This is a genomic window from Aeromicrobium sp. UBA7512 (assembly GCF_002476985.1).
GTDB classification, from domain to species: domain Bacteria; phylum Actinomycetota; class Actinomycetes; order Propionibacteriales; family Nocardioidaceae; genus Aeromicrobium; species Aeromicrobium phoceense.
Map to the genome: position 1 here is coordinate 541,475 of NZ_DLNK01000007.1, position 113,339 is coordinate 654,813.

General features: G+C 71.3%; 104 protein-coding genes, 6 tRNA genes, 1 other RNA gene, 1 pseudogene and 1 riboswitch (2 of these 113 running past the window's edge). Of the genes and pseudogenes, 55 read left to right on the forward strand and 57 right to left on the reverse strand.

The annotated features are described in order from the left end of the window. On the forward strand, positions 1–211 hold the final stretch of the coding sequence (locus tag B2363_RS13490) for a maleylpyruvate isomerase family mycothiol-dependent enzyme (RefSeq protein ID WP_286930813.1). It extends 425 nt beyond the left edge of the window; only the last 211 of its 636 coding nucleotides appear in the window; the start codon falls outside the window, past its left edge; the stop codon is at positions 209–211. A gap of 10 nt (positions 212–221) precedes the next feature. On the opposite strand, the gene B2363_RS13495 is transcribed toward B2363_RS13490, so the two are convergent. From B2363_RS13495 to B2363_RS13510, 4 genes are read right to left on the reverse strand one after another with little or no spacing between them, the layout of a single operon-like run. Further along, positions 222–989, reverse strand: a complete 768-nt coding sequence (locus B2363_RS13495; protein ID WP_286930814.1) for an MBL fold metallo-hydrolase — start codon at positions 987–989, stop codon at positions 222–224. Beyond that, entirely contained in the window at positions 986–1,798 is an 813-nt protein-coding gene (locus tag B2363_RS13500) for an NUDIX hydrolase (protein ID WP_286930815.1), read from the reverse strand. Before B2363_RS13500 ends, B2363_RS13495 begins: the two co-directional genes overlap by 4 nt. Before the next feature lies 1 nt (position 1,799). Then, the gene (locus B2363_RS13505) at positions 1,800–2,258 is read right to left on the reverse strand and encodes a RidA family protein (RefSeq protein ID WP_286930816.1); all 459 of its coding nucleotides are present in this window, start codon (positions 2,256–2,258) and stop codon (positions 1,800–1,802) included. Position 2,259: 1 nt separating this feature from the next. After that, positions 2,260–2,415, reverse strand: a complete 156-nt coding sequence (locus tag B2363_RS13510; protein WP_153302903.1) for a DUF4177 domain-containing protein — start codon at positions 2,413–2,415, stop codon at positions 2,260–2,262. Between the two features lie 77 nt (positions 2,416–2,492). Here B2363_RS13510 and B2363_RS13515 point away from each other — a divergent pair, with 77 nt between their 5' ends. Together B2363_RS13515 and B2363_RS13520 are read left to right on the forward strand one after the other, a co-directional pair. Further along, positions 2,493–3,473 carry an ArsA-related P-loop ATPase gene (locus B2363_RS13515; RefSeq protein WP_286930817.1) on the forward strand — a complete coding sequence of 327 codons (981 nt, stop codon included), beginning with the start codon at positions 2,493–2,495 and terminating at the stop codon, positions 3,471–3,473. Beyond that, complete coding sequence (locus tag B2363_RS13520) at positions 3,470–4,669, forward strand: ArsA family ATPase (protein ID WP_286930818.1); 1,200 nt, start codon at positions 3,470–3,472, stop codon at positions 4,667–4,669. Before B2363_RS13515 ends, B2363_RS13520 begins: the two co-directional genes overlap by 4 nt. A 6-nt stretch (positions 4,670–4,675) precedes the next feature. On the opposite strand, the gene B2363_RS13525 is transcribed toward B2363_RS13520, so the two are convergent. Beyond that, a complete protein-coding gene (locus B2363_RS13525; protein ID WP_181753412.1) occupies positions 4,676–4,933 on the reverse strand; it encodes a WhiB family transcriptional regulator in 258 nt (85 codons plus the stop codon). Between the two features lie 206 nt (positions 4,934–5,139). Between B2363_RS13525 and B2363_RS13530 the strand changes: the two genes are divergently transcribed. Beyond that, positions 5,140–7,323 carry a transglycosylase domain-containing protein gene (locus B2363_RS13530; RefSeq protein WP_286930820.1) on the forward strand — a complete coding sequence of 728 codons (2,184 nt, stop codon included), beginning with the start codon at positions 5,140–5,142 and terminating at the stop codon, positions 7,321–7,323. A 6-nt stretch (positions 7,324–7,329) separates the two neighbouring features. Here B2363_RS13530 and B2363_RS13535 read toward each other — a convergent pair whose 3' ends face one another. From B2363_RS13535 to B2363_RS13545, 3 genes are read right to left on the reverse strand one after another with little or no spacing between them, the layout of a single operon-like run. After that, entirely contained in the window at positions 7,330–7,791 is a 462-nt protein-coding gene (locus tag B2363_RS13535; protein WP_286930822.1) for a GatB/YqeY domain-containing protein, read from the reverse strand. 33 nt (positions 7,792–7,824) lie between these two features. After that, positions 7,825–8,586 carry an ABC transporter permease gene (locus B2363_RS13540; RefSeq protein WP_286930823.1) on the reverse strand — a complete coding sequence of 254 codons (762 nt, stop codon included), beginning with the start codon at positions 8,584–8,586 and terminating at the stop codon, positions 7,825–7,827. After that, the gene (locus B2363_RS13545) at positions 8,583–9,521 is read right to left on the reverse strand and encodes an ABC transporter ATP-binding protein (protein ID WP_286930824.1); all 939 of its coding nucleotides are present in this window, start codon (positions 9,519–9,521) and stop codon (positions 8,583–8,585) included. The genes B2363_RS13540 and B2363_RS13545 overlap by 4 nt, the downstream gene beginning before the upstream one ends. Before the next feature lie 97 nt (positions 9,522–9,618). Here B2363_RS13545 and B2363_RS13550 point away from each other — a divergent pair, with 97 nt between their 5' ends. From B2363_RS13550 to B2363_RS13570, 5 genes are all read left to right on the forward strand, one after another. After that, a complete protein-coding gene (locus B2363_RS13550) occupies positions 9,619–10,746 on the forward strand; it encodes a sensor histidine kinase (protein ID WP_286930826.1) in 1,128 nt (375 codons plus the stop codon). Then, on the forward strand, positions 10,743–11,339 hold the full coding sequence (locus B2363_RS13555; RefSeq protein ID WP_286930828.1) for a response regulator transcription factor: 597 nt from the start codon (positions 10,743–10,745) through the stop codon (positions 11,337–11,339). Before B2363_RS13550 ends, B2363_RS13555 begins: the two co-directional genes overlap by 4 nt. Before the next feature lie 33 nt (positions 11,340–11,372). Next, on the forward strand, positions 11,373–12,275 hold the full coding sequence (locus B2363_RS13560; protein WP_286930830.1) for a metallophosphoesterase: 903 nt from the start codon (positions 11,373–11,375) through the stop codon (positions 12,273–12,275). 18 nt (positions 12,276–12,293) lie between these two features. Next, positions 12,294–12,367: transfer RNA gene (locus B2363_RS13565), tRNA-Pro, on the forward strand. Positions 12,368–12,539: 172 nt separating this feature from the next. Continuing rightward, positions 12,540–14,507 carry an acetoacetate--CoA ligase gene (locus tag B2363_RS13570; protein ID WP_286930832.1) on the forward strand — a complete coding sequence of 656 codons (1,968 nt, stop codon included), beginning with the start codon at positions 12,540–12,542 and terminating at the stop codon, positions 14,505–14,507. A 45-nt stretch (positions 14,508–14,552) separates the two neighbouring features. Here the strand turns inward: B2363_RS13570 and B2363_RS13575 are convergent, their stop codons facing one another. After that, entirely contained in the window at positions 14,553–15,680 is a 1,128-nt protein-coding gene (locus B2363_RS13575; protein ID WP_286930833.1) for a zinc-binding dehydrogenase, read from the reverse strand. Between the two features lie 170 nt (positions 15,681–15,850). Here B2363_RS13575 and B2363_RS13580 point away from each other — a divergent pair, with 170 nt between their 5' ends. Next, a complete protein-coding gene (locus B2363_RS13580; protein ID WP_286930834.1) occupies positions 15,851–17,809 on the forward strand; it encodes an acetoacetate--CoA ligase in 1,959 nt (652 codons plus the stop codon). Between the two features lie 169 nt (positions 17,810–17,978). On the opposite strand, the gene B2363_RS13585 is transcribed toward B2363_RS13580, so the two are convergent. The 9 genes and pseudogenes from B2363_RS13585 to B2363_RS13620 form a co-directional block, all read right to left on the reverse strand. Further along, a complete protein-coding gene (locus tag B2363_RS13585) occupies positions 17,979–19,013 on the reverse strand; it encodes an aspartate-semialdehyde dehydrogenase (protein WP_286930835.1) in 1,035 nt (344 codons plus the stop codon). Continuing rightward, a complete protein-coding gene (locus B2363_RS13590) occupies positions 19,010–20,299 on the reverse strand; it encodes an aspartate kinase (protein WP_286930836.1) in 1,290 nt (429 codons plus the stop codon). Before B2363_RS13590 ends, B2363_RS13585 begins: the two co-directional genes overlap by 4 nt. A 130-nt stretch (positions 20,300–20,429) precedes the next feature. Next, positions 20,430–21,026 carry a recombination mediator RecR gene (gene recR / locus B2363_RS13595; RefSeq protein WP_181753389.1) on the reverse strand — a complete coding sequence of 199 codons (597 nt, stop codon included), beginning with the start codon at positions 21,024–21,026 and terminating at the stop codon, positions 20,430–20,432. Between the two features lie 62 nt (positions 21,027–21,088). Then, positions 21,089–21,403: a DMT family transporter gene (locus tag B2363_RS13600; RefSeq protein ID WP_181753387.1), complete on the reverse strand. Its 315-nt coding sequence runs from the start codon at positions 21,401–21,403 to the stop codon at positions 21,089–21,091. A gap of 8 nt (positions 21,404–21,411) precedes the next feature. Continuing rightward, positions 21,412–21,477, reverse strand: a riboswitch (guanidine-III (ykkC-III) riboswitch). Between the two features lie 8 nt (positions 21,478–21,485). After that, positions 21,486–22,061, reverse strand: a complete 576-nt coding sequence (locus B2363_RS16240; RefSeq protein WP_349680450.1) for an anthranilate synthase component II — start codon at positions 22,059–22,061, stop codon at positions 21,486–21,488. A gap of 156 nt (positions 22,062–22,217) precedes the next feature. Beyond that, a pseudogene (locus B2363_RS16245) lies at positions 22,218–23,684 on the reverse strand (bifunctional anthranilate synthase component I family protein/aminotransferase class IV); the annotation flags it as partial. 448 nt (positions 23,685–24,132) lie between these two features. After that, positions 24,133–26,094: a DNA polymerase III subunit gamma and tau gene (locus tag B2363_RS13610; protein WP_376785981.1), complete on the reverse strand. Its 1,962-nt coding sequence runs from the start codon at positions 26,092–26,094 to the stop codon at positions 24,133–24,135. A gap of 30 nt (positions 26,095–26,124) precedes the next feature. Beyond that, complete coding sequence (locus B2363_RS13615) at positions 26,125–26,727, reverse strand: HAD family hydrolase (protein WP_286930840.1); 603 nt, start codon at positions 26,725–26,727, stop codon at positions 26,125–26,127. Then, positions 26,724–27,701 (reverse strand): alpha/beta hydrolase, encoded by a 978-nt coding sequence (locus B2363_RS13620; protein WP_286930841.1) that lies wholly within the window; start codon positions 27,699–27,701, stop codon positions 26,724–26,726. The genes B2363_RS13615 and B2363_RS13620 overlap by 4 nt, the downstream gene beginning before the upstream one ends. A gap of 193 nt (positions 27,702–27,894) precedes the next feature. On the opposite strand from B2363_RS13620, the gene B2363_RS13625 reads away from it, so the two are divergent. The 3 genes from B2363_RS13625 to B2363_RS13635 all read left to right on the forward strand — a co-directional run bounded on the left by B2363_RS13625 (position 27,895) and on the right by B2363_RS13635 (position 31,487). Beyond that, positions 27,895–29,202 (forward strand): threonine/serine ThrE exporter family protein, encoded by a 1,308-nt coding sequence (locus B2363_RS13625; protein ID WP_181753379.1) that lies wholly within the window; start codon positions 27,895–27,897, stop codon positions 29,200–29,202. Between the two features lie 70 nt (positions 29,203–29,272). Then, positions 29,273–30,388, forward strand: coding sequence for an acyl-CoA dehydrogenase family protein (locus B2363_RS13630; protein ID WP_181753377.1), 1,116 nt, complete (start codon positions 29,273–29,275; stop codon positions 30,386–30,388). Position 30,389: 1 nt separating this feature from the next. Continuing rightward, the gene (locus B2363_RS13635) at positions 30,390–31,487 is read left to right on the forward strand and encodes an acyl-CoA dehydrogenase family protein (protein WP_286930842.1); all 1,098 of its coding nucleotides are present in this window, start codon (positions 30,390–30,392) and stop codon (positions 31,485–31,487) included. Positions 31,488–31,612: 125 nt separating this feature from the next. Here B2363_RS13635 and B2363_RS13640 read toward each other — a convergent pair whose 3' ends face one another. Next, positions 31,613–32,662: a lipoate--protein ligase family protein gene (locus B2363_RS13640; protein ID WP_286930843.1), complete on the reverse strand. Its 1,050-nt coding sequence runs from the start codon at positions 32,660–32,662 to the stop codon at positions 31,613–31,615. A gap of 67 nt (positions 32,663–32,729) precedes the next feature. Then, complete coding sequence (locus tag B2363_RS13645; RefSeq protein WP_078699515.1) at positions 32,730–32,942, reverse strand: DUF6458 family protein; 213 nt, start codon at positions 32,940–32,942, stop codon at positions 32,730–32,732. A 201-nt stretch (positions 32,943–33,143) separates the two neighbouring features. Between B2363_RS13645 and B2363_RS13650 the strand changes: the two genes are divergently transcribed. Both B2363_RS13650 and B2363_RS13655 read left to right on the forward strand, forming a co-directional pair. After that, on the forward strand, positions 33,144–33,572 hold the full coding sequence (locus B2363_RS13650; protein WP_181753369.1) for a VOC family protein: 429 nt from the start codon (positions 33,144–33,146) through the stop codon (positions 33,570–33,572). Further along, entirely contained in the window at positions 33,569–34,195 is a 627-nt protein-coding gene (locus B2363_RS13655) for a helix-turn-helix domain-containing protein (RefSeq protein ID WP_286930845.1), read from the forward strand. Before B2363_RS13650 ends, B2363_RS13655 begins: the two co-directional genes overlap by 4 nt. A 161-nt stretch (positions 34,196–34,356) precedes the next feature. Here the strand turns inward: B2363_RS13655 and B2363_RS13660 are convergent. The 3 genes from B2363_RS13660 to B2363_RS13670 form a co-directional block, all read right to left on the reverse strand. After that, positions 34,357–34,444 (reverse strand) — tRNA-Ser (locus B2363_RS13660). 50 nt (positions 34,445–34,494) lie between these two features. Continuing rightward, a complete protein-coding gene (locus B2363_RS13665; protein WP_286930847.1) occupies positions 34,495–37,065 on the reverse strand; it encodes a DUF4153 domain-containing protein in 2,571 nt (856 codons plus the stop codon). Continuing rightward, positions 37,062–37,757: a response regulator transcription factor gene (locus B2363_RS13670; protein ID WP_181753357.1), complete on the reverse strand. Its 696-nt coding sequence runs from the start codon at positions 37,755–37,757 to the stop codon at positions 37,062–37,064. Before B2363_RS13670 ends, B2363_RS13665 begins: the two co-directional genes overlap by 4 nt. A gap of 123 nt (positions 37,758–37,880) precedes the next feature. Between B2363_RS13670 and ffs the strand changes: the two genes are divergently transcribed. Continuing rightward, positions 37,881–37,977, forward strand: an RNA gene (gene ffs / locus B2363_RS13675) — signal recognition particle sRNA small type. Between the two features lie 3 nt (positions 37,978–37,980). Here the strand turns inward: ffs and B2363_RS13680 are convergent. Both B2363_RS13680 and B2363_RS13685 read right to left on the reverse strand, forming a co-directional pair. Then, entirely contained in the window at positions 37,981–38,745 is a 765-nt protein-coding gene (locus B2363_RS13680) for a M14 family zinc carboxypeptidase (protein WP_286930848.1), read from the reverse strand. 4 nt (positions 38,746–38,749) lie between these two features. Beyond that, a complete protein-coding gene (locus B2363_RS13685; protein ID WP_286930850.1) occupies positions 38,750–40,498 on the reverse strand; it encodes a helicase HerA-like domain-containing protein in 1,749 nt (582 codons plus the stop codon). 114 nt (positions 40,499–40,612) lie between these two features. Between B2363_RS13685 and B2363_RS13690 the strand changes: the two genes are divergently transcribed. Beyond that, positions 40,613–40,915, forward strand: a complete 303-nt coding sequence (locus tag B2363_RS13690; protein WP_181753351.1) for a type II toxin-antitoxin system VapB family antitoxin — start codon at positions 40,613–40,615, stop codon at positions 40,913–40,915. Next, positions 40,912–41,424 carry a LytR C-terminal domain-containing protein gene (locus B2363_RS13695; protein WP_286930852.1) on the forward strand — a complete coding sequence of 171 codons (513 nt, stop codon included), beginning with the start codon at positions 40,912–40,914 and terminating at the stop codon, positions 41,422–41,424. Before B2363_RS13690 ends, B2363_RS13695 begins: the two co-directional genes overlap by 4 nt. A 3-nt stretch (positions 41,425–41,427) precedes the next feature. Here the strand turns inward: B2363_RS13695 and B2363_RS13700 are convergent, their stop codons facing one another. Both B2363_RS13700 and aroQ read right to left on the reverse strand, forming a co-directional pair. After that, positions 41,428–42,933: a potassium/proton antiporter gene (locus B2363_RS13700; RefSeq protein ID WP_286930853.1), complete on the reverse strand. Its 1,506-nt coding sequence runs from the start codon at positions 42,931–42,933 to the stop codon at positions 41,428–41,430. A 33-nt stretch (positions 42,934–42,966) separates the two neighbouring features. After that, on the reverse strand, positions 42,967–43,413 hold the full coding sequence (gene aroQ / locus B2363_RS13705; protein WP_286930854.1) for a type II 3-dehydroquinate dehydratase: 447 nt from the start codon (positions 43,411–43,413) through the stop codon (positions 42,967–42,969). A gap of 68 nt (positions 43,414–43,481) precedes the next feature. On the opposite strand from aroQ, the gene B2363_RS13710 reads away from it, so the two are divergent. Both B2363_RS13710 and B2363_RS13715 read left to right on the forward strand, forming a co-directional pair. Then, a complete protein-coding gene (locus B2363_RS13710; RefSeq protein ID WP_286930855.1) occupies positions 43,482–44,009 on the forward strand; it encodes a flavodoxin domain-containing protein in 528 nt (175 codons plus the stop codon). Positions 44,010–44,012: 3 nt separating this feature from the next. Further along, the gene (locus B2363_RS13715) at positions 44,013–44,882 is read left to right on the forward strand and encodes an LLM class F420-dependent oxidoreductase (RefSeq protein WP_286930856.1); all 870 of its coding nucleotides are present in this window, start codon (positions 44,013–44,015) and stop codon (positions 44,880–44,882) included. Between the two features lie 68 nt (positions 44,883–44,950). On the opposite strand, the gene B2363_RS13720 is transcribed toward B2363_RS13715, so the two are convergent. Both B2363_RS13720 and B2363_RS13725 read right to left on the reverse strand, forming a co-directional pair. After that, positions 44,951–49,285, reverse strand: coding sequence for a LamG-like jellyroll fold domain-containing protein (locus B2363_RS13720; protein WP_286930857.1), 4,335 nt, complete (start codon positions 49,283–49,285; stop codon positions 44,951–44,953). Positions 49,286–49,489: 204 nt separating this feature from the next. Next, positions 49,490–49,579, reverse strand: a tRNA-Ser gene (locus B2363_RS13725). Positions 49,580–49,749: 170 nt separating this feature from the next. Between B2363_RS13725 and B2363_RS13730 the strand changes: the two genes are divergently transcribed. Both B2363_RS13730 and B2363_RS13735 read left to right on the forward strand, forming a co-directional pair. Beyond that, entirely contained in the window at positions 49,750–50,379 is a 630-nt protein-coding gene (locus tag B2363_RS13730) for a hypothetical protein (protein WP_286930859.1), read from the forward strand. Positions 50,380–50,435: 56 nt separating this feature from the next. Continuing rightward, a complete protein-coding gene (locus B2363_RS13735) occupies positions 50,436–51,491 on the forward strand; it encodes a YdcF family protein (protein WP_286930861.1) in 1,056 nt (351 codons plus the stop codon). Between the two features lie 55 nt (positions 51,492–51,546). On the opposite strand, the gene B2363_RS13740 is transcribed toward B2363_RS13735, so the two are convergent. The 4 genes from B2363_RS13740 to B2363_RS13755 form a co-directional block, all read right to left on the reverse strand. Further along, entirely contained in the window at positions 51,547–52,146 is a 600-nt protein-coding gene (locus tag B2363_RS13740) for a CE1759 family FMN reductase (protein ID WP_286930862.1), read from the reverse strand. A gap of 76 nt (positions 52,147–52,222) precedes the next feature. After that, the gene (locus tag B2363_RS13745) at positions 52,223–53,320 is read right to left on the reverse strand and encodes an LLM class flavin-dependent oxidoreductase (protein WP_286931538.1); all 1,098 of its coding nucleotides are present in this window, start codon (positions 53,318–53,320) and stop codon (positions 52,223–52,225) included. Positions 53,321–53,405: 85 nt separating this feature from the next. Next, the gene (gene tadA / locus B2363_RS13750) at positions 53,406–53,828 is read right to left on the reverse strand and encodes a tRNA adenosine(34) deaminase TadA (RefSeq protein ID WP_181756138.1); all 423 of its coding nucleotides are present in this window, start codon (positions 53,826–53,828) and stop codon (positions 53,406–53,408) included. A 14-nt stretch (positions 53,829–53,842) separates the two neighbouring features. Next, on the reverse strand, positions 53,843–54,304 hold the full coding sequence (locus tag B2363_RS13755) for a tRNA adenosine deaminase-associated protein (RefSeq protein ID WP_181753329.1): 462 nt from the start codon (positions 54,302–54,304) through the stop codon (positions 53,843–53,845). A 46-nt stretch (positions 54,305–54,350) separates the two neighbouring features. Here B2363_RS13755 and upp point away from each other — a divergent pair, with 46 nt between their 5' ends. The 3 genes from upp to B2363_RS13770 are packed head-to-tail and all read left to right on the forward strand — an operon-like array spanning position 54,351 to position 57,498. Further along, positions 54,351–54,992, forward strand: coding sequence for a uracil phosphoribosyltransferase (upp, locus tag B2363_RS13760; protein WP_078699499.1), 642 nt, complete (start codon positions 54,351–54,353; stop codon positions 54,990–54,992). After that, positions 54,992–55,993, forward strand: coding sequence for an adenosine deaminase (locus B2363_RS13765; RefSeq protein ID WP_286930863.1), 1,002 nt, complete (start codon positions 54,992–54,994; stop codon positions 55,991–55,993). The genes upp and B2363_RS13765 overlap by 1 nt, the downstream gene beginning before the upstream one ends. Before the next feature lie 56 nt (positions 55,994–56,049). Next, positions 56,050–57,498, forward strand: a complete 1,449-nt coding sequence (locus tag B2363_RS13770; RefSeq protein ID WP_286930864.1) for an MFS transporter — start codon at positions 56,050–56,052, stop codon at positions 57,496–57,498. Between the two features lie 72 nt (positions 57,499–57,570). Here B2363_RS13770 and pntB read toward each other — a convergent pair whose 3' ends face one another. Beyond that, positions 57,571–59,010 (reverse strand): Re/Si-specific NAD(P)(+) transhydrogenase subunit beta, encoded by a 1,440-nt coding sequence (pntB, locus tag B2363_RS13775; RefSeq protein ID WP_286930865.1) that lies wholly within the window; start codon positions 59,008–59,010, stop codon positions 57,571–57,573. A 15-nt stretch (positions 59,011–59,025) separates the two neighbouring features. Beyond that, positions 59,026–60,564: a Re/Si-specific NAD(P)(+) transhydrogenase subunit alpha gene (locus tag B2363_RS13780; protein WP_286931539.1), complete on the reverse strand. Its 1,539-nt coding sequence runs from the start codon at positions 60,562–60,564 to the stop codon at positions 59,026–59,028. A gap of 173 nt (positions 60,565–60,737) precedes the next feature. Between B2363_RS13780 and B2363_RS13785 the strand changes: the two genes are divergently transcribed. Continuing rightward, complete coding sequence (locus tag B2363_RS13785) at positions 60,738–61,631, forward strand: SDR family oxidoreductase (protein ID WP_286930866.1); 894 nt, start codon at positions 60,738–60,740, stop codon at positions 61,629–61,631. 1 nt (position 61,632) lies between these two features. On the opposite strand, the gene B2363_RS13790 is transcribed toward B2363_RS13785, so the two are convergent. Continuing rightward, complete coding sequence (locus tag B2363_RS13790; RefSeq protein WP_286930867.1) at positions 61,633–62,283, reverse strand: amino acid-binding protein; 651 nt, start codon at positions 62,281–62,283, stop codon at positions 61,633–61,635. Positions 62,284–62,370: 87 nt separating this feature from the next. Between B2363_RS13790 and B2363_RS13795 the strand changes: the two genes are divergently transcribed. After that, on the forward strand, positions 62,371–63,093 hold the full coding sequence (locus B2363_RS13795) for a DapH/DapD/GlmU-related protein (RefSeq protein ID WP_286930868.1): 723 nt from the start codon (positions 62,371–62,373) through the stop codon (positions 63,091–63,093). 17 nt (positions 63,094–63,110) lie between these two features. Next, positions 63,111–63,947 carry a Ku protein gene (locus B2363_RS13800; RefSeq protein ID WP_181753317.1) on the forward strand — a complete coding sequence of 279 codons (837 nt, stop codon included), beginning with the start codon at positions 63,111–63,113 and terminating at the stop codon, positions 63,945–63,947. A 6-nt stretch (positions 63,948–63,953) separates the two neighbouring features. Here B2363_RS13800 and B2363_RS13805 read toward each other — a convergent pair whose 3' ends face one another. Then, a complete protein-coding gene (locus tag B2363_RS13805) occupies positions 63,954–64,700 on the reverse strand; it encodes a GAF and ANTAR domain-containing protein (protein WP_286930871.1) in 747 nt (248 codons plus the stop codon). A gap of 53 nt (positions 64,701–64,753) precedes the next feature. Here B2363_RS13805 and B2363_RS13810 point away from each other — a divergent pair, with 53 nt between their 5' ends. Both B2363_RS13810 and B2363_RS13815 read left to right on the forward strand, forming a co-directional pair. Then, positions 64,754–67,162, forward strand: coding sequence for an ATP-dependent DNA ligase (locus B2363_RS13810; RefSeq protein WP_286930873.1), 2,409 nt, complete (start codon positions 64,754–64,756; stop codon positions 67,160–67,162). 42 nt (positions 67,163–67,204) lie between these two features. Continuing rightward, positions 67,205–67,708 (forward strand): hypothetical protein, encoded by a 504-nt coding sequence (locus B2363_RS13815; RefSeq protein WP_286930875.1) that lies wholly within the window; start codon positions 67,205–67,207, stop codon positions 67,706–67,708. 115 nt (positions 67,709–67,823) lie between these two features. On the opposite strand, the gene B2363_RS13820 is transcribed toward B2363_RS13815, so the two are convergent. After that, positions 67,824–67,997 carry a CsbD family protein gene (locus tag B2363_RS13820; RefSeq protein ID WP_286930877.1) on the reverse strand — a complete coding sequence of 58 codons (174 nt, stop codon included), beginning with the start codon at positions 67,995–67,997 and terminating at the stop codon, positions 67,824–67,826. A gap of 180 nt (positions 67,998–68,177) precedes the next feature. Between B2363_RS13820 and B2363_RS13825 the strand changes: the two genes are divergently transcribed. After that, positions 68,178–70,931, forward strand: coding sequence for a M1 family aminopeptidase (locus B2363_RS13825; protein ID WP_286930879.1), 2,754 nt, complete (start codon positions 68,178–68,180; stop codon positions 70,929–70,931). A 197-nt stretch (positions 70,932–71,128) separates the two neighbouring features. On the opposite strand, the gene B2363_RS13830 is transcribed toward B2363_RS13825, so the two are convergent. After that, positions 71,129–74,830 (reverse strand): Ig-like domain-containing protein, encoded by a 3,702-nt coding sequence (locus tag B2363_RS13830; RefSeq protein ID WP_286930881.1) that lies wholly within the window; start codon positions 74,828–74,830, stop codon positions 71,129–71,131. Positions 74,831–75,996: 1,166 nt separating this feature from the next. On the opposite strand from B2363_RS13830, the gene B2363_RS13835 reads away from it, so the two are divergent. Continuing rightward, a complete protein-coding gene (locus tag B2363_RS13835; RefSeq protein ID WP_286930883.1) occupies positions 75,997–77,298 on the forward strand; it encodes a Fic family protein in 1,302 nt (433 codons plus the stop codon). Positions 77,299–77,740: 442 nt separating this feature from the next. Here B2363_RS13835 and B2363_RS13840 read toward each other — a convergent pair. Next, positions 77,741–77,813: transfer RNA gene (locus B2363_RS13840), tRNA-Arg, on the reverse strand. Positions 77,814–77,911: 98 nt separating this feature from the next. Between B2363_RS13840 and B2363_RS13845 the strand changes: the two genes are divergently transcribed. Together B2363_RS13845 and B2363_RS13850 are read left to right on the forward strand one after the other, a co-directional pair. Further along, entirely contained in the window at positions 77,912–78,559 is a 648-nt protein-coding gene (locus B2363_RS13845; protein WP_286930884.1) for a TetR/AcrR family transcriptional regulator, read from the forward strand. Between the two features lie 44 nt (positions 78,560–78,603). Continuing rightward, positions 78,604–78,693 (forward strand) — tRNA-Ser (locus B2363_RS13850). 137 nt (positions 78,694–78,830) lie between these two features. Here the strand turns inward: B2363_RS13850 and B2363_RS13855 are convergent. The 4 genes from B2363_RS13855 to B2363_RS13870 form a co-directional block, all read right to left on the reverse strand. Further along, positions 78,831–79,271 carry a hypothetical protein gene (locus B2363_RS13855; protein WP_286930886.1) on the reverse strand — a complete coding sequence of 147 codons (441 nt, stop codon included), beginning with the start codon at positions 79,269–79,271 and terminating at the stop codon, positions 78,831–78,833. Position 79,272: 1 nt separating this feature from the next. Next, positions 79,273–79,361: transfer RNA gene (locus B2363_RS13860), tRNA-Ser, on the reverse strand. Positions 79,362–79,533: 172 nt separating this feature from the next. Next, the gene (locus tag B2363_RS13865; protein WP_286930888.1) at positions 79,534–80,586 is read right to left on the reverse strand and encodes a hypothetical protein; all 1,053 of its coding nucleotides are present in this window, start codon (positions 80,584–80,586) and stop codon (positions 79,534–79,536) included. After that, positions 80,583–81,356, reverse strand: a complete 774-nt coding sequence (locus B2363_RS13870; RefSeq protein WP_286930889.1) for a carbon-nitrogen hydrolase family protein — start codon at positions 81,354–81,356, stop codon at positions 80,583–80,585. Before B2363_RS13870 ends, B2363_RS13865 begins: the two co-directional genes overlap by 4 nt. Before the next feature lie 34 nt (positions 81,357–81,390). Here B2363_RS13870 and B2363_RS13875 point away from each other — a divergent pair, with 34 nt between their 5' ends. The 3 genes from B2363_RS13875 to B2363_RS13885 are packed head-to-tail and all read left to right on the forward strand — an operon-like array spanning position 81,391 to position 83,474. Beyond that, positions 81,391–82,365, forward strand: coding sequence for an NAD(P)H-quinone oxidoreductase (locus B2363_RS13875; protein WP_286930890.1), 975 nt, complete (start codon positions 81,391–81,393; stop codon positions 82,363–82,365). A gap of 43 nt (positions 82,366–82,408) precedes the next feature. Beyond that, entirely contained in the window at positions 82,409–82,909 is a 501-nt protein-coding gene (locus B2363_RS13880) for a bacterial proteasome activator family protein (protein ID WP_181753293.1), read from the forward strand. A 58-nt stretch (positions 82,910–82,967) separates the two neighbouring features. After that, positions 82,968–83,474: a WhiB family transcriptional regulator gene (locus B2363_RS13885; RefSeq protein WP_286930891.1), complete on the forward strand. Its 507-nt coding sequence runs from the start codon at positions 82,968–82,970 to the stop codon at positions 83,472–83,474. 1 nt (position 83,475) lies between these two features. On the opposite strand, the gene B2363_RS13890 is transcribed toward B2363_RS13885, so the two are convergent. The 6 genes from B2363_RS13890 to B2363_RS13915 all read right to left on the reverse strand — a co-directional run bounded on the left by B2363_RS13890 (position 83,476) and on the right by B2363_RS13915 (position 88,025). Then, the gene (locus B2363_RS13890) at positions 83,476–84,981 is read right to left on the reverse strand and encodes a cation acetate symporter (protein WP_181753289.1); all 1,506 of its coding nucleotides are present in this window, start codon (positions 84,979–84,981) and stop codon (positions 83,476–83,478) included. Next, positions 84,978–85,370, reverse strand: coding sequence for a hypothetical protein (locus tag B2363_RS13895; protein WP_181753287.1), 393 nt, complete (start codon positions 85,368–85,370; stop codon positions 84,978–84,980). The genes B2363_RS13890 and B2363_RS13895 overlap by 4 nt, the downstream gene beginning before the upstream one ends. Beyond that, positions 85,367–86,104: a LytR/AlgR family response regulator transcription factor gene (locus B2363_RS13900; protein WP_286930893.1), complete on the reverse strand. Its 738-nt coding sequence runs from the start codon at positions 86,102–86,104 to the stop codon at positions 85,367–85,369. Before B2363_RS13900 ends, B2363_RS13895 begins: the two co-directional genes overlap by 4 nt. 66 nt (positions 86,105–86,170) lie before the next feature. Next, positions 86,171–86,776, reverse strand: a complete 606-nt coding sequence (locus tag B2363_RS13905) for an energy-coupling factor transporter transmembrane component T family protein (protein ID WP_286930895.1) — start codon at positions 86,774–86,776, stop codon at positions 86,171–86,173. Continuing rightward, positions 86,773–87,435: an energy-coupling factor ABC transporter ATP-binding protein gene (locus B2363_RS13910; RefSeq protein ID WP_286930896.1), complete on the reverse strand. Its 663-nt coding sequence runs from the start codon at positions 87,433–87,435 to the stop codon at positions 86,773–86,775. Before B2363_RS13910 ends, B2363_RS13905 begins: the two co-directional genes overlap by 4 nt. After that, positions 87,432–88,025 (reverse strand): biotin transporter BioY, encoded by a 594-nt coding sequence (locus tag B2363_RS13915; RefSeq protein WP_286930897.1) that lies wholly within the window; start codon positions 88,023–88,025, stop codon positions 87,432–87,434. The genes B2363_RS13910 and B2363_RS13915 overlap by 4 nt, the downstream gene beginning before the upstream one ends. Positions 88,026–88,084: 59 nt before the next feature. Here B2363_RS13915 and B2363_RS13920 point away from each other — a divergent pair, with 59 nt between their 5' ends. Both B2363_RS13920 and B2363_RS13925 read left to right on the forward strand, forming a co-directional pair. Beyond that, positions 88,085–88,567, forward strand: a complete 483-nt coding sequence (locus B2363_RS13920; protein WP_181753280.1) for a TetR/AcrR family transcriptional regulator — start codon at positions 88,085–88,087, stop codon at positions 88,565–88,567. 84 nt (positions 88,568–88,651) lie between these two features. Further along, positions 88,652–89,863 (forward strand): hypothetical protein, encoded by a 1,212-nt coding sequence (locus B2363_RS13925; protein WP_286930898.1) that lies wholly within the window; start codon positions 88,652–88,654, stop codon positions 89,861–89,863. A gap of 22 nt (positions 89,864–89,885) precedes the next feature. Here the strand turns inward: B2363_RS13925 and B2363_RS13930 are convergent, their stop codons facing one another. The 3 genes from B2363_RS13930 to B2363_RS13940 are packed head-to-tail and all read right to left on the reverse strand — an operon-like array spanning position 89,886 to position 93,199. Continuing rightward, positions 89,886–91,358 carry a GuaB1 family IMP dehydrogenase-related protein gene (locus tag B2363_RS13930; protein ID WP_286930899.1) on the reverse strand — a complete coding sequence of 491 codons (1,473 nt, stop codon included), beginning with the start codon at positions 91,356–91,358 and terminating at the stop codon, positions 89,886–89,888. A gap of 19 nt (positions 91,359–91,377) precedes the next feature. After that, positions 91,378–92,517 (reverse strand): sensor histidine kinase, encoded by a 1,140-nt coding sequence (locus tag B2363_RS13935; RefSeq protein WP_313601263.1) that lies wholly within the window; start codon positions 92,515–92,517, stop codon positions 91,378–91,380. Between the two features lies 1 nt (position 92,518). Then, positions 92,519–93,199 (reverse strand): class I SAM-dependent methyltransferase, encoded by a 681-nt coding sequence (locus B2363_RS13940; protein ID WP_286930900.1) that lies wholly within the window; start codon positions 93,197–93,199, stop codon positions 92,519–92,521. Positions 93,200–93,259: 60 nt separating this feature from the next. On the opposite strand from B2363_RS13940, the gene B2363_RS13945 reads away from it, so the two are divergent. Then, positions 93,260–93,976, forward strand: coding sequence for an oxidoreductase (locus B2363_RS13945; protein WP_286930901.1), 717 nt, complete (start codon positions 93,260–93,262; stop codon positions 93,974–93,976). A gap of 266 nt (positions 93,977–94,242) precedes the next feature. Here the strand turns inward: B2363_RS13945 and B2363_RS13950 are convergent, their stop codons facing one another. Further along, positions 94,243–95,058, reverse strand: a complete 816-nt coding sequence (locus tag B2363_RS13950; RefSeq protein ID WP_286930902.1) for an HAD family hydrolase — start codon at positions 95,056–95,058, stop codon at positions 94,243–94,245. Positions 95,059–95,189: 131 nt separating this feature from the next. Between B2363_RS13950 and ssd the strand changes: the two genes are divergently transcribed. From ssd to B2363_RS13990, 8 genes are all read left to right on the forward strand, one after another. Further along, the gene (gene ssd / locus B2363_RS13955; protein ID WP_286930903.1) at positions 95,190–96,227 is read left to right on the forward strand and encodes a septum site-determining protein Ssd; all 1,038 of its coding nucleotides are present in this window, start codon (positions 95,190–95,192) and stop codon (positions 96,225–96,227) included. Beyond that, positions 96,224–97,342 carry a TadA family conjugal transfer-associated ATPase gene (locus B2363_RS13960; protein ID WP_286930904.1) on the forward strand — a complete coding sequence of 373 codons (1,119 nt, stop codon included), beginning with the start codon at positions 96,224–96,226 and terminating at the stop codon, positions 97,340–97,342. Before ssd ends, B2363_RS13960 begins: the two co-directional genes overlap by 4 nt. Next, the gene (locus B2363_RS13965) at positions 97,339–98,127 is read left to right on the forward strand and encodes a type II secretion system F family protein (protein ID WP_286930905.1); all 789 of its coding nucleotides are present in this window, start codon (positions 97,339–97,341) and stop codon (positions 98,125–98,127) included. The genes B2363_RS13960 and B2363_RS13965 overlap by 4 nt, the downstream gene beginning before the upstream one ends. Next, entirely contained in the window at positions 98,124–98,813 is a 690-nt protein-coding gene (locus B2363_RS13970) for a type II secretion system F family protein (RefSeq protein WP_286930906.1), read from the forward strand. The genes B2363_RS13965 and B2363_RS13970 overlap by 4 nt, the downstream gene beginning before the upstream one ends. A gap of 117 nt (positions 98,814–98,930) precedes the next feature. Next, a complete protein-coding gene (locus tag B2363_RS13975) occupies positions 98,931–99,125 on the forward strand; it encodes a DUF4244 domain-containing protein (RefSeq protein ID WP_286930907.1) in 195 nt (64 codons plus the stop codon). A 58-nt stretch (positions 99,126–99,183) separates the two neighbouring features. Further along, positions 99,184–99,393 carry a DUF4244 domain-containing protein gene (locus B2363_RS13980; protein ID WP_286930908.1) on the forward strand — a complete coding sequence of 70 codons (210 nt, stop codon included), beginning with the start codon at positions 99,184–99,186 and terminating at the stop codon, positions 99,391–99,393. After that, a complete protein-coding gene (locus B2363_RS13985; protein WP_286930910.1) occupies positions 99,390–99,725 on the forward strand; it encodes a TadE family type IV pilus minor pilin in 336 nt (111 codons plus the stop codon). The genes B2363_RS13980 and B2363_RS13985 overlap by 4 nt, the downstream gene beginning before the upstream one ends. Continuing rightward, complete coding sequence (locus B2363_RS13990; protein WP_286930912.1) at positions 99,722–100,072, forward strand: Rv3654c family TadE-like protein; 351 nt, start codon at positions 99,722–99,724, stop codon at positions 100,070–100,072. The genes B2363_RS13985 and B2363_RS13990 overlap by 4 nt, the downstream gene beginning before the upstream one ends. A 26-nt stretch (positions 100,073–100,098) precedes the next feature. On the opposite strand, the gene B2363_RS13995 is transcribed toward B2363_RS13990, so the two are convergent. Both B2363_RS13995 and B2363_RS14000 read right to left on the reverse strand, forming a co-directional pair. Then, positions 100,099–101,838 (reverse strand): BCCT family transporter, encoded by a 1,740-nt coding sequence (locus tag B2363_RS13995; protein WP_286930915.1) that lies wholly within the window; start codon positions 101,836–101,838, stop codon positions 100,099–100,101. A gap of 90 nt (positions 101,839–101,928) precedes the next feature. After that, entirely contained in the window at positions 101,929–104,220 is a 2,292-nt protein-coding gene (locus B2363_RS14000) for a DEAD/DEAH box helicase (protein WP_286930917.1), read from the reverse strand. 85 nt (positions 104,221–104,305) lie between these two features. On the opposite strand from B2363_RS14000, the gene B2363_RS14005 reads away from it, so the two are divergent. Further along, complete coding sequence (locus B2363_RS14005) at positions 104,306–104,638, forward strand: STAS domain-containing protein (RefSeq protein ID WP_181756133.1); 333 nt, start codon at positions 104,306–104,308, stop codon at positions 104,636–104,638. A gap of 2 nt (positions 104,639–104,640) precedes the next feature. Continuing rightward, positions 104,641–106,095, forward strand: a complete 1,455-nt coding sequence (locus B2363_RS14010) for a class I SAM-dependent methyltransferase (RefSeq protein WP_286930919.1) — start codon at positions 104,641–104,643, stop codon at positions 106,093–106,095. A gap of 3 nt (positions 106,096–106,098) precedes the next feature. Here B2363_RS14010 and B2363_RS14015 read toward each other — a convergent pair whose 3' ends face one another. Continuing rightward, a complete protein-coding gene (locus B2363_RS14015) occupies positions 106,099–107,274 on the reverse strand; it encodes an MFS transporter (protein ID WP_181753251.1) in 1,176 nt (391 codons plus the stop codon). Positions 107,275–107,386: 112 nt separating this feature from the next. Between B2363_RS14015 and topA the strand changes: the two genes are divergently transcribed. From topA to B2363_RS14040, 5 genes are all read left to right on the forward strand, one after another. Further along, on the forward strand, positions 107,387–110,083 hold the full coding sequence (gene topA, locus B2363_RS14020; protein WP_286930920.1) for a type I DNA topoisomerase: 2,697 nt from the start codon (positions 107,387–107,389) through the stop codon (positions 110,081–110,083). A gap of 80 nt (positions 110,084–110,163) precedes the next feature. Next, positions 110,164–110,916 carry an aquaporin Z gene (gene aqpZ / locus B2363_RS14025; protein WP_286930921.1) on the forward strand — a complete coding sequence of 251 codons (753 nt, stop codon included), beginning with the start codon at positions 110,164–110,166 and terminating at the stop codon, positions 110,914–110,916. A 56-nt stretch (positions 110,917–110,972) separates the two neighbouring features. Continuing rightward, complete coding sequence (tmk, locus tag B2363_RS14030; RefSeq protein ID WP_286930922.1) at positions 110,973–111,635, forward strand: dTMP kinase; 663 nt, start codon at positions 110,973–110,975, stop codon at positions 111,633–111,635. Further along, positions 111,632–112,762: a DNA polymerase III subunit delta' gene (locus B2363_RS14035; RefSeq protein ID WP_286930923.1), complete on the forward strand. Its 1,131-nt coding sequence runs from the start codon at positions 111,632–111,634 to the stop codon at positions 112,760–112,762. Before tmk ends, B2363_RS14035 begins: the two co-directional genes overlap by 4 nt. Beyond that, positions 112,759–113,339 carry the start of an alpha/beta hydrolase gene (locus B2363_RS14040; RefSeq protein ID WP_286930924.1) on the forward strand. Its footprint extends 937 nt past the window's final position, so the window shows 581 of its 1,518 coding nt (coding positions 1–581); its start codon is at positions 112,759–112,761; its stop codon lies beyond the right edge, outside the window. Before B2363_RS14035 ends, B2363_RS14040 begins: the two co-directional genes overlap by 4 nt.

Consider the following 113,339-nt stretch of genomic DNA (forward strand, 5'->3'; position numbering starts at 1 on the left):
CGCCGCGAAGGACTTCGCGGTCAACAGCCGCACCCTGGTCCGCGACCTGTCGCTGGAGGCGGACGATGCGCCGTTCGCCGTGGGATCGGGTCCGGCCGTGAGGGGCGGGCTGCTGGCACTCACCCTGGCGATGGCGGGGCGTGCGGAGGCCTGCGCCGAGCTCAGCGGCCCGGGCGTCCGGGAGCTGAGCCGGCGGATCGCCCAGTCCTGACCGCCGCGGCTCAGGCCTCGAGGTACTCCAGCTGGGCGCGCACCGAGAGCTCGGCGGCGCCCCACAGCACGGGATCGACGTCGGCGTAGACGGTCTCCACCACCTCACGTGCGGTGCGAGCGCCGCGCGAGACCGCGTCGCGCACCTGGTCGAGGCGCTCCTCGCGGTGCGTGAGGTAGAAGTCCAGGACGGGGCCCGGATCCGTGACGACCGGCCCGTGGCCGGGCAGGATCGTCGACACGTGTCCGTCGGTCACCAGCGAGCGGAACCGGCGCACCGACTCCAGGTAGGGACCGAGCGCCCCGTCGGGGTGGGCCACGACGGTGGTGCCGCGGCCCAGCACCATGTCACCGCTGAGCAGGGCACGATCCTGCGGCAGCACGAACGCCACCGAGTCCTTCGTGTGACCCGGTGCGGCCACCACGTCGATGAGGAGTCCGTCGAGCTCGATCCGCGCCCCGTCGGTCAGCGGGTCGGCGTCCCGGGTGTACTCCGGCGAGATCGCCCGGGTGGGTGCGCCCGTGGTCCGGACGATGGAGTCGAGGGCGTCGGTGTGGTCGCCGTGGTGGTGCGTGAAGAGGACGAGTGCCACCTCGCCCGCAGCGGCCACGACGGCATCGAGGTGCTCCGCGAGGTCGGGGCCGGGGTCGACGACGACCGAGCGCGAGGCGCCGGGCTCGCGCAGGATCCAGGTGTTCGTGCCGTCGAGGGTCATGATCCCGGGGTTGTCGGCCAGGATGAACGACGCGCGCTCGGTGACGTGCTGACGCTCGCTCACAGGTGCTCCTCCCGCTCGAGCTCGAGCCACCACTGGCCGTCCTGCTGGACGAGTTGCGGCTCGATGGGACGGATCTCGCGCGTGGCGGCCGCCTCGAGCACCTCGGCGGCGGGAAGGGGTGCCAGCTCACGGCACGTGACCGCGGTGGGCGGCAGCATCGCCGCACGGCCCTCGTCCACGAGCGCCAGCACCTGCGACAGGGGCGCCCAGAGCGACTTGTCGGCCTCGGTGCTGACGGTGCCGATTCGCTGGCCGCGTGGCAGGGCGGCGACGAAGAACCGCGTGTCGTAGCGGCGCGGCTCGAGCGCCGGGGTGATCCAGTGCGCCCACGCGCCGAGGAGGTCGGCGCGGAGCACCAGCTTCTCGTCGGCGAGGAAGCGCGCGAACGACAGCTCCTTGGCCTCGAGTGCCTCGCGGGCCCAGGCCAGGTCGGTGGTGTCGCCCACGATGGAGTCCTCGTCGGGGCCGGCCAGCAGCACGCCGGTCTCCTCGAACGTCTCGCGGACGGCCGCGACCACGAGGCGGCCGGCCAGCTCGGGGGAGCAGGTGAACCGCTCGGCCCACGCCTCGGGAGGCGGACCCACCCACGTCATCGGCTCGCCGTCGTCGTCCTGCACGCCGCCGCCGGGGAAGACGTACATGCCCGCGGCGAAGGCCATGCCGGAGTGGCGGCGCATGAGGAAGGCCTCGAGGCCCTCGGCGCCGTCACGCACGACGGCGATGGTCGCGGCGTCCCTGGGTGCGGCGGCCGTGGCGGGATCGAAGTCCCGGAGACGCTCCTGCATGGGTGCCGGAAGGGGAACCAGCACGTCAGGCCACCTCGACGACCGCGTCGATCTCGACGGGCGTGTCCATCGGGAGGACGGCGACGCCCACGGCGCTGCGCGTGTGCGAGCCGGCGGCGCCGAACGCGGCGGCCATCAGGTCGCTCGCGCCGTTGGCCACGGCCGGCTGACCCGTGAAGTCGGGCGCGCTGGCCACGAAGACGTTCAGCTTCACGACGCGCACGACGGAGTCGAGGTCGACCACCGAGGCGATCGCGGCGATGACGTTCAGGGCGCACAGTCGCGCGTACCCCTGGGCGTCCTCGGGCGAGACCTCTGCGCCGACCTTGCCGGTGCCCGGCAGGACGCCGTCGACGAACGGCAGCTGGCCCGACGTGTACACGTGGCTGCCGCTGCGCAGGGCCGGGACGTAGGACGCCACCGGTGCAGCGACCTCGGGCACGCTGATGCCCATCGAGGCGAGGCGTTCGACGACGGCACCCATGTCAGGCCACCGGGCGCTTGAAGTAGGCGACGAGGTTCTCCGGGTTCATGCCGGGCACGATCTGCACCAGCTCCCAGCCGTCACGGCCGAAGTTGTCGAGGATCTGCTTGGTCGCATGGACGAGCACCGGGGCCGTCAGGTATTCCCACTTGGTCATGGGGCCGACTGTATCCCGCACGGGCGGGCGCGGTTCTCGCCCGACACTTCCGTCGCACCCTCGGTAGTCTCGACGACGTGGCGAACTCGACCCCCCTGCACGTGGTGACGGGCAAGGGCGGCACCGGCAAGACCACGGTGGCCGCCGCCCTCGCCCTCGCCCTCGCCGAGCGCGGACTCACGGTGCTGCTGTGCGAGGTCGAGGGGCGCCAGGGCATCGCGCAGCTCTTCGACGTTCCGCCGCTGCCCTACGAGGAGCGCCGCATCGCCACGAGCGATGCCGGGGGCCACGTCCACGCGCTGGCGATCGATCCCGAGGCGGCGCTGCTGGAGTACCTGCAGATGTACTACCGCCTCGGCCGCGCGGGCCGGGCGCTCGACAAGTTCGGCGTCATCGACTTCGCCACGACGATCGCGCCGGGCGTGCGCGACGTCCTGCTGACGGGCAAGGTCTACGAGGCCGCCCGCCGCCGCAAGGGCGGCAAGTCCTCCGACTTCGTCTACGACGCCGTGGTGGTCGACGCGCCGCCCACGGGCCGCATCGCGCGCTTCCTGGGGGTCAACGACGACGTCGCCGGCCTGGCCAAGGTCGGCCCGATCAAGACCCAGTCCGAGTCGATCATGACGATGATGCGCAGCCCGCAGACGACCGTGCACCTCGTCACGGTGCTGGAGGAGATGCCCGTGCAGGAGACGCTCGACGGCATCGACGAGCTGACCCGCGAGGGCCTGCCCGTCGGTCATGTCGTGGTGAACCTCGTCCGTCCGTCGCTGCTGTCGGCCGACACCGTCGAGGCCCTCGAGGCGGGGCGGCTCGACGCGAAGGCGGTGGCTCCCGTGCTGGAGCGGGCCGGCCTGCCGCGCGAGGCCGCGGCCACGCTCGTGGCCGACGGGTTCGGCCACGTCGAGCGCCAGCACCTCCAGACCGAGCAGCAGCGGATCATCGACGCGTGCAGCCGGCCTCACGTGTCGCTGCCGCTGCTCACGGGCGGCATCGACCTCGGTGCGCTGCAGGACCTCGCGGAGCAGCTCGCACCCCTCGTGGAGGACGCCCGATGAGCACCCGGGTGACGACGACGCGCAAGGAGCGCCGGCCGCGCACCGAGCGCCGACTCTCCAGCACCGAGCAGCCGGCGCGCATCGACGTCGACGCCCTGATCGCCGACCCGAAGACCCGCATCGTCGTGTGCTGCGGCTCGGGCGGCGTCGGCAAGACCACCACGGCGGCCGCGCTCGCCCTGCGCGCCGCCGAGAGCGGCCGCACCGTCTGCGTGCTCACGATCGACCCCGCGCGACGCCTGGCCCAGTCGCTGGGACTGCTCGAGCTGGACAACACGCCTCGCCCGGTGCAGGGGATCGACACGTCGGCCGGCGGATCGCTGGACGCGATGATGCTCGACATGAAGACCACCTTCGACGAGGTGGTCGAGGCGCACGCCTCGCCGGAGAAGGCGGCGGAGATCCTCACCAATCCGTTCTACGTCGCGCTGTCGAGCTCGTTCGCGGGCACGCAGGAGTACATGGCGATGGAGAAGCTCGGCCAGCTGCACGCGGAGGACCGGTGGGACCTCATCGTCGTCGACACGCCTCCGTCGCGCTCGGCGCTGGACTTCCTCGACGCGCCCGAGCGGCTCTCGTCACTGCTCGACGGCCGGTTCATCCGCCTCATGCTGGCGCCCGCGCGTGGCCCGGCGCGCCTGCTGTCGGCGGGACTGGGGATCGTCACGGCCGCGCTCAACAAGGTGCTCGGCGCCCAGGTGCTCACCGACATGCAGACGTTCATCGCGGCGTTCGACACGCTCTTCGGCGGCTTCCGCCAGCGCGCGGAGGCGACGTTCTCGCTCCTGCAGGCCGAGGGGACGGCGTTCCTGGTGATCGCGGCGCCCGAGTCGGCGGCGATGCGCGAGGCGGCCTACTTCGTGGAGCGGCTGGCGGCCGACGACATGCCGCTGGCCGGCCTCGTGGTGAACCGCGTCCACGACGAGTCGGCGGCGGGGGTGTCGGCGGCCGACGCGGAGTCGGCGTCGCCCCGGCTGGCCCAGGGCAAGGCGGCCGAGCGGCGGACGGCCGAGCTGCTCGACGTCCATGCCGAGCGGATGCGCCTGGCGGAGCGGGAGAACCGGCTGCGCGAGCGGTTCAGTGCCGCCCACCGGAACGTGGAGGTCGTGCCCGTGCCCGCGCTGGACACGGACGTCCACGACCTCGCCGGACTCAGGGTGATCGGCGACCACCTCGGCGCCCCGCAGGGCGTCTGAGACAGGTCAGCTGGCGGTGACCAGCAGCTCGCGCCACTTGCGCACGTTGGGCTTGCGGCGCAGCAGCGCACGGCGCTCGCGCTCGGTCATGCCGCCCCACACGCCCCACTCGATGCGGTTGTCGAGGGCTTCGGCGAGGCACTCGGCCCGGACGTCGCACCCGTTGCAGACGAGCTTGGCGCGGTTCTGCTCAGCGCCCTTGACGAAGAGATCGTCGGACTTTCCCAAGCAGGCTGCGTCCTGAGACCAGTTGTTGTTCCACATGCGCAGAGACCTTTCCCGAGATCCCGCCGGTCCCCGTGACCGGAAGGAGGTTTGTTTCTGCTGTGACTTCAGCGTAGGGATCAGGAAGCGAACCGGACAGATTCGTCCGGGTAGTTGATACATAGTTCCAACTAGTCATGCGGGCCTCGTCCGCGCCGCGTCCGCGCTGGCGAATCCGGTTGCCGATCTCCCGTATCCTCGTGTCCATGGCTTGGCAGGACATGGGTGACTCGATCAAGAAGGTCGCCGAGAGCGAACCACGGCCGACGTCCAAGCTGGGGGCGATCGGCTCGATCGCGTGGCTCTCGGCGCTGGCCGGCGTGATCGTCGCGGCGATCTTCGTGCCGGGCACCGCCTTCCTGGCCGCCACCTCGAACAAGGCCAGCAAGGACATCGTCGACCTGCCGCTCGCGCTGCAGGACCTGCCGAACCCCCAGACCACCCGCCTGATCGCCTCCAACGGCAAGCGCGTCGCGTACTTCTACCAGGAGAACCGCCAGGACGTGCCGCTCGCGAAGATCGCCCCCGTCATGCAGACGGCGATCATCTCGATCGAGGACTACCGCTTCTACGAGCACGGCGCCCTCGACCTCAAGGGCACCCTGCGCGCCCTGATGAACAACGCCTCCGCGGGCAACACCCAGGGCGGCTCGTCGATCACCCAGCAGCTGGTGAAGCTGACCCTCGTGCAGCAGGCCACCACGAAGGAGCAGCGCGCCGCCGCCACCGAGGTCTCCACCGCGCGCAAGATCCGCGAGCTGAAGCTGGCGATCAACTACGAGAAGAAGTACTCCAAGGACGAGATCCTGGAGCACTACCTGAACATCGCCTACTTCGGCGACGGGGCGTACGGCATCCGCGCCGCGGCCTACCACTACTTCTCGGTCAGCCCCGACAAGCTCTCGACCGCCCAGGCCGCCACGCTGGCCGGACTGGTCCAGAACCCCGAGCAGTTCAACCCGCGCATCTACCCCGAGCGCGCGCTGCAGCGCCGCAACACGGTGCTCGGCGTCATGGCGCGGCTGGGCAAGGTCCCCGCCGCCGAGGCCGAGAAGCTCAGCGCCACCCCCATCGGCCTGAAGATCACCTCGTTCCCCAACGGCTGCGTCGACTCCGACGCCGCGTTCTCGTGCGACTACATCCGCCGCTACCTGCTGCAGGAGCCGGCGCTCGGCGAGACCGTGAAGCAGCGCCAGGCGATGCTCGAGCGCGGCGGCCTGACGATCAAGACCAACATCGACCTCTCGATGCAGAAGTCGGTCAACAAGGCCGTCACCAAGTACGTCGGCGCCAACGACAAGGCGATCGGCTCGCTGGCCCTCGTCGAGCCCGGCACCGGCAAGGTGCGCGCCATCGGCCAGTCGCGCTCGATGGGCAAGAAGAAGGGCGAGACGTACATCAACTTCACCGTGCCGCGTCGGTACGGCGACTCGAACGGCTTCCAGGCCGGCTCGACCTTCAAGATGTTCACGGCGGCCGCCGCGCTCGAGGACGGCATCCCGGCGAGCAAGTCCTACAACTCGCCGCAGACGATGAGGATCCCCACGGGCACCTACTTCGACTGCGACGGCAACGGCACCGGCCAGTGGGAGGTCAAGAACTCCACGGGTGCCGGCGGCTTCAACATGGTCACCGGCCTGCGCCGCTCGGTGAACACCTACTTCGCCCAGCTCGAGCGCGATGCCGGCCTGTGCGAGACGGTCAAGATGGCCAAGAAGATGGGCATCCCCACCGCCGAGCCCGATGTCGACAAGGGCAGCCCCGGCAGCTACATCCCGTCGTTCACGCTGGGCCCGATCGACGTCAGCCCGCTCGACATGGCGGCCGCCTACGCCACGCCCGCCGCCGGCGGCATGTACTGCGAGCCCGCCCCGGTCGCCGAGATCCTCGACCGCAGCGGCAAGACGATCAAGAAGTACAAGCCCGAGTGCAAGCGCGCGATGAGCAAGAAGACCGCCGCGACGGTCAACGCAATCCTCGTCGGCCTGCAGCAGCCGGGCGGCTTCGGCCACAGCAACGGCACCGGCCTGAGCATCCCGTCGGCGGCCAAGACCGGTACGACCAACGACAGCAAGGCCGTCTGGTACGTGGGCTACACCCCCGAGATCGCGGCGGCCTCGATGATCGCCGGCATCAACAAGAAGGGCCAGCCGGCCGGACTCGTCGGCACGACCCTGCGGGGCACGCCGGTGTCGTTCGCGCAGGCCGGCGGCTCCTCGCTGGCCGGTCCGCAGTGGAAGGCGGCGATGGGCGAGATCGAGAAGTCACTCACCCCCGCCAAGTTCGACTCCGTCTCCCTGCCCTCGGCGCCCAAGGCGGCTCCGCGGCGCGGCGGTGGCGGCGACGACGACCGGGGCCGCGGACGCGGTCGCGGCGGGGACGACGACTGAGCGGACTCAGGCGCCCAGCTGACGCCTGACCTCGGCCGCCACGGCCCCGCCGTCGGCCCGGCCCTTGGTCTGCGCCGTGACGGCGCCCATGACCTTGCCCATCGCCTTCATGCCCTCGCCGGCGGCGCCGGTCTGCTCGATGACCCCCGCGACGAGCGCGGAGATCTCCTCGTCGCTCAGCGGCTCGGGGAGGTACTCGGCCAGGATCGCCGCCTCGGCGCGCTCCTTGTCGGCCAGCTCGGGGCGGTTGCCCTCGTCGAACGCGGTGGCCGACTCGCGGCGCTTCTTGGCCTCCGACGAGAGCACGGTGAGCACGTCGTCGTCGGTCAGCTCGCGTGCCTCCTTGCCGGCCACCTCGGCGTTGGTGATCGCGGCGAGCACCATGCGGATCACGGAGGTGCGCAGCGCGTCACGCGCCTTGAGGGCGGTGTTGAGGTCGTCGCGGAGCTGGTCCTTGAGAGCTGACATGCGCCCATTCTCCCACCGCCCCGCGACAGGCCGTCAGTGCCGCGGCTCCCAGCGGAACAGCCGCTTCGTCAGGTCGTAGCCCACGTAGGTCCACAGGGCGAGTCCCGCGACGGCGACGCCGACGTTGCCGTACACGTCGATCTCGTAGGCGGCCCGCACCAAGGTCACGAGGGCGCCGCCCGGGGTGAGGTCGAGCCAGGGGTTCTCGGTGATGGGCGAGGCGATCAGGGTGCCGAGCGCGAGCGCCACGAAGGGCATGCTCGAGATCTGGGCGGCGCTGGGGTTGGGCGTCAGGGCGGCGGTCGCGGTGGCGGCGGTGACGCAGGCCGCGAGCAGCCCGACGAGGGCCAGGACGAGCCACCACCACGCGCCGGGAACACCGTTGCCGAGGGCGATCATGACGGCCATGACGACCGCGGTCTGGAGCAGGCACAGCGCGACGGGCGGGAGCAGGAGTCCGGTCAGGATGACCAGGTCCGGGGACTCGCCCGAGCGCAGCCGCTTGAGGAACAGGTCCTGCCGACGCGTCACGAGGGTCGTCGTCGCCGTGATGTAGACGGTGAACGTCACGAAGAACATGACGACCATCGAGACCATGCCGACGGACGCGACCGCGTCGCCGGAGGCCTCGACGGCCGCGTCGCGCTGCACGAACAGGAACACCGCGAACATGAGCGGCAGCAGCGTGGCGCTGAACAGCACGGCCTTGGAACGGGCGATGAGGCGGAACTCGGAGCCGGCGATGGCCCGGATGCGGGTGATCGACGTCGGCGACGCGTGGGTCGTGGTGCTCATGAGGCATCCTCCAGTCGGTTGTGGCTGACGCGGGAGAAGATCTCGGAGAGGCTGGCCTCCGAGGCGTTGAGTCGTTCGAGGCGGTGGCCGTGCTGGTCGGCCCAGCGCAGCAGCCGCCCGAGTGAGGTCTGCAGGTCATCGACGTCGAGCCGGACCCGCCCCGCCTCGATCTGCACGCCGACGGGGTCGACGACGGTGCGCAGCTCGCGGTCCAGGTCGGCGCCGGGACGGTCGGCGATGCTGAACTCGATCGCGGCCGGGGCGGTGCCGATCACGTCGGTCAGCGTGCCCTCGGTGGCGAGGCGGCCCTCGTGCATGATCGCGACCCGATCCGCGAGGGCCTCGGCCTCCTCGAGGTAGTGCGTGGTCAGGACGACGGTCGTGCCGCTCGCCTTGAGGTCGGCGACGAAGCGCCAGGCGGACTCGCGCGACTCGGGGTCGAGCCCCGCGGTCGGCTCGTCCAGGAACAGCACCTCGGGCCGGTTCAGCGTCGCCAGGACGAGGTCGAGCCGTCGCCGCTGACCACCCGAGAGCTGGACCACGCGGGTGCCCGCGCGGTCCCCCAGGGAGAGCCGCTCCAACGCCTCGTCGGTCGGGCCGGGGTTGGTCGTCAGGCTGGCCCACAGGTCGACCGTCTCGCGCACCGTGAGGTCACCCGCGAAGCCGGTCTCCTGCAGCATGATGCCGAGCCGGGGCCGCAGGGCGGCGCGATCGGCGACGGGGTCCAGCCCCAGGATGCGTACCTGCCCGCCGTCGGCCGCGCGATGGCCCTCGAGGGTCTCCATGGTCGTGGTCTTGCCCGCGCCGTTGGTGCCGAGCAGGGCGAAGAGCTCACCGCGGTGCACGGTGAGGTCGACGTCCCGTACGGCGGTGAAGTCGCCGTACGAGCACACGAGTCCCCGGGCCTCGATCACGGTGCTGTCGTTGGTCTCCATGGCTCCACCCTCGCCGACCCGCGGCCGCCCCCACCAGAGCGTGGCGTCACCACGACTGATGACATCTGTCATGCGCCTCCTCGGCTACGGTCGAGCCGTGAGCTCGAACCCCGACGGCTTCCTCGCGACGTGGCGCTACACGGCTGTGAGCCTGTGGATCTACGTCGCGATCGGGCTGGCCGGGCCGGTCGTCCGCGCGACGTCGGACCTCGTCGAGGGCACGGCGGTGCTCCGCAACGCGCTGCTCCTGGTGGTCATCGCGGCCGTCGTCCTGCTCTCGTGCCGCCCGCTGGTCGTCTCCGCCCGCGCCGGGCTCGGGCACGAGCAGCTCACGTGGTCGCAGCGGGCACGGTACCTCGCACCGGCGCTCCTGGTCCTGCCGCTGGCGTGGATCCCGCCGGCCTTCCCCGTGGGCATCGTGATGGTGCCGTGGCTCGTGGTGTCGCTGCTGGCGGTCGACCTCGCAGCTCGGCGCCGGAACATGCTGCTCATCGTCACGCTGCCCGCCCTGCTCGGGGTGTACGCCGTCGGGGGATGGGAGCAGCTGCGCGACCTCGACGTTGAGGGCGGCTGGGTCCTGTTCTACCTCGCGCTCTTCCTGCCGGCGGTCTGTATCTTCCAGGTCTGGCTGTGGCAGCTCATGCTCCACGTCCGCTCGAGCGGTGAGGCCCAGGCCGACCTGGCCGCCGTGCGCGAGCGCCTGCGGCTCGCCGCGGACCTCCACGACGTTCAGGGCCACCACCTCCAGGTCATCGCGCTGAAGGCCGAGCTGGCGGAGCGGCAGCTCGACCGCGACCCGGACGCCGCCCGCGCGTCGATGGCCGAGGTCCAGCAGATCGCCCGCGCGGCCATCACCGAGACGAAGGAGATCGTGCGCGGCTACCGGCGCACGAGCCTGCGCGAGGAGATCGCGAACGCCGCCGCCGTGCTCGAGGCCACGGGCGCCGAGGTCGTGGTCGAGTGCTCCGAGGAGCTCGACCGGCCGCTGTTCGCGCTGGCGCTGCGCGAGGCCACCACGAACATCCTGCGCCACAGCGACGCGACGTCGGTGCGGATCTCCGCGGTGCCGGACCGGCTCACGATCGTCAACGACGGGGCGACCGAGCCGGCGGCCTCGTCGCACGGCTCGGGCCTCGCGTCGCTCACCGAACGGGTGGCCGCCGCCGGTGGTCGCCTCTCCGTGCGACGCGAAGGCGACGTCTTCACCGTCGAGGTGCTCACGTGATCCGGGTCGTGGTCGTCGACGACGAGGAGATGATCCGCAGCGCGATCGTGGCGCTGCTGGCGCTGGAGGAGGACCTCGACGTCGTGGGCGAGGCGGCCAACGGGGCCGACGGTCTGGACCTGGTGCGGCTGCACGAGCCCGACGTGGTGCTGCTCGACCTCGAGATGCCCCCCACCGACGGCATCGAGGTGGCCACCCAGATCGACGGCCACTCGCGCTCGGTCCTGATGACCCGCCACGCGCGGCCGGGAGTGCTGCGTCGCGCCATGGCGGCGGGGGTCGCGGGCTTCGTGCCCAAGTCCAGCCCGGTCTCGGCGCTGGCCGAGGTGATCCGCCAGGTCGCCGCGGGGAAGCGCTACGTCGACTCCGAGGTCGCGGCCGCCGCGCTCGAGGCCGAGTCCTGCCCGCTGTCGGATCGCGAGCTGGACGCTCTGCGGCTGACCCGACGGCACCTCTCGGTCGCCGAGATCGCCGGGACGCTGCACCTCGCCGAGGGCACGGTGCGCAACTACCTGTCGAACGCGATGGCCAAGACGGACACGTCGTCGCGGCACGAGGCTGCCGAGCACGCCTACGAGCACGGCTGGATCTGACGCCGCTCCGGTCCCCGCCACTAGGCTGGCCGCATGGGACTGGGCCGGCTGCTGACCGCGACGACGGCGCTCGGGCTGGGCACCCTGGCCTACTCCTACGTCGAGGCCTCGCGCCGCTTCGTCGTCCGGGAGTTCACGGCACCGGTGCTGCCCGCGGGCCACGACCCGATCCGGGTGCTGCACCTGTCGGACATCCACCTCACCCCCGGCCAGCGGGCCAAGCAGGAGTGGCTGGAGTCCCTCGCGGCGCTCGAGCCCGACCTCGTGGTGGACACCGGCGACAACCTCGCCCACCGCGACGCCGTCGCGCCTCTCGTGACCTCGCTGGCCGGGCTGCTGCAGGTGCCGGGCGTGTTCGTCTTCGGCTCGAACGACTACTACTCGCCGAAGCTGAAGAATCCCGCGACCTACCTGAGCGGCGGCACCGGCGTGGACGTCGGCGGGGACTGGGAACGTCCGCGCGACCTGCCGTTCGAGGAGCTGCGCACGGTGCTGACGCACCAGGGCTGGCGCGATCTCAACAACGCTCGCGACGTGCTGACCGTCAACGGCACCCGGATCGCCTTCACCGGCGTCGACGACCCCCACCTGCGGTTCGACCGTCCCGACCACCAGCCGGCCGATGCCACCGCCGACCTGCGGATCGGCGTCGCGCACGCGCCCTACCTGCGCGTGCTGGACTCCTTCAACGCCGCGGGCAACGAGCTCATCCTGGCCGGGCACACCCACGGCGGCCAGCTGCAGGTGCCGGGATTCGGTGCACTCGTCACGAACTGCGACATCGACCGGGGGCGGGCGAACGGCCTGCACACGCACCGCACGCCCGGGCACGACGCGTCCTGGCTGCACGTGTCGGCCGGCTGCGGCACGTCGCCGTTCACGCCGTTCAGATTCTGTTGCCGCCCCGAGGCGACAGTCCTCACCTTGACCGGGTAGAATTCCTGAGGTTGCACACGGGGTGTGGCGCAGCTTGGTAGCGCGCGTCGTTCGGGACGACGAGGCCGCAGGTTCAAATCCTGTCACCCCGACCCACCGATGTCTCAGGACATCGAGCACAGCCGGACCTGCATACGCGGGTTCGGCTGTTGTCATTCCCGGGGTCCCTTGCGCGCCGAGGTCCGCCACCGCGACAATGAAGGTGATTTCAACTTCACCGCCCGACGGGCCGGTGACCTTCGACGAGTGACAGAAGAGGCGACCATGTCCACCACGCCCGAGATCATCTGGCACCCGGACCCCTCGGTCGAGACCGAGCTGCACCGCTTCACCGCCTGGCTGCGCGATGAGCGAGGCGTGGACGTCCCGACCTACGACGACCTGTGGAACTGGTCGGTCACGGACATCGAGGGCTTCTGGCACGCCATCTGGGACCGCTTCGAGGTGGGCCCCCCGGTCGATCGCGCCGACGTGCTTCCCGAGGAGGGAATGCCGAGCCCCGTCTGGTTCCGTGGGTCGGGCGTGAACACCGCCGAGTTCCTGTTGCGCCCGCGAGCCGAGGGGTCGTCGACCGCCATCGTCACGGTGGGCGAGGACGGCTCGGCGGAGACGGTGTCGTGGGACGAGCTGCGTCGTCAGACCGCCAATCTCGCTGCGACCATGCGCGAGCTCGGGGTGAACCGCGGCGACGTGGTGGTGGGCTACCTGCCGAACGTCGCCGAGGCGCTGATCTCCTTCCTCGCCACCGCTTCGCTCGGCGCCCTGTGGGCCGGCGTCGGACAGGACTATGCCGCGCAGGCTGCCACCGATCGCTTCGCCCAGCTCGAGCCGGTCCTGCTGATCGCGGCCGACGGCCACCTCTTCAACGGACGTGAGCGCGACCAGCGTGAGGCGGTTCGCGAGCTGCGGTCCAGCCTTCCGAGCCTGCGGGGCGTCATCGGCGTGACGCGACTGGGACCCGGCCTCGACGACGTCATCGACTGGTCCGACGCGGTGGCCACCGACGTTCCGTTCGAGCCGGTGGACACGGACTTCAACGACCCGCTCTGGGTCCTGTTCTCGTCCGGGACGACCGGCCTTCCCAAGGGAATCGTGCACTCCCACGGCGGAGTCGCGGTCGAGCAGGCGAAGTCCGGCAACCTGCACTGGGACATGGGCGTCGACGACGTCTACTTCTGGTACACCTCGCCGAGCTGGGTGATGTGGAACTCGCTCGCGGGTGCGCTCGGCACCGGCACCACGGTGGTGTGCTTCGACGGGGCTCCCAAGCCCACCGGTGACTCGTCGTTGTGGAAGATCGTCGCGGACCACCAGGTCACGATCTTCGGCACGAGCCCCGGCTTCCTGATGATGTCCCAGGACGCGGGGGTCCGGCCTGCGGCCGAGCACGACCTCTCGCACCTGCGGATGATGGGCAGCACCGGTTCGCCCCTGGCGCAGCGTTCCTTCGCCTACGTCCGTGACGAGGTCGGGCCCATCCCGCTGTTCTCCCAGTCCGGTGGCACCGACGTGTGCGCGTCCTTCGCGATGGGTGCTCCCACGGTGCCGATCTGGTCGGGTGAGCTCTCGGTGCGCGGGCTGGGCATCGCCACCGCCGCCTGGGACGACGACGGACGACCCGTGATCGACCACGTCGGCGAACTCGTCGTCACCCGGTCGATGCCCAGCATGCCCCTGCGCTTCTGGAACGACCCGGACGGCGCCAAGTACCGCGCGGCGTACTTCGAGACCTATCCCGGCGTGTGGCGCCACGGTGACTGGATCACGGTCACGGATCGGGGCACGGTCGTCGTCCACGGGCGCTCCGACTCCACCCTCAACCGCAACGGCGTGCGGATGGGCTCCGCCGACATCTACGCGGCCGTCGAGTCGATGGACGAGATCGTCGAGGCTCTGGTCATCGGTGCGGAGGAGGCCGACGGCGGGTACTGGATGCCGTTGTTCGTGGTGCTGCAGGACGGCACCGAGCTCGACGACGCCCTGGTCGAGACCATTCGCACCCGGATCAGGGAGAAGGCCTCCCCGCGTCACGTCCCCGACGAGGTCATCGCCGTCCGCGGCATCCCCCACACCAAGACCGGCAAGAAGCTGGAGGTGCCCATCAAGCGGCTCATCCAGGGAACGGCCATGGACCAGGTCGTCGCGCGCACCGCGGTCGACGACTTCAGCCTGATGGAGGAGTTCCAGGACCGTGCCGAGCGTCGCCTGAAGCAGGTGGCCGAGCGCGGCTGAGAGCTGGGCCCGGGAGGAACCGTAGCGATCCCGGAGGGGCCCGGGTCAGTCCGGCGAGACGATCAGGTACTTCTCGCCGGTCTGCTTCCGGACGTACTTCGCCAGCACCTCCGGCTGCAGGGCCTCGGCCAGCGTGATGCGGTGGGCGTAGTCGCTGGCGAAAAGCGTCGTCAGCTCGTCGACCACCCGCTGGCGCAGCCGTTGCTCGACCTCCGGACCCGCCGCGGCCAGGAATGGCATCAGCAGCCAGCCGCCGCAGCTCCACGACATGCCGAAGGTGCGAGTCAGGACCGTCGGGCTCAGGTCCAGGCCGCCGTAGATGTACACCTGCTTCTTCGCGTCCGAGCCGTAGCGGCTGTACGTTCCGTCACCGCGCCGGTTGATCCCGACCTCCATCGCGTGCAGGATCTGGCCGGCCAGCGTCCCGCCACCGATCGCGTCGAAGGCGATCGTCGCGCCGGTAGCGGTGATCGCGTCGGCCAGCGCCTCGTCGAAGTCGTCGGCCGTGCTGTCGAGCACGTGCGTGGCGCCCGCCTCACGCAGGAGCGCCACCTGTTCCTGGCTTCGCACGATGGCGACCAGGTCGATCCCGTCGGCCAGGCACACGCGCAGCAGCATCTGTCCGAGCGTCGACGCAGCCGCGGTGTGCACGATGGCGGTGTGGCCCTCGGACCGCATGGTCTCGATCATGCTGAGGGCTGTGAGCGGGTTGACGAACATCGCCGCGCCATCGGCCGCCGTGGCACCGTCCGGCAGGACGCTGCACCCGGAGGCCGGCACGACGCAGTACTCCGCGTACATCGCGAGTCCCATGACGCCGACCCTCTTGCCGACCAGGTGGGTGGCGTTGACACCCGCCGCCACGACCGTTCCGGCACCCTCGTTGCCGACCGCGAGGGACTGATCGAGCCGCGCCGCCACGGCGGCCATGCGCTTCGCCGGGACCTCTGCCGTGATGACGGGGCGGTCGGGAGTTCCCGAGCCGTGCATCGTCGACAGGTCGGCCGGGCCGATCAGCAGACCGAGGTCAGAGGGATTGATCGGTGCCGCCTCGACCTTGATGACGACCTCGTCGGGTCCGGGATCGGGCACCGTGACCTCCTCGAGCTCGAGCCGCAGCTCTCCGCCCGCGGTGATCGTGCTGCGGAGCTCGAGGCCTGTCAGCGCGGTCATGAGATCGAACCGTGGGCGGGGGCGGAAGGGGTCCGTGCTCGTGTCATCACTGCGCCTCGTTCGGTCGAGATCGGTGGGGGTGTCCTCCGTCGAGGCTAGTACCCGGGCCGAGAACTCGAATGTCGTCAGGGTCCTGGGTGGCCGTCCGGCGTGAGTCCTACACTGCCGACATGCCTGCCGACGTTCTCTGGGAGCCCGCACGCACCGGCGACACCGCGATCGAGCGCTTCGCCTCCTGGATCGCCGCCACCCGTGGCGTGGACGTGCCCGACTACGACGCCCTGTGGCAGTGGTCGGTCGACGACCTGGCCGGCTTCTGGGGCGCGTGGGTGGAGTACCTCGACCTACCGCACGACGGCAGCCCCGAGCCGGTGCTGCCGGACGCGTCGATGCCCGGCGCGCGGTGGTTCCCCGAGCTGCGGCTGAACTACGCCGAGGCGATGCTGCGGATGCCCGGCCGTGCCGACGACGACGTCGTGGTGATCGCGCGGTCGCAGAGCCGCGACGAGGTCCGGCTGACAGCCGCCGAGCTGCGCGACCAGGTGGCCCGGGCACGTCAGGGCCTGCTCGACGCCGGCGTGGAGGCCGGCGACCGCGTGGCGGCCTACGCCCCGAACATCCCCGAGACCCTCGTCCTGCTGCTGGCCAGCGCCAGCCTCGGCGCGGTGTTCTCCTCCTGCGCCCCCGAGTTCGGCACGCAGAGCGTCATCGACCGGTGGCAGCAGATCGAGCCCGTCGTGCTGCTCGCCGTCGACGGCTACCAGTACGGCGACAAGGGGATCGACCGGCGCGAGCAGGTGGACACCATCTCGGCCGCGCTGCCAAGTGTGCGGACGATGGTGTGGCTGCCGTACCTCGACGAGGCCGCGCCCGCGCCCGAGGCGGCGATCACGTGGGAGCGGTTCACGAGTCGCTCCGGCCCGCTGCAGTTCGAGCGGCTGGCGTTCGACACCCCGCTCTACGTGCTCTTCTCCTCGGGCACCACAGGCCTGCCGAAGCCCATCGTGCACGGCCACGGCGGCATCACGATCGAGCACCTCAAGGCGCTCATCCTGCAGAGCGACCTAGGACCGGACGACCGGTTCTTCTGGTTCTCCACCACCGGCTGGATGATGTGGAACTACCTCGTGTCCGGGATCGGCGCGGGCGCCACCGTGGTGATGTTCGACGGCAACCCGGCCCACCCGGACCTCGGTGCGCTGTGGCAGATGGCCGCCGAGGTGGGCGTCACGTACTTCGGCACCAGCGCCCCCTTCCTGCTGCAGTGCCGCAAGGAGGAGCTGCACCCCGCGCAGGTCGCCGACCTCTCGGCGCTTCGCGCGCTCGGGTCCACCGGTGCGCCGCTGCCCGAGGCCGGGTTCCGCTGGGTGTACGACGAGCTCGATCCGAAGGTCCAGCTGGCCTCGGTCTCGGGCGGCACCGACACGTGCGCGGCGTTCGTGGGTGCCGCGCCCATCGTGCCGGTCTACGCGGGCGAGATCTCGTGCCGGTCGCTGGGCTGCGACGTCGACTCCTTCGACGTGTCGGGCCACCCCGTGCGCGACCAGCTCGGCGAGCTCGTGATCAAGCAGCCGATGCCCTCGATGCCGGTGGGCTTCTGGGGCGACGACGACGGCTCGCGCTACCGCGCGGCCTACTTCGAGGACTTCCCCGGCGTGTGGCGTCACGGCGACTGGATCAACCTGACGTCCTACGGCTCCTGCACGATCACGGGCCGCAGCGACGCCACCCTCAACCGTGGCGGCGTGCGGCTGGGCACCTCGGAGTTCTACTCCGTCGTGGAGTCGATGCCCGAGGTGGCCGACAGCATCGTGGTGCACCTGGAGGACACCGAGGGCGGCGCCGGCCGGCTGCTGCTGTTCGTGGCGCTCGTGGAGGGCGCCGTGCTCGACGACGACCTCACGAAGCGGATCGCCGTCGAGCTGCGCACCAAGCTGTCGCCGCGCCACGTGCCCGACGAGGTGCACCAGGTGCGCGGCATGCCCCGCACCCTCTCGGGCAAGAAGCTCGAGGTGCCCGTGAAGAAGATCCTGCGCGGCACCCCGGTGGACGACGCGGCGGCCAAGGGCGCGCTGCAGAACCCCGAGGTCCTCGACGACTTTGCGAGGCTTGCCGAGCAGGTCGAGTAGGGAGGGCGCTCAGCGCCCGAGCGTATCGAGACCCGGTCAGGTGATCTCGATACGCCCGCTCGTTCCTCGCGGTGCTACTCGATCACCGGCCCGGCGATCTCGATACACGGGCTCGATCACCGGCCCGGCGATCGAGTAGCCGACGAGCGCAGCGAGGCGCGTATCGAGATCAGACGAGCAGCTCGGCGATCTGGATCGTGTTGAGCGCGGCACCCTTGCGCAGGTTGTCGCCGGAAACGAACAGCACGAGGCCCTTGTCGCCGTCGAGCGACCGGTCCTGCCTGATCCGGCCCACAAGGCTCTCGTCGCGGCCTGCCGCGTCGAGCGGGGTGGGCACGTCGGCCAGCTTCACGCCGGGCGCGCCCGCGAGGATCTCGGTGGCTCGCTCGGGGGTGATGTCGTCGGCGAACTCGGCGTGGATCGACAGCGAGTGGCCCGTGAACACCGGGACGCGCACGCACGTGCCGGCCACCCGCAGGTCGGGCAGGCCGAGGATCTTGCGCGACTCGTTGCGGAGCTTCTGCTCCTCGTCGGTCTCGAACGAGCCGTCGTCGACGATCGAGCCGGCCAGGGCGATGACGTTGAACGCGATCGGCGCGACGTACTTGACCGGGTCGGGGAAGGAGATCGCGTGACCGTCGTGGGTCAGCGCATCGGCCTTCTCGACCGTGGCGAGGGACTGCGAGTGCAGCTCCTCGACGCCGGCCAGGCCGGATCCGGAGACCGCCTGGTAGCTGCTGACGGTGAGGCGCACCAGGCCCGCCGCGTCGTGCAGGGGCTTGAGCACCGGCATCGCGGCCATCGTGGTGCAGTTCGGGTTCGCGATGATGCCGCGACCGCGCGCCGAGTCGCCCGCGGGGATGTCGTGCGGGTTGACCTCGCTGACGACCAGCGGGATCGCCGGGTCCTTGCGCCACGCCGACGAGTTGTCGATGACGGTGACGCCGGCCTCCGCGAAGCGCGGGGCCTGGACCTTGCTCATCGTGGCGCCCGCACTGAACAGCGCGATGTCGAGGTCGGAGACGTCCGCGGTGGCGGTGTCCTCGACGACGATCTCCTCGCCGCGGAACGGCAGCGACTTGCCGGCCGACCGGGCCGAGGCGAAGAAGCGCACCGAGCTGGCGGGGAAGTTCCGCTCCTCGAGCAGCTGGCGCATGACGGTGCCGACCTGGCCGGTCGCACCGACGACTCCGATCTTGGTCATCTTCCGGTCCCTCCGTACACGACGGCCTCGGTGTCCTCGGCGCCCAGGCCGAACGCCTCGTGGGCCGCGTTGACCGCGGCGTCGACCTCGTTCTCGCCGACGACCACCGAGATGCGGATCTCGGAGGTCGAGATCATGCCGATGTTGACGCCGGCCGACGCGAGCGCCTCGAAGAACGTGGCCGTGATGCCCGGCTGCGAGCGCATGCCCGCGCCGACGATCGACACCTTGCCGACGCTGTCGTCGTACTGGAGCCGCTCGAAGCCGATCTCGTCCTTCAGGCGCGCCAGCGCGGTCATCGCGGTCTGCCCGTCGTCGCGCGGCAGGGTGAACGAGATGTCGGTGAGCGCCGTGGCGGCGGCCGACACGTTCTGGACGATCATGTCGATGTTGATCCGGGCCTCGGCGAGGGCGCGCAGGACGGCGGCGGCGTAGCCGACCTTGTCGGGGACCCCGACGACGGTGATCTTGGCCTCGCTGCGGTCGTGGGCGACCCCGGAGATGATGGCGTGCTCCATCGCCTTGCCTTCTTCCGTGTACGTGCTGACGTCTTCGGTGCCCACGACCCAGGTGCCGGTCTTGTCGCTGAAGGACGACCGCACGTGGATGGGCATGGAGTTGCGGCGGGCGTACTCGACGCACCGCAGGTGCAGGATCTTCGCGCCGTTCGCGGCCATCTCGAGCGTCTCCTCGTAGGAGATCGCGGGGATGCGCGTGGCGGTGGGGACGATGCGGGGGTCGGCGGTGAAGATGCCGTCGACGTCGGTGTAGATCTCGCAGACGTCGGCGTTCAGCGCCGCGGCCAGCGCGACGGCGGTGGTGTCCGAGCCGCCGCGGCCGAGCGTGGTGATGTCCTTCGTGGTCTGCGAGACGCCCTGGAAGCCCGCGACGATCACGATCGCGCCGTCGGCGATGGCCGACTGGAGGCGACCGGGCGTGACGTCGATGATCTTGGCCTTGCCGTGGACGTCGTCGGTGAGGACGCCGGCCTGCGAGCCGGTGAAGCTGCGGGCCTCCTGACCGAGGGTCTCGATCGCCATCGCCAGCAGCGCCATCGAGATGCGCTCGCCGGCGGTCAGCAGCATGTCGAGCTCGCGGCCCGGGGGGAGGGGGGAGACCTGGTTGGCCAGGTCGATCAGCTCGTCGGTCGTGTCGCCCATCGCGGACACGACGACGACCACGTCGTGACCGGCCTTCTTGGTCGCCACGATGCGTTGGGCGACTCGTTTGATGCTGGTGGCGTCGGCCACCGACGAGCCGCCGTACTTCTGCACGACGATGCCCATGGACATTTCCTTGCTCTGGAGGGACTGCAGGCGCAGTGGGATGACGCCACGCTGCGCCTGGACCAGTCTAGCCCCTGCGCTTCGAGGGCCCGGGGCACTGTCCGGGCGCTGGACCGGGGAGCAGCGGCCGTCAGCCGACCGCGGTGCGGCCCTCGAAGGCGCGCCCGAGGGTGACCTCGTCGGCGTACTCGAGGTCGCCGCCGACGGGCAGGCCGCTGGCGAGCTTGGTGACCTTCAGGCCGATCGGCACGAGCATGCGCATGAGGTAGGTGGCCGTGGCCTCGCCCTCGAGGTTCGGGTCGGTCGCGATGATGACCTCGGTGACCATGCCGTCCTGGAGCCGGCCGAGCAGCTCCTTGATGCGCAGCTGGTCGGGGCCGATGCCGGCGATCGGGCTGATCGCGCCGCCAAGCACGTGGTACCGGCCGCGGAACTCGCGCGTGCGCTCGATCGCGATGACGTCCTTGCTCTCCTCGACGACGCACAGGACGGTGTCGTCGCGGCGCGGGTCGGCGCAGATGCGGCACGTCGTGTCGACCGTGACGTTGCCGCACACCGAGCAGAAGAGCACCTTGGTCTTGGCGTCGACGAGGGTCTGCGCGAAGCGCTTGACGTCCTCGGGGTCGGCGTCGAGCAGGTGGAAGGCGATCCGCTGGGCGCTCTTCGGGCCGATGCCCGGCAGTCGTCCGAGCTCGTCGATGAGGTCCTGGATCACGCTTTCGTACACGCCGCCAGCCTAGTCGCCCGGGCCAGCCGCACCGGGCGACACGTGGCCGACTCCGGCCGCGGTCAGTGCGCCATCTTCAGGCCGATGATGCAGCCGATCAGCCCGCCGATGAGCAGGATCTTCGTGAGGGACACCGGCTCGGTGCCGGTGAGCATCGCGTAGCCCACCGTCCCCACGGCGCCGATCCCCACCCAGACGGCGTAGGACGTGCCGACCGGCAGGTCGCGCATGGCCCACGCGAGTCCACCCATGCTGATGACGAGGGCACCGAGGAAGACCAGCGACGGGCCGAGCTTCGTGAAGCCCTCGCTGCGGCCCAGGGCGGTGGCCCACACGGCTTCGAACACTCCCGAGACGACCAGGACGAACCAGGACATGACACTCCTTCGTGGCCGTCTTGTCGCGCTCCGGGTACGACTCCACTCGTCCGGCGGCCTGAGGGGCCGTGACCCCATCCTCTCAAACCGGCGCGGACGCGGTGCCCCGGCGCAGGAACGTGGCCAGCAGGTCGTGGCCGCGCGAGGTGAGGATCGACTCGGGGTGCACCTGGACGCCCTCGATCGGCAGGGTGCGGTGGCGCAGCCCCATGACGATGCCCGAGCCGGTGCGCGCGGTCACCTCGAGGGTCGGTGGCAGGTCCTCGACGACGAGGGAGTGGTAGCGCGCGCAGACCAGCGGCGACGGCAGCCCGGCGAAGACTCCGGCGCCTTCGTGGTGGACGAGGGAGGACTTCCCGTGCACGACCTGCTCGGCGCGCACGACGCGAGCACCGAAGACCTCGCCGATCACCTGGTGGCCGAGGCAGACGCCGAGGACGGGGACATGGCTCCCGAACCGGCGCACCACCTCGGCGCTGATGCCCGCGTCGGCAGGGGTGCCGGGACCGGGTGAGACGACGACGTGCGTGAAGCCGCCGGTGAGCAGGTCGTCGACGGAGGCGGCGTCGTTGCGCACCACCTCGGTCTCGGCGCCCAGCTCGCCGACGTACTGCACGAGGTTGAACACGAACGAGTCGTAGTTGTCGACGAACAGCACGCGCGGCCGTCCGGGCAGCGACGGATCTGTGGACCTTCGGGTCGCCGGAGCGGCACCCGGGTACCAGGATCCGTCCTGCGCGGCGGCGTGCGCCTCGGCGAGACGGGCGGTGAGGGGTCCGGCGGGCCACGCGCCGACGCCCTCGCACGAGGTGACCGGCACGATCCCGCGCAGGGCGTTGGTGGCGAAGACCTCCGTGGCCGCGGCGAGGTCGGCGGTGGTGAGGCGGTGCTGGAAGACCGGGACACCCAGTCCGAGCGCCAGCTCGATCACCCGGGCCCGCGTGGTGCCGGGCAGCACGCGGCCGTCGAGCGCGGGCGTGTGCAGCCCGTCGTCGAGCACCGCGAAGACGCTCGCTCGCCCCGTCTCCAGGACCGATCCGTCGGCGTCGATCAGCAGCGGCTCACCTCGCTCGGTGGCGGGCACGAGGCTGCGGTCGACCCACTTGTGCTGGCCGAGTCCGCCCGGGACGACGCGCGGCGCGAGGTCCCACGACGCGGGCGTCGCGTCGAGGGGAGCGGTGGACATCGAGACCCGGACGTCGTCGTCGGCCGGGACGGCGTCGATGCGGAGCCGGTGGCGCCCGGTCAGGCCCGCGACGCGGCGTCGCACCGCGTCCTCGAGCCCGGCGCGCACCGTGGTGCCGTAGACGGCTCGGACGCTGGCGTCGAGCCGGGCCAGGTGGGCGTCGAGGTCGAGGGCCCGGTCGTCGTGGACGAGCAAGGTCTCGAAGACGCCGCGGCTCAGGTCGGCCGGCTCGGCGGGCTCGCGGACGGCGGGTTCGGGAGGCGAGGTGGCGTCGTGGTCGGTGGCGACGAGGTCGAGGCGGCCACCGATCGCCGTGATGAGCGGGCGCGCCTTGACGAGGCACTCGGCGTACTCGTCGTCGGGGTCGGAGTCGGCCACGATGCCGCCGCCGACGCCCAGCCACACGCGCCACTCGCCCCGCGCGTCGCGGGCGAACTCGAACGTGCGGATGACGACGCTGAGCTCCATTCCCGCCGTGGCGCTGACGTGCCCGATCGCGCCCGTGTAGGCGTCGCGCCCGGTGGCCTCGAGCTCGGCGGCGATCTCCATCGCGCGCACCTTGGGAGCGCCCGTGACCGAGCCGGGCGGGAAGGTGGCACGCAGCAGGTCGCCGTCGCCCACCCCCGCCGGCAGGTGCCCGACGACGTCGGAGACCAGGTGCCAGACGGCGTGGCGCTCGAGCCGGTTCAGCGCGGGCACGCGGACCGAGCCGGGCACGGCGACGCGGCCCAGGTCGTTGCGCATGAGGTCGACGATCATGACGTTCTCGGCGCGGTTCTTCGCCGAGGCCTCGAGATCGCGGGGGTCGGCGCTGAGGGGGGCCGTGCCCTTGATGGGCGAGGTGAGCACCTCGTCGCCGGTGCGGCGCAGGAACAGCTCGGGCGAGAGGCTGGCGAGCACGCCCTCCGGGGACGAGACGTACGCGGCGTAGGCGGGGCGGAGCGTCTCGACGCCGGCGCAGAACGCGTCGAGCGGGTCACCGTCGAACGGCGCCTCGAGCCGGGCGCACAGGTTGACCTGGAAGATGTCGCCGGCGCGGATGTGCTCGAGCGCGCGACCGACGGCGGCTCGGTGCTCCTCAGGGCTGGGAGTCATGGCGAACGTGCCCGCCGTGAAGGCGCCGGGCTTCCCCGGGGTGGAGATCGCGCGCAGGAGGGCGTCCACCCGCGCGGGCGCGGGCTCGCCGAGCGACTCCAGCCACCACACGCCGCGCACCCGACGCAGGACGAGGTCGTAGAAGCCGACGCGGTGATCCGGCTGGGGGATCGGGCGCGGGGGTCCCTCGGAGAGGTGCTCCACGTGCCGGCCCAGCCGGTAGCCCCACGCCCCGATCCAGCCGCCGCCGAAGCCGTCGAAGTCGTGGCGGGGGAGGTCGACGTCGTCCCAGTCCTCGAGGAGGCGCACCGGCTCGCAGGCGACGAGCGCCTCGCCCTGGTGCCAGGCTCCGATGAGCGCGACGAGACGGTCGCGACCGCGCAGTCGTCGCACGACCTCCGTGGGCGACGCGTCGAGGTCGAGGCGCCGGCGTACCGGCGCGGGCGGCTCAGCCGTGGGTGGTCTCGTCAATGATCTCGGCTCCGAGGTGCTCGGCCAGGAGCGCCTCGGCGTCCTGCGAGCCGTCGTCGACCACCGGGTCGTCGGGATCGACCCCGGCGTCGGGGTTCAGCCGCTCGACCGGCACCGGGCCCTGCCGCAACGCCTCGCGCACCGACTCGGGCACACGGGACTCCTGCGGGACGGGGGCCGCCTGCGGCACGGCGGCCGGCGCACCGGGGGTGGACCCAGTGGGCGAGGCCGACGGGTCGACGATCGCCTCGAGGCGCCACTGCACGGCCATGACGTCGGACAGCGCCTGCTGCACGATCTGGTCGGAGCCGCTCTTGACGAACGAGTCGCGGGCGCCGGTGTTCACCAGCGCGAGTGTGAGGGTGGAGCCGTCGAGCGAGGCGACCTGGGCGTTCTGGCTGAGCATGACCCACGTGAAGCGGCGCAGCTGCTGCACGCGGTCGAGCACCTGGGGCCACATGCGCCGGACGTCGGCGGTGGTGAGCTGGCCGGGCGCCGCGGGCGCCGGCTCGGCGGCCGGCTCCGGGGCGGGCTCGGGTGCGGCGGCGACGGGCTCGGGGGCGACCGGCTCGGGAGCGGCAGCCGGAGGAGCCGCCTGCGGCTCGGGAGCCTTCGGGGTGGCGGGCTCCGGCGTGGGCGCCTCCGCGGCGGGAGGCTCCGGTCGAGCCGGGGCCGGGTTGGCGGCGGGCGCGGGAGCCGCCGGAGCAGACGGTGCCGACGCGACCGCGGGCGCCGGGGCGGCCCCGGAGAGGCGGCGCTCGAGCCGGTCGAGGCGGGCGTGGAATCCCTCGACCGAGTTGTCGGCACCGGGCACGAGGATCCGCGCGCACATCAGCTCGAGCATGAGCCGCGGCGCGGTGGCCCCGCGGAACTCCGTGAGGGCCGCGCTGACGATGTCGGCGGCCCGGGTGAGCTCGGTGGGCTCGAAGCCGGCGACCTGGCGCTGCAGCACCGCGGTGCGGTCGGCCGGGGTGTCGATCAGGCCCGTCTCGGCGGCGCCGGGGACGGCCTTGAGGATCACCAGGTCGCGGAAGCGCTGGAGCAGGTCCTCGGCGAAGCGGCGGGGGTCCTGGCCGGACTCGATGACCTTGTCCACGACCCCGAACACCGTGGCGGCGTCGTCGGCGGCGAACGCCTCGACGGACTCGTCGAGCAGGGAGTCGGGCGTGTAGCCGAGCAGCTGGACCGCGAGGTCGTAGGTGATGCCGTCGGGGCCGGAGCCGGCGAGGAGCTGGTCGAGCACGCTGAGCGAGTCACGCACCGAGCCACCGCCGGCACGCACCACGAGGGGCAGCGCCGTGGGCTCGAGGCCGACGTCCTCGCTGCGGCACAGCTGGAGCATGTAGTCGCTGAGCAGCTTCGGCGGCACGAGCCGGAAGGGGTAGTGGTGGGTGCGCGAGCGGATCGTGCCGATGACCTTGTCGGGCTCGGTCGTGGCGAAGATGAACTTCAGGTGCGGCGGGGGCTCCTCGACCAGCTTGAGCAGCGCGTTGAAGCCCTGCGGGGAGACCATGTGGGCCTCGTCGATGATGTAGACCTTGTACCGGCTGCTGACGGGGGCGAAGAACGCCCGCTCGCGCAGGTCGCGGGCGTCGTCGACGCCACCGTGGCTGGCCGCGTCGATCTCGATGACGTCGATGCTGCCGGGCCCGCCACGAGCGAGGTCGCGGCAGCTCTGGCACTCGCCGCACGGGTCCGAGATCGGCGCCTTCTCGCAGTTCAGCGCGCGCGCCAGGATCCGGGCACTCGTGGTCTTGCCGCAGCCGCGCGGGCCGCTGAACAGATAGGCGTGGTTGACCCGGTTGTTGGCCAGCGCGTGACGCAGCGGATCGGTGACGTGGTCCTGGCCGATGACCTCGGCGAACGTCTCGGGCCGGTAGCGCCGGTAAAGAGCCAGGGGTGCGTCCACGGAGACCACCCTAGACGCCCGTGCCGACAGCGGTGACCGAGTCGGTCCGCCCCACGGGCGTCAGGATCCGGCGAGCAGCGTGACCACCGCGTGGAGGTCCGTGGCGACGTGCGTGGCGCCGGCCTCGCGGAGCTCGTCGGCCGAGCACGGTCCGGAGGGAACGCCGATGCCCGCGACCTCCGCGATCCGGGCGGCGTCCATGTCGTGCACGTGATCTCCGACGTAGGTGTCCGCGTCCTCGCGCACCAGGGCCTCGGCCTTCTGCTCGCGCCACGCGTCGCCGATCACGGCGTCGTGCGGCAGGTCCAGGTGGTCGAGGTGCAGGGCGGCGTTCGGGCCCGCCTTCGCGGTGATGACGATCGCGCGACCCAGCTCGCGGGCGGCGGCGAGCGCCTCCGCGGCGCCGGGCATCGCGAGGACGCGCGGGACGGCGATCTCCGGATACATGGCGCGGTACCGGGTGAACATCTCGGGCACGGCCTCGGCCGGGAACCAGTGCGCGAGCTCCCACTCCAGCGGTGGCCCGAGGCGCGAGACGGCCAGCTCGGCGTCGACGAACACCCCGGTCTGGCGCGAGAGCTCCTCGTACACGGCGCGGATCCCCGGGCGCGAGTCGATCAGCGTCATGTCGAGGTCGAACCCGATCGTGCGGGTCGTGGTCACGGGATCCAGCGCTCGAGCCACTCATCCGTGAGCCGGTAGGCCGCGGCGCGCGGCTCGTCGTTGGAGAGGTAGACGTCGTGGCGGGCGTTGCGGACCACGAGCGAGGTGACGTCGCCCCCCAGGCACCCGGCCCAGCGGCCGATCTGCCGCACGTCGAGCACCGCGTCCGACGTGTCGGTCTTCTCGTGGTGCTGGAAGCTGAACCACGAGCGGTGCGAGCGCAGTACCAGCGACGGCACCCCGATGTCGAGACCGCGGTGCAGGGCCGCGTGGCCGCGCCGCACCGCCGTCAGCCAGCCGTACGTCACGGGGAACCCCGCCAGCGGCTTCCACGCGAGGTCGTAGTCCCACAGGCCGCCGTGCTCGCGGTAGAGACTCACGCCGTAGGCCTCGGCCAGCGGCAGCTTCATCCGGTCCTTGGGGCGCACCTTGGAGAAGGCGCGGATCGCCTGCGTGCCGATCGAGCGCATCCACGCCGCGCCCTGCAGGTCGAACCACGGGCTGTTCAGGACGAGGCCGGCGATGCCGCGGCCGCGGGTGCCGCCGGGCTCGAGGTTGAGGCGGTCGAGCCACAGCGGCAGCACGAGGCCGCCGGTGGAGTGCGCCGACAGCACCACCGGGACGTCCGGCACCTCGCTGCGTACGGTGCGCAGGGTCTCGTTCAGCTCCTGGTCGTACAGCGCGAGGTCGGAGACGAAGTGCGGCGTGTGCCCGTCGCCGAGGGAGCGCCCGCACTTGCGCAGGTCGAGGGAGTAGAAGGCGTAGCCGCGGTCGGCGTAGAACTCGGCCAGCTCGGTCTGGAAGAAGTAGTCGCTGAAGCCGTGGACGTAGACCAGTGCGGCCCGCGGGGTGCCCTCGAACCGGCGCCGGACCAGCGTCGCGGTGATCGGGCCCTCGCCGTCGGGATCCTCGCCCAGGTCGATCGTCCGGCGCTCGTACGGGTCGCCCAGGATGTCCTCGGTCCAACCGGTCATGGGGGTCCTCCTCGATCCTGGCGTGCCGGACCCACGATAGGGGGGTGCGGCCGCCGGGTCCGGCGAACGTACGACGTCCGACTGCTCTCCTAGACTCCTCGTGACCCGTCGGTGGGGCGACATCGGGAGGCAGGCAGGCTGTGGAACGCGCACACGACGACCCGGTTCATGCCCGGTCCGTCACGGTGGAGGCATGACCACCTCGGCTCCGCAGACCCTGCGGATCATGGACCTCGCCCTGAGGGCGGGCGAGATGCTGCTGTCCAACGGGGCGGGCACGGCCGACGTGTCCGCGACGATGTCGTCGATCGCCCGCCACTTCGGCCTGCGCGGCACCTACGTCGACGTCACCCACATCATGCTGACGATGGTGCACGACCAGCAGCTCGACGAGCCGCCGCTGATCCTGCGACGCAACGTGGTGCGGCGCGAGACGGACTTCGAGGACGTCACGGCGATCGACCGGCTGGTGAGCGACCTGCTGAACGACGAGATCGACCTCGACGAGGCGCGCTCGCAGCTGGCCGCGATCTCCACGAGCGGTCACGCGCGGCCTCGGTGGGTCGTGATCGGCGGGGCCGGCCTCGTCGGCGCCGGGGTGGCGATGATGCTCGGCGGAGCGGCGATCGTCACGGTGATCGCGTTCCTCGCTGCTGTGGTGATCGAGTACGTTCGCCGGCCGCTCGAGGTCCGGCGCCTGCCCGACTTCTACATCCAGGTCGTCGGGGGCCTGTGCGCGTCCCTCATCGCCGTCACGGCAGCGGCCGCCTCCGTACCTTCCCCGCCGTCGCTGGTCATCGCGGCGAACATCGTCGCGCTGCTGGCCGGGCTCGGTCTCATGGGCGCGATCCAGGACGCGCTGACCGGCTACCACCTGACGGCCGTGGCGCGCCTGCTCGAGGTCGTGCTCGCCACGGGCGGCATCGTCGCGGGCGTCTCCGGCGGCCTCATGGTCGGCCGGATGCTGGGCGTCGACCTGGGCTCGGGCACGAGCTGGCCCGACCTGTCGCACCTGCCGTTCGTCACGATCGGGGCGGGCCTCGCGGCCGCCGGCTTCGCCGTGCAGACGTACGCCCCGTGGACGTCCGTCCCGGTGATCGCCCTGATCGGCGCCGGTGCAGGAGCCCTCTCGGCCGCGATGTTCGAGAACAACATCGACCGGCCGTGGGCCGCCGGGATCGCGGCGTTCCTCATCGGCGTCGTCAGCTACCCGGCGTCGCGCGCCCTGCGGATCCCGGCCCTCGTCCTCGTGGTGCCCGCCATCGTGCCGCTGCTGCCCGGCCTGACGATCTACCGCTCGCTGGCCCAGCTGGCGGAGGAGAGCCTCTCGGGCATCTTCGCGGGCATCACGGCGATGGCCGTGGCGGTGGCGCTCGCCGCCGGCGTCATCCTCGGTGAGTATGCTGCGCAACCGTTGGGACGCGAGACCCGACGCCTCGAACGCCGCCTGTCCGGACCCCGCCTCGTGGGGCCCTTCCGTGCCAAGTCGAGGCGGAAGTGACTCGCTGGTGTCAACGGCAGTTGCACAGTATTCTCAAGACTAAGCAAGCGCTTAGTGCGAAGGGGCACTCATGAGACTTCAGTTGTCAGCCGAGGACCAGGCATTCCGCGAGGAGATGCGTGAGTTCTTCACCACCCAGGTGCCGCAGGACATCCGCGACGCCGTGATCAACCGCGGTGAGATCACGCGCGACCAGATCGTGCGCTCGCAGCAGGCCCTCAACGCCGGCGGCCTCGCGGTGCCCGGCTGGCCCGTCGAGTGGGGTGGCAAGGACTGGACCCAGCTCCAGCGCCACATCTGGCACGAGGAGATGCAGCTGGCCGGCGTCATGCCGCCGCTGGCGTTCAACGCCTCCATGGTCGGTCCGGTCATCGCCACCTTCGGCTCGCAGGAGCTGAAGGAGCGCTTCCTGCCGGCCACCGCCAACCTCGACATCTGGTGGAGCCAGGGCTTCTCCGAGCCCGACGCGGGATCCGACCTCGCGGGCCTGCGCACCACGGCCGTCCGTGACGGCGACGAGTACGTCGTCAACGGCCAGAAGACGTGGACCACGCTCGGCCAGTACGGCGACTGGATCTTCACCCTGGTCCGCACCGATCCCGATGCGCCCAAGAAGCAGATGGGCATCAGCTTCCTGCTGATCGACATGAAGACCGAGGGCCTCACCGTTCGCCCGATCGAGCTGATCGACGGCGGCCACGAGGTCAACGAGGTCTTCTTCGACAACGTGCGCGTCCCCGTGGAGAACCTCGTCGGCGAGGAGAACAAGGGCTGGACGTACGCCAAGTTCCTGCTCGGCAACGAGCGCGTCGGCATCGCCCAGGTCGGCGCCAGCCAGCTGCACCTGTCCACGGCGAAGGCGAAGGCCAAGGAGTACGGCGTCTTCGACCAGTACGCGTCGCGGATCGCCGACATCGAGAGCCAGCTCACGGCGCTCGAGCTCACCGCACTGCGCGTGGCCGCCGGCTCCTCCGGCGACAAGCCGCACCCGGCCTCGAGCGTGCTCAAGATCAAGGGCTCGCAGCTGACGCAGGCCGTCTCGGACCTGCTCGTCGACCTCGAGGGTCCCGCGGCTCTCACCAGCCGCGACACCCGCGTCTTCCTCAACAACCGCAAGGTGTCGATCTACGGCGGATCCAACGAGATCCAGCGCCAGATCATCGCCGGCACGATCCTGGGACTGTGACATGGACTTCACCATCGATTCGGAGCAGAAGGCTCTCGTCAAGGCCGTCCGCGGTCTGATCACCAACGTCTACGAGTCCTCCGAGGCCCGTCGCGAGGTCACCAAGACCGATCCCGGCTTCGCCGCGTGGGAGAAGCTCGCCGAGATGGGCGTGCTGAGCCTGCCGTTCGAGGCCAGCCCCGTCGAGGTCTCGCTCGCCGCCGAGGAGCTGGGCAAGGTCATCGCCCCCGACCCGTTCGTCGAGGCGATCGTCCTGGCCGGCGGCCTCATCGACGCGCTGGGCACCGACGAGCAGAAGAAGCAGTACGTCGACGCCGTCGCCGGTGGCGAGGTCCTGCCGATCCTGGCGTGGATGGAGCCCGGCAAGCGCTGGTCGACCCAGGCCTCGGTGACGTTCGCCGACGGCAAGCTCAACGGCGTCAAGTCGCCCGTGGTCCAGGCCGAGCGGGCCGACCTCCTGCTGGTCACGGCCGCGCTGCCCGAGGGCGGCACCGGCGTGTTCCTCGTCGAGGGCGCCACCGCGGTGGAGACCGCCATCACCAACGACGGCGGCCGCGCCGCGACCGTCACGTTCGGCGACACCCCGGCCGTCCAGCTGGGCGAGGGCGGCGACCAGACCGCCGCGATCGAGGCCGCGCTCGACCGGGCGCGCATCGCGTACGCCCACGAGGCACTCGGCGCGATGGAGACGGCGCTGACCACCACGGTCGGCTACCTCAAGACGCGCAAGCAGTTCGGCGTCACGCTCAACACGTTCCAGGCGCTCAACCACCGTGCCGCCGACATGTACGTGGCGCTCGAGCTGGCCCGCAGCACCATCACGTGGGCCACGATCGTCGCGGCCGACGAGGCCACCACGCCCGAGCAGCTGGCCACCGCGGCCTCGCACTCGGCGCTGCAGGTCAGCGTGGCCGGTCGCCACATCGGCCTCGACGCGATCCAGCTGCACGGCGGCATCGGCATGACCGCCGAGTACTCGGTCGGTCACTACGCCAGCCGCCTCATCGCGATCGAGCACCTGATCGGCGACGGCGAGTTCCACCGCGCGCGCCTGGCCGCCCAGGTCGGCGACCACGCGGTCTTCGACCCGATCGGCTGATCGCCGCTCACACGAGAAGACCCGCCGGCCCCCAGGGGCCGGCGGGTCTTTCGTCTGAGAGCCGGTGATCGAGTAGCAGGGCGAGGAACGAGCTCGCGTATCGAGATCAGCCGGCCACGGGGCGGTCAGGGGACCCGGTGGGTCCACTCGCTGGTGGAGAACTTCTCGTCGACGCGGCGCTGGGCCTCGGCCAGCTCGGCCTCGGTGTACTCCGACTCGTTCGTCGCGTAGCGGCGGCGGAACGTCTCGAGGAAGCTGTCGAGGATCGCCTCGCGGGTCAGGCCGGTCTGCGAGCGCATCGGGTCGACGCGCTTGTTGGCCGAGCGGGTGCCCTTGTCGCTCATCTTCTCGCGGCCGATCCGCAGCACCTCGGTCATCTTGTCGGCATCGATGTCGTACGCCATCGTGACGTGGTGCAGCACGGAGCCGCCGGCGAACCGCTTCTGCGCGGCGCCGCCGATCTTGCCCTGGTCGCTCGCGATGTCGTTGAGCGGCACGAAGTGGGCCCGCACGCCGACCTCGGCCAGCGCCTCGATCACCCAGTCGTCGAGAAACGAGTACGAGCGCTCGAAGCTCAGCCCCTCCACGAGCGAGCCGGGGACGACCAGCGAGTACGTGATGCAGTTGCCCGGCTCCATGAACATGGCGCCGCCGCCGGAGACCCGGCGGACGACGTCGATGCCGTGCTTCGCGGCGCCCTCGGCGTCGATCTCGTTGACGTAGCTCTGGAACGAGCCGATCACCACGAGCGGGCTGTCCCAGTCCCAGATGCGGAACGTGGGCGGCCGGGTGCCCTCGGCGACCTCGCGGCCGATCACCTCGTCGAGGGCGACGTGCATGGCCGGGTCCATCGTCACCGGGCCGATGACGTCGAAGGTGTGGTCGTGCCAGCCGGTGGCCTTGCCGAGCGCCCGGCGGACGGCGATGCCGACGGCCTCGGGCGTGAAGCCGATGAAGGCCGTGTCGGGGCCGACGGCCCCGGAGATGGAGGACGTGAGCTGGTCGACGGACGCGTCGACCGAGAGACCGGTCAGGGCGGCGTTGACGTCGAGGAGGGCCTCCTCGGGCTCGAGGAAGAAGTCCCCCGAGACGCTGACGTCGACGAGCCGGTCGTTCTGGACTTCGAGGTCGACCGCGACGAGCTTGCCGCCGGGGACCTTGTATTCACCACGCATGTCCGGTTCAACACCCCCTGACGGCGGATGCTTCCGCCGGTCGAACCGGACCTGCGCGGTGAGGGGTTCAGCGAGCCGGCGGCAGGTCGTCGCGGCGCGTGTCGCGCACCGCGTGGTCGCGTCGGCTGTTGACGATCAGGCTGAGCACGATGCCCAGGGCACCGGCCGCCATGCAGATGTAGCCGACCATGGTCAGATCGACGCCGTTGATGGCGTCGGTCACCGCGAACGCGAGGATCGCGCCGATGGCGATGAGAGCGATGGATCCACCGAAGTACATGTCAGGTCCCTTCCCTCGATGACGGTCGGCGCGGATGCGACGACCGTTTCGGTCGGGAATGACAGTGCCACGGTTCCGCGTTGTCCGCATTCTGAGCCGCCGTGACGACATCGGGACAGGCGGTCGTGGTGCTGTGGTCCGCCTTGGAATGCACTCACATGCGCACTATTCTGCACATACGCGAATCACCAAGGAGCCCACATGACGACCACCCTGCCTCCGTTCCATCTCGCCCTCCCCGTCCACGACATCGAGGCCGCGCGCCACTTCTACGGTGAGGTCCTCGGATTCGGTCGCGGCCGCTCGGCCGACCGGTGGACCGACTGGAACGTCGACGGCCATCAGGTCGTCACCCACCAGGTCGACGATCACCGGAACGCGGTGGCCGGGACGAACCCCGTGGACGGCCACCAGGTGCCGGTCCCCCACTTCGGCCTGGTGCTCGACGTGGAGCGGTTCACCGAGCTGGCGGAGCGTCTCCGCGCTGCGGACACGGAGTTCGTCATCGAGCCCTACGTCCGCTTCGAGGGCGAGCCGGGCGAGCAGTGGACCATGTTCTTCCTCGACCCCTCCGGAAACGCCTTGGAGTTCAAGGCCTTCCGCGACCTCGACCAGCTGTTCGCGGTGTGACCGGAGCCGTGGACTCCTCGCGTCCGACCGAACCTGCGGACGGTGACGGCGAGCTCAACCACGAGTTCCTCGTCCTGGTCGGGCGCCGCATCCGTGAGGCTCGCAACGAGCTCCGTCTGACGATGCAGCAGCTTGCTGACCAGTCCGGGATCAGTCGCCGCCTTCTGACCCAGATCGAGCACGGTCAAGCCAATCCGAGCCTGGTGGCCATCACCCGGATCGCCCGCCAGCTGGGCACGGACTTCACGACGCTGCTGGCACCCGACGACTCGGCCGCCGCACTCGAGTCCGTCAGCGCTGCGGACCACGTCCTGGTGTGGTCGACGTCCGGAGGGAGCTCGGCCCACCTCCTGGTGGCGTCCAGCGGCAGTCGAACGGCAGACCTCTGGTCGTGGACCCTGCAGCCAGGGGACTCGTACATCGGCCGGGCCGATCCCGAGGGATCCCAGGAGCTCTTCCACGTGCTCGAGGGCGAGTTGACGATCGCCGTCGATGGTGACCACCACGCCCTCGCCGCGGGGACATCGGGCCGGCTCCTCAGCGACCGCCCCTACGCCTATGCCAACGACTCCAGCGAGCCCACCCGGTTCATCCGGACGGTCGTGCTCGCAGCCCGCGCCTGACGCTTCCAGCGGAGTCCATGAACGACGATGGCCCGCACCGGTGAGGTGCGGGCCACCGCTTCTCGACGCTCGTGGCGGAGACAAGCCTCCGCCCTGGAGCCTTGGGAACACACCAGCGGGCGGCTCGCTGGTGCGCGCCGCCCGCTGGCTTGTGACGTTGGTGGCGGAGGATAGGGGATTCGAACCCCTGAGAGCTTTCACTCAACCCGCTTTCCAAGCGAGCGCACTAGGCCACTATGCGAATCCTCCGCGCAGGAGTCTACGTGCCCCGACCGTCAGCGACGAATCCGGCCCGCCGCTCAGTCGTCGGTCTGGCCCAGGCAGACCTGCTCGTCGTCGAGCGGGACGCTCGGCTCGAGCCCCAGCGACTCGGCCCGGCTGCGCCCGAGGTTCCACTCGAGCCACGTGGCGGGCTCGCGGCGATTGTCGGTCAGGGCGCAGGTCCGCTGGCCGTCGAGACGCGAATCCAGCGTCGGGACTGCGTCGTCCGACAGCTGCGACAGGAAGTACCAGTCGACCTTGCCGGTCTCCTCGTACCGGTCGAGGTTGTGGTCGGCGATCCACGCGTCGGGATTGATCGCCGCGATCCCGAGCAGCAGTACCGCGCCGCTGATGAGTCCGAAGCGGGGCAGCCACTGACCACGCAGCCGCCAGCCGGCGGCCAGCGTGGCCAGGACGAGCAGGCCGAGCCAGCCCTCGAAGACGTCCACCAGCAGTCGCAGCTGGGTGAAGCCGTAGGCCTCCTGGTAGAGCGCCATCCGGTTCAGCGCCGAGGCCACCACCAGCAGCGTCATGACGCACAGCAGGCCGAGCGCGACCCGCAGCCACGTCCGGTCCTCGACGGTCTCGCGCGGCGCCTTGCGCGAGGCGGCCCACACCACGAACAGCGTCAGCACGGTGGCGACGGTGAGCTGGCCGAAGCCCTGGTGGACGTACTCCGCATAGGTGAGTCCGGTGGTGCGCTCGAAGTAGTCGCGGCCGCCGAAGATCGCCGCGGCCTGAGCGACGAGGAACGCCGCGAACACCGCGTCGACGACCAGCACGGGCACCAGCCACTCGAAGCGCTTCGCGACCGGGCGGCTGTCCCAGCGCACCGTGTCCACCTCCGGCGGGTTGAGCGCCAGGTAGGTGCCGGCCAGGGCGATGCCACCGATGGCGATCGCCACGAAGACGCGCACCGCGAAGTCCGGTGAGCCGAAGTCGGGGACCAAGCCGCTGAACCACTCGGCGAACAGTGCGTCGGCGGACATGAACAGGAACGCGAAGATCGTCAGGCCGAGCACCGACCACAGCACGGTGCGCACCACGGCGATCCCGTGCCCCGTGCCCGTCAGCATCCGCATCGTCCGGCCGAGCCACGGGATGCCGCGGAGACCGGCGACGGGCCACGAGATCGCCGAGACCACGAACGAGGGCACCGTGCGAGCGTCCGTGAGCGCCATCGTGGCGATCGCGCCGCCGGCCATGAGGCACAGGATCACGATCCACTCCGCGTCGCGGAACAGCGCCGTCGCCGCGAGCGCCGTGCACAGCACCGCGCAGGCGATCGTGAACGGATGGCGTCGCCGCGGGCTGGCCGCGAACAGCAGCAGGCCGGCGGCCATCAGCACGAGGAAGGTGCCCAGGCCGAGGTCGTGGAACGGCAGCGCGATGCCCGCCAGCACGCCCACCCCCACGGCCCAGCCGAGCAGGCGAGGGCGCCCGGGTACGCCGCGGTCGGGCCAGAAGCCGCCGAACAGCGAGTCCGTCATCGAGGGCAGGGGCGGGGGGCCGGCCTGCGGGGACTTCGGCAGGGGCGCGGGTGCGGACGGTTGGGGCACGGGGGTCTCCTTCGGTGCGGCCACGGAGGCGCGGTCGGGGGTGGACGGCAGGGCGGCGCGGACGCGGGCGCCCGTTCGGCCGGGCTCGGGGTCGACGAAGCCGATGGTGCCGCCGTGGAGGTCGGTCACCCAGCGGGCGATGGCCAGGCCGAGCCCGGTGCCGCCTCCGCCCTCGGTCTCCGCGAGGGTGCCGAAGCGCTCGAACGCCCGGTCGCGCGATCCCGGCTCCACGCCGGGACCCTCGTCGGCCACCTCGAGCAGCCAGCCCGCGTCGGTCGCGGTCGCGCGGATCGACACGGTGCCGCCCGCGGGGGAGTGGCGCGTCGCGTTGTCCACGAGGTTGGCCACGAGCTGCTTCAGCCGGGCGGGATCGGCCTCGACCGCGAGGTCGGGCGGGTCGACGGTCACGGTGATCTCGACGTCGCGCTCGCCGTACTGGAACTCGTCGGCGGCCGACTCGAGCAGCTGGCGCACGGTCACGGGCTCGAGGCGCAGCTGCGCCGCGCCCGCGTCCACGCGGGACAGGTCGAGCAGGTCGGCGACGAGGGCCGACAGCCGCTCGGCCTGGGCCAGTGCGCTGCGCAGCGTGGCCGGGTCGGGCTCGCTCACGCCGTCGGCGAGGTTCTCCAGCAGCGCGCACATGGCCGTGAGCGGCGTGCGCAGCTCGTGGCTGACGTTCGCGATGAGGTCCCGGCGCTGCCGGTCGACCTGCTCGAGCTCGGCGGCCATCCGGTTGAAGGCGCGGGCCAGCTCGCCGATCTCGTCACGCGAGGTGTCGGTGATCCGGGTGCTGTGGTCGCCGCGCGCCATCCGCGCCGCCGCGACGGTCATCTGCCGCAGCGGCGAGGTCATGCCGGAGGCCAACAGCTGCGTCACGGCGAGGGCCAGTGCGATCGTGACGGGGATGCTCAGCCAGATGGGCACGCCGCCCGCGGAGCCCACGGTGGCCACGACGGAGGCCACCACGACGCTCACCGCGACGAGCAGGCCCAGCTTGAACTTCACCGACCCGATCGGGTCGAGGGGCCGACTCATCGGGCGCTGGCTCATCGCTCGGCTCCGACCTCGAGCGCGTAGCCGACCCCGTGCACGGTGCGGATCCGGTCGGCGCCGATCTTGGCCCGCAGTCCCTTCACGTGGCTGTCGACCGTGCGGGTGCCGGAGGCCTCGGCCCAGCCCCACACCTCGGCGAGGAGCCGCTCGCGCGAGAGCACGTCACCCGGCGCTGCCGCGAGGCACACGAGCAGGTCGAACTCCGTCGGCGTCAGGTGGATCTCGTCGCCACCGACCCACACGCGACGCGCCCCGACGTCGAGGCGCAGGTCGTCCCACTCGCGCACCGAGCCCTGCGCGGAGGCGGCCAGCTCGGCCGCACGGTCCACACGACGCAGCAGCGCGGCGACGCGCGCCACCAGCTCGCGCATGCGGAACGGCTTGGTCAGGTAGTCGTCGGCCCCCACGGCGAGCCCCACGAGGACGTCGGCCTCGTCGTCGCGCGCGGTCAGCATCAGCACCGGCACGGGGCGGATCGCCTGGATGCGGCGGCACACCTCGTGACCGTCGAACCCCGGCAGCATGACGTCCAGCACCACGAGGTCGGGGTCGTGCTCCTCGAACGCGGCGACCGCGCCCGGCCCGTCCCAGGCCCTCACGACCTCGTGGCCGTGGGCACTCAGGCGGTCGGCGACGGCGGCCCCGATGGTGGGCTCGTCCTCGACGAGAAGGATGCGGCGTTCAGGCATGACCCCAACCTAGGAGGCCGGGTCGCCGGATTGCGGGGACGAATCGTGAAGATCCTGTGCAGATGACCCGCGGCAGTTCGGGCGCCCGCTTCAGGTCCTCACGCCGGGGCCCGTATATTGGTGTGCAGCCCCTCGCGTGGCGGCACATCACCCAACTCCCCCAGGGCAGGAATGCAGCAAGGGTCAGTGGTCCCTGCCGGGTACGCGAGGGGTCCTTGCGTTCCTAGGGGTGCACGCGTGCCGCGCGCATGATGCCGCGGCTGGCGCCCTTGACGTAGCCCGACGACGGCCTGGCGCCGTACTCCACGGTGATCGCCGTGCCGTGCTTGGCGTAGTAGCGGTTGTACCAACCCGTCATGGTCGGCGAGGTGCCCTTGCCCTGCGAGACGCCGAAGTGCTTGCGCTTGAGCCCGAGCTCCTTCGCCAGCCGCTTCTCGAAGGCGACGTCCTTGCCCGACTTGCCCACGCCGTTGAGCGGCTGGTGCAGCGAGACGATGTAGTCGGGCGTGCGGCTCTTCAGGAACTTCATCAGGGTGCGGGTCTCGCGCTCGCTGGCCCGCTTCGGGCCGCCGTACGTGCGAGATCCCTTGGTGCCGCGGATCCAGCCGCTGGTCGGCCAGTTGCGGTTGAGGTCGACCCCGCGCGCGTTCGTGCGGGTGCCCCGGGCGGCGCCGTCGGGGTTCATCGTCGGGATGATCCACAGCCCGGTGCCCGCCTTGGGCTTCACGCGCTTCACGGCGTGCTGGGCCGTCCTGCGTCCCGCCGGTTCGTCGCCGTGCATCTGACCGAGGATCAGCAGCACGCGCTCCGGTGCCTTGGCGCCGCGGTAGAACGCGACGATGCTGCGCCCCTGGTGGCTCGTGCCGATCACGACCTTGCGCGTGATGTAGGTCGAGTCCGCGGCCTGGGCGGGCACGCTCACGAGGGCCGGCGCGACCAGCCCCATCGACAGGACGACTCCTGCTGCTGCCTTCACGACCCCCGACATGTGATCACCGCTTCTTCTTGAAGATCGCCTTGATGAGCTCACGGGCGGCGGTGCGACTCGCCTCCCCGATCGCCCGGTCCATCGGCGACATCCGGCTCGAGCCGCGGGTGCGGCTCTTCGCGCGGGTGCCGGGCGAGCGGTCCCGGGTGAGGTCCTTCTCGAGCTTCTCAGCCTCCTCCGCGGCACGCTTGCGGTCAACCTCCGCTGCGGCGGCCTCGGCGCTCGCGCGCGTGCGCTCGGCCATCGCGGCGGCGGCTCCGTCACCGGACTCGACGGCGGCGTACTTCGCGGTCAGCGGCGACGCGGCGACGGCGGCCGTCATCGTGGCTGCGGGAGTGGGCTCCATCGAGCCCTCGGGTGCGCGGACGCGGGTCCAGGCGACGGGCGACGGCGCACCCTTCTCGTTCATCACGGTCACGATCGCCTCGCCGGTGGCCAGCTGCGTCAGCACCTCCTCGAGGTCGTACCCCGAGTGCGGGTAGGTCGAGACGGTGGCCCTGAGCGCCTTCGCGTCCTGCGGGGTGTGGGCGCGCAGCTGGTGCTGCACGCGCGAGCCGAGCTGGGCCAGCACGTCGTCGGGCACGTCCTTGGGCGTTTGGGTGACGAAGAAGATGCCCACGCCCTTCGAGCGGATGAGCCGCACGGTCTGCACGACGATCTCGAGGAAGTCCTTCGACGCGCCCTTGAACAGCAGGTGGGCCTCGTCGAAGAAGAACACCAGCTTCGGCTTGTCGGTGTCGCCCACTTCGGGCAGCGTCGCGAACAGCTCGCGCAGCAGGTACATGAGGAACGTCGAGAAGAGCTGGGGCTGGTCCTGCACGCCCGGGACCTCGAGCAGCGAGACGATCCCGCGTCCGGCCTCGTCGGTGCGCAGGACGTCGGTCACCTCGAAGGCCGGCTCGCCGAAGAACACGTCGGCGCCGGAGTCGGCGAAGGTCACGAGCTCACGCAGGATCACGCCCACCGTGGCGCTGGACAGACCGCCGATGGCCTTGAGCTCGGGCTTGCCCTCGGCGCTGTCGAGGTACGCCACGACCGCCCGCAGGTCCTCCAGCGTGACGAGGCGCAGCCCGGCCTTGCGGGCGTAGTGGAAGACCAGCGAGAGCGAGGACTCCTGCGTCGTGTTGAGGTCGAGCACCTTCGACAGCAGGATCGGGCCGAAGGACTCCACGGTGGCCCGGATCGGAACGCCGATCCCCTTCGAGCCGAGGGCGTAGAACTCGGTGGGGAACGCCGTCGCCTGCCAGTCCTGGCCGATGCTGGCGGTGCGGGCGAGCAGCTTCTCGTTCGACGCGCCGGGGGTGGCGATGCCCGAGAGGTCGCCCTTGATGTCGGCGGCGAAGACCGGCACGCCACCGGCCGAGACCTGCTCGGCCAGCACCTGGAGGGTCTTGGTCTTGCCCGTGCCGGTGGCGCCCGCGACGAGGCCATGGCGGTTCAGCATGCCGAAGGGGATCCGCACGGGCACGTCGGCCCGCGGCTCCCCTCCATCGACGAGGGCACCGATCTCCAGCGCCGGGCCGTCGAAGGCGTACCCCGTCCGGACCTGGGCGACCTGCTCGCTCTCGGTGCCCTCAGCGGGGGCGCTCGTCGAGGTCTCGGCCGGTCCCTGCTCGGCGGCCTGCTGCGCGGCCTCGGCGGCGGCGGCCAGCTCGTCGGCGTGCCGCTGGGCGGCCTCCGCGGCGGCGCGGGCCTCTGCGGCGGCCCGGGTGGCGGCGGCGACGTCGTCGGCGGAGGGATCGGTCTCGGTCATGTCCTCAGGCTAGTTGTCCGCGGCGCGATCGCGGGGTTCCCGGACGCACGGGGAGGCGAACCGCGGGGATCGTCGGTGGCGCGGGCGCTTCGGTGGGGCCCTTAGACTGGGCAGGTGATCTTTCGCCGCGTGGGGGACGGGCGGCCGTACCCCGACCATGGACTGACCCAGAGTCAGTGGGCTGCCATCGCGCCCACCCAGGTCCGGCTCGACGACCTCACCACCACGAAGACCACGCTGGATCTCGAGACGCTGCTCGACACCGACTCCACCTACTTCGGCGACCTCTTCGCCCACGTCATCGGCTGGAAGGGCGAGCTCTTCCTCGAGGACGGGCTCCACCGGGCCCTGCGGGCCGCGCTCCAGCAGCGGACGATGGTGCACGCACGCGTCCACACGATCGGGAAGCAGTCATGAGCAAGGCAGTCGAGCGACTCGTCGTCCTGGGCACCGCGGGCGTGTTCGTCGCGGGCACCGCGCTGGGCGTCAACCTGGCGTTCTCCAAGCCCGAGCCCGTCGCCGCCGAGCCCACGTGCGAGGTCAAGACCGTCGCGAAGGGCGAGGTGCTCAGCAGCAACCTCGTCATGGTGCACGTCTACAACGCCAGCCAGCGCGCCGGCATCGCCAACCGCGTCAAGATCAACCTGGAGCGCCGCGGCTTCCTCGGCGGGGTCGCGCAGAACAACCCCGGCCGGCTGAAGTCCAAGAACGTCATCGTGCTCTCGAGCGACCCCACGGATCCGCGGGCGAAGCTCGTCGCGCGCCAGTTCAAGGGCAAGGTCATCTTCAAGGCGGCCGACTTCGAGACCGAGGACGGCATCTCGGTGCTGATCGGCCCGGACTACGAGGGACTCAAGAAGGCCAGCACGAAGCTCGAGGCAGCGCGCGACGTCTCGGTCTGCGTCCCCACCATCACCCTGCCGTAGCGGCTACCCGCCCTGACCGGCGCGCGGATCGAGGTCCCAGCCGGCCAGGCGACCGTGCCGCGCCACGGCGCGCAGGCGCCGCTCCACCGACTCGCGCAGCTCGCGCGTGGTGACGATCAGCAGCTCGTCGCCCACGCGGATCCGTGTGGTGCGGTGCGGCACCAGCGTGGAGTCGTCGCGGACCACCATCGTCACCGAGGCTCCCTGCGGCAGGCGCAGCTCACCCACCTCCACGCCGGCCAGCCGTGAGGTCGGCGGCACGTGGATCTGCAGGAGGTCGGCCGAGATCCGCTCCAGCGGCGCCGCGTCGATCTCCACGTCGCGCCCGCGATCGCTCTCGACCCGGCACCACCGGGCCAGCCAGCCCAGCGGTGCGGCCTGGATGATCGTGTAGACCACGACGGCCACGAACGTCATGTTGAACAGGTCGATCGAGTGGGTGACCCCGTTCGCCAGGGGGATCGTCGCCAGCACGATCGGCACCGCGCCACGCAGTCCGGCCCAGCCGATGAAGAGCTGCTCGCGCCACCCCACGCGGAACCAGGCCGCGCAGGCCGCCACCGAGGCCGGACGGGCCACGAAGGTGAGCAGCGCGCCGATGCCCACGCCCGCCCCGATGTGCCACAGCTCGATGTCGCTCGGGTGCACCAGCAGGCCGAGCATGACGAACAGCCCGATCTGCGCCAGCCAGCCGATGCCCTCCACGAACGAGCGCGTGGCCGAGCGGTGGGGCAGCTCGGTGTTGCCCAGGACCACCGCCGCCACGTAGACCGCCGCGAAGCCGCTCGCATGGACGAGCGCGGCCGAGGCGTAGGCCAGGACGGTGAACGCGAAGACCACCAGGGGGTAGAGGCCGGCGGCGGGCAGGGCCGCCCGCCGCAGCAGGCGCGCGCCGCCGCCGCCCACGAGGAGTCCCAGCAGGGCGCCGACCACGAGCTCGAAGACGACCAGCGCGAGGAATCCGGCGACTCCGTAGTCCGCGATCTCTCCGACACTGATGGCCGTGACCAGCACGACGATGGGGGCGTCGTTGAGGCCGGACTCCGTCTCCAGGACGCCGGAGACGCGCGACTTGAGCGGCACGGAGCGCAGCACCGAGAACACCGCGGCGGCGTCGGTGGGCGACAGCACCGCCGCGATGAGCACGGCCAGCTGCCAGTCGAGCCCGAAGAGGTAGTGCGCGCCCGCGGCCACGATGCCGACACTGATCGTGGTGCCCACCGTGGCCAGCAGCACGCCGAGCCCGAGCGCGGGCCGCATCGTGGACCAGTTCGTCGTGAGGCCGCCCTCGGCGAGGATCAGGATCAGCGCCGAGAGGCCGAGCACGAGCGCGATGTCCGCGTCGGCGAACTGGACCCCGGCCCCGTCGTAGCCGATGAGGATGCCCAGGCCCAGGTACATCAGCAGCGACGGCAGCCCGACGCCCACCGAGAGGCGGACGGCCAGGACGGCCAGGATCAGGACCCCTGACCCCGTCAGCAGGATGACGTCGAGGTCATGGGAGGTCACATCATCGCCTTCCCTCGCGCCGGTGGGCCGATCCTATCGGCCCTCGAGGTGGGCGATGAGCCGTTCGGTGGCGGTGCGGTAGCCCGGAACGCCCTCGCCGATCACGTGCACGACCGCCACGTCGGCCACGTAGGAGTGGTGCCGGAACGGCTCGCGCGCCATGACGTTGGAGACGTGGATCTCGGCCACCGGGAGGGCGACGCCCGACAGGGCGTCGCGCAGGACGACCGAGGTGTGGGTGAGCCCACCGGGGTTGATGACGATGCCTGAGCAGTCGTGGCGAGCCTCGTGGATCGCGTCGATCAGCACGCCCTCGTGGTTGCTCTGGACGGCGCGCACCTCGTAGCCGTGAGCCGTCGCGGCCTCCGTCACGAGCGCCTCGACGTCGGCGAGGGTCTCCGAGCCGTAGATCTCGGGCTCGCGCGTGCCGAGCAGGTTGAGGTTGGGCCCGTTGACGAGCAGCAGCCGGCGCGTGGTCACGCGGCCAACCTACCGGGGCCGGCCGTCGGGCCGGCGCAGTGAACCCGTCGCGGCCTAGCCTCGGAAGCGTGAAGGCACTCGTGGTCCACGCGTCCAAGTACGGCTCGTCCGAGCGGTACGCCGAGTGGATCGGCGAGGCACTCGGCGCCTCGGTGGTGGCCGACGACGAGGTCTCGCCCGAGCAGATGGCGGCGCAGGACACGGTCGCGTTCTGCGCCGCGATCTACGGTCCGAGCCTGCGTGGCAGCAGCCTCCTGCGGCAGGCGATGGAGCTCTCCAGCGCGACCCGGTGGGTGCTGGTCACCGTCGGCCTCAGTGACCCGGCGCTCACCACGAAGCGGGACGAGTTGGTCGCGACGAAGTTCCCCGCCGACCTGCGCGAGCGGATGGCGGTGGCCCACCTGCGCGGCGCGATGGACCGTCACCGGCTGAGCCTCGTGGAGCGCACCATGATGTCCACGATCCGCCGCGGCCTGGCCGCCAAGCGGGCCCGCACGGCCGAGGAGCAGGCGATGCTGGAGGCGCTCGAGCCCGACCGGATCGACCTCACCGACCGCGCTGCGGTCGCCGGAGTCGTGGAAGCGTGCCTAGGCTGAGGAATGCGTTTCAGCGTTCACGTCTACAACTTCACAATTCCCGGCGAGCCGCAGTCGCTCGCCCCCACCCTCGCCGAGACGGCGCGCCGAGCCGAGCAGGCCGGTGCCGACGCCGTCACGCTGATGGACCACTACTTCCAGATGGAGACCGTGGGCCGCTCCGAGGACCCGATGCTCGAGGGCTACACCGGCCTGGGCTACCTCGCCGGAGTCACCGAGCGGGTGAAGCTGGGCCTGCTCGTCACCGGCGTCACCTACCGGCACCCGGGCCTGCTCGCGAAGATCGTCACGACGCTCGACGTGCTGTCCGGGGGCCGGGCCATCCTCGGTCTCGGCGCCGCCTGGTACGAGCGCGAGCATCACGGTCTCGGCGTGCCCTACCCGTCGATGGGCGAGCGGTTCGAGCGGCTCGAGGAGACGCTGCAGATCGTCCACCAGATGTGGAGCGACAATGACGGTCCCTACGAGGGCAAGCACTACCAGCTCGCCGAGACGATCTGCCGTCCCGCGCCGATCCAGCAGCCGCGTCCGCCGATCCTGCTCGGCGGCATGGGCGAGAAGAAGACGCTGCGCTTCGTGGCCGAGTACGGCGACGCCTGCAACCTGTTCCCCGCCGGCACCGACGTGATCCGCCACAAGCTCGAGGTCCTCGACCGGCACTGCGCCGACGTGGGCCGCGACCCCGCCGACATCCTGCGCACCCTGCAGGGGCCGGGCGACGCCGTGAAGGATCCGGAGAAGTTCCTCGAGGAGATCGCGGCGTACGCCGAGCTGGGCATCCAGTCCGTCAGCGTCTCCCCGCACGGCCCCGACCCGGTGGGCTGGGTCAGCGAGTTCGCCGAGAAGGTGGCCCCGCGGCTCAAGGAGATCTGAGCCGCGTCGAAACGCCGACGACGAAGGCCCCGGGGATTGCCCCGGGGCCCCCGTCGTTCCTGCTCGGGTCAGCGCTTCACCACCCGCAGGGTGATCGCCGTGTTGCGGGCCCCCACGCGGTCGTTGCCGAGGTAGCTGACCACGAGGCGGTGCTTGCCCGCCTTCAGCTTCGGCAGCCGCACCGAGACCTTGCCGTTGCGCACCGTCCCGTCGGCGACGACGCGACCCTTCACCTTCACGAGGACCTTGCCGTTCGCCTGGGCGGGCGCGGCCACGCGGACCGTCACCCGGGCCCGCTGCGACGTCTTGATCCGCTTCTTCGACAGCGTGGCGCGGACCGTGGCCTTGGCCTTGGCGACCCGGGAGGCCGTCGAGGTGGCGGTCACCGGCTGGTGCCCGACCGTCGTGGCGGTCACGCGCACGCTGATCGCCCGGCCGATGTCGGCCGCGGTCACGCGGTAGTCACCGCCCGTCGCACCGCGGATCGGCTGGCCGTCCCGCAGCCACTGGGCCTGGAGCGTGGCGGCCTCGGTGTTCGACCAGGTGCCGATGCTGGCGCGCAGGATCGATCCGACCCGCAACGAGCCGCTCACCTTCGGGCGGACCGTGTTGACCGGGGCCTTCGCGCCCTCGACCTCGACGATCCGGGTGACCATCGACTGGTTGCCGTTCGCATCCGCGACCGAGTAGGTCAGCGCGTAGCTGCCGGGCTTCGCGGTGTCGACCTCGCCGAGGACCTGGACGTTCTCGGTGACGTCGCCGTCCACCGCGTCGACCGCCTTCACGCCGGCCATCGGGTCGAACACCTCGTTCAGCTCGACCGAGCCGTTCTCCGGGACGGTCAGGGTCGGCGCCGTCGTGTCCGTGCCGCTCGAGCCGGCCGTGAAGAGCGAGATCTGGCTGACCTCGCCCGGCAGCTCGTCGCCCGAGGCCGCGTCGACGCTCGTGGCGTGCCAGGCGTACGTCCGTCCCGCCTCGAGCCCGTCCCACGTGACCGTGGCCGGCCAGCCCGAGCGCACCGTCTCCTCGCCGATCACGCGATCGGTCGGGTCGACGACGACCAGCCCATCGGAGCTGAAGCTCGTCTTGCGGGTCGTGAGGTTGATCGGCAGGCGCGTGTCGTCCTCGGTGCCGTTGTAGCGGAAGCGGTCGTCGTACTCGGTGGCGCCGAAGTTCTTCAGCAGCGGCGAGTAGGTGTCGACCGCGACCTCGCCGGCGTCCAGGTCGAACTGGAGCAGGCGGAAGAACGACGAGCCGAACTGGAGCGGCGTGTTGCTGTCGTAGCCGACTCCCGTCAGCCCCAGCTCGTCGGAGTTCACCTTGTAGAACTGGTAGTCGGCGAGCAGCTCGACCACATGGTGCCCCTTGCGGGCGACGTCGCGACGCAGCTCGATGCTCACGCCGTGCTCGTGCCCGGACAGGACCAGCGCGACGTTCGGGTTCTTCCTGATGACGGCGTCCAGCACCTGGCGGCCGTCGTAGGAGAACCCGCTGCCGCGGCCGTCGGGGTTGACGCTCGGGGTCAGGTAGGCGTGCGTCAGCAGGATCGCGTTGCGGTCGGGGAACTGCTTGAGCACGCTGTCGGCCCACGCGGACTCCTCGGCGTCGACGCCGAACCCGAGGGACACCACGACGAAGTCCATGTCGCCCTCGCTGAACAGCACGTAGTTGTTGCTGCTGTCGCCGGCCTTCCACGGGGTGTACTCGGCGCGCGCCTTCTTCCAGGCCTCGCTCTGCTCGAGCGCGTCGTAGCGGTCGGGACCGAAGTAGTCGTTGTACAGCGCGTCGGGCCCGGTGTCGGCTCCGTAGAGGTTGTCGTGGTTGCCGGGCAGCGCCGTGTTGACCATGCCCGCGTCGTCGAGGACCTTCTGGGCCTCCGAGGCGACCTCGAACTCGGCGCGTGCGTTCGGCTCGTCGGAGCCGACGTTGTGCCAGTTCTCGATGACGTCGCCGGTGTGGGCGGTGAACGCGATCTTGCGCTCGTCGGCGTTCGCCGCGATCCACTCGGTGATGCCGCGGTAGGCGTTGCGCCAGACCTCACGCTCCTGCGCGGTCTCCTGCTCCACCGCGCCCTCGGACAGGTACTGCGTGTCCGTGAGGTGGGCGATCGAGAAGTCGTAGTCGTCGGGGCTCTCGAAGGAGTCCTTGACCTCGTTGGGCAGGTCGTCGGCGAACGGGTCCTCGCCGGTCACCAGGACCGGGACGCTGCCGTCGTGACGGTGCCGGCTGCGCAGGTCGCCGGTCAGCTGGACCTGACCCTCGGCGTTGCCACGCGAGCGAGCGAGCTCGTCCCAGGCCTCGCCGTCCCAGACGCGAAGGACTACCTCGCGCGCGGGATCGACGCGGCCACTCCAGATCACCTGCTGGTCGGAGCTCGACGTGACCGGCACGTCGAACTGCTGGAACGGCATCTCCGCGGCGGACGGCGAGTCGAGGAACGTGTCGTCCCCGGGAGCGGCGGCGTCGGTGATCGGCTTCTCGTCGGTGCCCGTGAAGTCGCGGCCCTTCGGGATCTCGGTCAGGACGCCCTGGCGTCCCTGCTTCGCCACCACGACGTCGGCCTCGCGGAAGGTCGTGCGCACCCGGTCGCCCGAGGGGTTCGTGGCGTTGGCCGAGAGACGCACGGAGCCGCCGCCCTGCTCGGTCTCGGTGCCACCGGGCGTCGGGACGTTGGCGGTCGTGAAGGTCGTCGTGTGCTCGATCGGGGTGCCGAACACGTCGTGCCCCTCGACGGTGAGCGCGTGGTCGCCGGCCTTGAGTCCGGCGCCGATCTCGTCGCCGGGCTTGATCGGGTCGCCGTCAAGCTCGTAGCGGACGTCGCGGCCGACGCCCTCGGGGTTGGTGAACTCCACGCCGAAGCGGGTGCGCTTCGTGAGGCGCTCGCCGGCGGCCGGCGTGGTCGAGCTGACCTTGACGTTGTAGTTCGCGGGGCGACCGGCGAAGGCGTCGCGGCCCAGCGCGAGCACGCCGTCGGCGTCCACGGCCTCGCTGAAGACGCGCACGCGGCTGATCGTCGACGGGGAGAAGTAGTTCGGGCGGTCGCGGCCGGTCGCGTCGCCACCGATCACGAGGTTGCGGGCGCCGGCGCTGGGCGAGCTCAGCGTGCCGGTCGCGGGGGTGCTTGCGGCGAGGACGCCGTTGACGTAGAGCCGGACCATCTCGCCGTCGTACGTGCCGACCGCGTGGTACCAGCGGCCGCTCTCGACCTGGACGCTCGTGTTCCGGTACGCACCGCCGATGTGGGGGTTGAACGAGAGCCGGTCGCCGTACATGACGACGGCGAAGCCGCCCGCCTCCTTGGCGCCGCACAGGTTGCCGCGCGTCTCCACGCCGCTGGCCTGGAAGTCCTCGTTGTACTTGAAGACGCACTCGACGGTCATCTGGTTCGCGAGCTTCGGGAACTGCGCCTCGAACGGGTAGAGGTAGGCCGAGCCGGAGCCGTCGAACTCGGCGACCTTCGTGCCCATGGGGGCGTCGTCGCGCACCTCGGGCGCGCCGAAGGTGCGCGGGCTCAGGCCCTGCGCGCCGTCGACCGGGGCGCCCGAGGAGAAGTCGAGGTCGAGGACGTCGGCCTGGGGGGCCGCGGGTCCCTCACGGTCGGCGTCGGCGAGGGCCGACACCTGCTCCGCGCTGAGCGGGTCGCTGTAGATGCGGCTCGTGCGCAGGGTGGTGGGGGCGAAGAACTGGGGCCTGTTCGCGTTGCTGACGTCGGCCGCCAGCATCATCGAGTCGGCGCCGGTGGTCGAGTGCTTGAACGCACCCGCGGCGGCGACGTCGCGGACCAGCTCGCCGTCCAGGTAGAGCTTGAGGCGCGTGCCGTCCCACGTCGCGACGGTGTGGTGCCACGTCCCGGTGGTGATGGGGACGCGGACGCTCTTGTAGCCGCCGCCGACGTGGATCATGAAGTGCACGTCGTTTCCGGACATGACCGTGGCGAAGCCACCCGACTCCTTCGACGAGCACAGCGCCGCCTCGGTGCTGGCCGCGGTGCGCGGCCCGTCGAACCGGAACGAGCACTCCAGCGACATGCCCTGCTCGAGCTTGGAGAACTCCGAGCGGATCGGGTAGCTGACCGCGTCCTTCGTGCCGTCGAAGCTCAGGACCGAGCGACCGGTACCGAGGTCGGCGGCCGCCTTCGGCTCACCGTGGACCGTGGGCTCGAGGCCCTGGGCGTGCTCGGTGAGCTTCCCTCCACGGAAGTCGACGTCGAAGACGTCGGCGGTCGGCAGGTCGACCGCTTGGCGCAATGCCGAGGCCGCGGCCGGCGGCGCGGCGATGGTCGCCATCGAGCTCACCGCCGCATCGGCGAGACGCGGCGAGGCGAGGGCGGGGGCGGTGGAGAAGGTACCGAATCCGACCGCCGCGGCGAGCGCGAGGCTGGAGGTCGTGCGAAGGGATCGCATGGGCAGTGTGCTCCTACGGGAAGGCCATCAAGACCCACTGAGACTCGCGGCGTGAGGTTCCTCGCGGTGAACGCGAGGTGAGCACCGGGCGCAGGGTGCGTGAGCACTCGGTGCGTTCGGGAACCGTTCGCCCGGCGTTCGCCCGGGCTGGGCAGGAAAGCGAGAACCCCGCCGAGCTGACGCTCGACGGGGTCCTGATCCTGCTGGCGGTGGCGGTGGGATTTGAACCCACGGTGGGCGTGAACCCACACACGCTTTCGAGGCGTGCTCCTTAGGCCGCTCGGACACGCCACCGCCGAGGAGTTTACGTCAGTCACCCCGTCGCGACCCAATCGGGGCGGCCGGCCGTGGCGCCCGGCGGGCGGCAAAGGGCTGATTCGTCGGTCGCGACGGTCTACGATGTGACATCTCGCGGGAGCCCCCGTACTGCGGGCATGTCACATCGCCTACAGAAGGGCTCCGCCGTGAAACGACGCAATCTCCTCGTGGCCGTCATCTCCGCACTCGTCCTGGTGGTGGGCTTCGCGAGCCCTGCCCAGGCCAAGACCGTGAGCAAGAGCTACTCCATCTCCAAGCGCATCAACGTCGGGGGGAACATCTGCGCGACCGTGAAGCTGACGGGACAGATGCGTGGAACCGTCACGTACATCCACGGCTCACGGAACGATCGCATCCGGTTGAGCAAGCCGCGGTTGGCCAGCCCTTCGATCTCGGCGTCGTACGCCTACTGCACGCGCCCCCATGCCCGGAAGGTGACCAGTTCCACGGTGACGCAGATCTGGCACTACAGCGGTTGCAAGTGGAATCCGAGCATCAGCGCCTCGGTGCCGTTCGGCGTGAGCGCGTCCGTCACTCCCACCTGTGGCAACTTCCGCGCGGCGCGAGCCAGCGCCAAGGGCGGAAAGGGGTACGGGGCAACGTTGAGGGTGACGGGAGAGACGGCCACGTGGAACCGCACGGAGACGTACCCGGTGCGGACCAAGAAGTACACGACGTGCATCCGCGCCGCGGCGACGGTGAAGGTCCGCACGGGCAACACCACGTATGTCCGCGGCAAGCCTGTCGACTTCGGGAACGTCTGCCTCAAGTGGTGACGCTGATGGTCCGCCCGATGGGGGCGCGCAGGGTTCCGGGGCCCTAGGGTCGGGGCGTGGCTTGGGCACTCCTGGCGCTGCTGGCGCTCGCAGCGGGCGTGACCGCCTGGCACGACCCGCGGCGGCTGCGGATCGGCGTGTACCTGACCCTCGTGATCGGACTGGCCTCGATCGGGATCGCCGGGCGGGTCGCGATCCTTTTGGACGACTCCGACGATCCGCTGCGCCTCGCCTGGGCGCTGCTCGGCGCCGTCGTCCTCGCGATTCTGGCCCTCGTGGTGCTCGGCGTGGCGAGTGTCTTCAACGGGTTCGCGATGCTGCGGCGCGAGGGCCGTCGTCCCTCGAACCTGCTCTCGCTCGTCTTCGGCGTCGTGGTGCTCGCCTACTGCGCCCTGATCGTGGCGGTGTGGTGGTTCGACCGGAACCACACCGACGTGGCGCTCGTGCTGTTCTTCTGGCTGGTCGCGATCGGGACGCCCCTGGCCTACCTGGCCTTCGTCTTCGTCGCGTTCGTCGGCTACGGCCTGGTCTACGGCTGGGCAGCCGCCCGCTGGGCCCGTCCGGTCGACGCGGTGATCGTGCTGGGCGCCGGTCTGATGGGCGAGCGGGTGACGCCACTGCTCGCGTCGCGGCTCGACCGGGGCCGGCAGGCGCTCGACCGGTCGCGCGCGCGTGGCCGGGATACGCACCTGATCTGCTCGGGTGGGCAGGGTGCGGACGAGGTGGTCCCCGAGGCCGTGGCGATGGCGAACCACCTCGTGGAGTCCGGCGTCGATCGCGACCTGCTGTGGCTCGAGGACGCCTCGACCTCCACGGAGGAGAACCTGCAGTTCAGCGCCCGGGTCGCGGCCGAGCACGGGGTGGAGGGCGGCCGGTTCGCGGTCGTCACGAACGACTACCACGCGCTGCGGGCCGCGCTGCTCATGCGGCGAACCGGCCTCGACGGCTACGCCCTGGGCGCGACCACCGCTCGCTACTTTTGGCCCAGCGCGATCCTGCGGGAGTTCGCCGCCATCCTGTGGGAGCACCGCAGGCTCAACGTCGCGCTGCTGGCCCTCGCGTGCGTCCCGATGGTCCTGCTGCTCGTGCGCTCCGTCGCCTCCCTGGCCTGAGACGCCACCGCCCGCCGTCCAGGCGGCGGGGCGGCGGGCGGAGTGAGGCGCGATCTCAGCCGGGCTGGCTGATCGAGAGCATCGTCTCGCTGAAGAGGTCGATCTCGTCGTCCTTCGAGCGGCCCGAGCCGCCGCCGCCGAGGAGGCTCGCCAGCTCACCCGCGGCGCGCTCGATGCGCGACTGCAGGGTGCCCTCTCCGGAAGAGCCCCAGTCGTGCGGGCTGGCGAACACGCCGGTCGGCACGACCACGGACTGCAGGTACGCGAACAGCGGCCGCAGCGCGAAGTCGATCACCAGCGAGTGGCGAGCCGTGCCACCGGTCGCCGCGAGCAGCACGACCTTGCCGATCAGCGCGTCGTTGTCGAGCGCGTCGACGAACGACTTGAACAAACCGGGGTAGGACGCCTTGAACGTCGGGACGACGACGATCACCGCGTCGGCCTCCCCGAGCTGGTCGTAGACGTGCTGCAGGCGCGGCGCGGCGAAGCCCGTGAGCGCCGCGTCGGTGATCTCGTGCGCGAAGTCACGCAGGTTGACCACCTCGACGCTGGCGCCCCCGAGGGCGGTGCCGGAGGCCGCGGCGAGCCGGTCGGCCAGCATGCGCGTGGTCGACGGCTCGCCGACGCCCGCGGACAGGGCGACGATGCGGGTCATGCCGTCACCCCCGTGGAGAAGCGAAGGTACGCGGATGCCGGCATGACGTGTCCGATGTTCACTCGCTGGCGCTCGTTCATACGGCAACCTCCTCGGTGAGGGCCGCGTCGCGGGCGGCGACGCGGGCGGCGTGGGTGGGGGCGTCCGGCACGCCGGCCGGGCGTCGCGCGTCGAACTCGGCGCGCATGGTGGGCAAGATCTCGCCGAGCAGGTCGAGCTGCTCGAGCACGGTCTTCAACGGCAGGCCCGCGTGATCGACGAGGAACAGCTGGCGCTGGTAGTCGCCGAAGTAGTCGGCGAACGCCAGCGTGCGCTCCAGCACCTGCTGCGGACTGCCGACGGTCAGCGGCGTCTGCTCGGTGAAGTCCTCCATGCTCGGGCCGTGTCCGTAGACGGGCGCGTTGTCGAAGTACGGCCGGAACTCGTTCACCGCGTCCTGGCTGTTCTTGCGCATGAAGAACTGACCGCCGAGCCCGACGATCGCCTGCTCCGGCGTGCCGTGCCCGTAGTGGGCGTAGCGCTGCCGGTAGAAGTTGATCAGCTGGATGTAGTGCTCCTTCGGCCAGAAGATGTTGTTGGCGAAGTAGCCGTCGCCGTAGAACGCGGCCAGCTCGGCCACCTCGGGCGTGCGGATCGAGCCGTGCCACACGAACGGCGCGACGCCGTCGAGCGGCGCGGGCGTCGAGGTGTAGCCCTGCAGCGGCGTGCGGAACTTGCCCTCCCAGTTGACGACCGGCTCGCTCCAGAGCTTCTGGAGCAGCTGGTAGTTCTCGATCGTCAGCTCGACGGCCTTGCTGATGTCCTTGCCGAACCACGGGTACACCGGCGCGGTGTTGCCGCGGCCGAGCATGAGGTCCATGCGGCCGTCGACGAGGTGCTGCAGCGTCGCGTAGTCCTCGGCGATCTTGACCGGGTCGTTGGTCGTGATGAGCGTCGTCGAGGTCGAGAGGATGATCTTCTCGGTCTGCGCGCCGATGTACGCCAGCGTCGTCGTGGGGCTGGAGGGCACGAACGGCGGGTTGTGGTGCTCGCCGGTGGCGAACACGTCCAGACCCACCTCCTCGGCCTTCTTCGCGATCGCGACCGTGGCCTTGATGCGCTCGTGCTCGGTGGGGGTCGAGCCGTTCGTGGGGTCGGTCGTGACGTCGCCGACGGTGAAGATGCCGATCTGCATGCTGCTCATGGCTCCAGTCTCCCAGAAGTTAGTTAAAGTTTCAACTACTACAACGCAGCAGGGCCCGGTCTATTCCGCGGAGGCCTCAGCGGCCGAAGAAGGAGCGCAGCAGGGTGGAGGAGTCGTCGGGCAGGACGTCGGCCAGGACCTCGGGACGGTGGTTGAGGCGGCGGTCGCGCACCACGTCCCACAGCGAGCCGACCGCGCCGGCCTTCTCGTCCCAGGCGCCGAACACGAGCCGGTCGACGCGGGACGCCACGACGGCGCCGGCGCACATCGTGCAGGGCTCCAGCGTCACCACGAGCGTGCAGCCGTCGAGCCGCCATCGGCCGAGCGCCTCCGCGGCCGCGCGCAGGGCCACGATCTCGGCGTGCCCGGTGGGGTCGGCGTCGCGCTCGCGGGTGTTGCGGCCCTCGCCGACGACCAGTCCTTCGTGGACGACGACGGCGCCGACGGGGACGTCACCCTCGGCGGCCGCCTCGCGCGCCAGGTCGAGGGCCCGCCGCATGAACGGGTCCCACGTCACCCGACGATCGCCTCGAACTGCTCGCCGAAGCCCAGCCGCTCCGCGAGGTCGGCCAGCGCCTCGTCGGGGAAGAGGTCGTCGTCGTCGCACAGCAGGCTCAGCTCGACGGAGGCCAGCCCGAGGTCGCTGACGATGTCGAGGTCGCCGACGGGCTCGGGCTCCTCATCGCCGTCGACGGCGTTCACCAGCTCGGCCAGGTCGGCCGCGAGGGGCCAGTCCCAGACGGCGGTGGCATCGGACAACAGGGCCCTTACGTGCTCGCCGCTGCGACGCACGATCACGAAGAAGTCGTCGTTGACGGAGGCCAGTCCCAGCACGCCGACGTCGGACGGGAAGCGGGCGAGCGCGTCGGTGAACCCGTCGAAGTCCTCGCCCAGCCGGGGCGGGAGTTCGACGACGGTCCACGCACCCTCGTCGCGGTACGCGGCGATCACGAAGTCGACGTCGTCCTCGGCCACTCTGCGATGGTGACAGACGCCTGCACGCGGCCGCTACCCTCGACGCATGCGTGTTCACGTCGCCGACCACCCCCTGATCTCCCACAAGCTCTCGGTCCTGCGCGACGCGCGCACCGATTCGCCGACGTTCCGGCGGCTCACCGAGGAGCTGGTGACCCTCCTGGCCTACGAGGCCACGCGTGAGGTCAGCGTCGAGACCGTCGAGGTCACCACGCCGCTCACGACCACGCAGGGCGTCCGGCTCACCAGTCCCGGCCCGCTCGTCGTGCCGATCCTGCGCGCCGGACTCGGGATGCTCGAGGGCATGCAGCGGCTGCTGCCCACCGCCGAGGTCGGCTTCCTGGGCATGATCCGCAACGAGGAGACCTTCGTCGCCGAGACCTACGCCGAGCGGCTGCCGGACCGCCTCGACGGCCGCCAGTGCTACGTCCTGGACCCCATGCTGGCCACCGGCGGCACGCTCGCCATGGCGATCGACTTCCTCGTTGAGCGCGGCGCCCGCGAGATCACCGCGATCACGCTGCTGTCGGCGCCCGAGGGCATCGAGCGCCTCGAGCGCGACACGGCGCACATCGACGCGCCGGTCACCCTCTTCAGCGCCGGCCTCGACGAGCGCCTCGACGAGAACGGCTACATCGTCCCGGGCCTTGGCGACGCGGGGGACCGGCTCTACGGCATCGTCGACTGATGCACGAGTTCATCGCGGCCCTGCCCAAGGCCGAGCTGCACGTGCACCACGTGGGCTCCGCCTCACCCGACACGGTCGCCGAGCTCGCCGCGCGGCACGAGGACTCGCCCGTCCCCGCCGATCCCGCGGCCCTGGCCGAGTACTTCACGTTCACCGACTTCGGTCACTTCATCGAGGTCTACCTCTCGGTGGTCGACCTGCTGCGCACGCCCGAGGACATCTGGACCCTGACCCACGAGGTCGGCCGCGACCTCGCCGCGCAGAACGTCCGCTACGCCGAGCTGACGATGACGCCCTACACCTCGATCGTGCGCGGCATCGCCGCCGAGGCGTACGTCGAGGCGATCGAGGACGCCCGTCGCGCCGCCGAGCGCGACTTCGGCGTGGCGCTGCAGTGGATCTTCGACATCCCCGGCGAGTCCGGGATCCCGGCTGCCGACGTCACCCTCGACACGGCGCTGCGGCTCGGCCCCGGCTCCCTCGTGGGCTTCGGCCTCGGCGGCCCCGAGATCGGCGTGCCCCGTCCGCAGTTCGCGTCCCACTTCGAGCGGGCCCGCGCGGCTGGCCTGCACAGCGTGCCGCACGCGGGGGAGTCCACCGGCCCGCAGTCGATCTGGGACAGCCTCGACCTCCTGGGCGCCGAGCGCATCGGCCACGGCATCGCCGCCGCCCAGGACCCGCGGCTGATGGAGCGGCTCGCGGCCGACGGGATCGCGCTCGAGGTGTGCCCCACGTCGAACGTGCGCACGCGGTCGGTGCCCTCGCTCGACGAGCACCCGCTCGCCACGCTCGTCGAGGCGGGCGTCACCGTCACGATCAACTCCGACGACCCGCCGATGTTCGGCACGACGCTGAACGACGAGTACGCGATCGCGGCCGACCTGCTGGATCTCGACGAGTCGGGCCTGGTCGCCCTGGCCACGGCCGCGGTCGACGCCAGCTTCGCGCCCGAGCCGATGAAGGCCCACCTGCGCGCCGAGATCGACGCCGCGGGTCGCTGAGCCGGGCGGTCGCTGCTCGACAGGACAGGTGACGCGCGCCCCGGCACAGTGGTCTGGTGGGAGACGAGACGACGCACGGTGCCACCGATCCCATCGCCCTGGACGAGCCGGATCCGCGACGCTGGCGGATCCTGGTTGTCACGCTCGCCGTCGGCTTCATGACGCTGCTGGACGTCACGGTCGTGAACGTCGCGGTCCCCTCGATCCGCGAAGGCCTGGACACCTCGGCCGGGACGGTGCAGTGGGTCGTGTCGGGGTACGCGCTCGCGTTCGGGCTAGTGCTGGTCGCCGGCGGCCACCTCGGTGACGCGTACGGCCGGCGCCGGCTGATGACCATTGGCCTGATCGCCTTCGTGGCCTCGAGTGCGGCCGTGGGGCTGGCGCCGAACGCCGAGCTGGTGGTCGCGGCCCGGCTGGCGCAGGGCGCCGCCGCGGGCCTGCTCACGCCGCAGAACGCCGGGCTGATCCAGGAGCTGTTCACCGGCGCCGAGCGCGGTCGCGCGTTCGGCTACTTCGGGTTGACCGTCTCGGTGGCGTCGGGCCTCGGACCGGTGCTCGGCGGCGCGATCATCGCGCTCTCCGGCGAGCTCGGCTGGCGGCTGATCTTCCTGGTCAACGTTCCGATCGGCCTGGTGGCACTGGTGGCGATCCGTCGCCTGGTGCCGGTCGCCCGTGGCGACGGCGAGCGGGAGCGCGTCGACGTCGTCGGCGCCGTGATCCTGGGATTGACGGTGCTGTGCCTGCTGTACCCCCTCATCGAGCTCGAGTCCGGAAGCCGGCTGCCGCTGCTCCTCGTGATCGCCGTGCCGCCACTGGCCTTGGGTTTCGTGCGCTGGGAGCGCTCCGTGCGCGCCCGCGGCCGATCGCCGATGCTGGACATCGGGATGCTCGCGGAGCTGCCCACCTACGGCAGCGGCGTGCTGATCGGCACGCTCTACTTCGCCGGGTTCACGGGCGTGTTCCTGGCCTCGTCGGTGTGGCTGCAGGAGGCGCGCGACCTGAGCGCCCTGCACAGCGGGTTGCTGCTGACCCCGTTCGCGATCGGTGCCGCCATCACGTCGACCCCGGCGGGCCGGCTGGTCAGCCGTGCCGGTCGCTTGGTCACGATCGGCGCGCTGGTCGTGCTGATGACCGGCTTCGCCGCGATGGCGTGGGTGACGCCCGGACAGGACAGCGAAGCGCTGTGGTGGACCTTCGCCCCGCTCCTGCTGTTCGCCGGACTCGGTGGCGGGGGAGTGGTGGCCCCGAACCAGACCCTCACCCTTCAGGACGTGCCGCCGAGCGTGGGCGGCGCCGCCGGGGGCGCGCTACAGACGGGCCAGCGCATCGGCTCGGCCCTCGGGACGGCGGCGCTGATGACCGTCTACGGCATCGCGGCGGCGAACCATGGCGCTGACGTGGGGCTACGAGCCGCCCTGCTCACCTCGGTGGCCGTGCTCTCGCTCGCGCTGGCGGTCGCGGTGGTCTCCCACCTGCGCATCGCGAGGGCGGTCGCGAACGACTGACATGTGAAGCGCTCCCCACCCTGTTGGTGAGGAGCGCTGCACAACTGGCCCGCCGGCGGCGCGGGCCGGCGGTCAGAGGGCCTTGATGATGTCCTCGACGCGGTCCTTTGCGTCGCCGAACAGCATCTGGCTGTTCTCGCGGAAGAAGAGCGGGTTCTGCACGCCCGCGTAGCCGGCGGCCATGGAGCGCTTGAACACGATGACGTTCTTGGCCTCCCACACGTGCAGGACGGGCATGCCGGCGAGCGGGCTGGTCGGGTCCTCGGCCGCGGCCGGGTTGACCGTGTCGTTGGCGCCGATGACGAGCACGACGTCGGTCTCGGCGAGGTCGTCGTTGATCTCGTCCATCTCCAGGACGATGTCGTACGGGACCTTGGCCTCGGCGAGCAGCACGTTCATGTGACCGGGCAGGCGACCGGCGACGGGGTGGATGCCGAAGCGGACCTCGACGCCCTTCTCGCGCAGGCGGCTCGTGAGGTCGGCGACGGGGTACTGCGCCTGGGCGACGGCCATGCCGTAGCCGGGCGTGATGACGACGCTCTTGGCGTCGCCCAGCAGCTCGGCGGCGGTCTCGGCGGTGATCTCGCGGTGGTCGCCGTAGTCGGTGTCGTCGGCGGGGCCGGCCTCGATGCCGAAGCCGCCCGCGATCACCGAGATGAACGAGCGGTTCATCGCCTTGCACATGATGTAGGACAGGTAGGCACCGGAGGAGCCGACGAGCGCGCCGGTGATGATCAGCAGGTCGTTGCCCAGCAGGAAGCCCGACGCGGCCGCGGCCCAGCCGGAGTAGCTGTTGAGCATCGAGACGACGACCGGCATGTCGCCGCCGCCGATCGAGGCGACCAGGTGCCAGCCGAGGGCCAGCGCGACGACCGTGACGGCGATCAGCAGCCACAGTGCGGGGTCGATGACGAACCAGACCGTGAGGATCACGAACAGTGCGAGCGCGCCGAGGTTGATCCAGTTCTTGCCCGGCAGCAGGAGCGGGGCGCTCTTCATCCTGGCGCTCAGCTTGAGGTAGGCCACGATCGAGCCGGTCAGCGTGACCGCGCCGATGAAGACGCCGATGAAGACCTCGGCGTTGTGGATGTCGAGCAGGGTCCCGGCGTCGCCGAGGTCCGTGCCGGGCTCGAGGTGCTCGAGGAACTCGGCGAGCGCGTTGGCGCCCCGGTACTCCAGGTAGCCGTTCCAGCCGACGAGAACGGCGGCCAGGCCGACGAACGAGTGCAGCAGCGCGATGAGCTCGGGCATACCGGTCATCTCGACGATCTTGGCGCGCCACAGGCCGATGGCGGCGCCGATGACCATGGCGACGATCAGCAGCGGGAGGCCGATGCCGGGCTCGGACTTGGCGACGAGGATGAACGTCGCCACGAGGGCGATCGCCATGCCGGCGATGCCGAAGGCGACGCCGCGACGAGCGGTCTCGTGCTTGCTCAGCCCGGCGAGGCTGAGGATGAACAGCAATGCGGCGACGAGGTACGCGGCATTGGCCAGGGAGGTGGCGGTCACGGTTCAGTCAGCCCTTCACTTCGAGAACATGCTGAGCATGCGTCGGGTCACGGCGAAGCCGCCGAAGACGTTGATGCTGGCGACGAGCACGGCCACGAAGGCCAACGCGCGGATCACTGCGTCGTCCGCGCCGATCTGGAGCATGGCGCCCACCACGATGATGCCGCTGATCGCGTTGGTGACGCTCATCAGGGGCGTGTGCAGCGCGTGGTGGACGTGCCCGATGACGTAGTAGCCGATCACGATGGACAGGGCCAGCACGGTGAAGTGCTGGGGCAGCTGGCCCGGCGCGGTGGCCAGGACCCACAGGAAGGCCAGCACGCCGACGGCGATCGCGCCGATCTTGACCGCGGGGTTGACCGGCTTCTTCGGCTCGGGGGCCGGGGCCGGCTCCTTCGGTGCCACGGGCGCCGGGGCGGCCGAGACCTGCACGGGCGGCGGGGGCCACGTGTTCTCGCCGTCGCGCACGACGGTGACGCCGCGCTGGACGACGTCGTCGAAGTCCAGGACGATCTGGCCGTCCTTGCCCGGCGTCAGCAGCTTCATGAGGTTGACCAGGTTGGTGCCGTACAGCTGCGAGGCCTGGGTGGGCAGACGGCCGGCGAGGTCGGTGTAGCCCAGGATCGTGACGCCGTTGTCGGTGACGACCTTCTGGCCGGCGACCGAGCCCTCGACGTTGCCGCCCTGCGCCGCGGCCATGTCCACGATGACGCTGCCGGACTTCATGGTCGCGACGTCGGCGGCGGTGATCAGGCGGGGCGCGGCCCGGCCCGGGATGAGTGCCGTGGTGACGATGATGTCCACGTCGGCGGCCTGCTCGGAGTAGATCTCCGCGGCCCGCCGGTTGTAGGCCTCACTGGTGGCCTTGGCGTAGCCGTCCGAGGAGACCTCCTTGGCCTCCTCGGGCACGACGACCTCGAGGTACTCGCCACCGATCGACTTGACCTGGTCGGCGACCTCAGGACGCGGGTCGGTGGCGCGCACGATGGCACCGAGGCTGGAGGCCGCACCGATGGCCGCGAGGCCGGCCACGCCGGCACCGGCCACGAGGACCTTCGCCGGCGGCACCTTGCCGGCTGCGGTGACCTGGCCTGTGAAGAAGCGGCCGAACTCGTGGGCAGCCTCGACGACGGCGCGGTAGCCGGCGATGTTGGCCATCGAGGACAGCACGTCCATGGACTGGGCGCGCGAGATGCGCGGCACCGCGTCCAGCGCGAGCACCGTGATGGGGCGCGTCGCCAGCTTCTCGACCAGATCGGGGTTCAGTCCTGGGCTGATCATGCTGATCAGTGTCGCGCCGTCCAGCATGAGGGCGATCTCGATCTCGCTGGGCGCGTTGACCTTGAAGATCACGTCGCTGGCCCACGTGTCGGGCTTGTCGCTGATCGTGGCACCGGCGGCCGCGTAGGCGGCGTCGCTGAAGCTGGAGGCCACGCCGGCCCCGCTCTCCACGTTCACCAGGTAGCCGAGATCGATCAGCTGCTTCACCGTCGCCGGTGTCGCGGCGACGCGGGTCTCGCCGGGGGCGGACTCCTTCACGACGCCGATCCTCATCGAGCCCAGATCGGGCAGGGGGGTGCTCATCCCGCAGACAATAGCCGGGTCTCTCCGGGGTCGGCGCATGAGGTATGTCACGTTACGGACAGGTAACACGGGCCAGACCTGGTCTTGAGTGAATATGACATCGGCAGTGGCACATTTCACATACCGCCGGTATCTTGGCGGCCATGTCCTCTCTGAAGCCCCAGCAGTTCCGCGGCAAGGTCGCGCTCATCACGGGTGCCGCGCGCGGCATCGGCGCGTCCGTCGCCCGTGCCTACGTGGCCCACGGCGGTCGGGTGGCCCTCGTCGGACTCGAGCCCGATCTGCTCGCCCACCTGGCCGACGAGCTCGGCGAGTCGGCGGCCTGGTGGCAGGCCGACGTCCGCAGCAGCGAGGAGACGAAGAGCGCGATCGACGCCGCCGCCGCCCACTTCGGCCGGCTCGACCACGTGGTCGCCAACGCGGGCATCGCGTCGTACGGCACGGTCCGCCAGATCGAGGACGAGGCGTTCGAGCGCGTCATCGACGTCAACCTCAACGGTGTCTTCCGCACGGCCAAGTACGCGATCCCCCACCTGCAGGCGTCGAAGGGCTACCTGCTCGTGGTCTCCTCGCTCGCGGCCTTCTCCAACATCGCCGGGCTCAGCTCCTACAGCGCGAGCAAGGCGGGCAACGAGGCGCTCGCGATCGCGCTGCGCCAGGAGGTGGCGCACCTGGGCGTGAAGGTCGGCTTGTGCCACCCCTCGTGGATCGACACCGACATCGTGCGCAACGCCGAGGCCGACCTGCCCACCTTCAAGGCGATCCGCCGCCGGCTCCCGTACCCCGCCAACACGACCACGGACGTGGAGACGTGCGCCGAACGGATCCTCGTGGGCCTGGCCAAGCGCAAGAGCCGGGTCTACGTGCCCCGCGCGGTGCTGCTGGCGAACTGGAGCAAGGCGTTCGTGAACTCGCCCGCCACGTGGCCCTACGTGCGGCTGCTGACCCGCAAGACCGTGCCGGCCCTGGAGCGCGAGGTCACGGCGCTCGGCCGTTTCCACCACGCGCACACCCCGGTGACGCAGAAGAAGCAGTAGGTCAGTCGCCCTCGGTCTGCACCGAGGCGGCGAGGGACACCATGTGACCCAGCCGGGCGATCTCCGAGGCAAGGAACTCCGGCCCGCCGTGACGGCCCACCGCGACGAAGAACTCGGTGCCCGACCGCGTGGTCCCGGGGGACCCGGCCAGCACGGTGGAGTCCCAGGCCGCGACATCGGGCAGGTTCTGCGCCTTGCTCACGGCGAGCCAGTCGTCGCAGTCGGGCAGCACGCGGGGTGCGGCCGACGAGCCGAAGAGGAACGCCGCGCCGTCCTCGCCGGGCCCCACGGCCATGGCCCAGTCGGTGCGGAACGTCGAGGGGATGACCTCGATGAGGCGCTCGATCGCCAGGTCGGGCTCGTCGGTGAAGGCCTCGACGGCCTCGAGGTCCATGCTGAGGTTCGCGCCCGCGGTGTACCGGCTGATCCAGTGCACGTGGACGCCCTCGAGGCCCTGGCAGGCCGTGATGAGGGCGTCGGGCATCACCGCGCTGGGAAGCTCGAGGAGCACGTCGTCCACCGCGACCCCGTCGGCCCGGTGCTCGACGATCTCGATCGCCTCGATGTCGGCTCCGGCACCACCGAGGGCCGTCGCGAGTGCGCCGAGCGAGCCCGGGACGTCGGGAAGCTCCACCCGCAACAGAAACGCCATGCCAGCCATTGTCGCGCGTCCCGATTGCGGAGAGGTAAACGCCGGGACGGGCGAGTCGTGGCATGCCGATGCCCCTAGGCTGGCGCCGTGGTGGAGCACGCGCGCGGAACCGAGGGCCTGCGACTCGTCGGGTCGTCCCGGCTGCTGGCCGAGCCCCCGATCCGGATGCTCGGCGACCTCCTCGTGCGGGGCGGCCTCACCCGGGTGGGCGCGTTCACGAGCCTGGCCCACGGCATGGAGTCCCAGTCGGCCACGATCGGTCGGTACTGCGAGTTCGCCCCCGACGTCCTCATCGGTGCCACGGGGCACCCGCTGACCTGGCTGGGCGTGAACTCGTTCCAGTACAAGTTGGCCACGTGGGGGTGGCACCCGTCAGCAGCCGAGTCCGAGGTGATCGACCCCGAGGCCGACGGACGGCCGTCGTTCCGCGGCGAGCCGTCGGTGGTCGGGAACGACGTCTGGATCGGCGCGAAGGTGGTGATCCTGCGCGGCGTCACCATCGGCGACGGCGCGGTCGTCGCCGCGGGCGCGGTGGTCACCGAGGACGTGGCGCCCTACTCGATCGTCGGCGGGATCCCAGCGCGACCGATCCGCGACCGGGTCGATCCGGCCACCCGCGAGCGCCTCCTCGACCTGGCCTGGTGGCGGTTCTCGCCCAACCAGCTGGCCGGCGTCGCGTTCGACGACCTGCCGCGCGCTCTCGACCAGCTCGACGAGCGCGTCCCCGACCTGGAGCCGTACGAGCCCGGGTTCGTCCCGATCGAGCGACCGGCGGGCAGCGGGTCGAAGCGCTCGCGCTGGCGGCGCTGAGGGCGGATACTGGCTGGATGCGAGCCATCTGGAAGGGCGCGATCAGCTTCGGGCTGGTCCACGTGCCGGTGAAGGTCTACTCCGCCACCGAGAGCCACGACGTGTCGCTGCACCAGGTCCACGACGAGGACGGCGGGCGGATCCGGTACGAGCGCCGTTGTGAGATCTGCAAGGAAGTCGTCGCCTACAAGAACATCGACAAGGCCTACGACGACGGCGAGCGGACGATCGTGCTCACCGACGAGGACCTCAAGTCCCTGCCCGCCGAGCGCAGCCACGAGATCGACGTGGTCGAGTTCGTCCCTGACGACCAGATCGACGTGCTCCGGCTGGGCAACCCCTACTTCCTGGAGCCCGAGGAGAAGGCGCTCAAGCCGTACTCCCTGCTGCGCCAGGCCCTCGAGGAGACCGAGCGCACGGCCGTCGTCACGTTCGCGCTGCGCCAGCGCACCCGGCTGGGCGCCCTGCGCGTGCGCGACAACGTGCTCGTGCTCCAGACGCTGCTGTGGGACGACGAGGTCCGGACCGCCGACTTCCCCGTGCTGGAGAACACCGCGAAGGTCACCCAGAAGGAGCTCGCGATGGCCGGCCAGCTGATCGAGTCGCTCGCCGGCGACTTCGACGCGAGCCAGTTCACCGACGACTACCAGGAGCAGCTCAAGACCCTCATCGAGGCGAAGCAGAAGGCCGGCGAGGGCATCGACACCGAGGCGACGTTTGGCACGCAGGAGGACGAGGGGGGCGAGGTCGTCGACCTCATGGAGGCGCTGCGCCGCAGCGTGGAGGCCCGCAAGGGCGACGCGGCGGACGACAAGCCCAAGAAGAAGGCGGCGAAGAAGAAGTCGTCGGCCTGACGCGGCTCAGGCGGGCTGGTGGTCGCCGTCGGAAGCCGAGGCGATCTCCGTCAGCTCCACGCGGACCGTGGTGGGGAACTCCGACACGGGGCGCTTGCGGTTCTCCACGACCCAGGTGGCCACGGCGTGCAGCTTCTGGTTGTGGTTCTGCGAGTAGCGGCGCAGCACGTCGAACGCCCGGTCGGGGTCGATGTCGAAGCGCTCCATCAGGATGCCCTGCGCCTGGCCGATCACCTTGCGTGCGTCGATCGCGGTGAGCAGACCGGCCTCGTGGTGCGCGTTGGCCAGCGCGATGGAGGCGTGCCGCGCGAAGATCATCGCGGTGGCCAGGTCGTTCGAGTCGAACGCGTCGGGGCGATCGGCGTAGAGGTTCAGCGATCCGTACCGGCGATCGCGCGTCTCCAGCAGCACGCTCATCGCGCTGTGGATGCCCAGCTCCGCGGCGGCACGTCCCCAGCGGGGCCAGCGCTCGTCGGTCTGGACGTCGGTGCACAGGAAGCTGCCACCGGTCTCGAGGGCGTCGAGGCAGGGGCCTTCGTCGAGCTCGCGCTGGAGCTCGTGGGACCTGACGACGCGCTCCGAGGTCGACGAGGCCGTCTCGATGCGCGCACGGGAGTGGACCAGCATGATGCCGGCGTCGTCGCACCCGGCCGCCGTGCGGGCGTGCTCGGTGATGCGTTCTACTGTCTTCTCAGCGGTGGGCTGCTGGTGCAGGTCGAGTGCCACCTCGGAGAAGAAATCGGGCACGGACACGGCCTCTCCTTCACACTGGGAACTCCAAAGAATACGCGCAGGGGGTACCACCAGTGGCAGGCGCACCCACCCAGACGGTGTCCGTCGACGGCAGGCTGCTAAGGCTGACGAACAGCGACAAGGTCATCTACCCGGCCTCGGGCACCACCAAGGCCGAGGTCATCGCCTACTACGTCCAGGTCGCCCCGTGGCTCCTGCCGCACCTCGCCGGGCGCACGGTCACGCGCAAGCGCTGGGTGAACGGAACGGGTCCCGATGCCGAGGTGTTCTTCGAGAAGAACCTCCCCGACTCCGCGCCCGACTGGATCCGCCGCGTCACGATCAAGCACCGCTCGCGCACGAACGTCTACCCCGTCTTCGAGTCGGTGGCCGATCTCGCGTGGGCCGGGCAGGTCGCGGCGCTCGAGCTGCACGTGCCGCAGTGGCGCGTCGACGCGACGGGCGTGGCGCAGAACCCGGACCGGCTCGTGATCGACCTCGATCCCGGGCCCGGCACCGGGCTGCCCGAGTGCGCCGAGGTCGCCCACGCCGCGCGGGAGCTGCTGGCCGACGTCGGGCTCGAGTGCATCCCCGTGACGAGCGGCAGCAAGGGCATCCACCTGTACGCGCAGCTCGACGGCACCCACGACTCCGACTACGTCAACGCGTTCGCCAAGCAGGTGGCGCAGGCGCTCGAGGCGTCGATGCCCGAGCTGGTCGTCAGCGACATGTCGAAGGCGAAGCGCCGGGGCAAGGTGCTGGTGGACTGGAGCCAGAACAACGGCAACAAGACCACGATCTCGCCCTACTCGCTGCGCGGGCGCGAGGAGCCCACGGTGGCCGTGCCCCGCGACTGGGACGAGGTCGACGCCGACCTGCGGCACCTGACGATCGACGAGGTCCCGGCCCGGCTGGCCGAGCGGGGCGACCCGATGGCGGCGCTCGCGGCCCCCGTGGCCGACCGCCTCGCGACCTACCGCTCGATGCGCGACGCGAACCGCACGCCCGAGCCCGTGCCCGACTCGGTCGTCCGGGGCCGCGACGGCGACCCGACGTTCGTGATCCAGGAGCACCACGCCCGGCGCCTGCACTGGGACTTCCGGCTCGAGCGCGACGGCGTGCTGGTGTCGTGGGCGCTGCCCAAGGGCGTGCCCGACTCGACCACGGGCAACCACCTCGCCGTCCAGACCGAGGACCACCCGCTGGAGTACGCGACCTTCGCGGGCACGATCCCGAAGGGCGAGTACGGCGCGGGCGAGGTCACCATCTGGGACCACGGGCACTACGACCTGGAGAAGTGGAACGACCACGAGGTCATCGCGACGCTGCACGGCACGCGCGAGGAGGGTCTGGGTGGGTCGAAGCGCCTCGCGTTGATCAAGACCGGTGAGAACTGGCTGATCCACCTCATGAAGGAGCAGTCGCCTCACGCTCCCGCGAAGGAGGCGGCGCCCCCGGAGGAGCCACCCGCGAAGCGGACGAGGAAGAAGCCGGCGTCGGCTCGCGCGGGGTTCGTCCCGCCTATGCTCGCCGTGCTGGCCGGTGGGCGTGACGCGTCCGGCGACGGGTGGGCCTACGAGCTGAAGTGGGACGGGATCCGGTGCGTCGCAGTCGTGAGCGGCGAGCAGGTGCGGCTGTACTCGCGCAACCACAACGACGTCAGCGCCAGCTATCCCGAGCTCGTCGAGGAGCTGGCCGGCCTCGGCCTCGACGTGGTGCTCGACGGCGAGATCGTCGCTCTCGACGACAAGGGCATCCCCAGCTTCGGCCGGCTGCAGCAGCGGATGGGCGTCACGAAGGCCGGCGACATCGAGCGGCTGCGCCGCACCGTGCCGGTGCAGCTGATGCTCTTCGACGTGCTGGAGCGCGACGGCACGTCGCTCCGCGACCTGACCTACGACGAGCGGCGCGAGGCACTGGACGACCTGGGGATCAGCAGCTCGCTGGTCCGCGTGCCGCCGGCCCACGGCGGCACCCTCGACGAGGCCGTCGCGCTGAGCCGGAGCCACAAGCTGGAGGGGGTCGTGGCCAAGCGTCGCTCCTCCACGTACGACCCGGGTTCGCGCTCCACGGACTGGCTCAAGATCAAGAACCAGGACACGCAGGAGATCGTGATCGGCGGGTGGCGGCCCAGCAGTGGTGGGCGGGGGATCGGGTCCCTGCTCGTCGGCGTCCCGGTCGAGGGCGGCCTGAAGTACCTCGGGCGCGTGGGCACGGGCTACAGCAACGCCGAGCGGCTCAAGCTGCGGTCGCTGCTGGACCCGCTGGAGCGCGCCACCTCGCCGTTCGTGGACGACGTGGAGACGGCCGCATCGCGGGACGCGACGTGGACGACCCCGAAGCTGGTGGGAGAGGTCGTCTACGGCGACTGGTCGCCCGCGGGGCACCTGCGCCATGCCAGCTGGCGCGGTCTGCGGCCGGACAAGGACGCCGCCGACGTCGTCCTGGAGACCCCTGCCGAGGTGCGACTGACCCCGCCGTGAGCCACGATGGAGGTCCGACGACATCTGTGCGAAGGAGCCATCGTGGCCAAGGGCAAGAAGAGCGTGAAGGATCACGTCGACACCGTCGTGGAGCAGCTGCCGGACGCATCCGAGCTGCGCGACCTCAGGGACCAGCTGGTCGAGCGTCTCCCCGACCGGGCCGAGTGGCTGGCCCTGCGCGACGACCTGCTGGAGAAGTTGCCGGACAGGTCGGAGCTCGTCGACCTGCGTGACACCCTCGTCGAGAAGCTGCCGGCCGAGGTCAGCGACAAGCTCCCGGTCGAGACGAAGAAGCAGAAGCGGTTCAGGGGCGCGAAGAAGGTGGCCTTCGTGGGCCTGCTGACCGCCGGCGTCGCCGGCGTGGCGGCGTTCTTCAAGGCCAGGTCGGCCGACCAGTCCACCTACACCGCGTCGACCTACACGACGCCGGGACGGCCGACGGGCGCCCCCGCGGCGCCGACCACCACCACGACCTCGACGACGCCCACCGGCGACGTCGGAGCCACGGGCACGGTCACGCCGCCGACGACGCCGCCGACCGTCTGACGACACCAACCGTCTGAGACCAGACGCACGAGGGCCCCGGGAGTGATCTCCCGGGGCCCTCGTCGTCAGCACAGCCTGGTCATCAGGACACGGTCAGTGCTCAGTGCTCAGCAACTCAGTGCTTGAACGCGTCCTTCACGTTCTCGCCGGCCTGCTTGATGTCCGACTTGGCCTGGTCGCCCTTGCCCTCGGCTTCGAGCTTCTCGTCGTCGGTCGCCTTGCCGGTGGCTTCCTTGCCCTTGCCCTTGAGGTCTTCAGCGGTGTTCTTCAACTTGTCATCAAGTCCCATGATCTCCACCTTTCCTCTCGTCTTCTTCTCACCTCCATGCGAACACGGATGCGGTGGCGGCGCATCTCGTGGCCGCGTCCGGGCCGCGTGTTGCAGGCGTGTGAAACCTGGCCGCTTCACCGGACGCGTGACACCCGTCACGGGCAGGATGAGCGAAAGCCCCCCGACGAGAGAGCCACGATGTCCTTTCCTCCTTCCCTCACCCGACCGGCTCGGGCCGTCGCGGTCGCGGCCCTGAGCGGTGCCCTGTGCCTGGGCACCCTCGGCGCGACCACGGCCACCGCCGCCGCGGCCGACCCGGTCGCCGGCGCGCGCACCTCCGGCGACTCCCTCTTCCCGAACGTCGGCAACGGCGGCTACGACGTGCAGCACTACGACCTGGACATCACGTGGACCCCCGGGGCGCCGGTCGCGACGGCCAGCACGATCGCCGCCACCGCGAGGATCAGTGCCACCGCGGCCGCCCCGCTCTCGGAGTTCTCGCTCGACTTCGAGGGCCTCACGGTCGACTCGATCACCGTCGACGGGGCGCCCGCGACGTGGGAGCGCGACATCGACGCCGCTACGACGAAGTACAAGCTGGTCGTCACGCCCGCCGAGCCCGTCGAGGGTGACTTCACCGCAGTGGTCACCTACTCGGGCTCCCCGGTGACCCACATCGACCCCGACGGGTCGCGGGAGGGCTGGATCGCCGGCGACGACGGCGCCACCGCCGTCAACGAGCCGGTCGGCGCCATGACCTGGTACCCCGTCAACAACTCGCTCAAGGACAAGGCGAAGTACGACATCAAGCTGACGATTCCGCGGCTGATGGACGGCGAGACGATGGCGGCGGCCAGCAACGGCACGCTCCACTCCAAGACCCGCAACGGCGCCCTGGAGACATGGCACTGGAAGCAGCCGAACCAGATGGTGCCGTACCTGTCGATGGTCTCCATCGGCAAGTACGAGGTCCGCGAGTCCGTGATCGAGCTGGAGAGCGGCACGTACCGCGACTGGACGTTCCTCGACGCCGCGATGACCTCGACCCAGCGCACGACGACGCTGGCCAGCCTGGCGCAGACGCAGGACATCATGCGCTGGCTGGAGTCGAAGTTCGGCCCGTACCCGGGCGTGGCCACCGGCGCGGTGGTCGACCGCATCAACGTCGGCTACGCGCTGGAGACGCAGGACCGCTCGTTCTACCAGAACTCGGTCAGCAAGGGCACGCTCATCCACGAGATCGCCCACCAGTGGTTCGGCAACGCGGTGTCGCCCACCGACTGGAGCGACCTGTGGCTGAACGAGGGCATGGGCGACTACGCGCCGCGCGCCTACAACTACGAGACCGGCGCGACGACGACCTCGCCCGAGACGTCCTACTTCAACTCCTGGAACGCCAGCGCGCCGACCTCGGGCCAGTGGCAGGTGCCGCTGGCGGGCTTCACCGACCCGGCGATCCTGTTCGACTACGTCTACGGACGCGGCGGCATGACGTTCGAGACGCTGCGCACGATCGTGGGCGACGAGGACTGGTTCGAGATCCTGCGCACGTGGGTCGCGGAGAACAACGGCTCCGACGCATCGACGGCCGACTTCGTCGCGCTCGCCAACCGGGTCTCGGGCCAGGACGTCACCCCCGTGCTGAACCCGTGGTTGTACGGCACGGCGAAGCCGGCGTGGGCGTCGAAGTGGAACCTCTCGGTCGCCTCCGATCCCGCTGGTCCGCTCGCGCCCGGGAACACCGTCACCCACACCCTGACGGCGCAGAACACCGGCAAGGTGGCCATCGCGGGCCAGACCGTGACCGTCGACGTCGCCGACCTGGTCGACGACGCCCGGCTGGGCGCGCTCCCGGCGGAGCTGGTGAACCTGGGCGGCAAGCTCCGGTGGACCATCCCGGCCACGTCGGCCGGGCAGTCGGCGACCGTCACCTTCCCCGCCACGGTCAAGGAGTCGGCGTCGGGCGGCACGGTCGGCGTCACCGCGAGCACGACCGCGCTCGGCTCGTTCTGTGTCACGTGCAGTGTCTCCACGGCCATTGCCGACCAGGCCGACGCGTGGACGCTGGGCCTGTCGGCCGCACCGCTTCCGGGTGCTGTCGAGGCCGGCGACGAGATCACCTACACGGTCTCGGCGAAGAACACGGCCGTCCACGCGCTCGAGGGCGCGACGGCCGAGATCGACCTCGCCGACGTCCTGGACGACGCCTCCGTGGTGTCGCTGGGAACCGGGCTCGAGCTCGACGGCACCACGCTCCGGTGGTCGGTGCCGCGGGTCGCGAGCGGCCAGACGGCCCGCGCCGGGTTCACGGTGGAGGTCGAGTCGGAGTCGGGTGCCACGTTGACGGTCTCCGCCTCGCCCGGCACGGCCGGGGGATCGGGTGAGCCCACGCTGACCCACACCGTCGGCCTCAAGCCCCTCAGCCCGGCCCCGGTGCCGGTGGTGAGCGGCACGGGTCGCGTCGGCACGGTCCTCACGGCCCGCGCCGGCACCTGGCCCGCCGGCACCGCGCTGGCCTACCAGTGGTCGGTCGGCGGGAAAGTCGTCCCCGGTGCCACCGGCGCGACCTACCGCCTCACGCCGAAGGACGTGGGTCGCGTCGTGACCGTCGCGGTCACGGGAACCAAGTCCGGCTGGGCGCCGGTGACCAAGGTGAGCGCTCCGCTCAGGGTCGCTCCGGGCCTGCTGACCCGCAAGCCGCAGCCCTTCCACGTCGGACTGCCGAAGGTGGGCCGCACGCTGAAGGTGAAGGCGGGCACGTGGGACCCGGGCGTCCGGCTGTCGTACCGCTGGTACCGCGGCAGCAAGGCCATCAAGGGCGCGACGAAGACGTCGTACAAGCTCACGAAGGCCGATCGGGGCCAGCGGATCCGGGTCAAGGTCACGGCCACGAAGCCGGGCTACGCGACGGTGGTGAAGTACACGCCGCGCACGGCGCGCGTCCTGCGCTGACCCCACCGAGGTCGCCCCGAGCGCCCCGGTCCGCCACGGCGGGCCGGGGCGCTCTCGTGTCCGGTCGGCCGCCGGGAGAGGACGAAGGATGATGCCTTCGACCCCGCTCCGGTACCTCGATGCATCATCCTTCGTCCAGGCGCGGAAAGAGCGGGGCCCCGGCAGCAGCTGCTGCCGGGGCCCCGCTCCGCAGAACGTCAGCGCACGCGCACCGACTTCACGACCGAGCTGCTCGAGCCGTAGTTCGCGTCACCGGAGTAGACGACCTTCACCCGCAGGCTCTGGCGCTTCTTGGGCGCCTTCACCGTGAAGGAGGCCTTGCCGGTGGACGGGACCCGCACGGTCCTCGACAGCTTGTAGCCGCCCTTGGCCTGCGCGACGTACACCTTCGCGGTGCCCGTCGGGGCGACCCCGGCCACGCCGCCGCGGACGGCGAACTTGCCGCTCAGGGTCTTGCCCGGCTTGACCACCGACTTCGCCGAGAGGCTCGTGGTGGTGCCCTTCTTGGCGACGGTCAGCGTGGACGAGATCCGCGCGGAGCCGTCGGTGCGGTCGGTGCCGTCGTACGCGGCCGAGACCGTGTAGCGACCCGGCTTCAGGGTGGCGGGCAGCGTGAGGGCCGCCGATCCGTCGGAGGCCAGCGCCACCGTCCGGCTCACCGAGCCGTAGCGGAAGGTGACGGTGCCACCGTCCGCACCGCCGACGATCGCCGACAGCCGCGCGGCCTGCCCGAAGGTGGTGGAGGCGCTCGAGAGCGACATCACCATCGTGGGCTTGCCCTTCACCAGGGTGAAGGACACCGCGCCGGACGTCGATCCCGCGGTGACGCCGGTCTCGGCGAACTCCGCGACGATCGCGTGGGTGCCGGCCTTGAAGCCCGGCACGTCGAGGGTGGCCTCGCCGTCCACGACCTCGGCCGTGCCCAGGACCTTGTCAGCGTCGCGGAACTCCACGGAGCCCGCGGTGTCGCCGCCCTCGACCGTGGCCGTCAAGGTGACCGGCTCGTTGATCGACGGTGCCTCGGGCGAGATCGACAGGCTCGTCGAGCTCGCGTCCAGGACCGCGAGCGAGCCCGTGCCCTTGCGGTCGGTGCCGCTGCCCACGACCGAGATCTCGGCCGTGCCTCGGGCCGCCGTGGCCGGGATGGCGACGACCGCGCTGACGACGCCGGTCGTGTCGGCGACCGCGACGACGGGGTCGATCCCGGCGACGGTCACCGTGACGCCCTCGCCGGAGCGGAAGCCGCCGGCCGTGACCGTGACGGACTCGCCCGGCTGCGGCTTGGCGTCGCTGACCGAGACCTGGGCCTGCTGGCCCTTGGCGGCCAGCTCGGCGCACGCGTCGCCCTGGACGCCGGCGGGCGGCAGTGCCGTGGCCGGAGCCGTGACGCCGTCGTCCTCACGCACGACCAGCCAGTCGAGGGCGTTGGTGCCCAGGACGCCGCCGGTCGTGTTGATGACCGAGACCTTCACCGAGGTGGAGTTCGTCGTGCTGGTGGCCGAGTCGCCGAGCACCGGGGCGCTGACGACCTTGCAGGTCTCGCCCGGGGCGAAGGTGACCTTCTCCATGGCGATGCCCGCCCGGCCGGTGGCCGAGCCGAGCGCCGACACGTAGCCGGTGACCGGGATGGAGGCCGCCTCGTCGAGGTGGACCGCGAGGTCGGCCGTGCCGGGTGCGTTGCCCTCGTCGACGTTCGGGGCGTCGACGTTGATCGTCGGGACGGTCTTGCTGTCCGCGGTGCCCACGGCCGAGCTCTCGAACGCGAGGTCGGACAGGAACACGCCACCGGCGGCCAGGTCGTCCGGACCGGCGAGGGCGCCGAAGCGGACCTCACGGATGTCGGAGACCTTCAGGCCCGCGGTCTCCAGCGTCGCGACCGGGAGGTCGACCTGCTGCAGTATGACCTTCTTCAGCAGCGCGCTGGCGGACGCGGGAAACCGCGTCGTGGCCAGCGAGTTGAGGGCGGCCACCGGCGCGGTGAACGTCGCGCCCGTGCCGTCGACGACGGTCAGCGAGAGCGCAGTGCTGCTGGCGACGGTGTCGTCCGCGGCGACCTTCACCGACAGGCGCTCCATCTTCGAAGCGTCGCGCGCCTTCGCGGGAACGCTCACGCGCACCTCGCTGGGCGTGATGGTCGACGTGCCGGAGCCCAGTGCCGTCCAGGCGAACTTCGTCACCGGCGTGGCCGGGACGTTGCCGCCGTTGCTGGCCGGCGTCCAGTGCGGCTGGGCGCTCGTGCTGAGCGTCGAGGCCGTGCAGGACGGCAGGACCTGCGTCACCGTGCGACCCGCGGCACTCGCGCAGACCGTGGCCGTCGCGGCACCCTGCACCCGCACGAGCGAGCTGGGCGCCTCGAACGACGCGATGGTCCTGCGTGCCGAGGCCGGAGCCGTCGATATGCTGCGGATGTCGGGCGTGCCCAGCACCTCGGGCACCTCGGCGGAGCCGTCGAACATGGGCAGGAACTGCTTCTCGTCACCCATCGTCAGGCGGAACCAGCCGGCCATGTAGGCCGTGCCGGCGTCGTACTGCGCGTCGGCGCTGAGGCGGATGTTGGTCTCCGAGCGCGGGCCGCAGACGGCGTCGGTGGAGGTCGCGCCCCAGTCGTCGGAGACGGAGTACGCGTACTTCCCGGGCGTCCAGACGGTGTTGTAGAAGTTGTGGTTCGCGCCCATCATCCACACGCCGCTGCGCAGCACGTCGTCGTCGAACGCGTAGCGCGAGTCGTCGAGCATGTGCTGGCCCTGCTGGTTCGAGACGTCGCCGTCGCAGTAGGGCAGGATCACGTTCATCGGCACGTTCGGCACCGTCATGCGGGCGAAGTCGACCGGCGCCAGGGGCAGGATCGACGTGATCTTCCACGGCTTCTCCAGGCCCTGGTTCAAGGTGGCGGCCGAGGTGACGCCCTCACCGCCGCGCGAGTGGCCCATCATGCCGATGTTCGAGAAGTCGAAGCGGCCGACGAGGTCGGCGGGGGACAGGCCCGCGGTGCCCTCGGTGAGGCCGGGCAGCGGGTCCTGGTTCGCCAGGGCCTGCGCCAGCGTGACGTCGGCGTCGGTCTGCGCGTCGTGGTGCACGACCTCGGCGCCCTCGTTCGCCTTCTTGAGCATCGAGAGGGTGTCGAGCAGCAGCTGGCCGCGCGCCTGGGCGCCCTGGTCCAGCGCGAGCTGGTTGTCGTTGGAGTTGATCGCGTTGGCCGCGATCGACACGACGGCGTAGCCGTGGCTGGCCAGCGCCCGGGCCGTGCCGTCGTAGCCGGCGAAGCTCGGGATGTTGATCTGGTTCGCGCCGCAGGGCCAGCGGTTCGGGTTGGCCGTGCCGGTGGAGCACGAGGTGTGGCGGCCGTGCAGCAGCAGCACCACGGGGCGTGCGCCACCGGTCTTGGGCAGGTAGACCTTGCCCTGCAGCTCGCCGCGGATGCCGCCGATCGCGGCCAGCGGGACGGACTGGGCGCCGAAGTTGTAGACGGCCTCGGTGTGCTCGTACGTGCCGAGTGAGGCGGGGTTCGCGTCGAGCGGTTCGGGCTCGGCCGCCGCGATCTCGGCGAGCTCGGTGGCCCTCAGCGGTGCGCTCGACGGCTTGCTGAACCAGCCGGCCTCGATGTCGTCGGCCTTCACCACGGCGGAGTCGGCGGTGAAGACGGACAGGCTGCGGCCGTCGGCGGACTCGGTCGCGATGCCGATGGGCTTGCCGTCGACCTCGATCGTCGGTGCGTCGGACACCATGGGCAGCTTCTTGGCCAGGTCGACCGTGACCAGGTAACCGCCGGCGGCGCGGCTGACCGACCAGTCGTCACCGGAGGCCAAGGAGCCGTCGGCGGCGTGGGCGGGTACCGCGGCCATGGGCAGCGCCAGCAGCGCTCCCACGGTGGCGAGCCGCCATCCTCTTTGCTTGAACACGTGAACCCTCTCGGGTGGGGGAAGCTCGCACCGGGGGCGGAGCGGGGACCTTCCGAGTCTGGGTAAGGCGCGTTACGCGGACGTGTCGTCAGCCGCTCATCCAGATGATCTGACGGCGTGTCACGTAACAATCCGCACACGGGCGACCACGGCCCCCGGAAAAGAGGAACCTCCGGCGACCTGGTGGTCGACCGGGGGTGGTGGCGCGCCCGTAGGGATTCGAACCCCAAACCTTCTGATCCGATTGACCACTTCTCGGCTCGGCCAAAGACGCGGTCAAGCCCGGATCGTTGCAATAGCGGCGCGTTTCTACGCTAGCGGCTGCTCCGAGCGCAGGGCGGTCAGCACCACATCTGTTCGGGCAGGGCGGGGGCCGCACCACGAAAGAAAACGAAGCTCTCCGTGGCGAGCGCCGGCACCTGGCAGGAGGCATCGGAGCGGAGCTGACAGGCTGATGCGGGGATGACGGAACGAGCATGACCAGCACCATCATCGACATCTGCATCAGCACCGTCACCGACGTCAGCACCGGGAGCACGGACCATCCCGACCATCCCAACCAGCTCGGAGCCCGAGTTGATGACCTCCGACAACCTAGCGGCCTAAGAGCGGACGACGATGGCCGCGAGCCACGGCCTGCGGCGCCACGGCGGGTTGTTGCGGACTTCGGAGGCGGGACGCAAGCTGCTTTGGTTGCGCAGCGAGATCAGCGCCTGGCTTGAACAAACTCCGAGGACCGATCCATCGTGAGATGGCCCGCCGTCGCTTGCCGCTCGATGGCACTCGAGGAGGTGACGATCGTCAAGGAGACGGCGGATCGCGTGCGCGTCCGAGTCCGCGACTCCGGGTGAGCAGCCGAATGGTTCAAGCCGTCGCCCCGTGTCCGGCTGGGCGTAAGCGGTAAACGACGTCGCCGTAAGTCGGAAAAGCAAGTCCAATATTCCGACTTGGGGCCGGTAAACCGGAATAGCGCACTTCCAATTCCGACTTACGGGACAAGACAACTAGTCAGGAGTGCTGGTTGCTGACCCTCTTGATCGCCGATGACCCTCGGCGCCGGACCGCTGAGGCGCCGGCCAACAGGAACGCGAACCGGGTTATTCCGACTTAGGTCCCCTAAGCCGGAATACTGGGTAGGCTATTCCGGGTTACGACAGGAGGGCGCAATGAAGCCACACGAGCGGAATGGGCATATGCCCGGCGGCGATGAAACTCTCGCCGCTGTGTCTCCCGATGTCGTCGGCGATCTAGTCGCCGTCGAGCGAGTCGACGTGGAGCCTTCAGGCTCTCAGATGGTTCCGTGGACTCCGTCGGGTCGCGGCGGTAGCTACGACGACCGGACGTTGCACGAGGTCGAGGTGTCCGTCGTGCCCGACATCGCAGACCTTGTGCCGTCGGTCGGCCCGGGACTGTCCCGCGGGCTCGATCAGGCGACCGAGGTCATCACCACTCTCGACCGATCCCACGCCGATGTGCTCACTCCGCTGGCCACCCTGCTGCTGCGCGCCGAGTCTGTTGCGTCGAGCAAGATCGAGAACATCAAGGCCGACGTCGACGAGTATGCCCGCGCCCTGCACGGGGTCAAGGAGAACTCAAGCGCAGTCGCGATGGTCGCCTCGACACGAGCCTTGCGCGACCTCATCGGGACGGTGGACGACGGCTCGGACATCGTTATGGACTCGATCTTGGCCGCCCACCGCACTCTCATGGCCGCCGACCCTAGCGAGCGCGACTACGCCGGCAAGGCGCGCGACATGCAGAACTGGATCGGCGGGTCTGACTACAGCCCGCTCGGTGCCATGTACGTGCCGCCGGCACCTACCGCCGTCGAGCATCACTTGGCCGACCTCATGTCATTCTGCAACCGCCGCAATGTCCACCCCATTGTCCAAGCGTCGATCGCGCACGCTCAGTTCGAGTCCATCCACCCGTTCACCGACGGCAATGGCCGTATCGGCCGAGCCTTGGTCAACACGATCCTGCGGCGGCGCCGCGTCACTACCGCAGTCGTCGTACCTATTGCTTCAGCGATCGTGGCCCGCCGGGACGACTACTTCGATGCCCTGGCCGCCCACCGTGCCGGAGATGCCGGCCCGTTGATCGCCGCCTTCACCGCGGGGTCGCTGATCGCCGCGTCGGAGTCCTCCGTCAGCGCCCATCGACTCGCTCAGATGCCTGAGCGTTGGATCGAGGACGCCGGTAGGCCCCGAGCCGGCTCGGCGGCTCGCAAGCTCATCTCCGGCTTCGCGACCAACCCCGTCTTCAGCGCAGACGACCTGGAGCAAAGGTTCGTGGGTGCCACGTCGAGCATGTACGTCGCCATCGAGAACCTCACTGACGCCGGGGTGATTCGACCGCTAACCAAGCGGACGCGAAACCAGGTGTGGGTCGTGTCCTCCATCGCCGATGAGTTAGATGCGCTCTCGGTAAGGATCGCCAGCCGGGCGCGCACCGAACTGCGCAGCTGACGTACTCCCGGTGGGGCCCGCGAATCGGCTCAATTCGGGGGCTGCTCTGGCCACCCAGGTCCGCCCAGGTCAGATAGATAGCTACTACTGGAAACGACCTTCGCGAGGCCGACTGGTACTTGAGCCGTTGCCACACGCCGGGCCTGCCCTTCGTCCAGCATGCTGGCGGAGAGAAAGGCGCCAGCAGTACGCACCGCGTGAACAAGGCCTTCTACTAGCCCTGCGCGGCCGGGCAGGCACGTGGGAGTCCATCGCGGCCGCCCAAAAGGCCCCGCGCCGGCACGGCCGCTCGAAGCGGGCGACAAACAAGGGGCGCCGGTTGCGCACAAGCAAGCATCGCGGCGCAGCGGGACTGCCAAGGGTGCCCCGCTGGCGCATAACTGTTTCGAAAGCAAAATGGCCCCTGGAACGTGTCGGTTGACTGCTATTCCAGAGGCCTCTGCGCGCCCGTAGGGATTCGAACCCCAAACCTTCTGATCCGTAGTCAGATGCTCTATCCGTTGAGCTACGGGCGCACGCCCTTGCGGGCCTCGACGAGTCTAACGTGTGACCCCGCGAGGTGGGAAATTGGGTCTGCCGGACGTGCCGCCGCACTTCCCGTACGTTGGAGACGATGGACGATTCCCCCCGCGTTCCACAGCGCCGCGATGCCGTGGCGAACCGTGAGCGCATCATCGACACCGCCGAGGTCTACTTCGCCGAGAACGGCCTCGACGCGCCTCTGCACACCCTGGCCGCGGAGGCGAAGGTGGGCACGGGGACGCTCTACCGGAACTTCGCCTCGTTGGACGAGCTCGTGCGCGCGCTCTACGACCGGTACATCCGCTTCTTCGACGAGCTGGCGGAGCGTGCCGTGCAGATGGAGTCGGGCTGGGCGGGCATCGAGCTGGTCCTCGACGAGTGCATGAGGATGCTCCTCGAGAAGCGCATCGTGTCGGAGGTCATGCGTCGCCAGGCCATCAACGATCCCGACTACCGCCCGAGCCAGCGATGGATCGAGCCGCTGGGGAACCTCGTCAGTCGTGCGATCGACGAGGGTGCCGCACGCCCCGACCTGGCGGTCTCCGACCTCAGCGCCCTGGCGGTCATGCTGGGGGAGGTCCGGACCTTCGCGCCCGAGCACCACGAGTGGATCGCCGCGCGGATCCGAGGCCTCGTGCTCGACGGCATGCGAGCGCATCCGCACCCGGCCACGCCCCTGCCGGAGCTGCCCGAGCACTTCGACCAGATGAGCACCTCGATCATCAAGCGCTCGACCTGATTCGGTGACTGAGGGTCGGGGTGGGTATCCTGATGCGGTTGTCTGGAGATGTCGCATAGTGGCCTAGTGCGCCCGCCTGCTAAGCGGGTTGAGGTTCAAACCTCTCGAGGGTTCAAATCCCTCCATCTCCGCCAGCCAAGGTGGGAGCAGGTCAGCCTGCTCCCACCTTTCACGTTCGCTGGTGTCCTCGGGCCCAGCCAGGGCGGAGCTCGTTCCGCCAATCGAAGAGGGAGCAGGCTCGCCTGCTCCCTCTTCGCATGTCCTGCGAGCGTCAGCCCTCGGCCAGGTCGAAGCGCCGGTAGCCGTTGGCCTGGTTCAAGCGGTCGTAGACCTCGCGGATGAGCTCGGCGTGGCGGGTGCGGTCCACGAGCGACAGCGGGAACGCGGTGACGGCGCCCGTGCCGTCGGTGAACCGCAGCATGCCGTCGCTGACGCCGACCGACTCGACCTGCTTCCACGTCACGTCGCCGTGGCGCCCGCGGGCGACGAAGCCGGCGGGGTCCAGGGTCACCACGGTCGGGGGCCGCAGGTTCATGACGGCGGCCACGAGCAGCGCGACCACCGCGACGACCGCACCCAGGATCGTCACGGTGACGCGCAGGTCACTGCCCGTCCCGGTCAGGAACGCGACGAGCACGCCCACGGCAGCGACGATGAAGCACACGCCGGCGAGCACCATCAGGTGCGACCGGTCGAGTCGATAGCGAGTCACGCAGAGGGGGCGGGATTCGAACCCGCGGCTGACACTGCTGCCAGCGACCGCTTTCAAGGCGGTTCCGATCGGCCACTCCGGCACCCCTCCAGGCCCGCCACCGAGGCGACGGGACCTGGATCGATTCTCGCATTCCGCCGCGCGGGCCTCCCGACGTGGCACCCGAGCCCTCCACTTTTGGAGCGGGATCAACGTCCCGCGGGCGCAGGCACGTGCATCCCGCTCCACAAGTGAGCGGGCGGAAGAGTGGTCGCGGCCGAACTCAGCGCAGCGGTGAGAGGCGTCCCGGCTCGGTGCGCTGGGCCTGCTGGACGGCGCGCGCGGCGCGCCGCGACCGCGGCCGGAAGAAGACCGCGCGGATGACCAGGCCGATCACGAGGCCGATGATCGCGCTGTAGAGCGTCGAGAGCGCGAAGTACGACGGGTACGCGCGCGGATCGATCAGCGAGTTCGCGACGATCACGGTGCCGACGACGGCGAAGACGCAGACCCACCAGCCCTCGCGGTACCGCGAGCGCATCGAGACGCCCACCACGAGCGCCGGGAACCCGATGAGGAACTCGTACGGGCGCGGGACGCCGCCGATGTTCTGGCGCAGCCACACGATCGTGTCGTCGAGCAGGTTCGTCAGCGCGGGGGAGCCCGCCGTCCGCACGAAGCTGCCGTAATAGAACAGGCCCACGGCGACCACGGCCACCACGACGAGCAGCTTGAGGTGGCTGCGGCCGAAGCCGTGCAGGCCCGAGCCGAGGCGCCAGACGATCGAGATGGCGAGCGTGACCGAGACGGCCATGACCATGAGGCCGAAGGGGCGCACCTCGACCGGGGCGTTCCAGGCGGCGACCCCCACCGCGCCGCTGAGCGCGAGGACCAGCATTACGGCGTACTCGCGCAGGACCTGCACCACGGTGGCGGCCGGCCGCGTGAAGACGACGGCCGACACGGCGGACAGGACGGCCGTCGTGCCGGCGGCCGCGGCGAGCAGCGCGTTGACCCCGCTCAGCAGGGCGGCCGCGGACAGCAGGAGCGACAGGGACACCCAGATGCGCATGTACCCGCCGACGCGGTGCGTCAGCATCACGGCGAACGTCACGAGCAGCACGGCCGCCGACGGCCGCCACAGCCACGACGGGGCGCCGACGTCGGTGATCGCCGATGCGGCACCGGCGGTGCCGCACGCCCACGCGACGAACGTCGCGATCATGAGCAGACGCGCCCAGCGCGGCGAGTCGACGCGCGGCTCACGGGTCGCGACCTCGTAGGGGGTCGGGACCGACGTGTCGAGGCGGCGTCGGCCCGGCGGGGCAGTCGTCACGGTGTGGAAATCCTCCGGTTGGCGAGCGACGGGTTCACGTCGCGGGAAGCGCGAACGGCGTCCACCGCGACCTGCGCAGTGACCAGCTCGTCCCCCCCGGCGGCTTCCTCCACGATAGTTCCCCACGGGTCGGCGACCAAGGAACGGCCGGTGTAGCGAGAGCCGCCCTGGGCCGCCGCGGCCACCCAGACGGTGTTCTCGATGGCCCGGGCGCGCAGCAGCGTGCGCCAGTGCTCGGCCTTGTGCTCGCCGGCGACCCACGCCGCCGGGACGACGAACGCGTCCGCCCCGCGGTCGACCAGCGCGCGCGCCAGCTCGGGGAACCGCAGGTCGTAGCAGGTCATCAGGCCGATCGTCAGGTCCTCCACGGGCACCACGACCGGCTCGATCTCGCCGGCGCGCAGCCGCTCGGACTCCCGGTAGCCGAACGAGTCGTAGAGGTGGATCTTGCGGTAGGTCGCGGCGAGGTCGCCGTCGGGAGCGACCACGACGAGCGTGTTGTACGGGAGATCGTCCGTGCGCTCGAACATCCCCGCCACGATCGTGGATCCGAGGCGCTTCGCCTCGCGTGCGATGAGGTCGACGAAGGGGCCGTCCAGGGACTCGGCGACGGCCGCGAGGTCGTGGTCGGCGGGGCCGAAGTCGTGCATCGTCGCCTCGGGCAGCACGACGAGCCCGGGGCCGTCGAGGTCGCTGAGTCGCGCCTCCACCTGGGCACGGTTGGCGGCCGAGTCGAGGGTGGCGGCCAGCTGGACGAGCGTCACCTGCATGAGGTCCAGTGTGCCGGTCACTACCGTGGAGCACATGCGAGCCGTCATCGTCGAAGAGCCCGGAGGCCCCGACAGCCTCGTCGTCGCCGACCTCCCCGATCCGGAGCCCGGCCCGGGCGAGGTCGCGGTGCGGGTCGCCGCTGCCGGCGTCAACCGCGCCGACCTGCTCCAGCGCCAGGGGCACTACCCGCCGCCTCCCGGCATCACCGACGTCCTCGGGCTCGAGTGCTCCGGCGTCGTCGAGGAGCTCGGTGAGGGCGTCACCGGCCTGGCCCCGGGTGACGAGGTCTGCGTCCTGCTGAGCGGGGGCGGCTACGCCGAGCGAGTCGTCGCACCGGCCGGACAGGTGGTGCCCGTGCCCGCCGGGACCTCCTTGATCGAGGCCGCGGCCCTCGCCGAGACCTACGCGACCGTCTGGTCCAACGTCTTCATGCTCGCCGGCCTGCGCGAGGGCGAGAAGCTGCTCGTCCACGGCGGGGCGAGCGGCATCGGCACCACGGCGATCCAGCTGGCCAAGGCCTTCGGGGCCACCGTGGTCACCACGGTCGGCAGCGAGGAGAAGGCGGAGGTCGTCCGTCGGCTCGGTGCCGACGCGGTCGTGAACTACCGCGAGGACGACTTCGTCGAGACGTGCCAGGACCTCGGTGGCGTCGACGTCGTGCTCGACATCATCGGCGGCAAGTACCTCGCGCAGAACGTGGCCTCGCTCGCTCGTGGCGGACGCATCGTCGTGATCGGGATGCAGGGCGGGCGCAAGGGCGAGCTGAACCTCGGAGCGCTGCTGGCGAAGCAGGGCAGCGTCGCGGCGACGTCGTTGCGATTCCGGCCCGTCGAGGAGAAGGCCGCCATCATGGCCGAGCTCGTGGAGAAGGTCTGGCCGCTCATCGAGGACGGCACCCTCGGGCCGGTGGTGCACGAGGCGGTGCCCCTCTCGCGCGTGGCCGACGCGCACCGCATCCTCGAGGAGTCCTCGCACGTGGGCAAGGTCGTCCTCGACGTCAGGGCCTGAGGCCGGGCCGCGCTGCGTGGCCTCCCGGCCTAGGCTGGGGCGCATGACCGACGACCGGATCATCGACCCCCAGGGCCAGCCCGTCCCCGCCTCTGCGGAGCCTGAGCGCACGCCGCTGACCGACCTCGTGGAGCAGCCGGCGAAGGTCATGCGCATCGGCGGCATGATCCGCCAGCTCCTCGAGGAGGTGAAGGTGGCGCCCCTCGACGAGGCCAGCCGCGCCCGCCTCCGCGAGATCCACCACCAGTCGATCGACGAGCTCAAGGACGGCCTCGCGCCCGAGCTGGTCGACGAGCTCGAGCGGCTCAGCCTGCCGTTCGACGCCGAGGCCCCCAGCGACGCCGAGCTGCGCGTCGCCCAGGCCCAGCTGGTGGGCTGGCTCGAGGGCCTCTTCCACGGCATCCAGGCGGCGCTGTATGCCCAGCAGGTGCAGGCCCAGAGCCAGCTGCAGAACATGCGCCTCGCCCTCCCCGGAGGCGCCGGCGAGGACGGTGCGACGCCCGAACGCGTCACACCTTCCGAAACGGGGGGAATGTACCTCTAGACTGGGGTCACCTGCAGGATCGGAGATGGCAATGAGGCCGACACTCCCACCGTGTGCCATGTCACCGGAGATGTACCAGGACGAGATCCTCTTGTCCCCGCCGGCTCGGCGCGACGTCACCGTCGAGCAATGGCGTGAGTACCTCTCGAAGCGAGCCGCGGCCCACCGCCGCTGTGCGGGGTGCGACGTCCTCGCCGACTGCCTCTACCGCTCGGTGGTCGACGTCGACGTCCTGGGCTTCGTCGCGTGCACCAGTGAGGCCGAGCGCCGCACGATGCGGCGCGAGCTCGGCATCGAGGTGCGGTTCGACTCCAGCCCCTACGGCACGGCACGTGTCGGAGGAGGCCCGGTCGACCACGCCGAGGTGATCGCCGCCCGCAAGGCCCATCCCGACGAGACCTGCCGCGAGCTGGCCCAGCGCCTGGGCTGCTCGACCTCCACCGTCAAGCGGCACCTGCGCCAGGAGCGCGAGGGTCGCGCCGCCGTGGTGACCACGATCGAGAAGCCCTCGGTCGGGGACGTGCTCGACGCGTTCGACCGGCTCGACACCTCGCGCAGCGTCTGACTCAGAACCGGCGGTCCACCTGCACCCGCTCCGGCGTGTGCAGGCGCACCATCGTGCGGCCGACGTTCGCCGGCACCCGCGCCCGGGTGGCCAGCGAGACGCCCACCATCAGCCCGAAGCCCACGGGCACCGACCAGACCGCCGGCTGGCTCATGAGCGTGCCCCACCAGCCCTCCACGTCGAGCGCGAGCGTGACGAACGGGGCCGCGCCGGCGCAGATCCCGCCGCCGATCAGGCCCGCGATGGCGCCGGCGGACGTGAGGCCGCGCCACCAGATCCCCAGCACGAGCAGGGGGCAGAAGGTCGAGGCCGCCAGCGCGAACGCGAACACCACCGAGCTGGCCACCGGGATCGGCTCGGCGACGAACGCCAGCAGCAGGGGCACCGCCACGCAGGCCGCCGCCGCGATCCGCAGCGCGGCGATCGAGGAGAGCCGCCCCCGCCACGGCGCGTGGTTGCTCAGGCCCTGCCCGACCACGCCGGCCATGGCCATCGTCACGCCCGACGAGGTGGAGAGGAAGGCTGCGAAGGCCCCGGCCGTCACCAGGGCCGTCAGCGCCTCGCCGGCCGTGCCCTCGATGAGGCGGCTCGGCAGCTCGAGCGCCACCGTGTCGGCGCGACCGGAGTCGATCAGGTCGGTCGCGTAGACGCGTCCGAGGACGCCGTAGAACGTTGGCAACAGGTAGAAGACCGAGACCAGGCCCAGCACGATGAGGGTCGTCCGGCGCGCCGCGTGCCCGTCGGGGTTGGTGTAGTAGCGCACCACCACGTGGGGCAGACCCATCGTGCCGAGGAAGGTCGCCACGATCACGGCGTACGTCGAGTACATCGTCTGGGGGTTCGCGTCGCCGAGCGGGATCCACCAGTCGCTGGACGCCTGCGCCGCGGGTCGCCCGTCGCGCGACCAGGCCAGCAGCAGGAACATCAGCGGGATCAGGAGGGCGGTGAGCTTCAGCCAGTACTGGAACGCCTGGACGAAGGTGATCGAGCGCATGCCGCCCAGCACGACGTTGAGCGTCACGATCACGGCCACCAGCACGGTGCCGACCCAGCGCGGGGCGTCCAGGACGGCCTCCAGGGTCAGGCCGGCGCCCTGGAACTGCGGCAGCAGGTAGAGCCAGCCGACCGCCACGACGAGGGCGGTCGAGACCCGCCGCACCGCCACCGACTGCAGGCGCACCTGGGCGAAGTCGGGGATCGTGTACGCGCCCGAGCGGCGCAGCGGGGCCGCCACGAACACCAGCAGCAGCAGGTAGCCCGAGGTCCAGCCGATGGAGTACCAGAGCATGTCCGCACCGTTGACCAGCACGAGTCCGGCGATCCCCAGGTACGACGCCGCCGAAAGGTACTCGCCGCTGATCGCCGAGCCGTTCAGCGCGGGGGAGACCGAGCGTGACGCGACGTAGAAGTCGCTCGTGGTGCGGCTGATCCGCAGGCCGAACGCGCCGATCGCGAGGGTGGCGATCGAGACGAGCGTGACCGCGACGATTCCCCAGGTGGGGCTCATGGCAGGGTGTCGCCCGGTTCGACCAGCAGGGCGAAGAGCCGCTCGACGCGCTCGACGTGACGCACGTAGAGCCAGCCGAGCAGGATCAGCCCCGCGTGGACGCCGCCGCCGAGCACGAGCCACGGCACCGGGATGCCCAGGACACGGCTGTCGTTGAGACCCGGGACCCAGGAGAAGACCAGCGGCAGGCTCACGACGGTGAGCAGCAGCGTGATGGTCACCGTCGCGGCCGCGCGCAGCTGCGAGCGGATGAGCGACTGCATGTAGACCTCGCCGACGCCGGTGGCCTCGTCGATCTCCTGGCCCACCGTGCTGCGCACATGGGCGGGTGCGCTCGAGAGGGGGCTGGTGATCCGGACCCGGCCGGACTCCCGTGGCTCCTCGGTCACGGCGTGTGCTCGCCGATCAGCTCGCGCAGGGCGCGGGTGTGGCGCCGAGCGACCTGCAGCTCGGTGGTGGTGCCGCCGGCCGCCGGGACCACGACGCTGGCGCGGCCCGAGGACATCCGGACCTCGAGGATGTGGGCGCGGTTCACCGCGATGCTGCGGTGGATGCGCAGGAAGCCGGCGTCGGCCCAGTCCTCGGCGAGCGAGGTCAGCGGCGTCCGGATGAGGTGGCTCGCGCCGTCCAGCGTGTGCAGCCGGACGTAGTCGCCCTGGGCCTCGGCATGGGTCACCTTGGAGCGCGAGACGAAGCGGGTGACGCCGGCCAGCTCGACCGCGATCGTGTCGTCGGAGTCGGTGCCCGCGGAGTCCGAGTCGGACACGGCGCGACGCACGCTCTCGCGCAGGCGCTCCTCGCGGATCGGCTTGAGCAGGTAGTCGACGGCGTTGAGGTCGAACGCCTCCACGGCGTGGGCGTCGTGCGCCGTGACGAAGATGATCTGCGGCGGCGACTTGAACCGGCCGAGCAGCCGAGCGATGTCGATCCCGGTGAGACCGGGCATCGCGATGTCGAGGAACAGCAGGTCGATGTCGCCGGCGTCGAGTCGGCGCAGGGCCTCGGTCCCGGACCGGGCCGTGTCGATCGTGCCGATCCGGTCGTCGCGGCCGAGCAGCCAGACCAACTCGTCCAGGACCGGTTGCTCGTCGTCGACCACCAGCGTCCGCAGTGCGCGCGCCATGGGAGTGAGCCTAGTCACTCTGCGCCTCGTCGGTCTGCTCGGAGCCGCGCAGGGGAGACCGGAGGGTCAGTCGAGCACACCGCGGGCGTGCAGGGCGTCCCCGGTGTCGCGGGCACGGGCGACCACGCGCAGGACGAGCGGGATCGTGCGGGCCCGGATGCTGCGTTCGAGGCCGCGGGCCCGGGCCGCGTCGCGGGTCTCGGCCGCCAGCTCGATCGTGCCGGGGAGCGCGCGCAGCATGAGGGAGAACGTGAGGCCCACGCGGTCGGGGTCGACGCCGAAGCGCCGGAAGGGCCCCAGCGAGCGCACGATGGTGTCCAGCAGGTCGTTCACGGCCGTGGTGGCGGTCAGCACCGTGGCGGCCAGGATCAGCGCCGTCAGGTCGGCGACGACCTCGACGGCGCGCGGCCACCCGTTCTGCCAGGCGTTGAAGGTCAGCAGCAGGATCGCCACGATGACGAAGGGGCGCAGCGCCCGCAGGACGGAGCTCGGCGAGAGGCTCCCGAGGGCCGCCAGCGCGATCGCCAGCACGACGAACCCCACGCCCGTCCACGGTCCCTTGGCGACCAGCACGGCGATCGCGAGCAGGAACAGCCCGACCAGCTTGGGCCCGGGGGACAGGCGGTGCAGGGGAGAGGTCCCCGGCTGGTACATCCCCAGTGGCGTGCTCACGACACGAGCGCCCGGTAGTGGTCGACCGCCGTCGGGGCCGGGCCGTCGAACGCCACCCGACTCTCGTGCACGACGAGGGCCCGATCGCACTGCGCGGCGAGGTCGAGGTCGTGGGTCACCAGCACGAGCTGCTGCGGCAGGCCCAGCAGCACCTCGCCGACGCGGCGGGTGTTCGCCAGGTCCAGGAGGGTGGTCGGCTCGTCCGCCACCAGGACGTCGGGGTCGGTCGCCAGGACGGTGGCGATCGCGAGCAGCTGGCGCTGGCCGCCCGAGAGCGCGTGCACGCTGCGCAGCGCGAGGTCGCCCAGTCCGAAGCGCTCGAGCACCGCCGTGACTGCCCGCTCGCGCTCGGCCTTGTCGCGGTGCTGCTTGCGCAGGGAGAGCGCCACGTCCTCGGCCACGGTGGGCATGACCAGCTGGGCGGCCGGGTCGGTGAAGACGAAGCCGACGCGGCGGCGGACCTCGCGCCCGTCGCGTCGGGTGTCGAGGCCGTCGAGCGCCACGCGCCCGCTCGTCGGCTCGACGAGCCCGTTGACGAGCCGGGCGAGGGTGGACTTGCCGGAGCCGTTCGAGCCGATGATCGCGACCCGTCGCTCCGTCAGCCGGACCGAGGTCGGCTCCAGCCGCCCCTCGACGGCTGCCTCGACGAGCTCGATCACTTACGGCGTGCGGGGAGCAGGTCGGGGAACGCGCGGTGCACGGCGGTCGCGACCGTGGCCATGGCGAGGTTCTTGATGACGTCGCCGGGCCAGAACACGATGTCGACCTTGATCGCGGCGGCCAGGCTCATGTCGGCGCGCCAGACCAGGCCCAGGATGCCCAGGGTGTGGATCAGGACGGCGCTGGAGAAGAGGCCCGCGAGGAAGATCAGCGGGATGCTCGTCGCGACCTTGTCGCGGGGCAGCCGCTCGACGATGAAGCCGCACAGCGCGGCGGCGAAGGGGAAGCCGATCAGGTAGCCCATCGTGGGGCCGGCGAACACGGCCAGGCCCGCGGCGCCGCCCGAGAAGACCGGGAGGCCGGCCGCACCCATGGCCAGGTAGAGCAGCACCGCGAGGAAGCCGCGCTTGGCGCCCAGCACGGCGCCGGAGAGCAGGACGGCGAACGTCTGCAGGGTGATCGGCACGATGCCGGCGCCCACGTTGATCGCCGGGAGCAGCGCGCACGCGGCGATGAGTGCCGCGAAGGCCGCGATGAGCGCGAGGTCGGTGCCGGTGAGGCGGCGGCGGGTGCTGGTGGTCGTGGTCATGTCGTCTCCTGAACGGTGTTCACCTGAACGGTGTTCAGGCTAGCCGATAGAGTGGCGTCATGGCCAACACCCGTGACGACGTGGTCTCCGGCGCCCTGCGCGTGCTCGACGCCTACGGCCTCGAGTTCTGCTCGATGCGACGCGTCGCGAGCGAGCTCGGGGTGCAGCCCAGCGCGCTCTACCACCACGTCCCGGACAAGCAGACGCTGCTGGCCCTGATGGCCGACCGGATCGTCGCCGGGGTCGAGGTCGGCGACGATGCCGCGAAGGCGGCCCACGCCCTCCGCGAGGCGATGCTGGCCGTGCGTGACGGGGCCGATGTGGTGGCCACCGCCTCGGCCTTCCGGCTCGGCGACTCGCGCATCGAGAACGAGCTGGCGGAGCTCACGACACCGGACCTCGCGCGCACCCTGCTGCTCTACGTGTTCGGGCACACCCAGGCCACCCAGATGCACCGCCAGGCCGCGCAGATCGGCATCCTCGCCGAGGATCCCGACCTCGACGCCTCCTTCGCCCGCGGGCTCGACCTCATCCTGCGCTGACCTCTCGTCCCGTTGCCCTGTCGGGGGCGGGCCGCACTGTCGTGTTCTAATGGGAATGACATTCATTCTCAATAAGGAGCGACGATGACGATATGGCGACAGGGGCGCCTCGCCCTGGCGGTGCTGGTGGCGGGCTCGGTGCTGGCCGCGTGCGGTGAGTCCGGATCCGGCAGCCCGGAGGAGGCGGACGAGCACGAGGGCCGTGAGGTCTCCGGACCGCGGCTCGTGGTGACGACGCAGGACGAGGTGCTCGTGCTCGAGCGCGACAGCCTCGAGTCCGTGGCCGCCCTGCCGGCCGAGGGGTTCACCCGCGTGAACGCCGCCGGTGACGGGCAGCACGTGTTCGTCTCGACCGAGGACGGGTTCCGCCTGCTCGACACGGGGGTCGAGGCCGAGGCGCACGGCGGCCACGCGCACCACCGCGTCACGGGGGATCCCGGCTACGGCGAGACCTACGACGCCGCCGAGCCCGGCCACGTCACGGTCAGCGACGGCCGGACGGTGCTCTTCGGGGACGGCGACGGCTCGATCCGGGTGCTCGACTCCGAGGATCCGACCAAGGTCCTCGAGACCAGCGAGACGCCCGACCCCCACCACGGCGTCGCCGTGAATTTGGGCGGCGACCTCATGCACACCGAGGGCACGGCGGACAGCCGCTCGACGGTCGTCCTGCGCGAGGGAATCGACGGCAGTGAGCTGGCGCGCACCGACGACTGCCCGGGCGTCCACGGCGAGGCGACCGCCGCGGACGGCCGCGCCGTGGTCGGCTGCGAGGACGGCGTGGTCGTGGTCGACCACGGGACGATCACCAAGATCTCCAGCCCCGACGCGTACGGCCGGATCGGCAACCAGGCCGGCAGCCCCGCCTCGCCCGTGGTTCTCGGTGACTACAAGGTGGACGCGGACGCCGAGCTCGAGCGTCCCGAGCGGATCAGCCTGATCAACACGGAGAGCCGCAAGCTGCGCCTGGTCGACCTGGGCACGAGCTACACCTTCCGGTCGCTCGGCCGTGGCCCGGCGGGGGAGGCGCTCGTGCTCGGCACGGACGGCGCCCTGCACGTGATCGATCCCGAGACGGGGAAGGTCACCGACCGGATCGTGGTGATCGACCCGTGGAAGGAACCGCTCGACTGGCAGCGTCCCCGCCCGACGCTCGCCGTCGACGGGGACACCGCGTGGGTGACCGAGCCGGGCGCCTCGACGGTGCACGAGATCGACCTCGCCGCGGGCCGGGTCGCACGGAGCGTCGAGCTGCCGGGCATGCCGAACGAGATCGTCTCGGCCGGCGCGCACTGACCGGGGCCGCGCCCCTGCATCCTCACCAGGAGGCGTGCAGGGGGCGGCCCTCGTCGTAGCCGGCGCTGGACTGCAGGCCGACGATGGCGCGGTCGGCGAACTCGGGCAGGGTCCGGGCACCGGCGTAGGTGAACGACGAGCGCACGCCCGCGGTGATCTGGTCGATCAGGTCCTCGACGCCGGGGGCCTCGGGATCGAGGAACATCCGTGAGGTCGAGATGCCCTCCTCGAACAGCGCCATCCGGGCGCGCTCGAAGCCGGCGGCGTCGCGCGTGCGATTCGCCACCGCGCGCGACGAGGCCATGCCGAAGGACTCCTTGTACTCGCGGCCGTCGGCCCCGAACTTCAGGTCGCCGGGGCTCTCGTGCGTGCCGGCGAACCACGAGCCGATCATGACGCTGCCCGCGCCGGCTGCGAGCGCCAGCGCGACGTCGCGCGGCCAGCGGACGCCGCCGTCGGCCCACACGTGCGCGCCGAGCTCGGTGGCCGCTGCGGCGCACTCGAGCACGGCCGAGAACTGGGGCCGGCCGACGCCGGTGGCCATCCTCGTCGTGCACATCGCGCCGGGACCCACGCCGACCTTGACGATGTCGGCGCCGGCGGCGACGAGGTCGCGTGCGCCCTCGGCCGAGACCACGTTGCCCGCCGCGATCGGCAGGCGGCGGCCCGTGGCGGCCTCGTGGGCGTCGCGGACCTCGCGCACGAGCGGCAGCGCGTCGAACATCTTCGCCTGGTGGCCGTGGGCGGTGTCGACGACGAGCACGTCGACGCCGACCTCGACGAGCGCCTGCGCCTTGCCGCGCACGTCGCCGTTGATCCCGATCGCCCCGCCGACGACCAGGCGGCCGTCGGGGTCGGTGGCCGGGGTGTAGATCGTCGAGCGCAGTGCGCCCTTGCGCGTGAGCACGCCCACGAGCGCGCCACCATCGACCACGGGGGCGAACGGGACGTGCTGCTCGGACAGCAGGTTGAACATCTCGCGCACGTCGCCGTCGGCCTGGAGCACGAACGGGTCGGTCAGCATGACCTCGCGCACCTGCGCGAAGCGGTCGATCTCGTGGGCCTGGTGCGGGGTGAAGACGCCGACGACCTTCAGCTCGGGGCCGCTCAGCGACTCGACCACGACGGCGCCCCCGTGGGCGCGCTTCGGCACGAGGCTCAGCGCCTCGCCGACGGTCATGTTCGGGGTCAGCACGACGGGGGTGTCGAAGACGGTGTGGGCCGCCTTCACGCGGGCGACCGTGTCGGCCACGATGTCGAGCGGGATGTCCTGCGGCAGGATCGCGATGCCGCCGCGGCGGGCGACGGTCTCGGCCATGCGGCGGCCGGAGACGGCGGTCATGTTCGACACCACGAGCGGCAGGGTGGCGCCGGTGCCGTCGGCGGTGGACAGGTCGACGTCGAAGCGCGATGCCACGTCGGATCGACCGGGGACCATGAAGACGTCGTTGTACGTCAGGTCGTGGCTGGGCTGCAGATCGTTGAGAAACCTCACCGGTCAAGTCTACGGACCGTCAGTCCACCGTGGTCGGGGTGAACTTCGGTATGCGCAGCGTGACCTTCGTGCCCATCCCGGGCGCCGTCTCCACCACGAGCCCGTGGTCGTTCCCGTAGACCGTGCGCAGCCGCTCGTCCACGTTCGCCAGTCCCACCGACGGCGAGCTCGTGCGTCCCGCCAGGGCGGCACGCACCGTCTCGGGGTCCGAGCCCACGCCGTCGTCCTCGATCGAGATGAGGCACTCCGTGCCGGCGTCCTCGGCGATCACCGTCAGCGTCCCGGGGCCCGGCTTGCGCTCGAGCCCGTGACGCACCGCGTTCTCAACCAGCGGCTGCACCGTGAGGAAGGGGACGGTGAGGCTGAGCACCTCCGGGGCCACGCGGGTGATCACGCGCAGGCGGTCGCCGAACCGCGCCTTCTCCAGCACGAGGTAGCGCTCGATCGACCGCAGCTCCTCGGCGAGGGTCGTGTAGTCGCCGTGCTGGCGGAACGAGTACCGGGTGAAGTCGGCGAACTCCAGCAGCAGCTCGCGGGCCCGCTCGGGATCCGTGCGCACGAACGAGGCGATCGCACCGAGCGAGTTGTAGATGAAGTGGGGCGAGATCTGCGCCCGCAGCGCCCGCAGCTCGGCCTCCATCAGCGCCGTGCGCGAGGCGGACAGCTCGGCCAGCTCCAGCTGGCTGGAGACCCAGCCGGCCACCTCGGTGGTGGTGCGTGCGAGGCCCGCCGAGGCGCTGTCGTCGACCACCACGATGCTGCCGACGACCCTGCCCTCCACCGACAGCGGAGCGACGATGACGCGGTTCGACGCCTGAGTGCGCCCGTGCTCCAGCGCCACGGCGACGAGGTGGGCGGTGTGCTCGGTCTCGTCGCGACCGGCCCAGCCGAGCGGCCCGTGGGTGTCGGTGATGCCCACCGTCGGCGAGCCGATCAGCTGGCGCAGGTGCGGCAGGGCCCGGCCGACGCTCTCGGCGTCGAGCCCCGATCGCAGCGCAGGCGCGGCGAGGGCCGCCGTGTGGAGGGTCTCGTAGGTGGCTCGGTCCTCCGCCGACCCGAGGCTGCGGCGACGGCTCAGCAGCACCCACCGCGTGAGCAGGGCCAGACCGGCCAGCACGGCGACGACCGCCACCGCGATCGCGAGGTCGAGGGGGCTCACGTCAATCCAGGGAGAGCAGGATCGCGTCCGGCGGATCCGGCTCGCCGGCCAGCGCGGACTTGTCCACGACGGCGCGGACGCACCGGGTCTCGTGCCGCAGGCGCAGCTTGGCGGCGCCCGACGCGTACTCGCGCCACAGGTCGTGCACCGCGCCGAGGGCCGACTCGGGCACGGTCGCGCGGCGGGTCTGCTCGGCGAAGCGCAGCAGGTGGGCCAGGTCGAGCTCCTCCCAGGCGTTGAAGACCTCGACCTCGGGAGGACCGAACAGCCCCGACGCCGAGAACGTGTCGACGGCCGGCTCGGGGGCGTCGCGGTCGCCCGTGATCGCCCGCAGGCGGCGCATCCAGGGAATGGAGTCGTCGTAGCGCCGGCTCATGCTCGAGAGCAGCCCACCGGGGACCAGCACCCGCGCGTACTCGGCCAGCGCGGAGGGCGACTCCTCGAAGAACGGGGTGATCACGACGTCGAAGGTGTTCGAGCGCAGGGGCAGCCGGTCGCCGCCGGAGCGGATGTACGACAGGTCGGGGTTGCGGACCTGCTCGACGTCGTCGCCCAGGATGGTGACGTCGTGGCCCTGCTCGGCGAGCTCGTAGGCCAGGCCGCCGTCGCCGAGGTGCAGCACCGTGGAGAGGCGGTCGCCCACCATCCACTTGGCCGCGCGCGCTGCGGGGATGACGTCCACGTTCCGAGGCTACCGCCGGTCACGCCCGGCGCCCGGAGGCGTGCTGGGTACGCTGCCTGCGTGTCAGATCCGTTCATCGCAGCCGCGTCCCTCGAGGGCGTTCCGTCGGCGTTCCGCGCCGCCCGCGACGGGATGGACGCCGTCCTGCGCGACCGTGGCCTGCGCCGCAGCACGCCCGACGACACGGCGCGATCGCTGCTGATCGGCGCCTGGGCCACGGCCACGCTGGAGGGCAGCGAGTGCGAGCTCGACGAGCTCGCCTCCGGCGGGGGCGACGCCACGGCCCGAGCGGCGGTGCGGCTGTCCACCAAGCTGCTCGGCCTGCTGCCCACGTGGCAGCGCTCGCCGGTGCAGGCGATGGCCCGGATGCACGCCCTCGCGGCCGCCGGCTCGGTGCCCGACGACGACCTCGGCCGTCCGGTGAACCCGGCCGGGACGGCGCGGCTGACCCAGCTGGCCTCGTTGCTGGGCGCGAAGACCGAGGCGCCGGCCCTCGTGGTGGCCGCGCTCGTGCACGCCGAGATCGCCTCCGCGGGCGCGTTCGTTTCGCACAACGGCGTGGTGGCGCGTGCGGCAGAGCGGCTCGTGATGCTCGCGCGCGGGGTGGATCCCGCGTCGGTCACCGTGCCGGAGGCCGGTCACGTGGCTGCGGCCCCCGACTACTTCGCGGCGCTGGAGGCCTACGGGGCCGAGGAGGCGGGCGTCCACCGCTGGCTGCTCTACGCCGCGGAGGCGTTCACGCGCGGTGCCGAGGCCTCTCCGCTCGCCTCACGCTGAGGCTCTGGAGCCGGGCACAGGACGACGGCGTCGGGGCTGGCCCGACGCCGTCGTGAAAGTCCGCATCTCGGCTACCAAGCGTGCCTTCGTCAATCATCGCCTCGGGGCCGGCATCGCGAACGACGGCGGGTGTCCCGTCTGCGATTGCCCTGTGGAAGGGAGATCGCCGCGTGGGTACCTTGCTGCGGACTGCTCTGGAATTCTGTCTCCAGCGTGCCTCACTGTGACCCGAATCACAAGGGACTTCGGGGCACGGTGAGTGCGGATCACAGGGCTTCGCGCGGGCGGCGACGGATCGCCGCCGTGATCCCGAGGGCCAGCAGCGAGGCGGAGGCCGCGATCCCGCCGAGTGCCATCGCCTTGCCCGTGGTGGTCTCGGGGACGAGGCGCGAGCGCAGCGCCGTGGGCCGCTCGAAGGTCAGGATCGGCCAGCCCTCCTCGACGGCGCGGCGGCGCAGTCCCTTGTCCGGATTCACGGCGAAGGGGTGGCCGACCGCCTCCAGCATCGGGATGTCGGTCTCGGAATCGGAGTAGCCGAAGCTGTGGTCGAGGTCGTAGCCCTGGGAGGCGGCGAGCTCGCGCATCGCGGTGACCTTGTTGGGACCGTACGAGTAGTGCAGGACCTTCCCCGAGTAGCGGCCGTCGACCTCCTCGAGGCGGGTGGCGATCGCGTGCGTGGCGCCCAGCATCTCGGCGATCGGCTCGACCATCTCGGATCCTGACGCCGACACGATGATGACGTCGTGGCCCGCCTCGCGGTGCTCCTCGATGAGGTCGAGCGCCTCGGAGTAGACCAGCGGCTCGATCACGTCGTGCAGGGCCTCGCGGACGATCTGGCGCACCGTGACGGCGTCCCAGCCGGTGACCATCGCGCTGATCTCGTCGCGCATCCGCTCCAGCATGTCGTGGTCGGCTCCGCCGGTGCTGAACACGAGCTGGGCGTAGGCGCTGCGCAGGACGGCGCGCCGGCTGAGCAGCCCCTCGGCGAAGAGGGACTTGCTGAAGGCAAGCGTGCTGGACCTCGCGATGATGGTCTTGTCGAGGTCGAAGAACGCGGCGGGACGTCCCGCGGGAGTCGCCATGTGCCCCAGCGTAGGCGGTCGCACCCGCAGGATGCGGACATTCCTCCACAGGCTGCGTCACACTCGTCGCGCCGTCCACAGGCCCGGCTCGACCCCTCCCACTCGGCCCGGCGGCCCACGAGGGTGGGGCGATGGACGTACGCGAACCCGCCGCCGCACCCTTGGTGGTCACCCATGACGAGTCCTTCGCGGAGAGTTCGCGGCGCTGGTGCGCCGCCGCCGGGCGCGAGCCCGAGACCCTGGAGGCAGCGCAGGACGTCCGCCGCGCGTGGCGGTCTGCATCCGCCGTGCTCGTCGACGCGCGCAGTCTCGAGGCGTTGCTGGCCGTGGACCTGCCGCGACGTGACGAGGTGGTGGTCGTCGCCGAGGACCCGCGCGAGGCGTGGCGTCCTGCCCTCGACCTGGGCGCGCGCGACGTGCTGGCCGACCACGAGGACGCCGCGATCGTGGGGGCTCTGGTGCGCGCGCTCGACGGCTCGGGGGAGGCGTGCGCGATAGCGGTGGTCGGGGCGTGCGGTGGGGTCGGCGCGTCCACGCTGGCCGCGGCCACCGCCGGTCTGGCGGCGCGGCGCGACCTGAGGCCGGTGCTCGTCGACGGCGACCCGATGGGAGGCGGGCTCGATCTCGTCACGGGCGCCGAGGCCGTCGACGGGTCACGCTGGAACGACCTCGACGGGGCGGTGGGCCACGTGGGCGCGGCCGAGCTCGTCGAGAACCTGCCCGTCCACCGAGGCCTCGCGCACGTGTCGTTCGGCCGGGCCGGTCGACCGGTCCACGGCAGCGCACCGGTGATCAGCGCCGCGATGCGAGGGTTCGACGTCGTGGTCGCCGACGTGCCCCGCCACCTGGACGACCTCGGTCGCGAGCTGGTGTCGCGCTCGGTGCTCACGGTGGTCGTCGTGCCACGACGGCTCCGGGCCCTGGTGGCGGCGCGCGCCCTGGTCGACAGGCTCGCGTCATGGTCGGGTGCGGTCGCGATCGTCACCCGACCGGCGCCGTCGGGGATGCCGTCGGCTGCCGTCGGCAAGGAGCTGGGTCTGCCCGTGCTGGCCGACCTCGGCACCTCGCGAAGGCTGGCGGCCGACCTCGAGCACGGCCTCGGCCCGATGCACGCCCGCACCGTGGTGGGTGCGGCGCGCCGGGTGCTCGACACGGTCGGGCTGCGGTGAGCGGGGTACGTCCCGAGGTGGTCGAACGGGTCCGCCGACGGCTGGCCGCGTCGGGCGCCGAGCCCACGCCGCACTCGGTGGCCGAGGCGTTGCGTGCCGAGGACCAGCTGTGGGGAACCACCACGGTGCTCGCGATCGTCGAGCAGCTCCGCAGCGAGGTGCTGGGCGCCGGGGTGCTGCAGCCGTTGCTTGACCTGCCGGGTGTCACCGACGTCCTCGTGAACGGTGCTGACGGGGTCTACGTCGATGCGGGTGACGGCCTGGTGCTGCGACCCGACGTCACCTTCGCCGACGAGCCCACGGTGCGCCGGCTGGCGCAGCGGCTCGCGGCCACCGCCGGACGCCGGCTCGACGACGCCTCGCCGTGGGTCGACGGCCGTCTCGGCGACGGCACCCGGTTGCACGCCGTGCTGTCGCCGGTGGCGCGCACGGGCACCGTGATCTCTCTGCGCGTGCCACCCCGCCGAGCGATGACCCTCGCCGAGCTGGAGGCGGGCGGGTCCGTCGCGCCGCCGATGGCCGACGCCCTGCGGGACCTGGTCGCCACGCGCCGCAGTTTCCTTGTCACGGGCGGCACGGGGACCGGGAAGACCACGGTCCTCGCGGCCCTCCTCGGGCTGGTGCCGGTCGAGCAGCGGATCGTGGTGGTCGAGGACTCCGACGAGCTGCGGCCGCGCCACCCGCACGTCGTCGGGCTCGTCGCCCGGCCGCCGAACGTCGAGGGTGCGGGCACCGTCGGGCTCCGCGATCTCGTCCGCCAGGCGCTGCGCATGCGCCCGGACCGCATCGTGGTGGGCGAGGTGCGCGGCGCCGAGGTCGTCGACCTCCTGGCGGCGCTCAACACCGGTCACGAGGGTGGCTGCGGCACGGTGCACGCGAACGCACCCGACGACGTCCCGGCCCGGATGGAGGCGCTCGGCATCGCGGCCGGGCTCACTCGCGACGCGGTCCACGCCCAGGTCGCCGCCGGCCTCGACGCCGTCGTCCACGTCGCCCGCCACGCCGACGGGCGGCGCGAGGTCGCCGCGCTGGCCGACCTCGGCACCGACCAGCGCGGCCGGTTGCTCGTGCGACCCCGGCTGCGGGTCCACCGTGGCCGGCCCGTCGACCCGTGAGGGAGGTCGGTGCGCTGCTGGCGGTGGCGGCGGTGCTGGTCTGGCGGCCGCCGTGGGCGTGGGTGCGGCTGCGGACGGAACGGGGCGCGCGACGACGGCCCGGTCCGCGATCGTTCCTCGCACTGGCGGGCCTCGGCTCGGCGCTCAGCCTGTCCACCCTCCCGCCGGCGCCCACGATCCTGGCCTGGACCGGCATGGCGGTGGCCGTGGCCGCCGGCGTCCGGTACGCCAGGTCGCGAGCGCGTCTCGCCCGCCTCGCCGTCCGGGACGAGTGCCAGCTGGTGATCGACGGGCTCGTCGGCGAGCTCCGCAGCGGAATCCCGCCGGCGACGGCCGTGCAGCGGCTCGAGGGCGAGGCGCCGATCCTGCGTCCTGCCGCGATGGCGGCGATGACCGGAGGCGATGTGGCGGCCGCCCTGGTGGAGGTCGGTCGCCGCCCGGGTGCCGGCTCGCTCGGGTCGCTCGGCCAGGCCTGGGCGGTGTCGCAGGCGTGCGGTGTACCGCTCGCCGACACGCTCGAGCGCGTGCGTGAGGCGGCGCGGGAGGAGCGTGAGCTCGACCGCGAGCTGTCCGCCGGGGTCGCCCCGGCGCGCGCGACCGCCCTGCTGGTGATCGCGATGCCGCCCCTGGGACTCGGCCTGGGCACCGGACTCGGGGTCGACCCGTTGCGGGTCGTCACCACCACGACCGCCGGGGCACTCTGCGTCGCGCTCGGTGTCGCCTTCGCGGTCGCCGGGGTGCTGTGGATCGAGCAGATCGCCGACCGTCTCGAGGCCGGCGGATGATCGCGGGCCTGCTGGTCGCGTGCGCGCTGCTGCTCGTGGTGCCCGGACCGGCGCGGCGGCGCCGCCGACGACTGCGCCGTGACGCACCTCCGCGGCGGCTCGACCGCGCCGTGCTCGTCGCGGCCGGCGTCCCGCTGGCCGGCTGGATGGTCTTCGGGAGCATCGGGCTGCTGGCCGGTGTCGCCGCCGCGCCCCTCGTGCACCGGCACGTGGGGCGCTGGGAGTCCGTGGGCGAGACGCGGCGCAGGGTCCTGCTCGTCCGGGAAGCCCCGCTGGCGCTCGACCTCGTGGCGGCGGTGCTCGCGGCGGGCCGGTCGCCGCACGAGGCCGTCATCGCGGTCGCGACCCAAACGCCCGGTCCCGTGGGTCACGAGCTGACTGCACTCGCCCACCGTGTGCGGCTGGCGGCGGACCCGGCGACGGCGTGGAGATCACTCGACGGCGACGTCCTCGAGCCGGTCGGGCGCGCGTTCGCGCGGGCGGAGGCTTCCGGAGCCGCCGTCGTCCCGCTGATCCGCGACGCCGCCGAGGACCTCCGGCGTGCCGATCGCGCGCAGCGGCGCGAGGCGGTGGGACGGGTCGGGGTCCGCACCACCCTGCCGATGGGGCTGTGCCTGCTGCCGGCGTTCGTCCTGGTCGGTGTGGCGCCGACGGTGCTCGCGGTCCTCGGCTCGGTCCGCTTCTGAGTTGTCCCCATGCGGAGCCCACGCCATCGGGCTTGTCCCCAGCCCGCCGCGGCCACCGCACTTCCGGGCAGCAGCAGCCCATCTTCGGGTGTCACATCATCCGTTGGAAGGACACCCATGAAGTTGATCACCGCCCTGCGCCGCCGCGTCGACCGAGCCGACGAGCGGGGCATGAGCACGTCCGAGTACGCCGTCGGAACGCTGGGCGCCTGCACGATCGGTGGCGTCCTGGTGAAGGTCGGCCAGTCCGAGTGGTTCGGCGAGCTGGTGCAGGACCTCATCAGCCGGATCCCCGACCTGCTGCCGTTCTGACCCCCGTGGCCGCGGCACCCCGCGCGGGTGCCGCGGCCACCCGTCCCGGAGGAGGGACATGCACCGTCTTCACCGCACCGCCACGGACGAGCAGGGCCAGGTGACGGCCGAGTTCGCCGTGGGCGCCCTCGGCGCCGTCACGATCGCGGGCGTCATCCTGGGCGGCCCCGAGGCGGTCGTCGGCCGGTGGGCGCGCTCGGTCGTCGCCGAGCAGCTCACCCGGGCTCTCGCGTCACCCCTGCCCGATCTCGTCCGATGGCCGTGGTGAGGCGTACCGAGCGCGGCATGGTCACGGCCGAGACCGTGGTCGTGCTGCCGTTCGTCGTGCTGGTGGCCTTCGTGCTGGTCTGGGTCGTCTCGCTGGGTGTCACCCAGATGCGGGTGTCCGACGCCTCGCGTGAGGCGGCGCGCCTCATCGCTCGCGGCCAGCCCGTCGACGAGGCCCGCAGGGCGGTCGAGCAGGCCGTGCCCGGCTCGCGGGTGCGGATCCAGGTCGACGACGGCCGGGCCGGCGTCACCGTGAGGTACCGGGCGCGGCTGCCGCTCGTGCCACGGGTCCGCCTCGACCTGGAGGGCCGGTCCGTGGCGGTCGTCGAGTGAGGCCCGATCGCGGCTCGGCGACGGTGCAGGCCCTCGCCGTCGTCGCACTGCTGGGCCTGGTGGCGTTCACGTGCCTGCAGGTGGCGCTGGCCGTCTCGTTGCGGCAGCGCGCCGCGGCGGCCGCCGACCTGTCGGCACTCGCCGCGTCGCGTGCCAGCGTCGAGGGGAAGGAGCCCTGCGGGGTCGCCCGCTCGGTGGCGGCCGAGAACGGCGCGCGGTTGCGGACGTGCCGGATGGACGCCGACGTCGCCACGGTCACCGCACGGGCCGAGGGTCCGCGCTGGTCGATCGGGCGCTGGATGTCCGACCAGCGGGCCCGCGCCGCCCCCGCCTGGTACCTCGAGTGAGGGGCCGGCGGGGGCGGAGGCCGGGACTACCTCCGAGCGTCCTCGGTGGCGTCGAGCTCGGCCGCGTCGATCTCGTTCGCGTCGTCCTCGGTGGGAGTCGTCTCCTCGAACACGAGGGCGAAGTCCTCGCCGTGCTGCTCGACCCCGGCCAGGACGGCGTCCTCCACGAGGGTCTGACCCAGGTCCTCGCGCAGGATGATCGGATCGAGGCGCAGGTCGCGGTAGAGCGACACGCACAGCAGCACCATCACCAGCAGGAACGGCAGCGCCGCCACGATGGTTAGCGCCTGGAGGCCCTGCAGGGCCACCGGGTCGCCGGGATCGCCGATGAGCAGCATGATGGCCGCCACGGCGCCGGTCAGCGAACCCCAGAAGACGACGGTCCACGTCGACGGGTGGATCGAGCCGCGCTGCGACAGGGTGCCCATCACGAGCGAGGCGGCATCGGCACCCGACACGAAGAAGATGCCCACGAGGAGCATCACGAGCACCGTGGTGATCGCCGGGATCGGGTACTGCTGCAGCAGGTCGAACAGCGCGTAGTTGGAGTTCACCGACGACTCGCCGCCGGAGATGGCGTCGGCCTCGCTGATGCCCGCGCCGCCGAAGATGGCGAACCAGATGAGGCTGACCATGCTGGGCACCAGCAGGACGCCGGTGACGAACTGGCGGATCGTGCGGCCGCGGCTGATGCGAGCGATGAACATGCCGACGAAGGGCGTCCACGAGACCCACCAGGCCCAGTAGAAGATCGTCCACGCGCCGAGCCAGTCGGCCACGTCGTCGCCACCGCTGGCGTTGGTGCGACCGGCCATCTCGGGCAGGAAGGCCACGTAGTCGGCGATCGACGTCGGGATGAGGTTGAGCATCGTCAGCGTGGGGCCGGCGATGAAGACGAAGGCCGCCAGGACGAGCGCGAGCACCATGTTGATGTTCGACAGCCACTGGATCCCCTTGGCGACGCCCGAGACGGCCGAGAGGATGAACAGGATCGTCAGCACCACGATGATCGAGACGACGAGCGTCTCGCCGACGGACTCGACCCAGCCGTTGTGCTCGATGCCGGCACCGATCTGCAGGGCGCCCAGGCCCAGCGAGGCGGCCGAGCCGAACAGCGTGGCGAAGATGGCCATGATGTCGATGGCCTTGCCGATCGGGCCCTCGGTCTGGCGGCGACCCAGCACGCGGGTGAACGCGGCGGAGATCAGCTGCGGGCGACCGAGGCGGAAGGTGCCGTAGCCGATCGCCAGGCCCACGACCGCGTAGACGGCCCACGGGTGAAGGGTCCAGTGGAACAGGGTCTGCGACATGGCCACCTGGACGGCGGCGTCGGAGCCGGCCGCGGCCGTGTCCGGCGGCGGGGAGAGGTAGAACGTCAGCGGCTCGGCGACACCCCAGAACATCAGGCCGATGCCCATGCCCGCGCTGAACATCATCGCGATCCACGAGGTGGTCCGGAACTCCGGTCGCTCGCCGTCCTGGCCGAGCGGGATCTTGCCGTAGCGGCTGGCGGCGAGCCAGATCGCGAACACGACGAAGCCGGTGGTCGACAGGACGAACAGCCAACCGGTGTACTCGATCACCCAGGACTGGGCCTGCGAGGCACGTTCACCGAGTGCGGCCTGGTCGAGGATGCCCCACAGCACGACGACCAGGGCGAGTGCGGCAGCGACGCCGAAGACGACGCGGTCGAGCGAAGATTCTGGTCGGTGTTCCACCTCCGGCTCGAAGATGTCGGTGGATGTTCGGTCGTTGCCGGTGGGCATCAGTAACTACCTCTCATGGTCGGAAAGGATGGGGTGCAAACCTGTCAACCCTTGCATCCGAGGCCAAGAAGAGCCAATCGCGCTCGCCGTTCAGGCGGGTGCGGACGACAGCACGGCGTCGAGCAGCAGGACCGCTCCGGCCTTGTCCAACGGGTGGTTCCCGTTGCCGCACTTGGGTGACACGACGCACGACGGACACCCGTCGCGGCAGGGGCAGTCGGCGATGGTCTGACGGGTCATCCGCAGCCACGCGGCCATCTGCTCGTACCCTCGTTCGGCGAACCCGGCACCGCCGCGATGGCCGTCGTGGACGAACACCGTGAGCCGCCCCGTGTCGGGGTGGTAGGCCGTCGACAGCCCGCCGATGTCCCAGCGGTCGCAGGTGGCCAAGAGGGGCAGGATGCCGATCGCGGCGTGCTCCGCGGCGTGCGCCGCACCGGGCAGCAGCTCGGGATCCATCAGCTCGCCGGCCACGTCGGGGTCGAGCGTCCACCACACGGCCGCGGTGGGCAGCGTCCGCTCGGGCAGGTCGAGGGGCTCCTCGCCGATCACGCGGCCCGTGCTGCGGTCGCGGATCTGGTAGCCGATCACCTGGCTGGCGACCTCGACGTCGCCGAAGGCCACGGTGGCCGGGCCCCACTCGACCCGGCGGCGCTCCTCGATGACCGTCACGGCCGTCGAGCTGCGGGCGCTCGTGGTGTGGTGGACGTCGGCGCGCCGGACGACGGCGGCTCCCTGGTCGGGGTCGTAGGACTCCACGAGGTGGTCCTCGCCGCGGTGCACGTAGATCGCCCCCTCGTGCACCTCGGCGTCGGCGGAACCGGCGTCAACGGTGCCGACGAGGCGCCCTGTGCTGCCTTCGACGATCTGCACGGGGTGCCCACCTGCGGAGCGAATGTCGGCCAGGTCGGCAGCCCGTTCGCGGCTGGTCCAGAACCAGCCGGCGGCGCGGCGGCGCAGCATCCCGGCGGCCTCGAGCGCGGCGACGCCCTCGGCGGCGCGCGGGCCGAACGGGCCGAAGTCGGCCTCGGTGAGCGGCAGCTCCTGGGCGGCCGCGGCGAGGTGCGGGCCGAGCACGTAGGGGTTCTCGGGGTCGAACACCGTGGCCTCGACCGGCGCGCCCAGGACTGCCTCGGGATGGTGCACGAGGAAGGAGTCGAGCGGGTCGTCGCGGGCGATCATCACGCCTACGGAGTCGACGCCGGCGCGACCGGCGCGGCCCCACTGCTGCCACAGGGCCGCCCGGGTGCCGGGGAAGCCGACCGTGACGACGGCGTCGAGCCCGGCGATGTCGATGCCCAGCTCGAGGGCGTTGGTGCTGGCCAGGCCGAGCAGATCGCCCGAGCGGAGGCGGCCCTCCAGCTCGCGCCGCTCCTCCGGGAGGTAGCCGCCGCGGTAGGTGGCCACCCGTCCCGCGAGCTCGGGCTCGACCTCGGCCAGCGCGCGCGACGTGGTCATCGCCAGCTGCTCGGCACCGCGGCGCGAGCGCACGAACACCAGCGTGCGGGTGCCCCCGACGACGAAGTCGGTCAGCAGGTCGGCGGCCTCCGAGCCCGCGGACCGGCGCACCTCCACGCCGTCGTCGCGCGCCGCCTGCAGCGGCGGCTGCCAGAACGCCACGGTGCGCGCGGCGTGGGGCGAGGCGTCCTCGGTGACGGCGGTGACCGGAGCGCCGATGAGCCGCTCGGCCGACGCCGCCGGCTCGGCGACCGTGGCCGAGGACAGCACGAACAACGGGTCGGCGCCGTAGTGCCGGCAGATCCGTCGGAGGCGGCGCAGGATCAGGGCGACGTGCGCACCGAAGACTCCGCGGTAGTGGTGGCACTCGTCGATCACGACGACGCGCAGACCGGCCAGCAGGCGTGCCCAGCGGTCGTGCTGGGGCAGGATCGTGCGGTGCAGGATGTCGGGATTGGCCAGCACCCAGTTCGCGTGGTCGCGCGCCCAGACCCGCTCCTCGCGGCTGTTGTCGCCGTCGACCGTGGCGGGCCGCAGGCCGGGCACTCCGGTGGGCAGGCGGCGCAGCTGGTCGGCCGCGAGTGCCTTGGTGGGCGCGAGGTAGAGCACCGACGGCCGCCGGGCGCCAGCGAGCCCGGAGCCGCCACGGCCCTCGCGCAGCGCCTGAAGCGCGGTCGCCTGGTAGACGAGCGACTTGCCCGAGGCCGTCCCGGTGGAGACCACGACATGGCGCCGGTCGTGCAGGGCCGCGAGGGCCTCGGCCTGGTGCCCCCACAGCACGTCGGCCCCCTCTGCGGCGAACAGCTCGCGCACCTCGGGGTCGATCCAGTCGGGCCACGGCTCGACGACGGGCTCCACCGCGGGGTGGTGCTGCACGTGCACGAGCCGCTCCGCATGGCGGGCGAGAACGGGGTGCAGGGGCATGGGAAGAAGTCTCCCGCACGCACCTGACAGGCCCGGCGCGTGCATTCGACTGGGGAGAAGCGGGTCCGGATGATTGAATTCGGACATGGATCTCACTCTCACCGAACGGGAGTCGCCTCCGTTCCACGTGGTCGAGGTCGCGGGGGAGATCGATGTCTACACCGCGCCGCGCCTCCGCGAAGTCGTCGTCGGAGCGATCGACGACGGACACACCCGGTTGGTCATCGACATCGAGAACGTCGCGTTCCTCGACTCGACCGGCCTCGGCGTGCTCGTCGGAGCGCTGAAGCGCGTGCGCGCCGACCATGGCTCGCTCGACATCATCTGCACCAGCGAGCGACTGCTGCGCATCTTCGCGATCACCGGCCTGGACAAGGTCTTCGGTCTGCACACCTCGATGGACGAGCTGGTCTCCTGAGCGTGACGGGCCCGGACGTCGGCAGGCTGCGCGAAGCGATCGCCGGGTTCACCGTCGACGCCGTCTACGGCGTGCTCGGCGAGGCCGCCTGGCGTGCCCTCGCCCGCAACGAGACCACGCCCGGACTCCGCGCGACCACCGACGGCTCGGCCCTGTCCACGCTGATCCGCCTGTTCCAGCTCCAGGCCGTCGTCCCGCGGACGCACGCCGAGGCGGCCTTCGGTGCAGCGTGGGAGTCGGCGCGCTCGCTCGGCCTCGTCGAGGTCGACGGCGACGACGCCCGCGCGCTGCTCGACCTGCGTCCGTACGGCGACGAGGAGCACGACTGGTGGGTCGTCTGCGACCTGACGCCCGGACTCGACGGTCGCGAGAACCCGCGCGACCCCTCCTACGTGCTGGGCATCAGCGAGGCCTCCTCGTCGCTGGCGCAGCTGACCGTGCGGCCGGACGTCGGCCGTGCGCTCGACCTCGGCACGGGGTGCGGGGTGCAGGCGCTGCACCTGGCGACCCATGCGCGCGAGGTCGTCGCCACCGACGTGAATGCTCGCGCCGTCCGGCTTGCACGACTCACCGCGGCGCTGAACGGGATCGACGTCGACGTGCGCGACGGCAGCCTGTTCGACCCGGTCGAGGGTGAGCGCTTCGACCTGATCAGCACCAACCCGCCGTTCGTGGTCTCGCCGCCCGAGGGCGACCGGCTGGTCTACCGCGAGACCGGGTTCCCCGGTGACGAGGTCGTGCGGCGCATCGTCACGCAGGCCGACGCCCATCTGAACGACGGCGGCTGGTGCCAAGTGCTCGCGGCGTGGATCCACGAGGACGGCGTCCCGTGGCAGGAGCGGCTCGGCGCCTGGATCGAGCCCACCGGCCTCGACGCCTGGGTCGTGCAGCGCGAGCGCGTCGACCTGCCCGAGTACGCCGAGATGTGGCTGGCCGACGCGGGCCTGCGCCACGGCGCGGGCCACCGCGAGCGCTACGACCGGTGGCTCACGTGGTTCGCCGAGCAGCGGATCGAGGCGATGGGCTTCGGCTGGATCACGCTGCGCAGGGCCGGCCGCGCCGTGCCCCAGGTGCGGATCGAGGAGTACACGGGCCCGGTCGCCCAGCCCGTCGGCCCCGAGTTCGCCGCCTGGGCCGAGCGCGCCGACGCGCTCGACGCCGGCGACGTGCTCGACCGGCGCTGGCGCGTGGGCGCCGACGTGGTGCAGGAGACGGCCGGCCCGGTCGGTGCGCCGGACCCCGCCGTGATCCGGGCCGTGCGGATGTCGGGCCTGCGCACCTCGCGCCAGCTCGACACGATCGAGGCGGGCCTGCTGTCGGCCAGCGACGGCGACCTCACGGCGGGGCAGATCCTCGACGCGATCTCCCAGCTGCTCGACCAGGACGCCGCGCAGGTCAGGAGCACCTACGCCCCGATCGTGACGGACCTCGTCGCCGACGGCTTCCTGACGGCCTGACGCTCAGACGTCGCTGACCTCGGCCGGGCGGCGCGAGCGCTGCGCCGCCAGCGACCCCATCGCGATCAGCAGCGCCGCGCCTCCGCCGACGGCGAAGCCGGCCGCCGCTCCCTCGTGGTCGATGGCCAGGCCGATGAGCGGTGCCGCGACCGCTCCGCCGACCGTGAACGCCGTGGCCTGGTAGCCCATCGCCTCGCCGCGCCACGCCTCGTCGGTGAGCTTCGCGATCCACTCGCTGCACGCGGTCATGATCGGCGCGCAGAGCAGGCCCGCCGGGATGCACGCGATCGCCAGGACCCACGGCGTGTGGGCGATGCCGATCGGGATCGTCAGGACACCCATCGCCAGCAGCAGATAGGAAGGACGGATCGAGGCGGGCCGGGCTCCGTAGATCAGTCCGCCCACGAGGGAGGAGAGTCCCCAGCCCAGGTAGACCACGCCGACCAGCCCGACCGCGTCGAGCTCGCGCAGGACGGCGATGATGCCCAGGTCGGTGGCCATCAGCGCGATCATCGCGCCGCCGGAGATGAGGAAGAGGAACACCAGGTCGGTGGTGAGCCAGCGGGTGCCGGGCTCACGGGCCACGGTCACCGAGTCGGCGCTGCGGGTGGGCGGGTCGAGCCGCCACAGGATGCCCAGCCCGATCGCGACGGTGCCCGCGACCGCCACCAGAGCGACCTGCGGCGACGCGGCCACGACGAGGGCGCCCGCGGCGGCGGGACCGATGATGAAGGAGGCCTCCGCGCACACCGAGTCCAGCGCGAACGCGCTCCGGTGATGGCTCGAGGGCAGCCGCGCGGCGAGCGAGATCCGCACGATCGAGTGCACCGGAGCGATGAACAGCCCGGCGGCGAACGCCAGCGGCAGCAGCCACAGGTAGGTGGAGACCGCCGCCAGCGGGTAGACGACGAACAGCACCGCGATCGACGGGAGCAGTGCCCGGCGCAGGCCCAGCCGGTCGATCAGGCGACCGCGCCACGGGGCGCCGACGGCCGCTCCGACGGTCTCGGCGGCGGCGATCAGACCGGCCTGTCCGTAGCTGCCGCCCAGACCCTCGACGACGAGCAGCGTCAGGACGAGCGGCAGCGCCATCAGGGGGATTCGCGCGAGGAACGCCGCGACGTACAGAGGTACGGTTCCGGGTGACCTGAGCACGTCCCCGTAGGTCACCTTCTCCACTTGCGGGATTCTTCCACGCCTGAGGGCGGTGAGAAAAATGGTTGACAGGAGGCGCTACGGTGGGCCTCCCACGGCCCCACATCCCCATCAGGCCTGCTCGGAGGAACCCAACGTGACATCACTGGTGATCGTCGAGTCGCCCAACAAGGTGCGCAGCATCGCTGCCTACCTGGGCGACGGCTACGTCGTCTCCTCCTCGGTCGGTCACATCCGCGACCTGCCGCAGGGAGCCGACCAGATCCCCGCCAAGTACAAGGGTGAGGCCTGGGCCCGGCTGGGCGTCGACGTCGACAACCGGTTCGAGCCGGTCTACGTCGTCCCCGCCGAGAAGAAGAAGCAGATCACCGAGTTGAAGCGGCTGCTGAAGGACGCCGACGAGCTCGTCCTGGCGACGGATGAGGACCGCGAGGGCGAGGCCATCGCGTGGCACCTCTTCGACGAGCTCAAGCCGAAGGTCCCGGTGAAGCGCATCGCCTTCAACGAGATCACGAAGGAGGCGATCGACCGCGCGATCGCCAACCCCCGCGACATCGACCAGGACCTCGTCGACGCGCAGGAGACCCGCCGCATTCTCGACCGTCTCTACGGCTATGAGATCAGCCCGGTCCTGTGGAAGAAGGTCATGAGCGGCCTGTCCGCCGGCCGCGTGCAGTCCGTCGCCACCCGTCTCGTCGTCGAGCGCGAGCGCGACCGGATGGCCTTCCGCACCGCCTCCTACTGGGATCTCGAGGCCACCTTCGGCTGCGACCTGGAGCCCTCGCGCTTCCCGGCGAAGCTGGCCACGGTCGACGGCAAGCGCGTCGCCTCGGGTTCGAACTTCGACAGCACCGGCACCCTGAAGGGCGACGTCGTCCACCTCGACGAGCCCACGGCCGCCGGCCTGGCCACCGCCCTGGAGGGTCGTGAGTTCGCGGTCCGCTCGGTGGAGTCCAAGCCCTACACGCGCCGGCCCTACGCGCCGTTCCGCACCACCACGCTGCAGCAGGAGGGCTCGCGCAAGCACGGCTTCGGCGCCCAGCGCACGATGTCGATCGCCCAGAAGCTGTACGAGGGCGGCTACATCACCTACATGCGCACCGACTCGGTCACGCTCTCGCAGACGGCGCTCAAGGCCGCCCGTGCCCAGGTCAAGGAGCTCTACGGAGCCGACTACCTGCCCGACAGCCCCCGCGTCTACACCTCCAAGGTCAAGAACGCCCAGGAGGCGCACGAGGCGATCCGTCCCGCGGGCGAGAGCTTCCGCACCCCGAAGGAGACCGGACTCTCCGGCGACGAGCTCAAGCTGTACGAGCTGATCTGGAAGCGCACGATCGCCTCGCAGATGGCCGACGCGAAGGGCAACTCGGTCTCGATCCGCATCGGCGCGGCCACCGAGGACGGCCGCGACGTCGAGTTCGGTGCATCCGGCCGCACCATCACCTTCCACGGCTTCCTCAAGGCGTACGTCGAGTCCACCGAGGACCCCGACGCCGAGGGCGACGACCAGCAGACCAAGCTGCCCAACCTCTCCGAGGGCGACCGCGTCACCGCGGTCGAGCTGGCGGCCGCGGGCCACCAGACGAAGCCGCCGGCGCGCTACACCGAGGCCAGCCTGATCAAGGAGCTGGAGGACCGTGAGATCGGCCGTCCCTCCACCTACGCCTCGATCGTCAACACGATCCAGAACCGCGGCTACGTCTACAAGAAGGGCACGGCGCTGGTGCCGGCCTGGGTCGCGTTCAGCGTGATCCGGCTGATGGAGCAGCACTTCCCGCGCCTCGTGCAGTACGAGTTCACCGCCGAGCTCGAGGGCGTGCTCGACGAGATCTCGCACGGCCGCGAGAACCGCGTGTCCGTCCTCGAGGCCTTCTGGGCCGGCGAGAACGAGAACGACACCGGCCTGAAGCGGCTGGTGGACAACCTCCCCGAGATCGACGCGCGTGGCCTGGCCACGTTCGACCTCGGCGAGGGCATCGCCGTGCGCGTCGGCCGCTACGGCCCGTACGTCGAGGGCCCGCCGATGGTCGCGGCGAAGGACGGCGGCGAGCAGCCCACGCGCGCCAACGTGCCCGAGGACCTGCCGCCGGACGAGCTCACACTCGAGAAGGCCAAGGAGCTGCTGGCCACCCCGGCCGGCATGGAGAAGGTGCTGGGCACCCACCCCGAGACCGGCCTGGAGGTCGTCGCCAAGAACGGCCGCTACGGCCCGTACGTCACCGAGGCGCTGCCCGAGGACGCGAAGAAGAGCGCGAAGCCGCGCACGGCGAGCCTGTTCAAGTCGATGGACCTCGACTCGGTCACCCTCGAGGACGCGGTGCGCCTGCTGACGCTCCCGCGCGTGGTCGGCACCGACGCCGAGGGCCAGGAGATCACGGCGCAGAACGGTCGCTACGGGCCCTACCTGAAGAAGGGCACCGACTCGCGTTCGCTGGAGAGCGAGGAGCAGCTGCTCACGATCACCGAGGAGGAGGCCCTCGCGATCTACGCGCAGCCCAAGACCTACGGACGTCGCGCTGCCGCCGCTCCGCTCAAGGAGCTGGGCGAGGACCCGACGAGCGGCCAGCCGATCGTGGCGAAGGACGGCCGCTTCGGCGCCTACGTCACCGACGGCGAGTACAACGCCACGCTGCGCAAGGACGACGACATCGCCACCCTGACGCACGAGCGTGCGGTGGAGCTGCTGGCCGAGCGTCGCGCGAAGGGGCCCGCCAAGAAGGGCGGCAAGAAGACGACGAAGAAGGCCACGAAGAAGCCGGCCGCGAAGAAGACCACGGCCAAGAAGACGGCCGCGAAGAAGACCACGAAGAAGCCGGCCGCGAAGAAGTCCTGACCCGGGCGCGGGCCAAGGTCTCGCCCGCGACCTCGCTCGTGCCCTACGGTGAAGGCAATCTTCGCCGATCGGAGCAGGTCATGACCGAGATCCCGACGTACACGATGGCTCAACGGCTGGGCGCCGAGGCACTCGGCACCTTCTGGCTGGTCTTCGGTGGCTGTGGCACGGCGATCTTCGCCGCCACCGCCATCCCGGTCGATGCGCAGATGGCGGTCGGGGTGGGCTGGCTGGGCGTCGCCTTCGCCTTCGGCCTCACCGTGCTCACGGGCGCCTACGCCTTCGGACACGTCTCCGGCGGCCACTTCAACCCGGCGGTGTCCGTCGGACTCGCGATGGCCAAGCGCTTCGACTGGAAGGACCTGCCGGGCTACGTCGTCGCGCAGGTGGCGGGTGCCACCGTGGCCGGCGCGGTCCTGCTCGTGATCGCGCAGGGCATCGACGGCGGGTTCGACGCGGTCGAGTCGGGCTTCGCCACGAACGGCTACGACGACCGCTCGCCGATGGGCTACAACCTGATGTCGGTCGCACTCATCGAGGTCGTGCTGACGGCGGTCTTCCTCTACGTGATCCTCGGCGCCACGGCCAAGCGCGCGGCCGTCGGCTTCGCGGGTCTGTCGATCGGCCTGGCGCTGACGCTGATCCACCTCATCAGCATCCCGGTCTCCAACACCTCGGTGAACCCCGCACGGTCGCTGGGCGTGGCCTGGTTCGCCGGCAGCGATGCCCTCATGCAGGTGTGGATCTTCATCCTCGCGCCGGTGCTGGGCGCGGCGATCGCCGGCTTCACGCACAGCTTCCTGCTCGGCCCCGACCTCGAGACCGACCGGTAGCGCAGGTCCCGCCCACCATCGGTCCGGGTGTCGGCAGCGCCGACTAGGCTCGCCCCATGCAGCCAACGGACGACCCCCTCGTCACCGAGGTCGGCGTCTTCGTCGCCTTCGAGGGCGGCGAGGGATCGGGCAAGTCCACCCAGTCGCGCCTGCTCGCCACGTGGGTCCAGTCCCAGGGCAAGACCGCGCTGCTCACGCGTGAGCCCGGGGGCACCGGAGTCGGCGCGATGCTGCGCTCGATCGTGCTCGACCCGGCCACCGGCGACCTCTCGCCCCGCACCGAGGCCCTGATCTACGCCGCCGACAAGGCCGAGCACGTCGACACCCTGATCCTGCCGGCCCTGGCCGACGGCACCGTCGTCATCACCGACCGCTACGTCGACTCCACCCTCGCCTATCAAGGGGCCGGGCGGGCGCTGCACGTCGGTGAGCTCGAGTCGCTGGCCCGGTGGGCCACGGCCGATCTCCGTCCGCACCTCACGGTCGTGCTCGACGTCGACCCGCGGACCGGCCTGGGCCGGGCCGGCGAGCCCGACCGGATCGAGGGCGAGCCGGTGGAGTTCCACGAGCGCGTGCGCCAGCACTTCCTCGACCTCGCCGCGGCCGATCCCGAGCACTACGTCGTGCTCGACGCGAGCGAGTCGCCCGAGGCGATCCACGACCGGGTCGTCGCCGCCGTGGGGCCGTGGCTGGCCCAGGCCCGAGGAGCCGAGGCGTGACCGCTCCCGTCTGGGCCGAGCTCGTCGGGCAGGACGACGTCGTCGCCACCCTGGGCTCCGCGGTGGCCGGGCAGATGACCCACGCCTGGCTGTTCACCGGACCGCCCGGATCTGGGCGCTCCAACGCCGCGATCGCCTTCGCCGCCGCGCTGCAGTGCGAGAACGGCGGCTGCGGCACGTGCCGGTCGTGCGTCACCGCCGCGGCCGGAAGCCATCCCGACATCGCCGTCATCAACACCGACGGACTGAGCATCGGTGTCGACGCGGCCCGCGACGCGGTCCGGCGCGCGGCGCTGCACCCCTCGCAGGGTCGCTACCAGATCCTCGTGGTGGAGGACGCCGACCGGCTCACCGACCAGGCCGCCAACGCGTTGCTCAAGGCGATCGAGGAGCCGGCGTCGGGCACCGTGTGGCTGCTGTGCGCCCCCGCCGTGGAGGACGTCATCATGACGATCCGCTCGCGGTGTCGTCCCGTGCTCCTGCGCACCCCTCCGGCCTCGGCGATCGCCCGGCTGCTGCACGAGCGCGACGGCATCGAGCTGGAGGTCGCCCGGCGGGCGGCCGCCGCCGCGCAGGGACACATCGGCCGGGCACGCGGACTCGCGCGTGACCCCGAGGCGCGTCGCCGGCGGGCCGAGATCCTGTCGCTGCCGGTCGGGCTGCGCGGTCTCGGCGACTGCTTCCGCGCCGCCCAGCGGATCGACCAGGAGGCCAACGCCCGGGCCAAGGAGCGCTGCGACGTGCTCGACGCCCGCGAGCTGTCGAACCTCCAGGAGTCGTGGGGCGTCGAGGAGCGGGGTCGCCGCCCTGCCGGGTACGCGGGCGCGCTGTCCTCGCTCACGAAGGAGCAGGAGCGGCGCCGCAAGCGGATGGCGCGCGACGCCATCGACGGCGTGCTGCTCGACCTGCTCTCCTTCCAGCGCGACGTACTGACGCTGCAGCTCGGCACGGGCGCCGATGCGATCAACGCCGACGTCGCCGACGACATCGCCACCATGGCGGCGCGCACCACGCCCGAAGGCACGCTGGCGTCGATCGACGCGATCGTGGCGTGCCGCGACGCGCTCCAGGCCAACGCGGCGCCCCAGCTGGCGCTCGAGCACATGATGTCGAGGTTCCTCGGATGAAGCGCATCACCGTGATCGCGCTGGTCTCCGTGCTCGTGGTCGCGCTGGTGGCGGGCGCGGTCAGCGCGCTGTTCCTCGTCGACCGCCCGGCTCCCGACCCGAAGCCCACGGGCGAGGCGGCACCGGCCGGCCTCGAGCGGTTCTACGCGCAGGAGCCCACGTGGCGCGACTGCCGCGACGACCGCTGCACCACGATCGAGGTCCCGGTCGACTACGCCCGTCCCGACGGCGAGACGCTGCGGTTGGCCGTGCGCCGCGTCCCGGCCACCGGCGACCGCGAGTCCGCGATCTTCACGAACCCCGGCGGTCCGGGCGGCTCGGCCCTCGACTTCGTCGGCTACCTCGCGAGCGAGCTGCCCGACGACCTGCGCCGCACCAACGACGTGATCGGCGTCGACCCGCGCGGCGTCGGCGAGAGCACGCCCCTGGAGTGCCTCTCCGACGAGCGGTTCGACGCCTTCATCGACACCGATCCCGACCCCGACGACGAGGCGGGCGTCGCCGCGCTCACGCGCTCGGTCGAGGAGATGGGCACCGCCTGCCGCGAGAAGTCCGGCGAGCTCTCCGCCCACGTCTC

Excerpts from the sequence above, each read along its gene's own strand:
- B2363_RS13530 (WP_286930820.1), top strand. The coding sequence starts at position 5,140 with ATGGCTTGGCAGGACATGGGTGACTCGATCAAGAAGGTCGCCGAGAGC.
- B2363_RS13715 (WP_286930856.1), top strand. The coding sequence starts at position 44,013 with ATGCGTTTCAGCGTTCACGTCTACAACTTCACAATTCCCGGCGAGCCG.
- B2363_RS13870 (WP_286930889.1), bottom strand. The coding sequence starts at position 81,356 with ATGCAGGTGACGCTCGTCCAGCTGGCCGCCACCCTCGACTCGGCCGCC.
- B2363_RS14000 (WP_286930917.1), bottom strand. The coding sequence starts at position 104,220 with ATGCCCCTGCACCCCGTTCTCGCCCGCCATGCGGAGCGGCTCGTGCAC.
- B2363_RS13545 (WP_286930824.1), bottom strand. The coding sequence starts at position 9,521 with ATGGAGACCAACGACAGCACCGTGATCGAGGCCCGGGGACTCGTGTGC.
- B2363_RS13925 (WP_286930898.1), top strand. The coding sequence starts at position 88,652 with ATGACGATATGGCGACAGGGGCGCCTCGCCCTGGCGGTGCTGGTGGCG.
- B2363_RS13640 (WP_286930843.1), bottom strand. The coding sequence starts at position 32,662 with ATGCGTGGTGAATACAAGGTCCCCGGCGGCAAGCTCGTCGCGGTCGAC.
- B2363_RS13520 (WP_286930818.1), top strand. The coding sequence starts at position 3,470 with ATGAGCACCCGGGTGACGACGACGCGCAAGGAGCGCCGGCCGCGCACC.
- B2363_RS13920 (WP_181753280.1), top strand. The coding sequence starts at position 88,085 with ATGGCCAACACCCGTGACGACGTGGTCTCCGGCGCCCTGCGCGTGCTC.
- B2363_RS13915 (WP_286930897.1), bottom strand. The coding sequence starts at position 88,025 with ATGACCACGACCACCAGCACCCGCCGCCGCCTCACCGGCACCGACCTC.
- B2363_RS14005 (WP_181756133.1), top strand. The coding sequence starts at position 104,306 with ATGGATCTCACTCTCACCGAACGGGAGTCGCCTCCGTTCCACGTGGTC.
- B2363_RS13560 (WP_286930830.1), top strand. The coding sequence starts at position 11,373 with ATGGGACTGGGCCGGCTGCTGACCGCGACGACGGCGCTCGGGCTGGGC.
- B2363_RS13645 (WP_078699515.1), bottom strand. The coding sequence starts at position 32,942 with ATGTACTTCGGTGGATCCATCGCTCTCATCGCCATCGGCGCGATCCTC.
- B2363_RS13745 (WP_286931538.1), bottom strand. The coding sequence starts at position 53,320 with ATGCAGATCGGCATCTTCACCGTCGGCGACGTCACGACCGACCCCACG.
- B2363_RS13780 (WP_286931539.1), bottom strand. The coding sequence starts at position 60,564 with ATGAGGATCGGCGTCGTGAAGGAGTCCGCCCCCGGCGAGACCCGCGTC.
- tmk (WP_286930922.1), top strand. The coding sequence starts at position 110,973 with ATGCAGCCAACGGACGACCCCCTCGTCACCGAGGTCGGCGTCTTCGTC.
- B2363_RS13535 (WP_286930822.1), bottom strand. The coding sequence starts at position 7,791 with ATGTCAGCTCTCAAGGACCAGCTCCGCGACGACCTCAACACCGCCCTC.
- B2363_RS13975 (WP_286930907.1), top strand. The coding sequence starts at position 98,931 with ATGAAGTTGATCACCGCCCTGCGCCGCCGCGTCGACCGAGCCGACGAG.
- B2363_RS13835 (WP_286930883.1), top strand. The coding sequence starts at position 75,997 with ATGAAGCCACACGAGCGGAATGGGCATATGCCCGGCGGCGATGAAACT.
- B2363_RS13635 (WP_286930842.1), top strand. The coding sequence starts at position 30,390 with ATGGACTTCACCATCGATTCGGAGCAGAAGGCTCTCGTCAAGGCCGTC.
- B2363_RS13650 (WP_181753369.1), top strand. The coding sequence starts at position 33,144 with ATGACGACCACCCTGCCTCCGTTCCATCTCGCCCTCCCCGTCCACGAC.
- B2363_RS13680 (WP_286930848.1), bottom strand. The coding sequence starts at position 38,745 with ATGTCGGGGGTCGTGAAGGCAGCAGCAGGAGTCGTCCTGTCGATGGGG.
- B2363_RS13885 (WP_286930891.1), top strand. The coding sequence starts at position 82,968 with ATGTCACCGGAGATGTACCAGGACGAGATCCTCTTGTCCCCGCCGGCT.
- B2363_RS13570 (WP_286930832.1), top strand. The coding sequence starts at position 12,540 with ATGTCCACCACGCCCGAGATCATCTGGCACCCGGACCCCTCGGTCGAG.
- B2363_RS13900 (WP_286930893.1), bottom strand. The coding sequence starts at position 86,104 with ATGGCGCGCGCACTGCGGACGCTGGTGGTCGACGACGAGCAACCGGTC.
- tadA (WP_181756138.1), bottom strand. The coding sequence starts at position 53,828 with ATGCGGCGGGCCCTCGACCTGGCGCGCGAGGCGGCCGCCGAGGGTGAC.
- B2363_RS13845 (WP_286930884.1), top strand. The coding sequence starts at position 77,912 with ATGGACGATTCCCCCCGCGTTCCACAGCGCCGCGATGCCGTGGCGAAC.
- ssd (WP_286930903.1), top strand. The coding sequence starts at position 95,190 with ATGGACGTACGCGAACCCGCCGCCGCACCCTTGGTGGTCACCCATGAC.
- aqpZ (WP_286930921.1), top strand. The coding sequence starts at position 110,164 with ATGACCGAGATCCCGACGTACACGATGGCTCAACGGCTGGGCGCCGAG.
- B2363_RS13790 (WP_286930867.1), bottom strand. The coding sequence starts at position 62,283 with ATGGCGTTTCTGTTGCGGGTGGAGCTTCCCGACGTCCCGGGCTCGCTC.
- B2363_RS13980 (WP_286930908.1), top strand. The coding sequence starts at position 99,184 with ATGCACCGTCTTCACCGCACCGCCACGGACGAGCAGGGCCAGGTGACG.
- B2363_RS13580 (WP_286930834.1), top strand. The coding sequence starts at position 15,851 with ATGCCTGCCGACGTTCTCTGGGAGCCCGCACGCACCGGCGACACCGCG.
- B2363_RS13585 (WP_286930835.1), bottom strand. The coding sequence starts at position 19,013 with ATGACCAAGATCGGAGTCGTCGGTGCGACCGGCCAGGTCGGCACCGTC.
- B2363_RS13950 (WP_286930902.1), bottom strand. The coding sequence starts at position 95,058 with ATGGCGACTCCCGCGGGACGTCCCGCCGCGTTCTTCGACCTCGACAAG.
- B2363_RS13505 (WP_286930816.1), bottom strand. The coding sequence starts at position 2,258 with ATGGGTGCCGTCGTCGAACGCCTCGCCTCGATGGGCATCAGCGTGCCC.
- B2363_RS13720 (WP_286930857.1), bottom strand. The coding sequence starts at position 49,285 with ATGCGATCCCTTCGCACGACCTCCAGCCTCGCGCTCGCCGCGGCGGTC.
- B2363_RS13630 (WP_181753377.1), top strand. The coding sequence starts at position 29,273 with ATGAGACTTCAGTTGTCAGCCGAGGACCAGGCATTCCGCGAGGAGATG.
- B2363_RS13820 (WP_286930877.1), bottom strand. The coding sequence starts at position 67,997 with ATGGGACTTGATGACAAGTTGAAGAACACCGCTGAAGACCTCAAGGGC.
- B2363_RS13685 (WP_286930850.1), bottom strand. The coding sequence starts at position 40,498 with ATGACCGAGACCGATCCCTCCGCCGACGACGTCGCCGCCGCCACCCGG.
- B2363_RS13540 (WP_286930823.1), bottom strand. The coding sequence starts at position 8,586 with ATGAGCACCACGACCCACGCGTCGCCGACGTCGATCACCCGCATCCGG.
- B2363_RS13785 (WP_286930866.1), top strand. The coding sequence starts at position 60,738 with ATGTCCTCTCTGAAGCCCCAGCAGTTCCGCGGCAAGGTCGCGCTCATC.
- B2363_RS13625 (WP_181753379.1), top strand. The coding sequence starts at position 27,895 with ATGACCACCTCGGCTCCGCAGACCCTGCGGATCATGGACCTCGCCCTG.
- B2363_RS13525 (WP_181753412.1), bottom strand. The coding sequence starts at position 4,933 with ATGTGGAACAACAACTGGTCTCAGGACGCAGCCTGCTTGGGAAAGTCC.
- B2363_RS13600 (WP_181753387.1), bottom strand. The coding sequence starts at position 21,403 with ATGTCCTGGTTCGTCCTGGTCGTCTCGGGAGTGTTCGAAGCCGTGTGG.
- B2363_RS13880 (WP_181753293.1), top strand. The coding sequence starts at position 82,409 with ATGACCGACGACCGGATCATCGACCCCCAGGGCCAGCCCGTCCCCGCC.
- B2363_RS13765 (WP_286930863.1), top strand. The coding sequence starts at position 54,992 with ATGCACGAGTTCATCGCGGCCCTGCCCAAGGCCGAGCTGCACGTGCAC.
- B2363_RS13575 (WP_286930833.1), bottom strand. The coding sequence starts at position 15,680 with ATGACCGCGCTGACAGGCCTCGAGCTCCGCAGCACGATCACCGCGGGC.
- B2363_RS13695 (WP_286930852.1), top strand. The coding sequence starts at position 40,912 with ATGAGCAAGGCAGTCGAGCGACTCGTCGTCCTGGGCACCGCGGGCGTG.
- B2363_RS13620 (WP_286930841.1), bottom strand. The coding sequence starts at position 27,701 with ATGACCGGTTGGACCGAGGACATCCTGGGCGACCCGTACGAGCGCCGG.
- B2363_RS13665 (WP_286930847.1), bottom strand. The coding sequence starts at position 37,065 with ATGAGCCAGCGCCCGATGAGTCGGCCCCTCGACCCGATCGGGTCGGTG.
- B2363_RS13800 (WP_181753317.1), top strand. The coding sequence starts at position 63,111 with ATGCGAGCCATCTGGAAGGGCGCGATCAGCTTCGGGCTGGTCCACGTG.
- B2363_RS13590 (WP_286930836.1), bottom strand. The coding sequence starts at position 20,299 with ATGGGCATCGTCGTGCAGAAGTACGGCGGCTCGTCGGTGGCCGACGCC.
- upp (WP_078699499.1), top strand. The coding sequence starts at position 54,351 with ATGCGTGTTCACGTCGCCGACCACCCCCTGATCTCCCACAAGCTCTCG.
- B2363_RS13670 (WP_181753357.1), bottom strand. The coding sequence starts at position 37,757 with ATGCCTGAACGCCGCATCCTTCTCGTCGAGGACGAGCCCACCATCGGG.
- B2363_RS13995 (WP_286930915.1), bottom strand. The coding sequence starts at position 101,838 with ATGCCCACCGGCAACGACCGAACATCCACCGACATCTTCGAGCCGGAG.
- B2363_RS13890 (WP_181753289.1), bottom strand. The coding sequence starts at position 84,981 with ATGAGCCCCACCTGGGGAATCGTCGCGGTCACGCTCGTCTCGATCGCC.
- B2363_RS13875 (WP_286930890.1), top strand. The coding sequence starts at position 81,391 with ATGCGAGCCGTCATCGTCGAAGAGCCCGGAGGCCCCGACAGCCTCGTC.
- B2363_RS13970 (WP_286930906.1), top strand. The coding sequence starts at position 98,124 with ATGATCGCGGGCCTGCTGGTCGCGTGCGCGCTGCTGCTCGTGGTGCCC.
- B2363_RS13740 (WP_286930862.1), bottom strand. The coding sequence starts at position 52,146 with ATGACCCGCATCGTCGCCCTGTCCGCGGGCGTCGGCGAGCCGTCGACC.
- B2363_RS13825 (WP_286930879.1), top strand. The coding sequence starts at position 68,178 with ATGTCCTTTCCTCCTTCCCTCACCCGACCGGCTCGGGCCGTCGCGGTC.
- B2363_RS13510 (WP_153302903.1), bottom strand. The coding sequence starts at position 2,415 with ATGACCAAGTGGGAATACCTGACGGCCCCGGTGCTCGTCCATGCGACC.